Source organism: Paractinoplanes pyxinae, from assembly GCF_026626335.1.
Taxonomy (GTDB): Bacteria; Actinomycetota; Actinomycetes; order Mycobacteriales; family Micromonosporaceae; genus Actinoplanes; species Actinoplanes pyxinae.
Map to the genome: position 1 here is coordinate 968,568 of NZ_JAPNTZ010000001.1, position 87,959 is coordinate 1,056,526.

The 87,959-nt window shown below is 70.9% G+C and carries 88 protein-coding genes (1 of these 88 only partly in view); 46 read left to right on the forward strand and 42 right to left on the reverse strand.

What is annotated here, in order from left to right; translation table 11 throughout:
- Positions 1-303, forward strand: the final stretch of a protein-coding gene (locus OWR29_RS04225; RefSeq protein WP_267561036.1) for a 4a-hydroxytetrahydrobiopterin dehydratase. 381 nt of this gene lie to the left of the window's left edge; the window shows 303 of its 684 coding nt (coding positions 382-684); its start codon lies beyond the left edge, outside the window; its stop codon occupies positions 301-303.
- Here OWR29_RS04225 and OWR29_RS04230 read toward each other — a convergent pair.
- The 3 genes from OWR29_RS04230 to OWR29_RS04240 are packed head-to-tail and all read right to left on the reverse strand — an operon-like array spanning position 300 to position 3,675.
- Positions 300-2,207 (reverse strand): acetoacetate--CoA ligase, encoded by a 1,908-nt coding sequence (locus OWR29_RS04230; RefSeq protein WP_267561038.1) that lies wholly within the window; start codon positions 2,205-2,207, stop codon positions 300-302. The two genes, OWR29_RS04225 and OWR29_RS04230, sit on opposite strands and share 4 nt — an antisense overlap.
- Positions 2,204-2,983: an SDR family NAD(P)-dependent oxidoreductase gene (locus tag OWR29_RS04235; protein ID WP_267561040.1), complete on the reverse strand. Its 780-nt coding sequence runs from the start codon at positions 2,981-2,983 to the stop codon at positions 2,204-2,206. Before OWR29_RS04235 ends, OWR29_RS04230 begins: the two co-directional genes overlap by 4 nt.
- Positions 2,980-3,675: a cyclase family protein gene (locus tag OWR29_RS04240; RefSeq protein ID WP_267561041.1), complete on the reverse strand. Its 696-nt coding sequence runs from the start codon at positions 3,673-3,675 to the stop codon at positions 2,980-2,982. The genes OWR29_RS04235 and OWR29_RS04240 overlap by 4 nt, the downstream gene beginning before the upstream one ends.
- A 141-nt stretch (positions 3,676-3,816) precedes the next feature.
- On the opposite strand from OWR29_RS04240, the gene OWR29_RS04245 reads away from it, so the two are divergent.
- Both OWR29_RS04245 and OWR29_RS04250 read left to right on the forward strand, forming a co-directional pair.
- The gene (locus tag OWR29_RS04245; RefSeq protein ID WP_267561042.1) at positions 3,817-4,668 is read left to right on the forward strand and encodes an NAD(P)-dependent oxidoreductase; all 852 of its coding nucleotides are present in this window, start codon (positions 3,817-3,819) and stop codon (positions 4,666-4,668) included.
- A complete protein-coding gene (locus OWR29_RS04250; protein WP_267561043.1) occupies positions 4,665-5,072 on the forward strand; it encodes a GlcG/HbpS family heme-binding protein in 408 nt (135 codons plus the stop codon). Before OWR29_RS04245 ends, OWR29_RS04250 begins: the two co-directional genes overlap by 4 nt.
- Here OWR29_RS04250 and OWR29_RS04255 read toward each other — a convergent pair.
- Entirely contained in the window at positions 5,052-5,600 is a 549-nt protein-coding gene (locus OWR29_RS04255) for an AAA family ATPase (RefSeq protein WP_267561044.1), read from the reverse strand. The two genes, OWR29_RS04250 and OWR29_RS04255, sit on opposite strands and share 21 nt — an antisense overlap.
- A 141-nt stretch (positions 5,601-5,741) precedes the next feature.
- Between OWR29_RS04255 and OWR29_RS04260 the strand changes: the two genes are divergently transcribed.
- The 3 genes from OWR29_RS04260 to OWR29_RS04270 are packed head-to-tail and all read left to right on the forward strand — an operon-like array spanning position 5,742 to position 8,046.
- Positions 5,742-7,184, forward strand: a complete 1,443-nt coding sequence (locus tag OWR29_RS04260) for a carboxylesterase/lipase family protein (RefSeq protein ID WP_267561045.1) — start codon at positions 5,742-5,744, stop codon at positions 7,182-7,184.
- Positions 7,185-7,226: 42 nt separating this feature from the next.
- Positions 7,227-7,574 carry a GntR family transcriptional regulator gene (locus OWR29_RS04265; protein WP_267561046.1) on the forward strand — a complete coding sequence of 116 codons (348 nt, stop codon included), beginning with the start codon at positions 7,227-7,229 and terminating at the stop codon, positions 7,572-7,574.
- 19 nt (positions 7,575-7,593) lie between these two features.
- Positions 7,594-8,046, forward strand: a complete 453-nt coding sequence (locus OWR29_RS04270) for a hypothetical protein (RefSeq protein ID WP_267561047.1) — start codon at positions 7,594-7,596, stop codon at positions 8,044-8,046.
- Here the strand turns inward: OWR29_RS04270 and OWR29_RS04275 are convergent.
- From OWR29_RS04275 to OWR29_RS04285, 3 genes are all read right to left on the reverse strand, one after another.
- Positions 8,023-8,961 (reverse strand): hypothetical protein, encoded by a 939-nt coding sequence (locus OWR29_RS04275; protein ID WP_267561048.1) that lies wholly within the window; start codon positions 8,959-8,961, stop codon positions 8,023-8,025. The genes OWR29_RS04270 and OWR29_RS04275 overlap by 24 nt on opposite strands.
- Positions 8,962-9,044: 83 nt before the next feature.
- Positions 9,045-9,740 (reverse strand): enoyl-CoA hydratase/isomerase family protein, encoded by a 696-nt coding sequence (locus OWR29_RS04280; RefSeq protein WP_267561050.1) that lies wholly within the window; start codon positions 9,738-9,740, stop codon positions 9,045-9,047.
- Positions 9,740-11,233: an aldehyde dehydrogenase gene (locus OWR29_RS04285; RefSeq protein ID WP_267561052.1), complete on the reverse strand. Its 1,494-nt coding sequence runs from the start codon at positions 11,231-11,233 to the stop codon at positions 9,740-9,742. The genes OWR29_RS04280 and OWR29_RS04285 overlap by 1 nt, the downstream gene beginning before the upstream one ends.
- Positions 11,234-11,377: 144 nt before the next feature.
- Between OWR29_RS04285 and OWR29_RS04290 the strand changes: the two genes are divergently transcribed.
- From OWR29_RS04290 to OWR29_RS04305, 4 genes are read left to right on the forward strand one after another with little or no spacing between them, the layout of a single operon-like run.
- Complete coding sequence (locus OWR29_RS04290; protein WP_267561053.1) at positions 11,378-12,472, forward strand: LLM class flavin-dependent oxidoreductase; 1,095 nt, start codon at positions 11,378-11,380, stop codon at positions 12,470-12,472.
- A complete protein-coding gene (locus tag OWR29_RS04295; protein WP_267561054.1) occupies positions 12,469-13,026 on the forward strand; it encodes a carboxymuconolactone decarboxylase family protein in 558 nt (185 codons plus the stop codon). Before OWR29_RS04290 ends, OWR29_RS04295 begins: the two co-directional genes overlap by 4 nt.
- Positions 13,023-13,685 (forward strand): alpha/beta fold hydrolase, encoded by a 663-nt coding sequence (locus tag OWR29_RS04300; RefSeq protein ID WP_267561056.1) that lies wholly within the window; start codon positions 13,023-13,025, stop codon positions 13,683-13,685. The genes OWR29_RS04295 and OWR29_RS04300 overlap by 4 nt, the downstream gene beginning before the upstream one ends.
- A 16-nt stretch (positions 13,686-13,701) precedes the next feature.
- Positions 13,702-14,721, forward strand: a complete 1,020-nt coding sequence (locus tag OWR29_RS04305; RefSeq protein ID WP_267561060.1) for an NADPH:quinone reductase — start codon at positions 13,702-13,704, stop codon at positions 14,719-14,721.
- 3 nt (positions 14,722-14,724) lie between these two features.
- On the opposite strand, the gene OWR29_RS04310 is transcribed toward OWR29_RS04305, so the two are convergent.
- Positions 14,725-15,711: a Gfo/Idh/MocA family protein gene (locus tag OWR29_RS04310; protein ID WP_267561061.1), complete on the reverse strand. Its 987-nt coding sequence runs from the start codon at positions 15,709-15,711 to the stop codon at positions 14,725-14,727.
- Between the two features lie 116 nt (positions 15,712-15,827).
- Here OWR29_RS04310 and OWR29_RS04315 point away from each other — a divergent pair, with 116 nt between their 5' ends.
- On the forward strand, positions 15,828-16,949 hold the full coding sequence (locus OWR29_RS04315) for a flavin reductase (RefSeq protein ID WP_267561063.1): 1,122 nt from the start codon (positions 15,828-15,830) through the stop codon (positions 16,947-16,949).
- A gap of 79 nt (positions 16,950-17,028) precedes the next feature.
- Positions 17,029-17,760, forward strand: a complete 732-nt coding sequence (locus OWR29_RS04320; RefSeq protein ID WP_267561065.1) for an SDR family NAD(P)-dependent oxidoreductase — start codon at positions 17,029-17,031, stop codon at positions 17,758-17,760.
- Here the strand turns inward: OWR29_RS04320 and OWR29_RS04325 are convergent.
- The 10 genes from OWR29_RS04325 to OWR29_RS04370 all read right to left on the reverse strand — a co-directional run bounded on the left by OWR29_RS04325 (position 17,745) and on the right by OWR29_RS04370 (position 27,060).
- The gene (locus OWR29_RS04325; RefSeq protein ID WP_267561066.1) at positions 17,745-18,509 is read right to left on the reverse strand and encodes a carboxymuconolactone decarboxylase family protein; all 765 of its coding nucleotides are present in this window, start codon (positions 18,507-18,509) and stop codon (positions 17,745-17,747) included. The genes OWR29_RS04320 and OWR29_RS04325 overlap by 16 nt on opposite strands.
- A gap of 5 nt (positions 18,510-18,514) precedes the next feature.
- Complete coding sequence (locus OWR29_RS04330) at positions 18,515-19,363, reverse strand: NAD(P)-dependent oxidoreductase (protein WP_267561067.1); 849 nt, start codon at positions 19,361-19,363, stop codon at positions 18,515-18,517.
- The gene (locus tag OWR29_RS04335; RefSeq protein WP_267561068.1) at positions 19,360-19,716 is read right to left on the reverse strand and encodes a cupin domain-containing protein; all 357 of its coding nucleotides are present in this window, start codon (positions 19,714-19,716) and stop codon (positions 19,360-19,362) included. The genes OWR29_RS04330 and OWR29_RS04335 overlap by 4 nt, the downstream gene beginning before the upstream one ends.
- Positions 19,713-20,633 (reverse strand): NAD(P)-dependent oxidoreductase, encoded by a 921-nt coding sequence (locus OWR29_RS04340; RefSeq protein ID WP_267561070.1) that lies wholly within the window; start codon positions 20,631-20,633, stop codon positions 19,713-19,715. The genes OWR29_RS04335 and OWR29_RS04340 overlap by 4 nt, the downstream gene beginning before the upstream one ends.
- Positions 20,633-21,427 (reverse strand): N-acyl homoserine lactonase family protein, encoded by a 795-nt coding sequence (locus tag OWR29_RS04345; RefSeq protein WP_267561072.1) that lies wholly within the window; start codon positions 21,425-21,427, stop codon positions 20,633-20,635. The genes OWR29_RS04340 and OWR29_RS04345 overlap by 1 nt, the downstream gene beginning before the upstream one ends.
- Positions 21,424-22,356 (reverse strand): DUF6282 family protein, encoded by a 933-nt coding sequence (locus OWR29_RS04350; RefSeq protein WP_267561073.1) that lies wholly within the window; start codon positions 22,354-22,356, stop codon positions 21,424-21,426. The genes OWR29_RS04345 and OWR29_RS04350 overlap by 4 nt, the downstream gene beginning before the upstream one ends.
- Before the next feature lie 8 nt (positions 22,357-22,364).
- Complete coding sequence (locus OWR29_RS04355) at positions 22,365-23,432, reverse strand: ABC transporter ATP-binding protein (RefSeq protein ID WP_267561074.1); 1,068 nt, start codon at positions 23,430-23,432, stop codon at positions 22,365-22,367.
- On the reverse strand, positions 23,429-25,141 hold the full coding sequence (locus OWR29_RS04360; protein WP_267561075.1) for an ABC transporter permease subunit: 1,713 nt from the start codon (positions 25,139-25,141) through the stop codon (positions 23,429-23,431). Before OWR29_RS04360 ends, OWR29_RS04355 begins: the two co-directional genes overlap by 4 nt.
- Before the next feature lie 2 nt (positions 25,142-25,143).
- Positions 25,144-26,199 (reverse strand): extracellular solute-binding protein, encoded by a 1,056-nt coding sequence (locus tag OWR29_RS04365; RefSeq protein ID WP_267561076.1) that lies wholly within the window; start codon positions 26,197-26,199, stop codon positions 25,144-25,146.
- 75 nt (positions 26,200-26,274) lie between these two features.
- Positions 26,275-27,060, reverse strand: a complete 786-nt coding sequence (locus tag OWR29_RS04370; RefSeq protein ID WP_267561077.1) for an IclR family transcriptional regulator — start codon at positions 27,058-27,060, stop codon at positions 26,275-26,277.
- Between the two features lie 205 nt (positions 27,061-27,265).
- On the opposite strand from OWR29_RS04370, the gene OWR29_RS04375 reads away from it, so the two are divergent.
- Positions 27,266-28,105, forward strand: a complete 840-nt coding sequence (locus OWR29_RS04375) for an SDR family NAD(P)-dependent oxidoreductase (protein WP_267561078.1) — start codon at positions 27,266-27,268, stop codon at positions 28,103-28,105.
- A 67-nt stretch (positions 28,106-28,172) separates the two neighbouring features.
- Here OWR29_RS04375 and OWR29_RS04380 read toward each other — a convergent pair whose 3' ends face one another.
- The 3 genes from OWR29_RS04380 to OWR29_RS04390 all read right to left on the reverse strand — a co-directional run bounded on the left by OWR29_RS04380 (position 28,173) and on the right by OWR29_RS04390 (position 31,062).
- Positions 28,173-29,903, reverse strand: a complete 1,731-nt coding sequence (locus OWR29_RS04380) for a thiamine pyrophosphate-binding protein (RefSeq protein ID WP_267561079.1) — start codon at positions 29,901-29,903, stop codon at positions 28,173-28,175.
- Positions 29,900-30,313 (reverse strand): carboxymuconolactone decarboxylase family protein, encoded by a 414-nt coding sequence (locus OWR29_RS04385; protein WP_267561080.1) that lies wholly within the window; start codon positions 30,311-30,313, stop codon positions 29,900-29,902. The genes OWR29_RS04380 and OWR29_RS04385 overlap by 4 nt, the downstream gene beginning before the upstream one ends.
- A gap of 71 nt (positions 30,314-30,384) precedes the next feature.
- Positions 30,385-31,062: a GntR family transcriptional regulator gene (locus OWR29_RS04390; protein WP_267561081.1), complete on the reverse strand. Its 678-nt coding sequence runs from the start codon at positions 31,060-31,062 to the stop codon at positions 30,385-30,387.
- A 122-nt stretch (positions 31,063-31,184) separates the two neighbouring features.
- Here OWR29_RS04390 and OWR29_RS04395 point away from each other — a divergent pair, with 122 nt between their 5' ends.
- The 3 genes from OWR29_RS04395 to OWR29_RS04405 are packed head-to-tail and all read left to right on the forward strand — an operon-like array spanning position 31,185 to position 34,317.
- Complete coding sequence (locus OWR29_RS04395) at positions 31,185-31,946, forward strand: HpcH/HpaI aldolase family protein (RefSeq protein WP_267561082.1); 762 nt, start codon at positions 31,185-31,187, stop codon at positions 31,944-31,946.
- Positions 31,947-31,961: 15 nt separating this feature from the next.
- Positions 31,962-32,861: a cupin domain-containing protein gene (locus OWR29_RS04400; RefSeq protein ID WP_267561084.1), complete on the forward strand. Its 900-nt coding sequence runs from the start codon at positions 31,962-31,964 to the stop codon at positions 32,859-32,861.
- A 1-nt stretch (position 32,862) separates the two neighbouring features.
- Positions 32,863-34,317: a flavin-containing monooxygenase gene (locus OWR29_RS04405; RefSeq protein WP_267561085.1), complete on the forward strand. Its 1,455-nt coding sequence runs from the start codon at positions 32,863-32,865 to the stop codon at positions 34,315-34,317.
- Here the strand turns inward: OWR29_RS04405 and OWR29_RS04410 are convergent.
- A complete protein-coding gene (locus tag OWR29_RS04410; RefSeq protein ID WP_267561087.1) occupies positions 34,307-34,918 on the reverse strand; it encodes a lipoprotein in 612 nt (203 codons plus the stop codon). The two genes, OWR29_RS04405 and OWR29_RS04410, sit on opposite strands and share 11 nt — an antisense overlap.
- 92 nt (positions 34,919-35,010) lie before the next feature.
- On the opposite strand from OWR29_RS04410, the gene OWR29_RS04415 reads away from it, so the two are divergent.
- A complete protein-coding gene (locus tag OWR29_RS04415; protein WP_267561088.1) occupies positions 35,011-35,502 on the forward strand; it encodes a hypothetical protein in 492 nt (163 codons plus the stop codon).
- On the opposite strand, the gene OWR29_RS04420 is transcribed toward OWR29_RS04415, so the two are convergent.
- The 4 genes from OWR29_RS04420 to OWR29_RS04435 form a co-directional block, all read right to left on the reverse strand.
- Positions 35,492-36,310 (reverse strand): N-acyl homoserine lactonase family protein, encoded by an 819-nt coding sequence (locus OWR29_RS04420; RefSeq protein WP_267561089.1) that lies wholly within the window; start codon positions 36,308-36,310, stop codon positions 35,492-35,494. The two genes, OWR29_RS04415 and OWR29_RS04420, sit on opposite strands and share 11 nt — an antisense overlap.
- Positions 36,307-36,933, reverse strand: a complete 627-nt coding sequence (locus OWR29_RS04425) for a carboxymuconolactone decarboxylase family protein (RefSeq protein ID WP_267561091.1) — start codon at positions 36,931-36,933, stop codon at positions 36,307-36,309. The genes OWR29_RS04420 and OWR29_RS04425 overlap by 4 nt, the downstream gene beginning before the upstream one ends.
- The gene (locus OWR29_RS04430; protein ID WP_267561092.1) at positions 36,930-37,862 is read right to left on the reverse strand and encodes a DUF6282 family protein; all 933 of its coding nucleotides are present in this window, start codon (positions 37,860-37,862) and stop codon (positions 36,930-36,932) included. The genes OWR29_RS04425 and OWR29_RS04430 overlap by 4 nt, the downstream gene beginning before the upstream one ends.
- Before the next feature lie 162 nt (positions 37,863-38,024).
- On the reverse strand, positions 38,025-38,723 hold the full coding sequence (locus tag OWR29_RS04435; RefSeq protein ID WP_267561094.1) for a GntR family transcriptional regulator: 699 nt from the start codon (positions 38,721-38,723) through the stop codon (positions 38,025-38,027).
- Between the two features lie 99 nt (positions 38,724-38,822).
- On the opposite strand from OWR29_RS04435, the gene manD reads away from it, so the two are divergent.
- From manD to eda, 5 genes are read left to right on the forward strand one after another with little or no spacing between them, the layout of a single operon-like run.
- On the forward strand, positions 38,823-40,031 hold the full coding sequence (gene manD, locus OWR29_RS04440) for a D-mannonate dehydratase ManD (protein WP_267561096.1): 1,209 nt from the start codon (positions 38,823-38,825) through the stop codon (positions 40,029-40,031).
- 40 nt (positions 40,032-40,071) lie between these two features.
- Positions 40,072-41,403, forward strand: coding sequence for an MFS transporter (locus OWR29_RS04445; protein WP_267561097.1), 1,332 nt, complete (start codon positions 40,072-40,074; stop codon positions 41,401-41,403).
- Positions 41,400-42,416, forward strand: coding sequence for an L-idonate 5-dehydrogenase (locus OWR29_RS04450; RefSeq protein ID WP_267561099.1), 1,017 nt, complete (start codon positions 41,400-41,402; stop codon positions 42,414-42,416). Before OWR29_RS04445 ends, OWR29_RS04450 begins: the two co-directional genes overlap by 4 nt.
- Positions 42,413-43,369 carry a sugar kinase gene (locus OWR29_RS04455; RefSeq protein ID WP_267561100.1) on the forward strand — a complete coding sequence of 319 codons (957 nt, stop codon included), beginning with the start codon at positions 42,413-42,415 and terminating at the stop codon, positions 43,367-43,369. The genes OWR29_RS04450 and OWR29_RS04455 overlap by 4 nt, the downstream gene beginning before the upstream one ends.
- Entirely contained in the window at positions 43,366-43,959 is a 594-nt protein-coding gene (gene eda / locus OWR29_RS04460; protein ID WP_267561101.1) for a bifunctional 4-hydroxy-2-oxoglutarate aldolase/2-dehydro-3-deoxy-phosphogluconate aldolase, read from the forward strand. Before OWR29_RS04455 ends, eda begins: the two co-directional genes overlap by 4 nt.
- On the opposite strand, the gene OWR29_RS04465 is transcribed toward eda, so the two are convergent.
- The 3 genes from OWR29_RS04465 to OWR29_RS04475 form a co-directional block, all read right to left on the reverse strand.
- On the reverse strand, positions 43,956-44,111 hold the full coding sequence (locus tag OWR29_RS04465) for a hypothetical protein (RefSeq protein WP_267561102.1): 156 nt from the start codon (positions 44,109-44,111) through the stop codon (positions 43,956-43,958). The genes eda and OWR29_RS04465 overlap by 4 nt on opposite strands.
- A gap of 159 nt (positions 44,112-44,270) precedes the next feature.
- The gene (locus tag OWR29_RS04470) at positions 44,271-44,591 is read right to left on the reverse strand and encodes an STAS domain-containing protein (protein ID WP_267561103.1); all 321 of its coding nucleotides are present in this window, start codon (positions 44,589-44,591) and stop codon (positions 44,271-44,273) included.
- Between the two features lie 54 nt (positions 44,592-44,645).
- Positions 44,646-45,197, reverse strand: a complete 552-nt coding sequence (locus OWR29_RS04475) for a TetR/AcrR family transcriptional regulator (RefSeq protein WP_267561104.1) — start codon at positions 45,195-45,197, stop codon at positions 44,646-44,648.
- 98 nt (positions 45,198-45,295) lie between these two features.
- Here OWR29_RS04475 and OWR29_RS04480 point away from each other — a divergent pair, with 98 nt between their 5' ends.
- Entirely contained in the window at positions 45,296-46,792 is a 1,497-nt protein-coding gene (locus OWR29_RS04480; protein ID WP_267561106.1) for an MFS transporter, read from the forward strand.
- A 286-nt stretch (positions 46,793-47,078) separates the two neighbouring features.
- Here OWR29_RS04480 and OWR29_RS04485 read toward each other — a convergent pair whose 3' ends face one another.
- Positions 47,079-47,255: a hypothetical protein gene (locus OWR29_RS04485; protein WP_267561108.1), complete on the reverse strand. Its 177-nt coding sequence runs from the start codon at positions 47,253-47,255 to the stop codon at positions 47,079-47,081.
- A gap of 294 nt (positions 47,256-47,549) precedes the next feature.
- Here OWR29_RS04485 and OWR29_RS04490 point away from each other — a divergent pair, with 294 nt between their 5' ends.
- Positions 47,550-48,041 carry a GNAT family N-acetyltransferase gene (locus tag OWR29_RS04490; protein ID WP_267561110.1) on the forward strand — a complete coding sequence of 164 codons (492 nt, stop codon included), beginning with the start codon at positions 47,550-47,552 and terminating at the stop codon, positions 48,039-48,041.
- An 8-nt stretch (positions 48,042-48,049) separates the two neighbouring features.
- Positions 48,050-48,709, forward strand: coding sequence for an HAD family hydrolase (locus OWR29_RS04495; RefSeq protein WP_267561111.1), 660 nt, complete (start codon positions 48,050-48,052; stop codon positions 48,707-48,709).
- Between the two features lie 379 nt (positions 48,710-49,088).
- Here the strand turns inward: OWR29_RS04495 and OWR29_RS04500 are convergent, their stop codons facing one another.
- Positions 49,089-50,456, reverse strand: coding sequence for a DUF808 family protein (locus OWR29_RS04500; protein ID WP_267561112.1), 1,368 nt, complete (start codon positions 50,454-50,456; stop codon positions 49,089-49,091).
- 90 nt (positions 50,457-50,546) lie between these two features.
- Between OWR29_RS04500 and OWR29_RS04505 the strand changes: the two genes are divergently transcribed.
- The gene (locus tag OWR29_RS04505; protein ID WP_267561113.1) at positions 50,547-50,894 is read left to right on the forward strand and encodes a DUF488 domain-containing protein; all 348 of its coding nucleotides are present in this window, start codon (positions 50,547-50,549) and stop codon (positions 50,892-50,894) included.
- On the opposite strand, the gene OWR29_RS04510 is transcribed toward OWR29_RS04505, so the two are convergent.
- The gene (locus OWR29_RS04510) at positions 50,884-51,318 is read right to left on the reverse strand and encodes a MarR family winged helix-turn-helix transcriptional regulator (RefSeq protein ID WP_267561115.1); all 435 of its coding nucleotides are present in this window, start codon (positions 51,316-51,318) and stop codon (positions 50,884-50,886) included. The genes OWR29_RS04505 and OWR29_RS04510 overlap by 11 nt on opposite strands.
- A gap of 61 nt (positions 51,319-51,379) precedes the next feature.
- Here OWR29_RS04510 and OWR29_RS04515 point away from each other — a divergent pair, with 61 nt between their 5' ends.
- From OWR29_RS04515 to OWR29_RS04525, 3 genes are read left to right on the forward strand one after another with little or no spacing between them, the layout of a single operon-like run.
- Positions 51,380-51,664, forward strand: a complete 285-nt coding sequence (locus OWR29_RS04515; RefSeq protein WP_267561117.1) for an antibiotic biosynthesis monooxygenase — start codon at positions 51,380-51,382, stop codon at positions 51,662-51,664.
- The gene (locus OWR29_RS04520; protein ID WP_267561118.1) at positions 51,664-52,629 is read left to right on the forward strand and encodes an NADPH:quinone reductase; all 966 of its coding nucleotides are present in this window, start codon (positions 51,664-51,666) and stop codon (positions 52,627-52,629) included. Before OWR29_RS04515 ends, OWR29_RS04520 begins: the two co-directional genes overlap by 1 nt.
- Before the next feature lie 49 nt (positions 52,630-52,678).
- Positions 52,679-53,608: a hypothetical protein gene (locus tag OWR29_RS04525; protein WP_267561120.1), complete on the forward strand. Its 930-nt coding sequence runs from the start codon at positions 52,679-52,681 to the stop codon at positions 53,606-53,608.
- Here OWR29_RS04525 and OWR29_RS04530 read toward each other — a convergent pair.
- From OWR29_RS04530 to OWR29_RS04540, 3 genes are read right to left on the reverse strand one after another with little or no spacing between them, the layout of a single operon-like run.
- Positions 53,591-54,997, reverse strand: a complete 1,407-nt coding sequence (locus OWR29_RS04530) for an AfsR/SARP family transcriptional regulator (RefSeq protein ID WP_267561121.1) — start codon at positions 54,995-54,997, stop codon at positions 53,591-53,593. The genes OWR29_RS04525 and OWR29_RS04530 overlap by 18 nt on opposite strands.
- 43 nt (positions 54,998-55,040) lie before the next feature.
- On the reverse strand, positions 55,041-57,698 hold the full coding sequence (locus OWR29_RS04535) for a helix-turn-helix transcriptional regulator (protein ID WP_267561122.1): 2,658 nt from the start codon (positions 57,696-57,698) through the stop codon (positions 55,041-55,043).
- Between the two features lie 17 nt (positions 57,699-57,715).
- Positions 57,716-59,206, reverse strand: coding sequence for an amidase (locus tag OWR29_RS04540; protein WP_267561123.1), 1,491 nt, complete (start codon positions 59,204-59,206; stop codon positions 57,716-57,718).
- A gap of 38 nt (positions 59,207-59,244) precedes the next feature.
- On the opposite strand from OWR29_RS04540, the gene OWR29_RS04545 reads away from it, so the two are divergent.
- The 3 genes from OWR29_RS04545 to OWR29_RS04555 are packed head-to-tail and all read left to right on the forward strand — an operon-like array spanning position 59,245 to position 61,493.
- A complete protein-coding gene (locus OWR29_RS04545) occupies positions 59,245-59,982 on the forward strand; it encodes a tetratricopeptide repeat protein (RefSeq protein WP_267561124.1) in 738 nt (245 codons plus the stop codon).
- Between the two features lie 39 nt (positions 59,983-60,021).
- Positions 60,022-60,705 (forward strand): type 1 glutamine amidotransferase domain-containing protein, encoded by a 684-nt coding sequence (locus OWR29_RS04550; protein WP_267561125.1) that lies wholly within the window; start codon positions 60,022-60,024, stop codon positions 60,703-60,705.
- On the forward strand, positions 60,702-61,493 hold the full coding sequence (locus tag OWR29_RS04555; protein ID WP_267561126.1) for an alpha/beta hydrolase: 792 nt from the start codon (positions 60,702-60,704) through the stop codon (positions 61,491-61,493). The genes OWR29_RS04550 and OWR29_RS04555 overlap by 4 nt, the downstream gene beginning before the upstream one ends.
- Before the next feature lie 16 nt (positions 61,494-61,509).
- Here the strand turns inward: OWR29_RS04555 and OWR29_RS04560 are convergent, their stop codons facing one another.
- Complete coding sequence (locus OWR29_RS04560) at positions 61,510-62,793, reverse strand: alpha-hydroxy-acid oxidizing protein (RefSeq protein WP_267561127.1); 1,284 nt, start codon at positions 62,791-62,793, stop codon at positions 61,510-61,512.
- Positions 62,794-62,850: 57 nt separating this feature from the next.
- On the opposite strand from OWR29_RS04560, the gene OWR29_RS04565 reads away from it, so the two are divergent.
- On the forward strand, positions 62,851-64,608 hold the full coding sequence (locus tag OWR29_RS04565; protein ID WP_267561128.1) for a hypothetical protein: 1,758 nt from the start codon (positions 62,851-62,853) through the stop codon (positions 64,606-64,608).
- Here the strand turns inward: OWR29_RS04565 and OWR29_RS04570 are convergent.
- The gene (locus OWR29_RS04570; protein WP_267561130.1) at positions 64,605-67,151 is read right to left on the reverse strand and encodes an EAL domain-containing protein; all 2,547 of its coding nucleotides are present in this window, start codon (positions 67,149-67,151) and stop codon (positions 64,605-64,607) included. The two genes, OWR29_RS04565 and OWR29_RS04570, sit on opposite strands and share 4 nt — an antisense overlap.
- A gap of 128 nt (positions 67,152-67,279) precedes the next feature.
- Between OWR29_RS04570 and OWR29_RS04575 the strand changes: the two genes are divergently transcribed.
- Both OWR29_RS04575 and OWR29_RS04580 read left to right on the forward strand, forming a co-directional pair.
- Positions 67,280-68,224, forward strand: coding sequence for a Gfo/Idh/MocA family oxidoreductase (locus OWR29_RS04575; protein WP_267561131.1), 945 nt, complete (start codon positions 67,280-67,282; stop codon positions 68,222-68,224).
- 18 nt (positions 68,225-68,242) lie between these two features.
- Positions 68,243-69,133 (forward strand): NAD(P)/FAD-dependent oxidoreductase, encoded by an 891-nt coding sequence (locus tag OWR29_RS04580; RefSeq protein WP_267561133.1) that lies wholly within the window; start codon positions 68,243-68,245, stop codon positions 69,131-69,133.
- Between the two features lie 26 nt (positions 69,134-69,159).
- Here OWR29_RS04580 and OWR29_RS04585 read toward each other — a convergent pair whose 3' ends face one another.
- Both OWR29_RS04585 and OWR29_RS04590 read right to left on the reverse strand, forming a co-directional pair.
- The gene (locus tag OWR29_RS04585; RefSeq protein ID WP_267561135.1) at positions 69,160-69,465 is read right to left on the reverse strand and encodes a hypothetical protein; all 306 of its coding nucleotides are present in this window, start codon (positions 69,463-69,465) and stop codon (positions 69,160-69,162) included.
- A gap of 10 nt (positions 69,466-69,475) precedes the next feature.
- Positions 69,476-72,253 (reverse strand): FAD-binding and (Fe-S)-binding domain-containing protein, encoded by a 2,778-nt coding sequence (locus tag OWR29_RS04590; RefSeq protein WP_267561136.1) that lies wholly within the window; start codon positions 72,251-72,253, stop codon positions 69,476-69,478.
- Positions 72,254-72,269: 16 nt separating this feature from the next.
- Here OWR29_RS04590 and OWR29_RS04595 point away from each other — a divergent pair, with 16 nt between their 5' ends.
- Positions 72,270-72,923 carry a GntR family transcriptional regulator gene (locus tag OWR29_RS04595; protein ID WP_267561137.1) on the forward strand — a complete coding sequence of 218 codons (654 nt, stop codon included), beginning with the start codon at positions 72,270-72,272 and terminating at the stop codon, positions 72,921-72,923.
- Positions 72,920-73,819 carry a phosphatidylinositol mannoside acyltransferase gene (locus OWR29_RS04600; RefSeq protein ID WP_267561138.1) on the forward strand — a complete coding sequence of 300 codons (900 nt, stop codon included), beginning with the start codon at positions 72,920-72,922 and terminating at the stop codon, positions 73,817-73,819. Before OWR29_RS04595 ends, OWR29_RS04600 begins: the two co-directional genes overlap by 4 nt.
- 4 nt (positions 73,820-73,823) lie before the next feature.
- Here OWR29_RS04600 and OWR29_RS04605 read toward each other — a convergent pair whose 3' ends face one another.
- Positions 73,824-76,130, reverse strand: coding sequence for a bifunctional glycosyltransferase/CDP-glycerol:glycerophosphate glycerophosphotransferase (locus OWR29_RS04605; RefSeq protein ID WP_267561140.1), 2,307 nt, complete (start codon positions 76,128-76,130; stop codon positions 73,824-73,826).
- A gap of 335 nt (positions 76,131-76,465) precedes the next feature.
- Here OWR29_RS04605 and OWR29_RS04610 point away from each other — a divergent pair, with 335 nt between their 5' ends.
- Positions 76,466-77,539: an FAD-dependent oxidoreductase gene (locus tag OWR29_RS04610; protein ID WP_267561142.1), complete on the forward strand. Its 1,074-nt coding sequence runs from the start codon at positions 76,466-76,468 to the stop codon at positions 77,537-77,539.
- A gap of 116 nt (positions 77,540-77,655) precedes the next feature.
- Complete coding sequence (locus OWR29_RS04615; protein WP_267561144.1) at positions 77,656-78,480, forward strand: alpha/beta fold hydrolase; 825 nt, start codon at positions 77,656-77,658, stop codon at positions 78,478-78,480.
- 72 nt (positions 78,481-78,552) lie between these two features.
- Here the strand turns inward: OWR29_RS04615 and OWR29_RS04620 are convergent, their stop codons facing one another.
- Positions 78,553-78,978 carry a PPOX class F420-dependent oxidoreductase gene (locus tag OWR29_RS04620; protein ID WP_267561145.1) on the reverse strand — a complete coding sequence of 142 codons (426 nt, stop codon included), beginning with the start codon at positions 78,976-78,978 and terminating at the stop codon, positions 78,553-78,555.
- A 75-nt stretch (positions 78,979-79,053) separates the two neighbouring features.
- Between OWR29_RS04620 and OWR29_RS04625 the strand changes: the two genes are divergently transcribed.
- Both OWR29_RS04625 and katG read left to right on the forward strand, forming a co-directional pair.
- Positions 79,054-79,485: a Fur family transcriptional regulator gene (locus OWR29_RS04625; RefSeq protein WP_324291215.1), complete on the forward strand. Its 432-nt coding sequence runs from the start codon at positions 79,054-79,056 to the stop codon at positions 79,483-79,485.
- Positions 79,485-81,758: a catalase/peroxidase HPI gene (gene katG / locus OWR29_RS04630; protein WP_267561146.1), complete on the forward strand. Its 2,274-nt coding sequence runs from the start codon at positions 79,485-79,487 to the stop codon at positions 81,756-81,758. The genes OWR29_RS04625 and katG overlap by 1 nt, the downstream gene beginning before the upstream one ends.
- A gap of 50 nt (positions 81,759-81,808) precedes the next feature.
- On the opposite strand, the gene OWR29_RS04635 is transcribed toward katG, so the two are convergent.
- Positions 81,809-82,249 (reverse strand): DUF6188 family protein, encoded by a 441-nt coding sequence (locus OWR29_RS04635; protein WP_267561148.1) that lies wholly within the window; start codon positions 82,247-82,249, stop codon positions 81,809-81,811.
- Positions 82,250-82,432: 183 nt separating this feature from the next.
- Here OWR29_RS04635 and OWR29_RS04640 point away from each other — a divergent pair, with 183 nt between their 5' ends.
- The 5 genes from OWR29_RS04640 to OWR29_RS04660 all read left to right on the forward strand — a co-directional run bounded on the left by OWR29_RS04640 (position 82,433) and on the right by OWR29_RS04660 (position 87,832).
- Positions 82,433-84,634, forward strand: a complete 2,202-nt coding sequence (locus OWR29_RS04640; protein ID WP_267561149.1) for a bifunctional copper resistance protein CopD/cytochrome c oxidase assembly protein — start codon at positions 82,433-82,435, stop codon at positions 84,632-84,634.
- A 51-nt stretch (positions 84,635-84,685) separates the two neighbouring features.
- The gene (locus tag OWR29_RS04645) at positions 84,686-85,231 is read left to right on the forward strand and encodes a copper chaperone PCu(A)C (RefSeq protein ID WP_267561151.1); all 546 of its coding nucleotides are present in this window, start codon (positions 84,686-84,688) and stop codon (positions 85,229-85,231) included.
- Positions 85,228-86,397 carry a Dyp-type peroxidase gene (locus OWR29_RS04650; protein ID WP_267561152.1) on the forward strand — a complete coding sequence of 390 codons (1,170 nt, stop codon included), beginning with the start codon at positions 85,228-85,230 and terminating at the stop codon, positions 86,395-86,397. The genes OWR29_RS04645 and OWR29_RS04650 overlap by 4 nt, the downstream gene beginning before the upstream one ends.
- Before the next feature lie 95 nt (positions 86,398-86,492).
- Positions 86,493-86,978, forward strand: coding sequence for a copper resistance CopC family protein (locus OWR29_RS04655; protein WP_267561153.1), 486 nt, complete (start codon positions 86,493-86,495; stop codon positions 86,976-86,978).
- Between the two features lie 77 nt (positions 86,979-87,055).
- Positions 87,056-87,832, forward strand: coding sequence for an alpha/beta fold hydrolase (locus OWR29_RS04660; protein ID WP_267561154.1), 777 nt, complete (start codon positions 87,056-87,058; stop codon positions 87,830-87,832).
- The last annotated feature ends 127 nt before the right edge of the window (positions 87,833-87,959 follow it).

Below are 87,959 nucleotides of genomic sequence, written 5' to 3' on the forward strand. Positions count from 1 at the left end.
GTCTGGGCCGCGCTGCTGACCGGCAGCACCGACGCCCAGGGCCGCGGCACCATCGGCGACGACGTCCGCGACCTCACCGGCCGCGTGCCGATCCTCTGGTTCCAGGACACCGACGAACACGAGACCCCACGTCAGCGCTTCCACATCGACGTCTGGGTCGCCCCTGAGGTGGCCGACCAGCGCATCGCCGCCGCCGTGGCCGCCGGCGGCACCGTCGTTGACGCCAGCCACGCCCCGTCGTTCACAGTGATCGCCGACCAGGACGGCAACAAGGCCTGCGTCTGCACAGACACGCTGTCTTAGCTCATGGTCCGCTTGCGGGCCAGGGCCTCGAAGGCGAGCAGGGACTCCGGGTTGGCCAGGGCGCCCTTCGCGGCGGCTGCTTCGACCGGGGTTCCGGTCAGGATGCGCTTGACCGGGACCTCGAGTTTCTTTGCCGAGAGGGTGCGGGGGACTGCTCGTACGGCGTGGATCTCGTCGGGGATGTGGCGCGGGGAGAGGGCGGATCGCAGTTCGGTGCGGATTCGGTGGCGCAGGGGGTCGTCCAGGTTGTGGCCGTCGGCGGGGACGACGAAGAGCATGAGAGTGTCGGGCTCGAGGTGGACCACCAGGGAGTCGGCGATCTCGGGCAGGTTGTCGACTACGGCGTAGAACTCTGAGGTTCCCAGGCGTACGCCGCCGCGATTCAGGGTCGCGTCGGAGCGGCCGGTTATGACGCAGGAGCCGTCGGGGGCGATGGTGATCCAGTCGCCGTGGCGCCAGACGCCGGGGAAGACGTCGAAGTAGGCCTCGCGGTAGCGGTGGCCGCCGGGGTCGTTCCAGAAGGCGACCGGCATGCTCGGCATGGGGGCGGTGATGACCAGCTCGCCCAGCTCGTCGATGACGGGGTGGCCGGCGGGGTCGTAGGCCTCGACCCGGGCGCCCAAGGCACGGCAGGCGATCCTGCCCTCGTGGACGGGGAGCAGGGGCACGCCGCCCACGAAGCCGGTGCACACGTCCGTACCGCCGGACAGCGATTGCAGCTGCACCTGGCGGCCGACCGACTCGTACACCCAGTGGTAGCCCTCGGGTGGGAGCGGGGAACCGGTCGAGCCGATGGCCTTGAGATTCGGTTTCCGTGGGGTGAGGCCCGCCTTCCGTGAGGCCATCAGGAAGGCGGCGGACGTGCCGAAGTACGTGATGCCGGCCTCGTCGATCAGGTCCCACAGCTGCGACAGGCCCGGGTGACCGTCGTACAGCACGATGGACGCACCGACGGCGGGGGCGCCGGCCAGGAAGTTCCACATCATCCAGCCGGTGGTGGTGAACCAGAAGAAGCGGTCGCCGGGGCCGAGGTCGTGGTGCAGGGCCAGCATCTTCAGGTGTTCGAGCAGGATGCCGCCGTGGCCGTGGACGATCGGCTTGGGCAGACCGGTCGTGCCCGAGCTGTAGAGGACGTAGAGCGGGTGGTCGAAAGGCACCGGCTCGTACGCCAGGGGGTCGTCGCCGGTGAGGTCGCTGAACGTGTCGTGGGCGGGGTCCAGATAGCCGATCGTCACCACATCACGCAGTGAGGGCAGGGCGGCGGTGATGGCCGCGACCTCGGACCGGCGGTCGATGGTCTTGTCGCCGTAGCGGTAGCCGTCGACGGCGACCAGCAGCGCCGGCTCGATCTGCTGCCAGCGGTCGATGACGCTGCGCACGCCGAACTCGGGGGCGCACGACGAGAAGGTCGCGCCGAGGCTGGCGGTCGCGAGCATCAACACGTACGTCTCGGGGATGTTCGGCGCGTAGGCGGCGACCCGGTCACCGGGGCCGATGCCGCGCGCCCTCAAGCCGGCGCGCACTGCACGAACATGTTCGCGCAATTCCGCGACGGTCAAAGTGAGCGTTCTGCGCGTCTGACTATGAGCGAAGATGGCCGTTTCGTCGTCGGCGCGGCCAGGCATGCGCAGAACATGTTCGGCGTAGTTGAGCGTGGCGCCCGGGAACCACTTCGCGCCCGGCATCGACGCGCCGTCCGGCAGCACGCCGGACGGCTGGTCGTGCGCGATCACACCGAAGTAGTCCCAGATCGACTGCCAGAACGCGGGCAGGTCGTCGACCGACCACTGCCACAACGCCGCGTAGTCGGCGAACTCCAGGCCCCGGGTCCCCGAGAGCCACGACAGGTAGGCGCCGACGCGCGTGGTCTCGCGGACGTCCGGCGGCGGCTCCCACAGGGTCAAGGCGCGACCATCCCGGCCGAGAGGTCGATGTCGGCGGCGCACAACCCCGGCATGTGCAGCATCGCGATGACCGCCGCGGCCACCTCGTCCTCGGTCAGCATGCGGTGCAGGGCGGCGCGCGAAACGAACGCTTCCTCGGCCTGTTCATAGGTGACGCCTGTTCGCTCAGCTTCGAGCGTGAAGTTGCGCGTCATGCGCGGGCCGTCGACCGGGCCCGGCGACAACGAGTTCACCGAGACACCGGCCGGGCCGACCTCGTAGGCCAGGGTGCGGGTCAGGCCGATCACCGCCATCTTGCTGGCGGTGTACGGCGTACGGCGGATCAGTGGCCGTTTGCCGCTGACCGAGGCCACATTGATGACGTCGCCGGCGCCGCGTTCGACCATGCCGGGCAGGAAGGCGCGGCACATCAGATAGGTGCCGCGCACGTTGACCGCGAACACGTCGTCCCACTCGTCCGGCGCGATGTCGACCAGCGAGGCGACCGGCCCGGGAACGCCGGCGTTGTTGACGAGGATCGACACCGTCTCGCCGCTGAGTTCCGCCGCGAGGGCCTCGACGCTCGCCGGGTCGGAGACGTCGGCCGTGGCGGCCCGGATGTTCTTGCCCTCGACCGCTTCCAGCCGTTCCTGGTTGCGCCCGACCGCGACCACGGAGGCGCCCCGCTCGGCCAGGGCGAGCGTGATCGCCCGCCCCAGCCCGTTGCCGGCGCCCGTGACGACGGCCGTGCGGCCGGCGACCCGGTCGCTGCTCGCGGTTGACCCCGTGTGCGTCATGCCGCCTCGTCGAGCAAGGCCACAGCGCGGGTCGGACCGCCGTGCGCGCCGATCACCTTGAGCGGGAAGCCGACGAACGTGAACTTCTTGCCGACCAACTGGTCGAGGTTCGTCAGGTTCTCGTAGTGGGTGATGTGGTGCCGCCGGCACATCATGTGGCACGGGTACGACTTGCTGACCGGGTTGTCGGGGGTCGGGCTGTCCACGCCGAACGTCTTCACGCCGTGCTCGACGATCCACTCGCTGCCCGTCTCGCCCAGTCCCGGGAAGTCGGTGAGGTACTTGGCCTGAGCGGCGTACCGGCCGTGGGTTCCGGTGTGCAGCAACAGGATGTCGCCGCGCTCGACGCTCACCCCGTGCGCCTCCTGCGCCGCGTCCAGGTGCTCGGCCGTGATGTCCTGGTGGGCCTCGACGTGCGACACGTCCAGGCAGACGGCCGGGCCGTAGAACAGGTCGAGCGACATCTGGTCGATGGTCTGCGCCGACGGGTCCGGGTCCAGGTGCGAGAACGAGTCGACGTGGGTCGGCCCGTTGTCGTTCATCATGAAACCCTTGGTCTGGAACGAGAAGCCGCCCACGAAGCGCAGCGCCGTCTCCTCGTGCGACGCGTGGTCGAACACCACCGTCTTGAGATGCCCGGGGTAGACCTGCATGCCCTGGTAGATGTCCTGTGACAGGTCGACGAGGCGCACGGCGACTCTCCTTCCGCTCGGGTTGGGCGAACTGTATGACCGCCGTACGCCCGGGGGACTCCCGTCGGGCAGCAGTTCTGAGCCCCGGCAGTGACGGCACACGACAGCCGTACGTGATCGGACCCGCCCTACCGTGGCCGGATGACGACAGTGACGACGGTCGGGGTGGTCGGCCTCGGCATCATGGGCTCGGCCATCAGCGGCCACCTGCTCGACGCCGGCTTCGACGTGATCGGCACCGACGTGTCCGAGGAAGCCATGAAGACCTTCGACGGACGCCCCGCGCCCGACCTGGCCACGCTGGCCCGGGAGTCGGCGGTCGTGATCACCTCGCTGCCCAGCGCCGAGGCCGCGCTGCAGGTCTGCGCCGAGCTGGCGGATTCCGCCCGGGGCAACGTCGTCGTCGACACCTCGACGTTGTCGCTGGCCGTCAAGGAGCAGTGCCGCTCGTTGTTCGAGGAAGCTGAACTGCTGGACTGCCCGATCAGCGGAACGGGCGCCCAGGCCAAGGTGCGCGACCTGGTGATACTCGGCAGCGGCGACGAGGCGGCCTTCGCGACGGCCCGTCCGGTGCTCGAGGCGTTCGCGCGCTCGGTGCGGCACCTCGGCCCGTTCGGCGACGGCACCCGGATGAAGCTGGTGGCCAACCTGCTCGTGTCGATCCACAACGCGTCTACGGCCGAGGCTTTCGCGCTCGGCGCGGCGGCCGGGCTCGACCCCACGGTGCTCTACGAGACCGTCCGGGACGGCGCCGGCGGCTCGGTCATCTTCGACAAGCGCGGTCCGCTGATGGTCCAGCGGTCGTACCGGCCGGCCACAGCCCGGGTCTCGATGTTCCTCAAGGACGTAGCGTTGGTGCGGGAACTGGCCGAGTCGGTCGGTGTGCCCACGCCGGTGCTCGACGCGACGCTGCCGCTCTACGAACGGGCGGCCGCGACCGGCTGGGCCGACGCCGACGCGGCCGCGCTGCTGGAAGTGCTGGAGGAGCGATGACACCGATCACCCTGGCCCGGGCCGACGAGCTGGCCGACGGCACGCTGCGGCACGCCCGCTCGATCGACGCCGCGCCCCTGGCCGTGGTGGTGATGGACGCCGGCGGTCACCCGGTGGTCGTCAAGCGCGAGGACGGCGCGGGCATCCTGCGCGTCGAGATCGCCACGGCCAAGGCCTACGGGGCCCTGGGCATGGGAATGTCGTCCCGGCAGATCGCCGAGCGGGCCGAGCACCAGCCGGCCTTCTTCACCTCGCTCGCCGCCGCGACGGACGGCCGACTGGCCCCCGCGGCCGGCGGCGTCCTCATCCGCGACGCCGACGGCGCGGTGCTGGGCGCGATCGGCGTCAGCGGCGACACCTCCGACGTCGACGAGGCGTGCGCGCTAGCGGCTCTCGCGAATTAATTCTTCGCGGTACGAGTGGTCGGCCGTCGCGCTCTCGTCGTTGACCAGCGCGCCGTTGGCCCACCACTGCGCCAGGCCGCGGCCCATCTCCTGACCCGCCTTGGTGTGCACGCAGAGCGCGTAGTCCGGAACGGTGACCACCGACTCGCCGCGTTCGACCCTGGTGGTCACCCAGTCGGCGTGCTCGGAACTGGTGCGGTCCTTGCGAGCCAGCGCCAGGAAGCGGACGGCGTGCACGGCCATCATGGTGTCCCCGCCCGGCGTGGCGTCGAAGTTCCGGCGCAGGCACTCGATGAGCAGCGGGGCCATCGGCTCGCCCAGCCCGATGTCCTCGACGGCGATCAACGCGAGGCGCTGCCACAGATGGGCGGCCACCTCGGCCGACGTGGAAAGCATTTCGTACGCGGCCAGCACGGCGTTGTCGACGCTGGATCGGCGGATTTCCTTCTGCAGCACCGAAACCAGCTGGTCGACCGGAATCCCGCGCGGCGAAACCACGTCGCTGTAGGGGATCTGTTCGTCGGTCATGGTCATCCCTTCCTGTCGCGTCGCAAGGCGCGTCCGGAACCCGGAAGGGGCCTACCTGATCCGATCTGAACACACTGGGCCGACGGGCGCAACCGCGCTAATTGACTCGCGGCCGGGGCGAAATCGAGTGACCATGCCGCCATGTCGGCAGAAGTGCGCGTGGTGGCCGGAGTCGTCCAAGGCCGGTGGGAGTCCGATGTCGCAGTCTTCCGCGGGATCCCGTACGCGGCGCCGCCGGTCGGGGCCGGCCGGTTCGCGGCGCCGCGGGCGGTGGAGCGCTGGGACGGCGTACGGGCGGCTTTGTCGTACGGTCCGGCCGCCCCGCAGAGTTCGGGAAACACCGAGGACGACGACTGGCTGACGGTCAATGTCTGGTCGCCCGTGCTGGACCGGGCGGCGAAGCTTCCGGTGATGGTGTGGATTCACGGCGGCGCGTACGTGATCGGGGCCGCCAGCCAGCCGGAGTTCGACGGCAGCCGGGTTGCCCGCGAGGGTCGCGTCGTGCTGGTGAGCTTCAACTACCGCCTCGGTGTGGAGGGATTCGCCTCCATCGCGGGGGCACCGGACAACCGCGGGTTGCTCGATCAGGTGGCCGCGCTGGAATGGGTGCGGGACAACATCGCCGGGTTCGGCGGCGACCCGGGGCAGGTGACGGTCTTCGGGGAGTCGGCCGGTGGGGGTTCGGTGGCCGCGCTGCTCGCCATGCCGCGGGCGGCCGGGCTGTTCCGGCGGGCGATCGCGCAAAGCGTTCCCGGCACGTTCTTCTCGCCCGAGCTGGCGGCCGACATCGCTGCCGCCTGCGCAGCCGAGCTCGATCTGCGGCCCACCGTCGGCGACCTGGCCGGCGTCGACCCGGACCTGCTGGTGGCGGCCGCGGACGCGGTCACCGCTGGGAAGGCGGACCGCTGGGGCCCGGCCGGGTACCGCTCGGTTCTGTTCGCCCCCGTCGTCGACGGCGACGTCCTGCCGCAGACGCCGTGGCAGGCCTTGGCCGCCGGCGCGGCGCGGGAGGTCACCCTGCTCGCCGGGCACACCCGCGACGAACAGCGGCTGTTCACCGCGATGACCGGATTGCTGGGTCAGATCACGCCGGCCGCCGCGGCCGAGGCCTTGGACATCCTCGCGCCCGCCCCGGACGGCGCCCGGCGCTACCGGTCGGCCTTTCCGGACGCGGGGCCCGACGAGCTGTACGAGCTGGTGAACTCCGACTGGTTGTTCCGGATGCCGTCCGTACGCCTGGCCGACGCGCACATCGCGGGCGGCGGCCGGGCTTTCGTCTACGAACTGACGTGGGCCGCGCCGGAACTGGGCGCCTGCCACGGACTGGACATCCCGCTCCTGTTCGGCAATGGGCCCACTTTGCCTCTGAGCGCCGAGCCCGGCTCGGACGCGGCTGCCGTGTCGAAGCAGATGCGCACCGCTTGGACCGCCTTCGCCGCCCACGGCGACCCCGGCTGGGCCGCCTACGACGTCGCCGGCCACCTGACCCGGATCTTCGACGTGCCCGGTGCCGTTATGCCGTACCCGGAAAGCTCTTCGCTCGAGATCTGGAAGGACCACCCCTTCGCGCCGCTCGAACGGTGAGGCTTGCGGTGGCAACGAAATGGTGCTGATCATGCTAGCACCATGAGGTGGACAGTTGATCATTCGTCGCGGGAGCTGCTGCAGCACCAGATCGCGGGCTGCGTCCGGCACGGCGTGGCCTCGGGCGAGCTGGCGGTGGGGGAGCAGCTGCCACCCGCGGCCGAGCTGGCCGAGGCGCTGTCGGTCGACCGCAACACGGTGCTGGCCGCGTATCGCCAGCTGCGCGACGAGAACCTGCTCGAATTCCGCCGTGGCCGCGGGGCCCGGGTCGCCTCGGCCGTGACCGAGCCGGCCCCGGTCACCGAGGCGGCGCAGAGCCTGGTCGCCCTGGCCCGGGAACACGGCCTCGGCCGCGGTGACCTGATCCGCCTCATCGAAAAGCTGACCTGACCCACCGGAGGGCGGAACCATGACAGCCATCGCCGTCTACACCGGGCGTGCCACCAATTGGCCGTTCGTCGTGGTGAGCGCCGCGCTCGCCGTGCCTTTGCTGACGCTTGGAAACGCGGACTACGTCGTACCTCTGCTGGTTGCCGCGGCCGCCGTTCTGGTCAACGTGCTGACGGCCTCGAGCATCCGCACGGCCGCCGGCCCCAACGGCGTCAGCGTCCGCTTCGGCCTGCTCGGCCGGCCCCGCGCCACCTACCGCCTCGACCAGATCGAGCGGGCCGAGGTGGTCGACCTGCCCCTGTGGAACGTCTCGTGGGGCTTCTGGTGGACGATGCGCGGCACCTACTGCACCGTGCGCTCCGGTCCCGCGCTGCGCCTGACCCTGCGTACGGGCCGGACCGTGACCGTCACCGTCCCCGACCCGCAGGCCGCCGTGGCCGCGATCGGATCAGGGAACCGCGGCGGCTACTAATTCCTGGTAGGCGGCTACGCCGTCGGGGTCGAGGTAGCTGCCGGCGGGGACGGACGTGGCGCCGAGGTACCAGTTGTCGAGTTGCCAGTAGCTGATGATGCGGAAGTTGCGGGCGGTCAGCCAGGTTCGGGAGGCGCGGATGGCCGGGCCGCGGGAGGCGCGGGTGCCCTGGTCGTCGTCGATGCCCCACTCGGGGAGGGTCAGGGGGCGGCCTTGCGTGGAGAAGGCGTTGTACCAGCGGATCATGCGCGGGTCGGCGCCCACGCTGACCGGGTCGTCGGGCTCGCTGCCGCGGGTGCTGGCCTGCCAGTACAGGTCGAAGCCGTAGGCATCGGCCGAGGCGGCGGGGACGATCCAGTCGCGGATCTCGTTGTCGCCGCCGGTGCCGTTGTTGGTGACCCGGGTCGAGCCTGAACGCCACTGGTACGACATGTAGATGGGGACGACGTTGACGTTCGGATTGACCGTCTTGGCGATGGCGTAGACGCGCTGGAACGCGGCCACGAACTGGACGCCGGTCATGTCGTTCTCGGGCTCGTGGTTGTACGTGAGATAGCTGTCGGCCGGCATGGCGGCGGCGATGTTCTGGATCTCGGAGTCGCAGGTGCCGGCGGCCACGGCGGTCGGCGTGCACGAGGTCTTGAACGAGTACCAGAGCGTGGCGCCGTACGTGTTGTGGCAGGTCAGGGCGTCGGCCGGCGGCAGCTGGCCGGCCGAGGCGAAGACGCGGCGGATGCCCAGGTTGCCGAGGTGGGTCCGCTCGTCGAGGAAGCCGGCGCAGGTGTTGCCGCTGCCGACCACGTCGGCGGCCGACGTCGTGGCGCCGACGGCGAGCGTGGGGAGGGCCGCCGCCTGGACGGGGGCCGGGCCCGCGGCGATCGCGAGCAGGAGGGCGACGTGCGAGGCACCTATCATGCCCGAACGCTAAGGCGGCCCATTGATAGATCGCCATACGGGAATGCGCGAAGAGTTATTCACTCATTACGAAGAGCAATGGTTCATGGTTCGCCGCGGCGGAGCGAGCCGACGACCAGGCGGTCGACGCTGGCGTCGAGGGCGCTGTCGTCGCCCAGTTCGCCGAAGGCCCGCAGCATGTCCTTGATGTCGGCGTGCACCCGCGGGCTGCGGGTGCGCAGCTGGGCGACCATCTCGTCGACGCGCTTGGTCAGCTCGTCGCGGGTGTCCACCACCTCGTTCAGCAGGCCCAGTTCGGCCGCACGGGCGGCGGACAGCGGGTCGCCGGTGGCCGTGAGCCAGAACGCCTCGCGGCGGCCGACGACGCGCGGCAGCCAGGCCAGCACCAGGGCCGGGGCCAGGCCGATGCCCACCTCGGGGAAGCGGAAGGTCGCCTGTCGTACGGCCACGGCGACGTCGAACGCCGCAACCAGGCCGACCCCGAAGCCGGCCGCGTCGCCCTGCACCTCGGCCACGGTGACCAGCTTCGTGCGCCGGGCCGCGCGGGTCACCCGAGCGAGTGCTTCGGCTTCCCCGCGTACGTCGGAAGGGGTTGACCCACCCCGATCACGGCCCAGACAGAAGACGTCTCCAGCGGCGCGCAACCGCAGAATGTGGGCGCCCGGCGGCGGATCCGACAGTACGCCCGTCAGTTCGTCACACAATGCGATGCTGAACAGGTTCTGCGGCGGGCGGTCCAGCTCCGCCGTGATCACGCCGTCAGTGGTCTCGAAACGCATCAGTTCAACCTCCCGGTCGCGATCCCGCCGTACCAGTCCACGTCGTCGGTCGCCGTCCGCACGGTCACCGCCCGCACGTGGGTGAAGTCGTGGAACGACTCCCAGCCGCCCTCACGGCCGATGCCGCTCTGCTTCAAGCCGCCCCACGGCGATGACGGGTCGAGCCGGTGATGGTCGTTCACCCAGACCATTCCGGCCTCCAGGCGCGACGCCACCCGGTGCCCGCGGGCGATGTCGCGCGTCCACACGGCCGAGCCCAGCGCGAACGGGGAGTCGTTGGCGAGGGCGACCGCCTCGTCCTCGTCGTCGAACGGGATCACCACGACCACCGGGCCGAAGATCTCCTCGCGAGCCACGGCCATGTCGTTGGTGACATCAGCCAGCACGGTCGGCTGCACGAAGAAGCCGCCCTCGAAGCCGGGCACGGTGGCGGCTCGGCCGCCGGTGACCACGCGGGCGCCGGATTTCTCGATGGTCGCCAGGATGCGGTCCCGGGCCCGGGCCGAGATCACCGGGCCGAGCTGGGTGGCCGCATCGGCCGGGTCCCCGATCCGGATGTTCTCCGCGATCGTCGCCAGGGCGGTCACGAACTCGTCGTGGATGCTGCGCTGCACGAGCAGGCGGCTGCCCGCGATGCAGGTCTGGCCGGCCCCGATGAACCCGCCGAAGGCCGCGCCGCGGGCGGCCACCTCGATCGGGGTGTCTTCGAAGAACAGCACCGGCGACTTGCCGCCCAGCTCGAGCGTCGTCTTGGCGAAGCGCTGAGCCGCCGCCGTCGCGATCGACCGGCCGGGTTCGGTGCCGCCGGTGAACACGACCTTCTTGACCAGCGGGTGCTCGCACAGTGCGGCCCCGACCACCGGACCGAGGCCGTTGATCACGTTGAGCACGCCGTCCGGGATGCCGGCCTCGTGGGCGATGTCGGCCAGCAGCATCGCGGTCAGCGGCGTCTGCTCGGACGGCTTCAGCACCACCGAGTTGCCGGTGGCCAGGGCGGGCGCCAGCGACTTCGAAGCGATCATCATGGGGTGGTTGAACGAGGCCAGGATCGTCACCACGCCGAGCGGCAGCCGGCTCGTGTACGAGTGGTACGGCCCCGGCATCGGCACCACGGCGTCGCGGTCGGCCAGCAGCAGCGAGGCGTTGTAGCGGTACCACTCGGGCAGCCGGGTGATCTGCGCCTTCGTCTCGGTCAGGGGCCGGCCGTTGTTGGCCGTCTCGAGGCGGTACAGGTCGTCCATCCGCTCGGCGATCCCGTCGGCGAACCGGTGCAGAATGCGCGAGCGCTCGTGGATCGGCATGCGGCTCCACACGCCCGAGTCGAAGCTCTCCTGCGCGACCCGCACGACCTCCTCGACATCGGCCGCGTCGGCGCTGTCGGCCACCGCGAGCACCCCGCCCGTGGAGGGGTTGATGACGTCGAGCCGGGGGCCGCGGCCGGCCAGGATCCGGCCGCCGATACGCAGGCCGGTGGGGATCTTCACCTCGGTCATGTCCGGACGCTATCCAGGCCCGCGGCCGGGGTCACTGACGCCGGACGTCATCGACCGCGGCCGGACTCACAGGTGACGCCACTGTTCCCGGAAGCGAAGACGGCCAAGCTGCGGGGGACGAATGACAGGAAGCGAGGCCAAGCCGTGAGACTGGGTTACTTCTCGATGCCGCTGCACCCGCTCGGCCGCACCTGGGCCGACACCCTCCGCGAGGACCGCGAGGCCGTGATCCTGGCCGACTCGCTGGGCTTCCACGACGCGTTCATCGGCGAGCACCTGACCGACCGGCACGAGAACATCACCAACAGCCTGCTCTTCCTGGCCACGCTCATCTCCGAAACCCGGCAGATCAAGCTGGCCACCGGCACCACCAACCTGTCGCAGCAGCATCCCGTGCTGATCGCGGCCAACTCGGCGATGTTCGACCACCTGGCCGGCGGCCGGTTCATCCTCGGCATCAGCCCGGGCGCGCTGGCCTCCGACGCCGAGGCGCTGGGCATCCTGGCCGAGGACCGCAACAAGATGTTCGCCGAGGCCATCGATATCATCACGGCGGTCTGGGAATCGGAACCGCCGTACGCGATCGACCTGCCCGGCAACCGCTTCAAGGTGACCACCGAGTCCACCATGGACAGCGACTTCGGCGTCGGCTATCTGCCCAAGCCGTTGCAGCAGCCGCGGCCCGAGATCGTCGGCACGGTGGTGGCGCCGTTCAGCAAAGGCGTCATCGCCATGGGCAAGCGCGACTTCCACCCGCTGTCGGCCAACTTCCTGCTGCCGCAGTGGGTGGCCACGCACTGGCCCAACTACGTGCAGGGCAAGGAAGAGGCCGGTCAGACCGCCGACACGGCCGACTGGCGTGTGGCCCGCACGGTCTTCGTGGCCGACGACGAGGCCACAGCTGAGGCCTATGGCCGGGCCGACGAAAACAGCCCGTACCGCTTCTACTACTCGCAGATGTTCAAGAAGATGCGCAAGCTGGGCCGCCTCGAGCTGTTCAAGACCCGCCGCGACCAGCCGGACGACGAGGTCACGCTGGACGGGATCCTCGACAAGCTGGTCATCACCGGCACCCCCGAATCGGTGACCGAGCAGATCCTGGCCTTCCGCGAGGAGGTCGGCGACTTCGGCGAGCTGGTCTACGCCGGGCTCGACTGGGCCGACCCGCGGCTGGCCCGCCGCTCGATGGAGCTGATGGCGCAGAAGGTGATGCCGGACGTCAACGCGGCGCTGGCGTGAGCGCCGACCGGATGCCCCTGCCGGCCGAGCTGACACCGGCCCAGAAAGAGGCCGCGGCCCGGCTGGCCGGCGGTCCGCGGGGCGCGCTGTTCGGCCCGTTCGTGCCGCTGCTGCGCAGTCCCGAGCTGATGACGCGGCTGCAGCTGGTGGGGGAGTACCTGCGGTTCGGCAGCGTGCTCGACGACGATCTGGTCGAGCTGGTGGTTCTCATCGTGGCCCGGCAGTGGGATCAGGATTTCGAGTACGGGTTCCATCAACCACTGGCACTGAAGGCGGGGCTCCCGCCGTCGGTCGTCGAGGCCGTGGCGCGCGCCGAGAAGCCGGCGGGCCGTCCCGAGATCGTGGTGATCTGGGACCTGCTCGACGAGGTGCACCGGACGCGGCAGGTCGGCGACGAGACGTACGGGAAAGCAATTGACCTGCTGGGGGAGGAGCGCGTGGTCGAGGTCGTCGGCACGGCCGGCTACTACACGACGCTCGCCATGACCATGAACGTCGCGCGGACGCCCCCGCCCGAGGACGCGCCGCGCCTGCCCGCCCGGGAGTGCGCATGACAGTTCCGCTGGTGTTGCTGCATCCGCTCGGGGTCGACCACCGCTTCTGGGATCCCGTGCGGTCGTTGTTCGAGCCCGACCTGATCACCCCGGATCTGGCCGGCGCCACCATCGAGGAGATGGCCGACGGCCTGGAGCTCACGGAACCGGTCGACCTGGCCGGCGTCTCGCTGGGTGGGCTGGTCGCGCAGGTGCTTGCCTCGAAACGGCCGGATCTGGTGCGCCGGCTCGTGCTCGTCGACACGGTGGCCGTCTATCCCGAGGCGATGCGCCGGATGTGGCGTGAAAGGGCTTCCCTCGTACGGCGGGAAGGTCTTGCGCCGATTCTCGACCCGACGCAGAAGCTGTGGTTCACCGAGGCCGCCCCGCCCGAGGCCGTCTCCCGGGTGCGGGCCCTGCTGCTGTCGGGCGACCCGTCGCTCTACGCGCGCACGTGCGAGGCGCTGGCCGCCGCCGACACCACCAGCCTGGCCCCGGGCATCAAGGCGCCGACGCTGGTGCTGTGCGGCAAGCACGACGCGCCCCCGTTCCACGCCGCGGCCGACTGGTTCGCCGGAAACCTGCCGGACGTGACGGTCACCTGGCTGCCGGGCGCGCACGGCACCGCCTACGAGCACCCGCACGCCTTCGCCGACGCCGTGGCGGCCTTCCTCGAGTAGGGGAAGAATCGGCCGCATGAAGGCCATCATCTACCGCGACAACGGCGGCCCCGAGGTTCTGCAACTGCTCGACCGAGAGGTTCCCGCGCCGGGACCGGGTGAGGTCCGGGTCCGGATCGCCGTCAGCGGCGTCAACCCGACCGACTGGAAGACCCGCGCCGGCGCCACCAACCCCAAGCAGTTCCCCGAGGTCACGCCCCACCTTGACGGCGCCGGCACGGTCGACGCGGTCGGCGACGGGGTCGACCCGGGCCGGGTCGGCCAGCGGGTCTGGGTGTTCATGGCCACCGCCGGGCGCCCCACCGGCACGGCCGCCGAGTTCACGGTGGTGGCGGCCGACCGGGCGGTGCCGCTGCCGGACGACGTGAGCTTCGACGTCGGCGCCTCGCTCGGCGTGCCCGCGCTGACCGCCCACCGCGCGCTCACCGTGGGCGAGGACGGCCCGAGCCGGCTGCACCCCGGCGCGCTCGAGGGCAAGGTGGTGCTGGCCGCGGGCGGCGCGGGCGCCGTGGGCCACGCGGCGATCCAGCTCGCGCGGTGGGCCGGGGCCACGGTGATCAGCACCATCAGCGGTCCCGAGAAGGCCCGGCTGGCCACCGCGGCCGGCGCGCACCATGTCGTCAACTACCGCGAGGGCGATCCGGCCGCCGCGATTCGCGCGATCGCCCCCGACGGGGTCGACATCATCGCCGAGGTGGCGCTGGGCGCGAACCTGGCGCTCGATCTGGCTGTTCTCCGCACGCGCGGCACCATCTCGACGTACGCCAATGACGGCGGCAAGCCGGTCGAGCTCGACGTGCGGCAGAACATGACGCTGAACACGCGGTTCCAGTTCCTCGTGCTCTACACGGTCGGCCCGGCGGCGCTCGCGGCCGCCGCCGAGGACGTCGCCGCCGCGGTGGCCGACGGCGCCCTGCCGGTCGGCGAGGAGCACGGCCTGCCGCTGACCCGCTTCCCGCTGGCCGAAACCGCCGCCGCGCACCAGGCGGTCGAGGACGGCACGGTCGGCAAGGTGCTGGTGGACGTCTCCTCGTGACGCTCAGGGCAGCCGCTCGATCTTCCCGGTGCGCGCCGAGCGGGTGACGGCCTCGAAGGTGTCCGCGTTGGCCAGCATTTCCTCGTACGAGACCGGGTAGGGATCGCCGCCCTCGGCCGCCCGCGCGAATGCCTCGAGGTTGGCCCGCACCGACGGGTGCGGCGGGCTGAACTCGGTCGCCGGCTCGCCGCCGCGGAACACCGTGGTGACGTCCCAGCCGCGCGGGTTCTCGGGATGGTTGCGGTCGCGGATCTCCATCCAGCCCTGGGATCCGAGCACGGTCACCCGGCCCGCGAAGGGCGTGGTGAGCACGGCCGTGATGAGGGCGGTCCGGCCGCCCTCGAAGCCCAGCGTGACGGTCAGTGTGTCGCCGTTGGCGAATCCGGTGGCCAGCGTGCCGAGCCGGGCCCACACCTCGACCGGGCGGCCGAAGACGGCGATGGCCAGGTCGACCAGGTGGATGCCGGTGGCCGACAGCGGGCCGACCGGGGCGGCCGTGGCCGACAGCCGCCAGTTGTCCGGCGGCAGGGCGAGGAACTTGTCCTGGCTGAAGTTGCCCTCGAAGACCAGGGGAGTGCCGAGCTCGCCGTCGCCGCACATCGCCCGTAGCCGTTGCACGGCAGGCTCGAACCGGCGCTCGTGACCGATGCCGAGCTGGACGCCGGCCTTCTCGACCGCGGCGATGGCGGCGCGGGCCTCGGCGCCGGTGGCGGTCAGCGGCTTCTCGCAGAAGACGTGCTTGCCCGCCTCGGCGGCGGCCACGATCTGCTCGGCGTGCCGGCCGTGCGGGGTGCACAAGACGACCGCGTCGACCGAGTCGTCGGCGACGGCTTCCTCGAAGGTTTCCACCGTACGAAGGCCGGACATGCGGTCGCGGGCGGTGTCCGACGGATCCACGCCCAGCACCACCCGCAGGTGCTCGCTGTCGGTCAGGTCGGCGACGATCTTCTGGCCCCACCATCCGAGGCCGGCGACGGCTGCGTTGATCACCCCTGTAGTGAAGCTTCTCCGCTTGTTCTCCTCACTGGCGCAAGCCGTCACCGGGGGCCGCGACAATGACGCCTCCGGACACTCCGATCTCTCAGCCCACGTTGTTCCATGGCGGCATGGACGCAGCGCACTTCCGGCACGTGGTCGGCCACCTCGCGAGCGGGGTCACCGTCATCACCACCGAGACCGGGGACCGCCGGCACGGCATGACCGCGAGCTCGGTGACCTCGCTGTCGGCCGACCCGCCGATGATGCTCGCCTGCATCAACAACGCGGTGCCGACAGCGGCGGCGGTCGCCGACTCCGGCCGGTACGCGGTGAACGTGCTCGGGGACGGTCAGGGCGAACTGGCCCGGCAGTTCGCCACGGCCAGTGACGACAAGTTCCGCGGCGTCGCCGTGCACCCCGGGAAGCTGGGCCTGCCGCTGCTCACCGACGCTCTGGCCCACCTCGAATGTGAGGTGGTGGAGCAGGTCACCGGGGGCACCCACACCATCTTCCTGGGCCGCGTGGTCACCGCCACCGCCACCGCCGGCGACGGGCAGCCGCTCACCTACTTCCGGGGCGGGTTCGGCCGGTTTGCTTTCGCCAAGGACGACGAGGTGTACGGGCGGGCGCGGGAACTCGTGCTGAGCCGGGCCTACCCGGCCGACCAGGCGCTGCCGCTGGAAGACCTGGCCACCCGGCTGGGCGTGGACCAGGCGGCCGCGTTCTACGCGCTCACCCGGCTGTCGTCCGACGGTCTGGTACGCCGGGACGCCGATCGCGGCTACGTCGTGGCGCCGCTCGACGTACGCACCTCGGACGAGACCTTCGACGCCCGGCTCGCGGTCGAACTGGGCGTGCTGTCGCTCTCGCTCGACCGGGTCACCGACGACGAGGTGACCGAGCTGCGCCGCCGCTTCGACGCCATGGCTGCGCTGCTGGTGGGCGAGCGGTTCGTCGACTTCCACGGCTACCTGGACGCCAACTACGCCATGCACGAATACCTGGTCTCGCTGGCCGGGAACCCGCTGCTCACCTCGACGTTCGGCCGCCTCGGCATCAAGAACGTGATGACCCGCTCGTTCGGCGTCACCCCCGAGACGTCCCAGAAGTTCGTCGAGGCCCAGCGCCACCTGGTCGACGGCGTGGCTCACCGCGACGCCGAGTCCGCCCGCCGCGGCGCGATCGAATACTGCGAACTGGCCAAGGAACGCGTACGCGAAATCCTCGTCGCCACGGGCGGGACCCTGTAGGGGCTGGAACTCGTTCTTCGCGCGTCCCGCGGCCGGACGATTGAGTGTACGATCGTCATACAATCTGAGGGGAGTGGTCATGGAACTGGGCGCAGTGGTCACCGGGGCGGCGCGGGGAATCGGGCGCAGTGTGGTCGAGCGGCTGCGGTCGGCCGGTTATCGGGTCGTCGCCCTGGATGTCGCACCCGAGGTGAAAGAGCTGGCCGAGGACGGATGGATCCTCCCGGTCGTCGCTGACGTGACGGCCGACGAGACGCCGGGGGCAGCGGTCGAGCGGGCGGTCGCCAAGTTCGGCCGGCTCGACCTGCTGGTCAACAACGCGGCCCGGTTCCTGCGCCGGCCCGCTCTCGAGACGTCCGATGACGACTTCGACGGTTTGTTCGCCACCAACGTGCGCCCCGCGTTCCGTTTCGCCCGAGCCGCCCTGCCGCGGCTGGCCGACAGCCGCGGCTGCATCGTCAACACCGCCTCCATCTCGGGGCTGATCGGCGTGCCCAACCAGGTCGCCTACGCGATGACCAAGGGCGCCATCGTGCAGCTGACCCGGCAGCTCGCGGTGGAATGGGCGCCCCGGGGCGTACGGGTCAACGCGGTTGCGCCGGGCGCCGTCGACACCGGGTTCATGGACGAGGCCCGCGCGGCCGACCCCGACCCGGCGGCCAGCCTCGCCGTCACGTTGAGCAACCACCCCATCGGGCGCATGTCGACGCCCGACGAGGTGGCTCGCGCGATCGTGTTCCTGGCCGCGCCCGAATCGGCCGGCATCACCGGCACGATCCTGAGCGTGGACGGTGGTTACGTCGCCCGCTGAGCGGCTTCGAGCTCCTCCAGCAGGATCGGCGCGGCGGCGGTCACCCCGTGGATGCCCAGCACCGACGCGATCTCCATGACCTCCAGGATCTCGCGCGGGGTGGCGCCGTAGCCGATGGCGTTCTCGATGTGCAGCTTGAGTCCCCTGACGTACAGGTGGGTGGCCGCCGTGTCGAACGCGATGTAGACGAACTCTTTGACCTTCGGTTCCAGCGTGCCCGTGCGCCAAGGTACCGACGAGAACTCGGTGTATGCCTCGAACATGTCGGGGTCGAGTTCCAGCATCTCGTCCCAGAAGTTGTGCCAGTAGCCGCGCGTCTTCGTGAACTCGGCCTTGAGTTGTTCCTGGCGGTCGTCCAGCGGCGCCGGGCCGTTCCGCAGGCCCTTTTCCTCCAGCACTTCCACGAGGATGGGCACGCCGATGTTCATGGCATGGATGCCCAGCGTCGCCGAGAGCTCCAGCACCTCCATGATTTCCTGCGCTGTGGCGCCGAGGGCCAGGGCGGCCTTGATGTGCTGGCGGACGCCCGGCAGGTACATGTGGGTGGCGTTCGCATCGATGGCGATGTAGATGAACTCCTTCACCTTCGGGTCCAGGACGCCGGAACGCCACGGCACCGCGGAGAAGTTGAGGTAGGCCCGAAGGAAGTCGGGATCGAGGCGGAGGACGCCCTCCCAGGTGTCGCTCCACGTTCCCCGTACGCGAATGAACTCGTCCTTGATTTCCTGCTGCCGTGCCGTGAGTTCCATCGCGGTCAGTCCTTTCGCAGCCAGTTGACGATCTCGGTGTGGTCGGCGCCGGCGTCCAGGACCTCGGCGGCCTGCGCCCAGAGGCCGACCGCGGCTCCCCCGAGCGGGTCCGGGGTGCCCATCTCGGCGGCGAGCCCGGCCGCGATCCGCATGTCCTTGAGCATCAGCCGAAGGCCGAAACCCGAGTCGTAGGTCTCGGGCAGGATGAAGTTCGGCCACTTGTTCTCGGTGGAGCCGCTGCGACCGCTCGAACTGTTGAAGATCGACAGCATGACCGCCGGGTCGAGACCGAACCTCTCCCCGGCCAGCATCGCCTCGCTGGTGACGAGCAGGTGGGTGGCCGACATCAGGTTGTTGAGCGCCTTGACGGCGTGCCCGGCGCCGACCTCGCCGGCCCGGACGGTCGTGCCGAGGCAGGCGAGGATCGGCTCGACGCGGGCCAGATCGGGCGGCGTGCCCCCGGTCATGATGGTGAGTTCTCCGGTACGGGCTCGGGCCACCCCGCCGGAGACGGGCGCGTCGACCAGCGTGACGCCGCGCTGCTGCAGCGAGGCGGCCAGCGCGCGGGTGCGCAGCGGTTCCGACGAACTCATGTCGATCACCACGCTGTCCGGCGCGAATTCCGCTTCGGTCACGACCCGCTCGACCACGTCGGAGTTGGGCAGCATCAGGATGACGGTCGAGGCGTCCCGTAACGCGTCCTCGAGAGACGAGGCGGCTGTGCCTCCGGCCGAGACGAGCGCCTGCCGAGCGGGCTCCGACAGGTCGAATCCGCGCACCACGTGTCCGGCCCCGACCAGCAGGGCTGACATCGGCGCGCCCATGTTGCCGAGCCCGATGAAGGCGATGGTCATACGACTTCCTCCGCCCAATGCGTCGTGCCGAGCGAGATGGCGAGGTGGGTCATGGGGGAGTCGGCCGCCGCGCCGTGCCAATGCCGCTCGCCGGCCGGGATCCAGACGACGTCGCCGGCCCGGATTTCTTCCGGCTCGCCGCCGTCGCTGCAGATCAGCCCGCGCCCGGAGACGATCTGCAGAACCTGACCACCTTCGTGCGAGTGCCAGAAGGTGCGCGCACCGGGGGAGAAGGTCACATTGGCCATGGTCGTGCCGTCGGTCGCGGGCAGGACCGGCTCGAACCAGACCTGGCCGGTCACGGTCATGCGCTGCTCACCTGGTCCACGATCCGACTGTCGGACAATCCTCATGCATCCTCCCGAGGCGCGGTGGAGCCGGCAGAATCCGCGGCCGCGGCGTCGTGCAGCCGGACGCCGCCGGACAGGTCGCCGAGGGCGTCGACGACGGTGTTGCTGATCTCGTCGGCATAGCCGAGGGCACGGGCCAGGCCGAAGCTGGCCAGCGGCCCGGCCGAGTTGGGGCTGGCCACGCCGAGCCGGGCCGCCAGTTCGACGTAGAGATTCACGTCCTTGAGCATCAGCGTGTTGGTCAGACCGCCCTTGAGGTAGTCACCGTGGATGATCTTCGGAAAGCGGTTGAGCGTGGCGAAGTTGACGCCGGAGCTCGCGTTCAGCACGGCGAGCACGGTCTCCAGGTCCAGCTCGGCCTTTCTGGCGGCGACCATCACCTCGGCCGTGGCCGCAAGAGCGGTCGCGTTGAGAAAGTTGTTGAGCAGCTTCACCGTGTGCCCCGCGCCGCTCGGCCCGCAGTGGAAGATGTTGGCCGAGAACAGATCCAGCACGGGACGCGCCCGCTCGAGCTCCCCCGCCTCGCCACCCACCATGAGTGTCAGCGAGCCCTTCTCGGCCGCGGCCGCACCGCCCGAGATTCCCGCATCGAGATAGGCCGTGTCTCGGGAGGCGAGCAACGCGTGCAAGCGGACCGTCGAGTCGGGCGCCGCGGTCGACAGATCGACCACGATCAGCCCGGGCCGGGCATGAGGAAGGAGGTCGGCCATGACCGCCTCGACCACCTTGCTGTCCGGCAGCGAGAGCAGCACGATGTCGCTGCCGTCGACCAGCTCGCCCACCGACGCCGCCGGCTTGGCGCCGGCCGCGGTCACATTCTCCTCTCGTACGTCGTACCCGAGCACTTCCTGGCCGGCCCGCGCGACACAGGCGGCCATCCGTCCGCCCATGTTGCCCAGGCCCACGAAGCCGATCCGCATCAGCACTCCTCTCCGATGGTGGCCGCGAGCCCGGCGAGCACGCCGGAACGGACCGGGGTGAAGCGGGCGAGCGTGTCCGGGTCGTGCCCCGCCACGAGATGGTCGGCCCGCATGGCCTTCAGCCGCTCGAACCCGTCGTACATGTCGATGAGGCTGGCAACCTGGGTGAACGGCATGTTCCGGTCGAGTTCCTCGTAGTAGTGCACGGCGTCGGAGGCGAGCAGCACGACCCCGTCCGTGGTGTCCACGCTGACGACGCTCTGCCCGGGCGTGTGGCCGCCGATCCGTAGCACTCGCACGCCGGGCGCGAGTTCCACCGATGCGTCGAACACACGCACCCGCCCCTGCCGGGAAGCGAGCCGCAGGTGGTCGATCTCGTCGTCCTCCACCGAGTGGTGCACGAGGGTGCGGGTGGCGTACGGGCCGGTCCAGAAGTCGTACTCGGCGGCCGCGATGTGCAGCGGTGAGTTCGCGAACAGGTCGAGGTTGCCGATGTGGTCGTAGTGCGCGTGGGTCACCACGACCGGTGGCCCGGCGGCCCGGTCGACCCCGAGGGCGTCGAACGCGACCGCCGGCTCGATGAGCGTGGTCCGCCGGCGGTTGGCGCCGCCCGTGGCCGAGAACCCGGTGTCGACCACGATCGTCCGCTCGGCGTTGCGCAGCACCCAGAAGAAGTAGTCCATGCCGATCGGGCCGTCGGGTTCGCCGTACAGGTGATAGTTGAGATAGACGTCGCTGCGCACTGTCTCGCGGGTGCCGTACTTGACGACGGTCACCTGATACCGGGAGCTCATGGGATCAGAAGCTGCCCGGCGTTCGTGCCCACCAGGCGCCGGATGTCGTCCTCGCCGACGCCCGCGTCGAGAAGCCCGCGCACGGCCCGGCGGAACAACGTCACCGGCAGCGGGTTGTTCTTCTGGCCCGAGTCCGACGACAGGACAGTACGCTCCACGCCGACCTCTTTGATGAAGGTCAGCAACTCGTCGAGGTCGCGCCGGCGTTCCTCGCGGCCGAAGTACATGACCACGCAGTGTTCGATGGTGACGCCCTTGCGGGCCCACTCGACGGCCTGGCCGACCGACGCGCCCACCACGAAAATGGGATGGTTGACCACGATCCGGCTGATGCCCGCCTCGAGCGCGGCGTCGATCAGCGCCGACGACTCCTCGACCCCGAGGTGCCCGCAGGTGAGCACGGCGTCCTCGGCCGCGATGACCGACAGGATGTCGCGCACCTCGGGCAGCACCGCGCCCCGGTCGTCGAGGATCGTGATGATCTCGTTGGGGCGCAGCTCCACTTCGGACGTGGGGAAGCCCGTGTCGTGGTGCTCGTGGTGCTTCACGTGGGCGTTGGACGAGAGGGTCGGGAACCAGACCATTCGGCCGCCCATCCGCAGCGCCAGCTCCACCGCGTACGGATTGAGACCCCCGACCGTACGGTTGAGGGCGATGCCCCCGTAGACGTCGGTCGGCAGCTCGTCCAGGCCGGCCCCGCGCAGCGCGAGGATGTCGGTGACCATGCTGTGGTGGTGCGACTTGGCCACGATGGCCCGGAAGCCCGCGTCGGATGCGTCCCGGGCGGCGTCGAGAATGCTCATGCGCCGGGGGAACGGGCTCGGGCCGGGGTGCTGGTGCAGGTCGACCGCCCCGACGAGGAGGCCGTCGGCCTGCTCGTCGGGCTGCCGGTTGTCGGATTCGGTGGTGAAGCCGTAGTCGACGATCATGGGGTTCCTCACTCACTCACCAGAACTTGGTCTTCGGGCCGCCAGTGGGCGACGACCCGGGTGCCCGGGCTGACCGCGGCCGGCTCGCCGACGGGCAGCACCGCGCAGCCGACGGAGTCGTCGCCGTAGGCCAGCTCGATCCGGTAGTACGTGCCGTAGAAGGAGACGTCGGTGACCGCCGCCGGAGCGACGTTGCTCCCGGCGGGCACCGACGTCTCGTCGAAGGCGATCCGCAGGCGTTCGGGTCGCACGATCAGCGCCTGCTGCTCGGTGCCGTTGCCGGGCTCGGGGACCGTCCATTTGCGGTCGTGCCACTCGTACACGTCGGCCGGCCGGTAGCGGCCGCCGAAGACGTTGGACTCGCCCAGGAAGCGCGCCACGAAGCGGGTTGTCGGACGGTGATACAACTCGCCCGGCGTGCCGACGGCCACGATCCTGCCCTGGTCGAAGATGGCAATACGGTCGGACAAAGTCATCGCCTCGTCCTGGTCGTGCGTGACGAAGACGAACGTCAGGCCCAGCTCCTGGTGCAGGCGCTTGATCTCGCGCTGCAACGACTGGCGCAGCTTGCGGTCGAGCGCACTCAACGGCTCGTCGAGCAGCAGCAGGTTGGGCGAGAAGACGACCGCGCGGGCCAGCGCGACCCGCTGCTGCTGACCACCGGAGAGCTCGTGCGGGCGGCGCTCGCCCATGGCCCCCAGGTCGACCAGTTCAAGCGCTTCCTGCACCAACTTCGCCGTCTGGGCGGCCGGCACCTTGCGCTCGCGCAACGGGAACGCCACGTTCTGGGCGACGGTCAGGTGCGGGAAGAGCGCATAGTTCTGGAACACCATGCCGAAGTTGCGCTTGTGGGCCGGCGTGCGGGAGATGTCCTTGCCGTTGAGTTCGATCCGGCCCGACGTCGGTTCGGTGAAGCCGACGATCATGTTGAGCGTCGTGGTCTTTCCCGAACCGCTGGGACCGAGCAGGGTCAGGAACTCGCCCGGCTGGATGTCGAGGTCGATGTGATCGACCGCGGGGTCGCCGGAGCCGTACTGCTTCGTCAGGTCGACGAGGTGAACCTGGGCGCCTGTCATCGGGACCTCCGCTTTCGTGCCCCCGCGAGCTGGGCGAGCAGGATGGGAACGCTGACCAGCACGACCATGAGACTGGAGGCGGCCGAGATGGTCGGGTCGATCTGGATGGTGATGCTGTTGAACATCTGGACGGGCAACGTGATCGCGCCCGGCGCCTGAAGGAAGAGCGCGATGACGACCTCGTCGAGCGACGACACGAAGGCCAGCACGGCGCCGGACAGGATGCCGGGCAGCACCAGCGGCAGGGTCACCCGCCGGAAGGCCGAGACCGGACCCGCGCCCAGGCTCGCCGCCACCGCCGGCAGCCGGGCGTCCATGCCTTGCAGGCGAGCGGTCACCGCGATCACCACGAAGGGCAGCGCCATCGCCGTGTGAGCCAGGATGATGCCGATCAGCGTGCCGTTCAGGCCGATCTGCAGGAAAGCCGAGAAGACGACGAGCGCGACCAGGATGTGCGGCACGATCATCGGCGACAGCAGGAAGCCGTTGACCGCGCCGCGCCACCGGGGCCCGAGCCGGGCCAGGCCGAATGCCGCCATGGTGCCGAGCACGGTCGCGAGGACCGCCACGTAGATGCCGACCTGGACGGTGTTGAGGATCGCGGCCGTCCATTCGGGCGACGTGAACAGGTTCTCGTACCAGCGCAGCGACCACTCCCGGGGCGGGAACTGGAACGTCGTGGCGGCCGAGAAGCTCATCGGGAAGATGACCAGCGTCGGCGCGACCAGAATGATGGCCACGACCGTTGTGTGAATGCGAAGCCACGGCCGTACGGAGGAACCTTGCTCGCCGGTCGAGCCGGAGCGCACGGGCTGCCCGCCGGCCGCCGTGACCGCGACGTTCTGCCCGGCCAGGCGGCGGCTCAGGCCCAGCACGAGCAGCGTGACCACGAGCAGGAACATGCCCATGGCGCCCGCTCCGCCGAAGTCCAGCAGCTCCTTGGCCCGGACGTTGATGACCTGGGCGATCATCGCGCTGCGGGTCGAGCCGAGCAGGGCCGGGGTGACGTAGAAACCCAGCGACAGCACGAAGACCAGTGACATGCCGGCCACCACACCCGGCGCGGACAGCGGCAGATAGATGCGGCGGAACGCGCGGGCCCGGGGCGCGCCCAGGCTCTGGCCGGCGACGACCAGGCGGCCGTCGATCTGCGACATGGCGCTGTACAGCGGCAGCACCAGGAACGGCAGCAGCACCTGGGTCATCGAGATGCCGACGGCCAGGGGAGTGCCGAGCAGGCGCACGTCGCCCAGCCCGAACGGCGTCAGGATCTTCTGCACCAGCCCGCCGTCCTGCAGCAGCACCAGCCAGGCGAAGTTGCGCGCCAGCATGCTCGTCCAGAACGGCACGAGCACGACGGTGACGAGCACGGCCCGCATCGTCGGGCCGACCAGCGTCATCGCGTACGCGTAGGGATAGGCCATCAGCACGCCGGCGACCGACACGATCAGCGCGATCAGCAGCGTCCGGCCGAGCACGCGGATCGTGTAACCGTCGGTGAAAAGCGAGGCGTAGTTGCCCAGCCCGGTCTCCGGCTCGGTGAAGCTGTCGACCACGAGGCTGGCCAGCGGCACCAGGAACAGCACCACCAGGGCCAGCACAGCCGGCGCCAGATAGAGCCAGCCCGAGGACGGCCTGCTCCGGCGGGCCGGGGCCGCCCCGGGACGCCCGGTCGGGGGCGCCTGCGGGACGGCGGTCGAGACTGCCATGATCAGCCGACCTTCCAGCTGGTCCAGCGCTTGACCAGGGCGTCGGTGTTGTCGATCCACCACTGCTTGTCCTGCTCGAGGGTGCGGCCACGGTCGGGCAGGAAGGCGTTGAACTTCTTCTGCTCGTCGGTGTAGCCGACCGAGTTGAGGTCGACGTCGGGCCGCGAAGGCGCGGTGCCGGTCAGCTTCGCGTAGGCGACGGACTGTTCGGGCTCGGTGACGAACGCGAGCATCTCTTGCGCGAGGTCCTTGTGCGGCGCGCCCTTCGGAATGACGAGTGCTCCGATGTCGGTGGTGTTGAAGTCCCACACCGGCACCAGGTTCGCGCCGCTCTGCGCCGAAACGATGGTGCGCGCGGTCACCGTGAGGACCATGCTGGCCTGCTTGTCGACCATCATCTGCTGGATCGCGCCGTAGCTGGGCGCGAAGACCAGCGAATCCTTGATGGTGTCGATCTTCTTGAACGCCCGGTCGAGGTCGAGCGGATAGACCTTGTCCGGCGCGACGCCGTCGGCGACGAGCGCGGCCTCGAACAAGCCGGCCTTCGGGTAGTCGTAGACGACGCGTTTGCCCGGGAACTTCTTGGTGTCGAAGAAATCGTCGATCTTGGTCGGCTTGTCGTTCGGGTACAGGTCGGCGTTGTAGCTGAAGATGTTCGCGTACCGGTAGGTCGGCACGAAGCAGTCGCCGGTCGTGCCGGGCGGGAACTTGCTGCGGTCCAGCGCCGGGTTGTCGAGCTTCTCGAACAACTCGCCGCAGTAGGCGCCGGCGTAGATCCAGCTCATGTTGGCCAGGTCCCAGATGGTCTTGCCGGACTTCACCATGGTGCGCACCTGGGCCTGCTCGGCCGGGCTGATGTTGGTGAACTTGGTGCCGGTCTTGGTGGTGAACGGCACCTGAAGGGCGTTCTTCTCGTCCTCCTGGAACTGTCCGCCGGTGCTGGCCCAGGTCAGAGCCTTCTCGTCGGCGCCGCCCCCGCCGGAGTCGCCGCCCACGCCGCAGGCCGAGATGAGCAGGGCGGCTGTCGCTATAGTCGTCAGAAATTTATAAGTTTGCATATTTATCGCCTCTTCTCGGATCGGGAACCGTCGCCGGTTCCCGCGCACGGTGAATCGGAGTGGGGCGGTGCGTGGTCAGTCCGCCGCGTTGTCCGACGGGCTGACCATCCGCCGGCTGATCGTCTCGGCTCCCGACAGCAGGGCCTGGGCCACCTCGCTGTCGGTTCCGTCGGGCACGAACTGGGCGATGTCGACGGCGGCCAGGGTCGCCACGACCTGACCGTTCTGATCGCGGACGGCGGTCGCCACGGCGCTGATGCCGTTCTGCGGGCTTGGTTTGAAGGCGATGCCGGTGCGGCGGACCTCGTCGAGCTCCGCCTCGGTGGCGTTGACCGGCGGCGCGCCCTCTCGGAAGCGGTAGTAGGACTCGTCGCGGAAAGCCCAGAAGACCATCGTCTGGGCCGCGTCGGGGCCGAGCTGGCTGCCGACAGCTATCGAGACATGGGCGGTCCGGCTGGTGTCCTCGCGCACCTGGGCCACCACCGGCGCGGTGCCGTTCCAGACGCTGAGCACGATGGTCAGACGCACCCGGTCGCTGATGTCTTCCATCACCGGGCCGGCCAGGTCGAGCACGCCAAGCCGGGACAGGGCCATCGTGCCCAGTTCGGCCAGCAGCACGCCGAACTCGTACTGGTTGCGGTCCCGGCGCTGGAGGAGGCCGTGGTTCTCCATCGAGGCCAGGTAGCGGTGGGCGGTGGACTTGCCGACACCCAGCTCCTCGGCCGCGGACACCAGATCGATGGTGTCGTGGGCCGCGAGCAGTCGCAGCAACTGGACGACCCGGGCCACCACCTGGAGGTCACCGCTGGCGATCTCGAGCCCGTCGGCCGCGGCGCGCGGGCCCCGAGAGGTGCTCGTCATGCGTTCCTCCCTCTACCGTCCCGCATTGCGGGGTGGCCGTCCGGATATCCGGTACCGAGGAATGTAGGTGATCCATCCCGCGGCATGTCAAGGTCCGCGGGAGATTTCCCGGTCATCAACCGCAAGTTAATTCGGTGAGTGACAGCATTGTACGATTGACATACAATCTGTGACCGGTGTGAACAGGCGATTCGGAGGAAGTCACATGCGCGGACTCAGGGGCAAGGTGGCCATCGTGACCGGTGCCGCCGGCGGGATCGGGGCGGCCACGGCCCGTCGGCTCGCCGAGGAGGGCGCGCACGTCGTCGCCGTCGACCTCGACGAGGAGCGTCTGCGCAAGGTGGCCGAGTCGCTGCCGGTCGAGGGGCACTGGGTGCGGGCCGACGTCTCGTCCGAGGAAGAAGTGACGGGTTACGTGCGGGCGGCGGCCGAGCGGTTCGGCCGGGTCGATCTGCACCACCTCAACGCCGGCATCCCCGGGTCGTTCGCGACGCTGCCCACGCTGACGGTGGCCGAGTTCGACCAGGTCATGGCGGTCAACGTCCGGGGCGTCTTCCTCGGCGTGCGCGCCGCCTTCCGGCAGTTCGCCGACCAGGGCTCGTCCGGCAACGTGGTCATCACCGGCTCGATCGGCAGTCTGCGCGGCAGCGCCGACCTGCTGGCCTATCAGACCTCGAAGCATGCCGTGCTCGGCATCCTGAAGGGCGCGGCCATGTACGGCGGGCCGCTGGGCGTGCGGGTCAATGCCGTCGCCCCGGGCATCGTGCCCACCGACCTGTTCGCCGCGACACCCGAGGTGGCCGGCGGCAAGGACGACATGTCCCGGCGAGCGAGCAGCACGCCGCTGCGCCGGGCCGGCACGGGCGACGACGTCGCCGGGGTGGTGGCTTTCCTGCTCAGTGACGACGCCGCCTACATGACCGGCGAGGTCGTGTCGGTCGACGGCGGCGCCGCCATCGTGAGCACTGTCCGGCCCTCCGGTGGCGCCGGCGCCTGGGACTTCGCGGCCTACGACGAGTCGTTGTACGGCGGTCCGGCGAACTGACGATTCCAGCTTCGCGCAGCCGCGGCCGCGATGGGGCATGGGCCGCGCTGGGTGCGCGCCCCTGCCCTCACGCGCCGACGGGTAGCGGGGCCACCACGTCTATGTCGGTGCGCACATCGATGACGACCGGGCGGCCCGCCGTCAGGGCCCGGTCGAGCGCCGGCGCCAGGTCGCGCGGCTTGTCGACGCGGATGCCGAGCGCGCCCATCTCCCCGGCGACGCGGGCGAAGTCGACGTCCCGATAGACCCACAACTCGCGGGACTTGTCGGTGCCCTGCCCGCCGTAGGCCCGGTCGAAGCCACGCTTGCTCTGGTTGCCGCCGCTGTTGTTGTTCACCACCGTGACGAGGTTGGCCCTCCGGCGTACGGCGGTCTCGATCTCGCCGAGGTGGTAATAGAGGCCGGCGTCGCCGGTGAACACCACCACCGGCCGCTCCGGCGCTGCGAGCTGGGCGCCCACGCCGGCCGAGAACGCCCAGCCGAGGTGGCCCGCACTCCGCAGATAGCCCTGGCCGGGGGCGGTTATGTCATGGAATTGGGCCATCCACATGCCGGCGTGGCCGGTGTCGGCCACCAGCACCGCATTGCCGGGCAGCCCGGCCGTCAGCTCGCCGGCGATGCGCTCCGGCCGGACCGGCACCGCGTCGCTGGTCAGCACGTCGCGATACTTCGCCCGCCAATCGGCCCTCAGCTGCTCCACCTCGGCCAGCCACGCTTCCCGCCTGTCCGGGCCGGCCTGACCCCCTCCCGCTCGCACCCGTTCTTCGCTTGTGCGTCCCTCCTCCCGGCGTGAGCTGGTCAGGGTGAGCATGCGGGTCAGCGCCACCTTGGCGTCCGCGGCCAGGAAGGCCCGCAGGGGATAGTTCAGCCCGAGCCGGGACGGCTCGATGTCGATCTGGATCGCCGGCGTGCCCACCGGCGGCACGGCCCAGAAGTGCGTCGTCATCCCGCCCGTGCCGGTGCCGATGAAGCAGACCAGGTCGGCCCGGGCGACCGCCTGGTTCGCGCACTCGCGTGAGTACGTGCCCACGACGCCCAGCGACAGCGGGTGCGTACCGGGAACGGTGTCTTTGCCGTTGGCCGAGGTCGCGACCGGGATGCGCAGGATCTCGGCCAGTGCGACGAGTTCGGCGCCGGCGCCCGACGCGCGGACCCCGCCGCCGGCCACGATCACCGGTCGTTCCGCCTCGGCCAGCAGCCGCAGCATCTGTACGACGGTCTCATCGTCCGGCACCGGGCGGATCGGCGGCACCTGCCCGAACGCCGGCTCGACGAGCGGCTCGGCGCCGGTCTCGCCGGTGTCGAGCTGGCCCTCGTTGCCCTGGATCTGCAGGTGCACCGGGCCGGGAGCGCCAGTGGTGGCCACCCGGAAGGCCTGCCGCAGCATGTCGGGCAGCCGGTCGACGTCGTCGACGGTCGCATTCAGTTTGGTGACCGGATCGAAGGCGGGCAGGTCGTCGATCTCCTGGTAGGTCCGGCGGAACTTGGTGGCCGGCGACCGGCCGCCGGTCAGGGCGATGACCGGGGAACCGGCCAGGAACGGCTCGCGCAGCCCGGCAGCGAGATTGAGCGCGCCGACCACCTGGGCGGCCGCGACGCCGGGGCCGCCGGACACCCGCGCGTAGCCGTCGGCCATGTAGGCGGCGGCCTTCTCGCCGTGGGTGACCACCCGCTCGATGTGCGGGTGGTGGCGCTCGAGCTCGGCCAGCGTGCGGCGCAGGATCGCCGGGACGAGGAACAGATGCGTGACACCGTAGCCGTTGAGCATGTCCGCGATGACGCGGGCGCCGGACCTCATCCGGCGACTGCCCCGGCCGGCTGGTTCTCGTCGCGCCACTCGGTGATGGCCCGCTCGGCCAGCCGGAACGCCTCGAGCGCGGCCGGGGCGCCGCAGTAGGCGGCGGTCTGCAGCAGGACCTCTTGGATGTCGGCCTCGGTGCAGCCGTTGTTGAGCGCGCCCCGCACGTGCACCGAGAACTCGTGCGGGCGGTTGAGCGCGGTGAGCATCGCCAGGTTCAGCAGGCTGCGCGTACGGCGGTCGAGGCCCGGCCGCGACCAGACATCACCCCAGCAGCTGGCCGTCACGTACTCCTGCACGACCCGGGTGAACTCGGTCGCCTTCAGCATCGACCGGTCGACGTGCGCGTCCCCCAGGACTTCACGCCGGACCCGGTTGCCGCGTTCGAGCCGGCTCTCGTCAACACTCATGGACCGCTCCTGTCTCCTGCCGATGGGCAGGGACAGCGTACGACGGTCATACAATCTTGAGAAGGTGTGACTTACCCTTCGCCCTGCTCGGCGAGCGCCTGCAGGCCGGCCTCGCAGGCTTGTTCGACGTGCCGCGCGCAGGCGGCGGCGGTGGCGTCGGCGTCGCTCGCGTTGACCGCCCGGACGATCGCCTGCAGTTCCTCGACGCTGTGAGCCAGGCGGCCCGGCACCGACATGGACAGCGAGCGCAGCACGCTGACCCGGGCGTGCAGGCTGCTCACGACCGACTTGAGCGCGTCGTTGCCGCCGCCCTGGAACAGCACGTCGTAGAAGGCGTCCTTGGCGGCCAGGATGGGCTGGCCCTTGGCCGCCGTGCGGTCGACCTTCTCGAAAGCGCGGTTCAGCGCCCGGCGGTCGGCGTCGCTCGCATTCTCGACGAAGAGACGCCCGGCCAGCGCCTCCAGCGCCGAGCGGACCTGGTACAACTGGCGGGCCTCCTCGGCGCTCACGCTGGCGACGACGGTGCCCTTGTTGGGGATCGCCGTGACCAGGCCCTCGGCGGTCAGCTCGCGCAGCGCCTCACGGACGCTCGTGCGTGAGACGCCGGTCATCTCGACCAGTTCCCGCTCGATCAGCCGTTGACCCGGGACCAGCCGCCGGTCCAGGATCGCCTGCCGGAGGTTGTCGGTCACCTGGGAGCGGATGAGAGCCGGAGCCCGCTCGACCCGCAACACGTTCGCTCCTGCCACCGGTCCTCCTTTGTGTGCTTGTCCGACATCTTACCGAGCACGTCGAGTCACCTCTGTCGTTGTTTCAAATCGTATGACGATGATACGATCCTCGAACCCAAAACCCCTTGTGAGGAGCCATCATGGCGCGGTTGGGATTCGCTCGCAGGCTGGCCTCGGCCGACCGTTGCCTGGTCGGCACCTGGCTCAAGATCCCGGCCCTCGAGCCGATCGAGATCCTGGCCGACGCCGGATTCGACTACATCGTCATCGATCAGGAGCACGCGCCGCTCACCCTCGAGTTCGCCTACCAGGCGACGGTGGTGGCCCAGGGCGCCGGCCTGTCCGTGCTGGTGCGGGTGCCCGACCGTAGCGGCAGCCACCTGCAGCGGCTGCTCGACTCCGGCGCCGACGGCATTCTCGTGCCGCGGGTGACGTCGGTCGAGGAGGCGTCGGCCGCCGTCCGGCAGATGCTCTTCTCGCCCGGCGGCGACCGCGGCCTGGGCGCCACCTCCCGCGCGGGCCGCTGGGGCGGCCTCTCCCGCGAGGAGTACCTGCGCTTCGGCGACGAAGAGGTCATGCGGGCCGTCCAGTTGGAGGACCGCGCCGTTCTCGAGCAGGTCGAACAGGTTCTCGACGTGCCCGGCCTCAACGGCGTCTTCCTCGGCCTGGGCGACCTCGGCCTGTCCACCGGTCTGCCCGGCTCCGATCCCGAGATCCAGAAGCTGGTCGACGGTCTGCTGTCGGCCGCCCGGGCCCGGGGCATCCCGGCCGGCACCGCCGTGCAGACCGCCGCCCAGGCCCGGCAGGCGGCCGACCGCGGCTACTCGTACGTGATGGTCAGCAACGACACCAGCCTGCTCCGTTCCGCCGCGGCGTCCGCGGTGGCGGATTTCCGTGCTTGAGTAAGGAGAACTCCCATGGCGTTCGACAAGAGCGATCTGCGTTCCACCCTGCCGGCCGGCGCAGCCACGGCGCCCACCCCCGAGCGGTTCTCCGGCTCCGAGCATGTCCAGTTCCGCGACCTGGCTCCGGCCGAGAAGGCCGACGGCGTGTCCACCTGGTACGCCCGGGGCCAGAACTTCGTCGTCGGCTACACCGAACTCGACGGCACTGTCTCGTTCAGCCGCACCGACCAGCCCGACGAGTATGTGGTGCTGCTGGCCGACGACGAGCTGGGCGCGACCGTCGGGGACGTCTCGGTCTCCGGCAAGACGATGATCGTCGTGCCGCCCGGCGACAGCATGGTGACCGTGACCGGGCAGGGCCGCGTGGTACGGCTGCTCACCACACGGGCGTCCGACATCGCCGACCTGGCCGCCAATGCCGCCTCGTACACGGAAAGGCACGAGAACATCCCGGAGTTCGCACCGTGGCCCGAGCCGGTCGGCGGCTACCGGATCCGCACCTACGACCTGAACGTCGAACCGCTGAAGAACCCGCCCTTCCGGCTCTACCGGTGCACGACGTTCATGGTGAACTTCATCGACCCCAAGCAGGGCCCGCGCGACCCGTCGAAGATGTCCCCGCACAAGCACGACGACTTCGAGCAGTGCTCGATCGTGCTGGCCGGGGAGTACATCCACCACATCCGCTGGCCGTGGACGACGAACAAGGCCAACTGGCGCGAGGACGAGCACCAGCGCGTCGTGGCGCCTTCGGTCACCGTCATCCCGCCGCCGTCGCTGCACACCAGCGAGGCGATCAGCGCCGGCACCAACCATCTGATCGACGTGTTCTGCCCGCCGCGCGCCGATTTCTCGGCCATGGAGGGCTGGGTCTTCAACGCGGCCGACTACCCCGCGCCGCAGGCGGACTGACATGCGCGTAGCGATCATCGGCGCCGGCCTGGGCGGCATTGCCGCCGCGGTCAAACTGAAGAAGAGCACCTCGGCCGAGTTCGTCATCTTCGAGCAGTCGGCCGGCGTCGGCGGCACCTGGTACGACAATCGGTACCCCGGCTGCGAGGTCGACGTGCACTCGCATGCCTACTCGTTCTCGTTCCTCAAGTACGACTGGAAGCGCACCCACGCGACCCAGCCCGAGCTTCTCGCGTACGCCGGACACGTGGTCGAGCGCTTCGGCCTGACCCCGCACCTGCGGCTCAACACGAAGGTCACCGGTTTGGTGTGGGAAGAGTCGACATCGACCTACACGCTGTCCACCGCGGACGGCGACAGCCAGGAGTTCGACGTCGTCATCTCGGCACTGGGCCTGCTCAGTGTGCCTCGTTATCCGGAATGGCCCGGGCTCGAGACGTTCGAAGGTCCGTGCTTCCACACGTCGCGGTGGGAGGAGCACGACCTCAACGGCAAATCGGTGGCCGTGGTCGGCACCGGCTCGACCGCCGTGCAGATCATCCCGTCGATCGCTCCGCACGCCGGTCAGGTGCACGTCTTCCAGCGCGAGCCGGGTTGGATCGAGCCGAAGAACGAGCGCGAGTACACGGCCCGCGAGCGGTGGATGTTCCGCCACGTGCCGCTGCTGCAGCGGCTGCACCGGGCTCGGATCTTCCACCAGGGCAACCAGCGGTTCAAGGGGTACGACGTCGGATCCCGCCGCCAGCGCCGGATGCGCGACGTCTGCGAGCGCTTCATCGCCGGCAGCATCGCCGATCCGCGGACGCGGGCCGCGGTCACGCCCGCCTACCCGTGGGGATGCAAGCGGCCGGTGCTGTCGTCGACGTTCTATCCCGCGCTCAACCGCGAAAACGTCGAACTTGTGCCGCACGCGGTCACGCGGGTGACGCCGACCGGCGTGGTCGACGCGACCGGCGTCACCCGCGACATCGACGTCCTGATCCTGAGCACCGGCTTTCAGCCCACCAAGTTCCTGGCCGGCCTGGACGTCAAGGGCCGCGACGGCCGCGGCCTCCACGACGTCTGGCGCGAGCGAGCCAGCGCCTTCCTCGGCATCACGGTGCCCGGTTTCCCGAACTTCTTCATCCTGTACGGGCCCAACACCAACGGTGGCGTGTCGGTGATCGCGCAGCTGGAGCGCCAGGCCGAGGTGATGGTGGCCGCCGTGCGCCGGATGGAACGCGCCCGGCACGGCAGCGTCGACACGTCGGCCGCCGCGACGCGCCGGTTCATCGGCTGGGTCGACCGCCGCCTGGCCACCAGCGCCTCCGCGATGAACTCGGGCTGCCACAACTACTACCACGACCCGTCGGGCCACAACGTGACCCAGTGGCCGGCCGGTCACCTCGCCTATGCCCTGGCCACCCGGCTGCTGGCGCGATTCGGACTGCGTACGGGAAATCCGCTCAGCCGTTGACGGTGAGGCTGCTCTTCGCCAGGTCGTAGGCGGGGAGCATGTCCTCGTACTCACTGCTGTCGAAGCTGTCCAGGGAGACGGCGACCAGTCCCTGGCCGGTGTCGACCACGAACGCCCGCTCGGGCTCGATCTCGTCGTCGAGCTGGCTCTTCTGCTCGTAGACGACCTCGAGGCCGGGCCGGCCGCCGATCTGCGCCTCGGTGAAGACCGGCTTCAGCGCCCGCTTGCCGATGAAAGCGGTCAGGTTCTCGCGAGCGTCACCGCCCTTGCCGGTCCACACCCGCAGGAAACCGATCAGGCCGGCCGGTTTGGCGTCGATCTCGCAGACCATCGTCATCGGGCCGCGCTTGGCGAAGGCCTCGAACACTTCGTCGCCCTCGTCCTGCTCGACGGCCTTGGCCTTCCAGTCCTCGGCGACGCCGAACGTCACCGGCAGCGCGCACGGGCTCGAGGCGCCACCGACCTTCGCCGATTCCGGGACGGCGGGAGCCGCCGGGGAGGCCGCGGTCGGAGCGGCAGTGTCTTCACCCTGGCAGGCGCCGAGGAAGAGGACGGCGGTGGCGAGGGCGGCGACGTGGGCGGCACGGGCTGGAGGTCTCACGAGGTCGAGAGTGTACGGCCTGCCGTGGGCACCGTGTGCCCCGTACGAACGGGGTTGATCTTGCCGTTCTGTTTTGATTACTGTCTCCGCCCGTGATCCGAATGCGAGTTGTTCCCGCCGTCCTCATCGGCGTTTCCCTCATGGCCGCCCTGACCGCTTGTGGCGGCGACGAGACCACGGCCGCGTCCGCGCCCGCGGCGACCACCGCGGCTGCTCCGGCCCCGACGACCGCCGCGGCCGACCCCGCGGCGTCCGCCGCTGACGACAAGAAGCTCTGCGCGGAGGCGGAGAAAGCCGGCAAGGAGATGAAGGCCGAACTCATCAAGACCCTGCAGGCTGCGGAGGGCGAACCGGACGCCGCCGCCATGGGCAAGGTGCTCGTCGGGCTGGCCGACGACCTGAACCAGGCCGCCGCGTCCAGCGACAGCAAGGTCGGGCAGGCACTCAAGGCCTTCGCCGCCGCGTCCGACGAGGCCGGCAAGGCGGCCAACCCGGAGACCGCGGCCGACAACCCGGCCTACGAGCAGGCCGGCAAGGACGTCCGGGCGGCGTGCAAGGAAGTCGGCGTGGCCGTCAACTACTGATCGTCGCCACGTGCAGGCCGTCGTCGGAAACCGTTGAAGGGAAACGGTCCCAGACGGCGGCCTCGTGGAAGGGCAGGACGCGGCGGGTGTCGTGGCCGACGCTCGCCAGCATCTCGTCGGCGAACGTGAGCCAGGTGGCGGCGCTGCCGGTCGTCATAGCGATCGGAGCGTAGACGCCGTCGCCGCTCAGGCCCTCCAGATTCTCGTAGCTGTAGACGTTGTCGCCGGCGAAGACCCACGTGCCCGTACGGTCGTCGGTGACCGCGACGACCTGGGAGCCGGCGGTGTGCGTGTCGTGGGCCGGGCGGAGTTCGACGCCGGGCGCCACCTCGGCGAAGCCGTCGACCAGGGTCGCGGCGCGGCGGGCCAGGTGCTCGGGCAGGTCGGCCTGGCACGAGCGGGTCAGGAACTCGAAGCGGCCGGGCCGTTTCGCGGCGGCCACATACGACTCGATCTCGCGGCGCTGGATGTAGACGTGCGCGCCGGGAAACGCATCGACACAGCCGGCGTGGTCGAAGTGGTTGTGGGTCAACAGGATGGTGTCGACCTGGCCGGGCGTGACGCCGGCCCGGGCGAGCACGTCGACCGGGTGGGCCCACCGGGTCTCGCCGTACTTGTCAGTGAGCCGCTCGTAGGTGACCTCGTCGGCGAAGCCGGTGTCGACCAGAATGCACCTGTCCGGCGATCGGAGGAGTCCGAAGCAGTACGGCATGCGGCGGTGGCCCTCGTTGGGCTGGGCCGCGAAGAGGTTGCTGGCCGGGAACCGGTCGACGTAGCCGTACTCGAGGATCTGGATCGACCAGTTCATGCCGGCGGCCGGGCTTCGCTGGCCGATGGCTGTGCGCTTTGCTCAGGCCGCCGTGTGGCCGGAGCGGGCGGCTGCACGTCGAAGACTGCCAGCTGCCAGGCCACCATGTTGTAGTAGCCGACGATCGTGGTCAGTTCGAGCAGGCCTTGCTCGCCGAGCGCCTTCGTGGCGGCGCGGAACTCGTCGTCGTCGACCGTGCCGGCGTTGAGGATGCGCACGGTGGTTCGGTGGACGACCGACTCGATGTCCGACAGTCCGACCGGCTCCTCGCCGTTGGCCAGTGCGGACAGGTCGGCCTCGCTGAGTCCGGCCGCGGCGCCGGCGCGCTCATGGGCGTACAGCTCGAAGGCACTTTTGTGGTGATGGCCGACGAGCAGAATCGCGATCTCGCGAGCGCGGGCCGGAATCTGCGAGCCGTAGCGGACGGCGCTGCCGATCTGCTGCAGCGGGCGGCCGAAGGCCGGATTGATGATCCAGACCGCGGGCGGGCCGATCAGGCGGCCGTCCGGAGCGACGAGGGTGAACGGGCTGTCCGGCGCCACGCGCTTGCCGGAGGTGTAGATGTCGTACAGGGCTCGCTGCTCGTCGGTCATGGTCGCGGGGTCGGTGTCGGCGATTCTCAAGCGGGCACTCCCAGGAAAGTACGCGGGTTGGTGGACACCATGGTGGCTATCTGCTCGTCGCTCCAGCCCAGATAGGCGAGCTGCTCGAGGAACATGCGGAGGCATTCCGGCTCGGGCGGCACCCAGCGCGAGAAGACGTCGGTGGTGAGGATCGCCCGCTCCGGGCCGACCGCGGTCAGCGCCTCGCTCACATCGCGGATGGTCAGATGCGCGTCCGGATGCACCAGCGGGGCGTTGCAGAACTCGAGGTAGGCGCCCATGTCGACGAACTCGTGCAACACCGTCGGATCGGTGGTGTAGTGCAAGGGATGGGTGATGAGCAGATGCTGTCCGATTCCGGCGCAGTACGCGGCGACTGCCCGGCTCTCGTCGATCGAGGCGTGCCCGGTGGCCAGGGCCAGACCCAGCCCGCGGCAGGCGTCGATGACCGCCCGCGCCCGCCCGGAGAGCGTGCCGTTCTCGAGGAGCGTTATGGCGTTGCGAGTGGCGTATCGCTCGAAGGACGGCGCTGTCCGGCTCAGCAGCGTGGAGATGTAGCCGCCGCGGCCCACGTCGGCCGCCGAACCCCATGTCGGCAGGAAGACCACGCGCGCCCCGTGGGCGGCCGCGAGTTCGACGACGGCCGGCTCGAGCCCGCCGGCCGGGGGATTGAGGGTGATGCTGCCGTGAATCTGGAAGCCGGTGCCGGCCATCGCATCCTGAACGGCCCGGGCCCGGTCGGTGGTGGTCCACAGATGTGACTTGAGCACCCAGCCCGCCATGCCGTAGGCGTGCGCCAGCCGGGCCACCTCGAAGTCGCTGCCGCGGTTGGGCAGACCGGGGGAGATGTCGGGCCGGCCGTGCACATGAACGTCGATCGCTCCGCGCAGCAGCCGGTCGAACCCCTCCGGCTGGGCCGAGGCGAGCGACACCTCGTCATGGTCAGGCATGGCAGAATTGTATGACCGTATGACAGTACGCTCAAGCCTGCGTCTTGAGCCGCGGTTCGATCGTCAACACGATCAGCGTCGGCGGCCTGCGCGGCAGCTCCGGCGTGGGCCGTGACGACGAACTGCGACTGCGGAGTATTTCGCGTCCTCCGGCGGAGAGCGTTAGTCCCAGACGACGACGTTGCGGCGGACCGGGGTCGAGCCGTCGTTCGAGGCGAAAAGCTCGGGGTTGCTTTCGCGGATGCGTTCGACGTCGTCGAATACCGCGCGCAGGTGGACCCGCATGGCCGCGTGGGCCTCGGTTATGTCACCGGTGCGGACGGCGTCGAAGATGGCTCGGTGCTGGGCGGCGTTGACCGTCGGCGGGGTGGCGTCGTGCAGGCCGAGGCGGCGGGCTCGGTCGAGGTGACCCTTGGCGTTGCTGACCGTCGTCCAGGCGGCGCCGTGTCCGCTCAGTCTCAGCAGGCCTAGGTGGAACTCCTCGTCGAGGGCGAAGAAGTCCTCCAGGGCTATGCCGGGCTGATCCTGCCGGCTCAGGTTGTCGTCGAGGTCGGCCAGCAGCTGCGGGTCGATGGTTTCCGGCAGGTCGTCGAGGGCGGCCAGCTCGACGGCCTCGCGGATGAACTGGGCGTCGGCCACGCGGACGGGGTCGACCCGGGAGACGAACGAGCCGATCTTGGGGAACACCTGCACCAGGCCTTCCTCGGCCAGGAGGATCAGGCTTTCGCGTACGGGGGTGCGGGAGACGCCGAGGGCCGCCGCGAGTTCGTTCTCGCTGAGTGAGGCGCCCGGCGGCAGCTCCATCGTCAGCACTTTGCGCCGCAGCGTCGCATAGACGGTTTGCCGGTTTGTGCCTGCCACGGGAGTCAGCATAGAGCGCCCCTTGACTTTCTGTGCGACAGCATCTTGTATACAAGCAGTCGCACACAAGAAATCAGGGCGTAACGAGGGAGTGATCCGATGGCAACGATCGACCGCGTCGAGGTTCTGGTGACGTCGCCGGGGCGCAACTTCGTGACGCTGCGGATCACCACGTCCGACGGGGTGACCGGGCTGGGCGACGCGACCCTCAACGGCCGCGAGCTGGCCGTCGCCGCCTATCTGCAGGAGCACCTGGCGCCGTTGCTGATCGGGCGCGACCCGGCCCGCATCGAGGACACCTGGCAGTACCTGTACAAGGGCGCCTACTGGCGGCGCGGGCCGGTCACCATGACCGCGATCGCCGCCGTCGACGTCGCGCTGTGGGACATCAAGGGCAAGGTGGCCGGGCTGCCGGTCTACCAGCTGCTCGGCGGGCGTTCGCGCGACGGTGTGCTGGTCTACTGCCACGCCAGCGGCAGTGATGTCGAGTCGCTGCTGGACGACGTGGCCTCGTACCAGGAAAAGGGTTTTCAAGCCATCCGGGCCCAGGCGGCCGTGCCGGGACTGAGCGGCAGCTACGGCGTCCGCAAGGGCGCCTTCTACGAGCCGGCCTCGACGAACCTGCCCGACGAGCAGGCGTGGAGCACCGAGGCCTACCTCGACTTCGCGCCGGCCTATCTGGCCAAGGTGCGCGAGAAGTTCGGGTTCGGCATCCACCTGCTGCACGACGTGCACCACCGGCTCACCCCGATCGAGGCCGCCCGCTTCGGCAAGAGCGTCGAGGAGCTGCGCCTGTTCTGGATGGAGGACCCGACGCCGGCCGAGAACCAAGACGCCTTCCGGCTGATCCGGCAGCACACGACGACGCCGATCGCCACGGGCGAGGTGCTGAACTCGATCTGGGACGTGCAGACGCTCATCACCGAGCAGCTGATCGATTACGTACGTACGACGGTCGTGCACGCCGGCGGCATCACCCACCTGCGCCGGATCTTCGACCTGGCCGCGCTCTACCACGTGCGTACGGGATCGCACGGGGCCACCGACCTGTCGCCGGTGACCACGGCGGCCGCGGTGGCCGTCGACATCTCGGTGCCCAACTTCGGCATCCAGGAGCACATGGGGCACACCCCCGAGACGTACGAGGTCTTCCGCGGCACACCTCGGCTGGAGAACGGGATGCTGTACCCGTCGGAGGAGCCCGGTCTGGGCATCGAGTACGACGACGAGGCCGCCGCTCGATTCCCGTACGACCCCAAGTACCTGCCCGTCGCGCGCCGTCTCGACGGCTCCGTGCACGACTGGTGACCCTGTTCCGCACGCTCAGCAGGCAAAGACGGAGTGCACTATGACCCCCGCTCAGCGCAGCACCAAGGACCTGACCCGGGCCGCCGTGTCCGGCTGGCTCGGCACGGCCATGGAGTTCATGGACTTCCAGCTCTACTCGCTGGCCGCCGCGATCGTCTTCAACCGCATCTTCTTCCCCGACGTCAGCCCGACCATCGGCCTGATCGCCGCGATGGCGACCTACGGCGTCGGCTACGTGGCCCGGCTGGCCGGCGCCGTGTACTTCGGCCGCATGGGTGACCGGATCGGCCGCAAGCGCGTCCTGTTCATCACCATCACGTTGATGGGCGCCTCGACCACTCTCATCGGTGTCCTGCCGACGTACCAGGCGATCGGCATTCTCGCTCCGATGCTGCTGGTGCTGCTGCGGCTGATCCAGGGCTTCGGGGCGGGCGCCGAGATCGCCGGGGCCACCGTGATGCTGGCCGAGTACGCCCCGCCGAAGCGGCGCGGGCTCATCGCCTCGCTGGTGTCGCTGGGCACCAACTCGGGCACCCTGGCCGCCTCGGGGCTGTGGGCGATCCTGGTCGCCGTGCTGTCCGACGAGCAGTTGCTCAGCTGGGGCTGGCGCCTGCCCTTCCTGCTCAGCTTCTTCCTGATGATTTTCGCCGTCTGGATGCGGCGGAACCTCAAGGAGAGCCCCGTTTTCGAGCAGCGCGAGACCAAGGCCGCAGTGGCTTCCCCGCAGCGCCGCGGTAAGTCCTTCTTCCTCGCCTTGGGCCTGCGGTTCGGCCAGGCCGGCAACTCGGGGCTCGTGCAGACCTTCCTGGTCGGCTACATCGCGACCGATCTTGCCGTCAGCAAGAGCGTGCCGACCACCTCGATCGTCTGGGGCTCGCTGCTGGGCTTCGCCACCGTCCCGCTGATCGGCCTGCTCGGCGACCGCGTCGGCCGCCGCCCGGTCTACATAGGTCTGAGCATCCTCACGATGCTCTTCGCCGTGCCGATGATGCTGCTCATCACCAGCGGCAGCACCGCGGGCCTCATGGCCGGCATGATCCTGGGCCTTAACGTGGGCGTGCTCGGGCTCTTCTCGCTCGAGAGCGTCACGATGGCCGAGCTGTTCGGCGCCCGCAACCGGTTCACCCAGCTGGCTCTGGCCAAGGAGATCGGCGGCATCCTGGCCACCGCGATCGGGCCGGTCACGGCGGCCGCGCTCACGGCCTGGACCGGGCACTGGTGGCCCATCGCGGCCATGCTCATCGTCTATTCGGGTATCACTCTGGTCTCGGCGCTGCTGGCGCCCGAGACGCGAGGCCGGGACCTGGTTCAGCTCGAGGACGCGACCGTCTCCGAGCCGCGGCACTCGCCCAAGCTGGAGGAGGTCCGATGAAGGCCGTCGTGGTTCATGGCGCTTCCGACGTACGCGTTGACGAGCTCGATCTGCCGTCGGTGAACCCGGGCGAGGTGCGGGTGGCGGTCGAGTGGGGCGGCATCTGCGGCTCCGACGTGTCGTACTACGCCCACGCCGCCTCGGGCACCGCCACGCTGAAACACCCGCTGATCCTCGGCCACGAGATCGCCGGCCGGGTGTCCGCCGTCGGCGCCGGAGTGCCCTCGGATCTGGTCGGCGTGCCGGTCGCCGTGCACCCGTCGACCCCGATCGGCGAGCTGGCCGACCGGCTGGCCGGGCGCGACAACCTCAACACGCAAGTGCGCTATCTCGGCTCGGCCGCGTTCGACCCGCACACCGACGGCGGGTTCGCCGAGGCGGTCGTCGTCCGGACCGACCAGCTGCGGCCGCTGCCGGACGGCGTGTCGACCCGGCACGGCGCCCTGGCCGAGCCGCTCGCCGTGGCCATGCACGCGGTTTCCCGGGTTCCGGTGGCCGGGCGCGACGTACTGGTCAACGGCGCCGGCCCGATCGGATGCCTCGTCGTGGCCGCGCTCAAGCTGGCCGGCGCGGCCGCCGTCACGGTGGCCGACGTCGCCGACGCGCCGCTGGCCATGGCGACCGCCCTGGGCGCCGACAAGACCGTGAACGTGCGTACGGGTGAGGGCCTGCCCTCGGACGCGGAGCTCGTGTTCGAGGCCTCGGGTGTGCCCGCGGCATTGGGGGCGGTGCTGCGGGCCACCGCCCGGGGCGGCACGCTGGTGCAGGTGGGCAACCTGCCCGGCACGGCCACGCCGGCCGTCCTGGGCGATCTGGTCACCCGCGAGATCACGTGGATCGGGTCGTACCGCTTCGCCGATGAGATAACTGACGCCGTACGGGCCTTGGGCGAAGGCCTTGACCTGGAACCACTCATCAGCGCGTCCTACGACCTGGCGGACGCGCCCGCGGCCCTGGAACGGGCTCGCGCGGGCGGTGGCGGCAAGGTGATGCTGCGGATCGGCGCCGCGTGACCGGCGGCGTGGCCACCCTGGGCGAGACCATGGCGCTGTTGTCGGTGCCGGCCAACGGAATGTTGCGCGAGCCGGCTCCGGTCGGCATGGGCGGCGCCGAATCGAACGTCGCCATCGGACTGTCCCGGCTCGGGGTGCCCGTGACGTGGATGAGCCGGCTCGGCGACGACGCGCTCGGCGCCCATGTGCGGCGCGAGATCCGGGCCGAGGGGGTGCGCGTGCTGGCCGCCCGGGACGCCGTCGCGCCGACCGGGCTGATGCTGAAGGAACACCGCAACGGCACACCGAACCGCGTGCGCTACTACCGGGCGGGCAGCGCGGCGTCCCGGATGACCGAAGCCGACGTGGACGCCGACGCGATCGTGGCGGCCGATGTGCTGCACCTGACCGGCATCACCCCGGCGCTCGGGGCGGGGCCACGACAGGCCATGGCGTACGCCATCGAAGTGGCCCGAGGGGCGGGAACGCTGGTGTCGCTGGACGTGAATCACCGGCGCACGCTCTGGAGCGACGCCGAGGCGCAGGCGGTCTTCGCCGAGCTGCTGCCCTCGGTCGACCTGCTCTTCGCCGGGGTGTCCGAGGCTGCGATGGTGCTCGGCGCGCCCGAGGGGCCGGGCGGCTGGGACGGCGGCGCCGAACTGGCGGCCAAGCTCAGCACGGCCGGGCCGCGCACGGTCGTCATCAAGCTAGGGCCGCTGGGATCGCTGGCCCTGGCCGAGGGGACGCTGTTCCGGGCCTTCGCCGAGCGCCGTGCGGTGGTGGATCCGGTCGGGGCGGGCGACGCGTTCGTCGCCGGCTACCTGTCGGTTCTGTGCCGGGGCGGCGCGGTCGACCGGTGCCTGGCCACCGGAAACCAGGCCGGGGGAGTGGTGGTGACCGTGCCCGGGGACTGGGAAGGCCTGCCGTTCGCGGGCGAGCTGTCCCAGGTGATCGAGGACGAGGTGATCCGATGAGCAGCCCGGTTCTGCCCGTGGTGGTGCTGGACGACGCGACGCAGGCCGTCCCGCTGGGCGAGGCCTTGCTGGCGGGCGGCATCGACAGCGTCGAAATCACTTTGCGTACGGCGGCGGGGCTGGAGGGCATCAGGCGGGCCCGAGCCGTTCCGGGTCTGCGCGTCGGGGCGGGATCGGTGCTCACGCCGGCCCACGTCGACCAGGTCGTCGAGGCGGGCGCCGAGTTCATCGTGTGCCCCGGGCTCTCCACGGCGGTGGTCTCGCGGGCCCGTGAACATGGTGTCGACATCCTGCCCGGTGTGGCCACCGCCTCCGAGGTGATGGCGGCCGTGGCGCTGGGGCTGGACGAGGTGAAACTGTTCCCGGCCGGGCTGCTGGGCGGGCCGGCCTACATCGAGGCGCTGTCGGCGCCCTTCCCGGGCATGCGGTTCGTGCCGTCGGGCGGCGTGAGCGCGGCGACGCTGGCCGACTATCTGGCGGTGCCGTCGGTGCGGACGGCCAGCGGCAGCTGGATGGTGGCGCGGGACCTGCTGGCCCGGGCCGACTGGGCTCGGATCACCGAACTGTCGGCCCAGGCCCTGGACCTCTAGACGTCGGTGTCGCTGGCCGAGTCGGCCTCGTCGTGCGTCTCGAGGCGGTCGGTGTCGGTGCGCGACTGCTCGTCGACGTCGGTCGCGCCCGCCTCGACCGGGGCGTCGCCGGCTTCCTCGTCGGCCCCGCGGTCAAGATTCTGGTCGGTCATGATGGCTCCCTCGTTGTGCTTCGCCGCCTGAATACCCGCAGATCAGCCCGGCATTCACGCCGCCGCTTCGGCGCGTCCTGCCGCTTTGGGCCGCCCGCGCCGCGTCCTGCTGCTTTGTGCCGCCGCGTCCAGCGCCGCGTCGTGCCGTGGGGGCGGCTGCTAGGCCGCCGCGTCCTGCACCAGGAGGCCGTCCAGATGGGCGATCTCGAGCACCATGCGCACCATCGCGGTCGGCTCGCGCAGCATCAGCGTGGTGCCGCGGTTGGCCGCCAGCCGCTGCGCCGCGACGAGCACGCCGATCCCACTGGAGTCGAGGAACGTCACCGCGTGCATGTCCACGTCGATGAAGGCCGCGCTCTGACTGTCCACAATGCCGCGAAGCACCTCCCGCAGCACGTCGACCGTCTCGAGGCTGATGTCGCCCTCGGGAATCACAGTCACGCGGTCGCCGTCGCGCTCGATCTCGTACTCCAGGGACATCGTTACCTCAATCTCGGGTGGCGGACGGGGCACCGGTACCCCGTCCGAGTCGGGTCAAACACTGCCGTCGCCGTGGCTCAGCCGCAGAAGTAGTTCACGAGTGTGCCGCAGTTCGTCGGGGTTGGCGGCGCCCTCATAGATGGCGGCCACGGTGGCGCCGTCGGCTGCTCGGACGATGAGCAGGCACCGGTCGGGGTGCAGGCCGTCCGCCTCGAACGCCTCGTTCCAGCGCTCGGTGTGCGCGCGCAGCACCTGGTCCACGCCGGGCACGGCCGACAGTGCGCCGGCCAACATCACCTGTTCGGGGGCCGAGGCGCCGTTCTCCAGTTCGGCGAAGGTCGCCCTGACGTAGGCCCGCACCAGCCGCCCGGGTGCGTTGTCCCGCGGGTCGACCGCGGCCTGCACGGCGTCCGCGAATCGCTCGGCCAGGTCGGCCGCCAGTGCCAGGAACAACCCGTCCCGGGAGGGGAAGTGGTGCAGCAGGCCGCTCTTGGAGACGCCCGCCGCCCGCGCGATGACGTCCAGGCTGACCGCCGTGCCGTTGGCCGCGACCGTACGGGCGGCCGCGTCCAGCACCGAGCGCCGCGTCCGGCCGGCATCGCGCATCGCTGTTCCCTTCCAAACCTTCGTGGGTTGGCCAGGTCACTCTAGTTGCCGACCATTTGGTCTGTTGCACCGACCAAATGGTCGGTAACCTGGCTCGCATGGAAACGACAGTCGCTACGCGCGTGGGTTCGCGCCGGTGGGCCGGGCTGGGTGCACTGACCCTGGCCGTCACGCTGCTGGCGATCGACGGCACCGTGCTGGCGCTGGCCGTTCCGGCCCTCATGGCTGACCTCGCGCCCAGCAGCACCCAGCTGCTCTGGATCGGTGACGTCTATTCATTCGCGCTGGCCGGCCTGCTGATCAGCATGGGCACGCTGGCCGACCGGATCGGCCGCAGGCGGCTGCTGATGATCGGCGTCACCGGCTTCGGCGTGGCATCGCTGCTGGCCGCATTCGCACCCGGCAGCGGCTGGCTGATCGCGGCCCGGGCGGTGCTCGGCGTGGCGGGCGCGACGCTGATGCCGTCGACCCTTTCCCTCGTACGCAACATGTTCCCCGAGCCGAAGCTGCGCACCCGCGCCATCGCGGTCTGGTCGGCCGGCGCCTCGGGCGGCGCCGCGCTCGGCCCGCTGGTCGGCGGCCTGCTACTCGAGCACTTCTGGTGGGGCTCGGTCTTCCTGATCAACGTCCCCATCATCGTGCTGGTGCTGATCACGGTGGCCGCGCTGGTGCCGGAATCGCGCGACCCCGCGCCCGGCCGTTTCGATCCGCTGAGCGCGCTGCTGTCGGTGGCCGCGGTCGTGCCGTTCGTCTGGGCCGTGAAGCACACCGCCCAGTCGGGCATCGACGGCGCCGCCCTCGCTGCGGCAGCCCTCGGGCTCGGCGCGGTGCTCTGGTTCGTGCGACGCCAGCGGACGCTGAAGTCACCGCTGATCGACGTCACTCTGTTCGCACGGCCGGCCTTCAGCGGCACGATCCTGGCCAGCCTGATCGCCATCTTCGCGTTCAGCGGCCTGCTGTTCTTCTTCTCGCAGTACCTGCAACTCGTACGCGGCTATTCGCCTTTGCAGGCCGGACTGCGCGAACTCCCGCTGACGCTGGCCATGGTCGCGGTCGTCGTGGTAGCCGTCCGCGCGATGACGAAGCTCGGCGTCGGCCGCGCGCTGGGCCTGTCCCTGCTGGTCGCCTCGGCCGGCCTCGCTGTCCTGGCCGTGGGCGAGGGCCGCAGCGGCTACTTGGTGCTGGCCGTGGGCCTGGTGGTGATCGGCTTCGGCGTCGGTCTGGCGTTCACAGCCTCCACCGATGCCGTCCTGGCCTCGGTGCCAGCCGAGCGCGCAGGGTCAGCCTCGGCCATCTCCGAAATGGCGTACGAACTGGGCGTAGCGCTCGGCATCGCCCTGCTCGGCACACTGCATACAGTGCTGTACCGCGCGTCCCTGCCCGACCTATCCGCCCTACCCACAGGCGCCCGCGAGGCAGTGACCGAATCCCTGGCCACCGCGGTCTCCACCGGAACCGAGGTTGCCGCCGCCCAGGAAGCCTTCAGCCACGCCATGCAGAGCACATCCGTGATCGCCGCCGTCCTCCTAACCGTGGCCGGCCTCCTAGCCTGGCGGGTCGTCCCCTCCCGCCCCGTGGAAGCCCGACTCGATTGACGGCGCGCGCAACCGCATGGGCCCGAGGCGCAACACACGGCGAAGTCCGCCGGCAGCGTTCCGAGTTGTCGGCCGGCATCCGCAAGGATGATGCAGATCGGTGATCGTCGCGCTCAATGGCGTGACCGCGACAAACGAGCGAAGTTGTTCGTTGAGCGATAGTGCGTGTTTTGAGCGAGCAGTGCGCGTTTGAGCGAACGTGCGCGCCACCTGTCGGCCGTGCCGGTGAGGTCTGCGTTTGCGCTACGCAGCGGTTTCGCTTGTTCGGCGACTACGAGCGTCGGGCTCACGCGAAGGCCAGCACGAGAAAGACGATCGCGGCGAAGTTGTTCGTTTGAGCGAAGTGCTCGTTGAGCGACAGTGCGCGTTTGAGCAAGAAGTGCGCGTGTGAGCGAGCGATGCGCGTCAAGTGTTGGCTCGCCTGCACCACGCCGTGCACGTCCCCTTGGACTGGGGCGGCCACTTGCCCAGCCTGGAAGACACGGCCGCGCTGTCTAGGCGGTGAGGTCGCGTTCGCTGCTGCGTGACGACGCGGGGTTGAGCGAAGGTGCTCGTTAAGCGATAGTGCGCGTTTGAGCGAGTAGTGCTCGTTGAGCGATAGTGCGCGTTTGAACGAGCAATGCGTTGAGCGATAGTGCGCGTTTGGGCGGGCGTTGCGCGTTGAGTGTCGGTTGGCGTCGGTGGTGTGTGCGCGGTTGCGGGGGTGGATGCTGGGTGTCGCGTTGTGGATCGTGGCGGACGGACTTGGGGGGAAGTCATGGGTGAGGTTGCGCTGCGTGCGATTGAGGACTCGGATCTTGATCTGCTGTTCGCGATGATGCGGGATCCGGAGGCGGTGCGGATGGCTGCGTTTGTGGCCAGGGATCCGGATGATCGGGCGGCCTTTGACGCTCACATGGCGAAGATCAGGGCTCGGGACGACGTGACCAATCGGGTGATCACCCTGGATGGGCGGGTCGTGGGGAGCACCGCGGCCTTCGTCATTGAGGGGGACACCGAAGTGACTTACTGGGTGGACCGGAAGTACTGGGGGCGGGGGATCGCTGGGCGGGCCCTCGCGCAGCTTCTGGAACTTGTTTCTGTGCGGCCGTTGTTCGGGCGGGCGGCCAGTGACAACGCCGGGTCGATTCGGGTTCTTGAGCGGGCCGGGTTCGTCAGGATTGGCACGGACGTGGGGTTCGCCGAGGCGCGGAAGGCGGAGATCGAGGAGACGATTTTGCGGCTTGACGGGCGCGGGGCGGGTTCGTGATTCGAGCGGTGATCGTTGACGTTGATGACACGCTCTGTCTGACTGAGGCGGGCTCGTTCGAGCTGGTGAACGATGTGCTCGCGCGGATGGGGCGGCCGCCCATGTCGCGGGCGGTGCACAAGTCGACGTGGGGCGAAGTGCTGCTGGATGCGATGCCGGTGCGGTCGCCTGGGGTCGACCTGGAACGGTTCGCCGAGGTGTTCCCGGGGGTGCTGCGGGAGTATCTGGCGGCGGGGCGGCTCGACGTCGTGCCGCCGGAGAATCTGGAAGCGCTCGACAAGCTGGTTCTGGGCGGCCGGACCGTGCTGCTGTTGACCTCGCGCGCCGAGGCTGAGGTCGAGCACATGCTGGCTCCGGACCATGTGCTGGCCGGGCGGGTCAGCGGCGCCTACCACCAGGGCAACACGCGGTTCCGCAAGCCGGATCCGCGTGCCTTCGACGAACTGCTCGCCGAGACCGGGTTCACGCCGGCCGAATGTGTCTACGTGGGTGACTCGCCGGGTGACGCGGTCGCCGCCGGCGGCGCGGGCATCCGCTTCATCGCCTGCCTGCAGAGCGGCGTGCGCCGTCTCGACGAGTTCGACCAGCGCCACGTCACCGCCGTGATCGAGACGTTCCCCGGCCTACCCGCCGCCGTCGACCAGCTCGACACTCCGGCCGTCCCGTAGCCAGCGCCGAGCTCGAGCGATCCGCCAATTTCGGCCGATCGGGCCGCTTATCAGGTGAGTCGCAGTCGCTCGTCCGGCGAACGTACCTGGGAGCGGAGGCGCGCCTGCTCGTCGGCCCGGTCGTGGCTGCGGGATTTGGTCACCGTCGGGCTGGGGATGCTCGGCCGCCTTGCCGTGGTCCAGTTCTGAGCCCTCGAATTCGCTTGCCGGTCGCTTGCCGGGAGGTGCCGGACGGGGATCGGCCGGCTGCCGACGAGGCAAACCGCCGGGGCTTTGAGCAGCCCGGCGGTTTAAATGCGATTCGGTGCTTGCCTCGCGTTCGAACGTCGGCTCGGGTGGAGATTGACCGCCGGGCTGGCGGGCCCGGCGGTCCTGCCGCTCAATGTGATTCGGTGCTTGCTTCGCGTTCGGTCTTGGCCGTCGGCTCGGCTGGACGCTCACCGCCGGTCGTTTGCTGACCGCCGGCTCGCGGCGTCGAGGGCGTCGGGGGAGCGGCATCGGGGCTGGTGGCGACGGGCTCGTCGTGTTTCGCGGGGTGCGTTTCGGTCGTGGTCGTGGCCTTGTCGGCCGGTGTGGTAGCGCTCTTGGCAGCGGGTTCGTCGTCGGTGGCGGTGACCGCGCCGGTCGAGGGCGTGGCGGGCCGGGCGTCGGGCGTGCCGGCGGCATCAGACTTGTGGGCGGTGTCGGGCGTGGGCGCGGCATCCGAGGTGCGGGCGGCGTTCGGCGTGCCGGCGGTGTCGAGTGTGCCGGCGGCGTGCGGCGTGCCCGCGATATCCGAGGGGCGGGCGGCGTTCGGCGTGTGGGCGTCGGCGGGGTGGTGGGCGTCGGGCTTGCGGCGGTGGACTGTGTAGGTCATCACCAGGACGATGAGGGCGCCGACGATCAGGCCCAGGATGGCGCTGGCGATCGTGTTGACCAGCCAGCCGATCAGGCCGCCCAGCGCGCCGGTGGCGTCGTGGGCCGCTTCCTCCAGGTGGTGGACCTGCTCGTACAGCCAGTGCCAGCCCAGCTCGTCGGTGCCTACCAGCAGGATGTGGCCGCCCACCCAGAGCATGGCGGCCGTGCCGATGATGGTCAGGGCGGTCAGCACGATGGGCATGGCCTTGACCAGGCCGCGGCCGAAGCCGGCGATCGGGCCGGACAGCTGGGACAGGCGCAGGCCGGCGTCGTCCATTTTCACGATCAGGCCGACCACGCCGTACACCAGGACGGTCATGACCAGCGCGACCACGGCCAGGATGGCCAGGCGGGACCAGAACGGCTCGTCGATGACCTCGTTCAGCGTGATGACCATGATCTCGGCCGAGAGGATCAGGTCGGTGCGCACCGCGCCGCCGACCAGGGTCTTCTCGTCGGGGGCCTTCTCCTCGCCCGCGCCGTGGGCGTCGTGGTGGGCGATCTTGGCCCAGACCTTTTCCGCGCCCTCGTAGCAGAGGTAGGCGCCGCCCAGCATCAGGATCGGGGTGAGCAGCCAGGGCACGAACTGGCTGAGCAGCAGGATCGCGGGCAGAATGATCAGGAACTTGTTGCGGAGCGAGCCGATCGCGATGCGCTTGATGATCGGGACTTCCCGCTCGGCCGCCAGGTTGCGCACGTACTGGGGCGTGACCGCGGCGTCGTCGATCACGACACCGGCTGCCTTGGCGCCGGCTTTCGCGGCGGCCGCCCCGATGTCGTCGACCGACGCGGCAGCGGCGCGAGCCAGCACCGCCACGTCATCCAGCAGGGCTACGAGTCCACCGGCCAAGACAAGTCCTTCCTCAGTTCGGGCACGTGCGTGCCCTCACATTCTCGCCTAGGTGGGCACGCCGCGCCGTCGGGGCCAGAATGCAGGCTTATGCGGGTACGTTTCGGGCGGGTGTACGACGAGCCGGTCGACAAGGCGACAACACGGGTGCTGGTCGACCGCCTTTGGCCAAGGGGCATGACGAAGGAGCGTGCCGCGCTCGACGAGTGGTGCAAGCAGGTCGCCCCCTCGACCGAGCTGCGCCAGTGGTACGGCCACGACCCGGACAAGTTCGCCGAGTTCCGCCGCCGCTACGAGGCCGAGCTGGCCGCGGGGGAGCAGGCCCGACAGCTGGCCCACCTGCGGGAGTTGGCCGAGAAACCGCTGCTCCTGCTGACCGCGAGCAAAAACGCGGACATCAGTGAGGCGGCCGTTCTGGCCGCCCTGCTCAATCGGTGATCGCCCGCAACGTACGCAAAAAGGCTTCATAATCCTCCCGGCCGACCTTCTGCGCGTACCGGTTCTCGATGTCGGCCACGATCCGGTCGGAGAGCCGCATCAGTTCGAGGCCGCGACCGGTCGGCATGACCAGCTTGGCCCTGCGGTCGGCCGGATCGGGAACCCGTTCCACGTACCCTAATTTCTCCAGTTCGTCGAGGATCGCCCCGATGGTCTGTTTGTTGCGGCCGGCCAGCCGGGTCAACTCGTTCTGCCGCAGGCCGTCCTCGTCGAGGTGGGCCAGCACCGCCCCGTGCTGCGGGCGCAGGTCACCGAAGCCGTGTTCCGCGCTTATCCGGAACAGTTCGCCCTGCAACCCGAACAGCAGGCGGGTCGCGAGCATCCCGAGGTCGGGCAACTCCGCCTTGCGTGCGCTGCGTCCCATGTAACTCCCGTCATAGTCCAATTACTGGACGGTCCAATCTTTGGACCATATCGTAACCGGCATGGCTACCGTCGAACTGACCCGGTTCCGGGTCGACCCCGCCCGCGAGGCGGATCTGCTGCGGGCCCGCCCCGCCATGCTCGCCGACTTCCGCGCCGACCGCGCCGGCTTCCTCGACGCTCACCTCGTGCGGCTGCCGGGCCACGAATGGCTCGACTTCGTGCTGTGGGAAAGCCCCGAGGCGTTCGCCGCGTCGCGGGCCAAGGGCGCCAACCGGCCCGGCATCGCCGCCTTCTTCGCCGCGATCGGCGAGCTGGTGAGCTCGGAAGAGGGGGTGACCGAGTGATGCGGGCCGCCTGGTACGACAAGCAAGGTCCCGCGGCCGAGGTGCTGCGGGTGGGCGAGATGCCCGTGCCGCAACCGGCGAAAGGCGAATTGCGCGTACGTGTTCACGCCTCGGGCATTCATGTCGGTGACATCGGCAAGCGACAGGGCTGGTGGGGCTCCACCATGCCGTACCCCCGCGTCATCCCGCACGGCGACGGCGCCGGCGTGGTCGACGCCGTCGGCGAGGGCGTCGACGCGAACCGGGTCGGCCAACGGGTCTGGGTCTACCTTGCCCAGTCCTACCGTCCCTTCGGTACGGCCGCCGAGTACACCGTCGTCCCGGCCGCCCACGCCGTCCCGCTCCCTGACGACGTGCCGTTCACCCAGGCAGCCGGCCTCGGCATTCCCGGCATCACCGGCCACCGCGCGGTCTTCGCCGACGGCCCGGTCACCGGCCAGCGGGTTCTGGTCACCGGCGCACTGGGCGCCGTCGGCCGGGCCGCTGTGGCCGTCGCCCGCCGCGGTGGCGCCACGGTGATCGCGACCGTCCGCCATCCCGATCAGGTCGAGGCGGCCCTCGCAACCGGCGCCCACCACGTCGTCGATGTCTCGTCGGAAGACCTCGTCGAGGCGGTGGGGGAGCCGGTCGACCGGATCGCCGAACTCGCCTTCGATCGCAACGCCGGGCTGGACGAGAAGCTGCTGGCCTACGGCGGTGTGATCGCCACCTACGCCACGACCGAGGCGGAGCCCCGGATCCCGTACTGGCCGCTGGCCTTCAAGAACATCACCGTGCGCTTCCTCAGCAACGACGACTTCCCGGAAGACGCCAACGACCTGGCCGCCCGCGACCTGACCCCGGCGCTCGCGGCCGGCGATCTGCGCTACCCGATCGCGGCCGAGCTGCCGCTGGACGAGATCGTGCGGGCCCACGAACTGGTCGAGAACCCCGCCACTCCGGGCCGGGTGGTCCTGGTCTTGTAAGTGTTCAGTGGGCTGCGCGAGGATCACTGCAGGACGGGGAGGTGCTGCCGTGCGAGGCTGGGGCGAACTGGCGCTGCGCGTCACGGCCTCCGGCGGCCTCGGCATCTGGCACATGCGCCCAAAAGCGTTGCGCCGCCGCCGTTCCCAGCACGCCGCCTGCTCCGGCTGCCATCGGCGGCACCACCGGCTGATCTGGTTGTTCGGTGTGCTGGCGGGTCTGCAGCTGGCGGGCATCCTCGGGCTGGTCACGCTCGGCCTGGGCGCGCCGGTCTGCCCGGCGCCGGCCTGGTTCCCGCCGGCGGACGCCGCCGCCTACACGCGTGAGAACAATTCGGCCGCCGTACGCCTGGGACAGCTCGTCACGGCCGGGCCGACCGGGCTGGCTCTGCTCTACGGCAAGGCCCGGGGCGCCGACGTCTGCCGGTTCGCTCCCAACGGGACGCTCGTGGCGCGGATGTCGAGCGGCTTCGCCCGCGGCGGCACGATGTACGGCCATGCCTTCCTCACCTATCCGCGGCACGGCCTCACGTACGAGGAACTGGTGCCGCTCAAGCAGCACGAGTCCCGCCACACCGCCCAGTGGGCCACCTTCACCGCGCTCGGCGGCCCGCTGGCGTTCCCGCTCACCTACGCCGCCGACGAGGCGATCGCCCCCGGCGTCCACAATCACTTCGAGCAGGCGGCCGGGCTGAGCGACGGCAACTACCCCGACCCGGACGGTCCTTCGCCGGCCACCAGCCGGCTGCTGATCCTGCTCGCGGCCGTGGGGGTGGTCTGGTTCGAGCACCACCGGTTCCGCCGCCACCTGCGGCTGCTGGCCACCTTCGTCAGGCACCGGAAGGAAGAGACGCCCTGGTGGCACGCGCACACCGAACCCGTCGGTCCCGGCCCGCTGGCCGAGCAGCGAAGGCTGTGGCAGCTGGGCTGCGCCGGCTGCGGCCACCTCCCCGCGAAGCCCCCGTCAATCGTCCACAGGTGACGGAAAGCGCAGCCGGGCCGCCGCCCGGGCCAGGGCGAGGGGCTGCCGCCCGCACGCCTCGATGACGTCGTCCCATCGGCCCGCCGGCCCGGGCAGGCGCCGTTCGAGCATTTCGCGGGCCGCCCGCCGGTCGAGCACGCCGACCCGCATCAGGTGGGCGCCGTCGTGGGCGGCCAGTTCGAGCAGCGGCGACCGGCTGGTCACCAGCACCAGGCTCGCGGGGGAGCTGGGCAGCAACGAGCGCACCGCCGCCGCGTTCCGCACGTTGTCGAGCAGGATCAGCAGCCGCCGGCCGGCGGTCAGGCTGCGGTACGCCCCGACCTGCGCGTCGGCCGTGCCGGGCACCTCGGACGCCGGCAGGCCCAGGGCGAACAGCAGCGACAGCACCGTGTCCCGCTGGTCGCCGCGCAGGTCGAGGTAGAGCTGGCCGTCCGGGAACTCGGCGGCGATCCGGTGCGCGAAGGCCACCGCCAGCGCCGACTTGCCCGACCCGGACGGCCCGTCGATCGCCACCACCAGCGGGCCGCGGCGCCCGTCGTCGCGCAGCCCGCCGGCCAGCCGGTCCAGCGCGGCCAGCTCCGGTTCGCGCCCGCCGAAGTACGGCGGGTCCGGCGGCAGCTGGGCCGGCCGCGTAAACGGGGTCAGCACCCGCTGCTGCGCCTCCTGCAGCTCGCGGCCCGGGTCGATGCCCAGTTCGTCGGCCAGCCGGGCGCCCACCGAGCGATACACGGCCAGCGCCTCGGCCTGATGCCCGGCCGTGGCCAGCGTGGTCACGAGGGCGGCCTGGACGACCTCGTTCAGCGGGTCGCGCTCGGCCGCCTGGCGCAGCGGGCCCAGCAGACGGGCGGGCTGCCCCAGCCGGTCGGCGATCCGGGCCGCCGCGACGACCGCGTCGGACAGCTCGCCGTCCAGGCTCGCGAAGATCGACCGGGCCGCCGCCGTCTCGGCCAGGCCCTCGCCGGCCGGGCCCTGGGCCAGCCGCAGGGCTCCGGTGTAACAGTCGAGGGCCGCATCGAACTCGTCCCGGCTCGCGTGCGCCCTCGCCTCGGTGACGAGCTCGCGGAACCGGGTGAGGTCAAGCGTCTCGGCGCCCGCCGCGAAGCGGTACCCGTTGCCGTGGCGGGCCAGATAGGCGCCCGGCGCCCGTGGCGTGAGCCCCGGCTCGAGCAGCCGGCGCAGCGAACCCACGTACTTGTGAATGACGTTGACCGCACTGGCCGGCGCGTCCGGCCCCCACAGCAGCTCGATCAGTTCCGTCATGCCGATCGGCCGGCCGGCCCGGGCCAGCAGCAGCGCCAGCACCACCCGTTGCTGACGTGGCCCCGGGTCCACCTCGTCGTTCCCCCGCCGAATCCGGATCGGGCCGAGGACCTGCAGATGCAGCGCCATCGTCGATCACCCCCGGCCACGACGCTAGGCAGGCGGGGATCGGTCAGATTACGTCGGATGACGTAATGACCCGGGCCAGTTCGGCCCGGGACCGCACGTTGATCTTCGGATATATCCGATAGAGGTGGGTGCTGACCGTTCGCGGGGACAGGAACAGGCGCTCGCCGATCTCACGGTTGCTCAGCCCCTCGGAGGCCAGCCGGGCGATCTGCTGCTCCTGCGGGGTGAGCGCGTCCAGGGCGTCCATGGGCCGGCGCCGGGTCTCGCCGGTCGCGCGCAACTCGGCCCGGGCCCGGTCGGCCCACGGGGTCGCGCCGAGCGCGTCGAACGTGGTGGCGGCGGCCCGCAGCAGCGGACGGCTCTCGGTGATCTTGTAGGAACGGCGCAGGGCCGACCCGTACGTCAGTTGCAAGCGGGCCCGGTCGAACGGCCACCCGGTCAGGTCGTCGGCCAGCGCCTTCTCGTAGTCGCCGGTCAGCACCGCGCGGGCATAGCCCATTCCCACCCGCAGAGCGGTCGACCGGCTGCGTTCGGCGACCGGCTCGAGCTCGTCGACGATCGGCTGCAGCTCGTCGAGCAGACTGCCCAGCACGGCCGCCTCGGCCAGGTGCCCGAGCAGGTGCAGGTGCTGGCTCGGGAAGTACGTGTTGTCGGCCGGGTCGAAGACGCGCAGCAACTGCCGGAACGCGTCCTCGGCGTGCCCCTCGGCCAGCGCGGCCAGCCCGCGCGCCCGCTGCACCAGCGACAGCATCGGCAGCCGCCGCTCGGTCGACAACGCCTGCTCGGCCTCGTCGGCGCGGCGCCGGGCCGACTCGGTGTCGCCCCGCAACGCCTCGGCCTGCGCCATGATCAGGCTGCCGCCGAGCACCCAGATCGGGCGTCCGATCTCGACCGCGAGCGCCATGCTCTCGGCGGCCAGCGGCACCGCGGCCCGGCTGTCGCCCAGCGAGGCGTGGGCCGCCGCGGACGCGTTGAGCACGCCGCACAGGGTGCCGATGCGGCCCTGGTGACGCAGGTCGGTCGCGCTGGACGCGCCGACGCTGACGGCCACGTCGAACGCGCCGACCGTCCAGGCGGCGATCGTCAGGTCGGCCCGCCAGGTGGGCGGGATGTCCGGCCGGTGCACGAACTCGCGCAGCCGGCCGAGCACGGCGGCCCCGCACTCGACCGGGGCGACCTGGCCCAGCGCCGCGACCACGCGCGGGTCGTCGCCGGGCAGGCCGAGCGCCTCGATGACGTCGATCAGCCGGTGGCGGACGGCTTCCGGCGCCCCGGACCAGTACACGCGCAGCGCGACGTCGGCCACCGCCTGCACCGCGATGTCCGGGTCGCCCTCGCGGTGCATGGCCTCGATCATGTCGGCGTACGCGAGAAGCCTGTCCGGCCCCGACCAGGGGCCCGGGAAGTAGTGCTCCCGCATGAACACGACCCGCACCAGGTCGGACGGGCGCAGGTCGCGGTCCTCGATCTCGGTCAGCAGGCGCCGGGCGGTGACCGAGTCGCCCTGCTCGTGGGCCGCGTGCACCGCCCAAATCAGCCGGCGGCCCCGCTCGAGCCGATCCTCGCTGAGCTGGACGGCCCGGGTGAGCAGGGCCAGCGCGTACGAGACGGCGTCGTGCTGGATGGCGTCGACGGCGATGCCGGTGAGCTCGCGGGCCATCGCCTCGTCCGGCCCGGGCACGGCCGAGGCCCGGTGCCACAGCCGCCGGTCGGGGTTGTGCGACAGCACCTCGGCCAGCGCGGCGTGCACCCGGCGGCGGTCGCCCGGCGCGGCCTGCTGGCGCAGTGCCGAGCGCAGCAGCGGGTGCCGGAACCGCAGGTCGTACAGCTCGTCCACGGCGATCAGCCGAGCCGTCACGGCGGGCTGGATCGCCTCGGTGGGCACCTCGGCGCCGGTCAGGATCGCGGCGGCCGCCCGCACCTCGTCGAGGTGGCTGCCGTCGTTGAGGGCCGCGATCAGCAGCAGCTGCCGGGTCAGCGGCGGAAGCTCGGCGACCAGACCGCCGAAGGTGCGTTCCACCCGGGTGCTCAGCGGGAGCGAGGACGGCAGCAGGGCCGCCCCGCCGGACCGGGCCGCCGCCGCGCCCAGCTCGACGAGCCCGAGCGGGTTGCCGGCCGCCTCGTCCAGCACCCGGGAGCGCAGCGCCGCGACCAGCCCGGGGGCGGTCTGGTCGAGCAGAAGGCCGGCGTCGTCCGGGGACAGCGGTTCCAGCCGCAGCTCGGGCAGGCCGGCCGCAAGCAGCTTGCTGTCGATGTCCTCGCCCTCGCGCACGGCCATGACCACGGCTATCCGGTCCGAGCCGACCCGCCGGCACAGGAAGGTCAGCGTCTCCCACGTCTCGGTGTCGAGCCAGTGCGCGTCCTCGACGGCCAGCAGCACCGCCTCGTCCGGCTCGCCGAGCCGGCTGAGAACGTCGATGGCCAGGCGGTACGGCGATTCGGCGGGCACCACCGGCTCGGGGCGCACCGGCCGCAGCAGGCGGTCCAGTCCCGCGTACGGGATGTGCCCCTCGGCCTGGACGCCGGTGACACCCAGCACGCGCAAGCTGCGCTCGCGGCCGACCCGGACCGCGTGCTCGAGAAGAGCCGACTTGCCGATGCCGGCCTCACCGCGCAGCACCAGCGCCCCGCCGCGCCCGCCGGCCGCCTCGCTCAGCAGCGTCCCGAGCACGCCGAGCTGCTGGTCCCGCCCGACGATCATGCCCCCATCCTGCTACGTCAGCGGGAGGCGGACCACCGCAGGCTCTCGTAGGCGCGGGCGACCCCGATCAGGCGGCCCTCGGACCACGCGGGCCCGATGAACTGCACCCCGACGGGCAGGCCGGACGAGTCGACCCCGGCCGGCGCCGACACGGCGGGCAGACCGGACACCGAGACGGCGAACGTGTAGCGGATGAAGGTGGCGAACGTGTCGAGCGGCCGGCCGTTGTGCTGCATCGTGACGGCCTCGGCGATCGGCGCCGCGGTGGCCGGCGTCGTCGGGGTGAGCAGCACGTCCACGTCGGCCAGGGCGTCGGCGAACCCCCGGCGGACGGCCGGGATCGTGCGGCCAACAGCTTCCGCGTACGCGAACCCGGGCACGATCTGCGGCTCGGGCCCGACCTGACTGGCCAGCGCCGCCCGCACGTCCGGCCCGAACTCGTCGAGATGCCCGGCGATGCCGCCCTCGATCCCGGCCGTGCGCAGAGCCTCGGCCAACTGCACCACGAATTCCGGCAGCACGGTCAGGAAGCCGGCCGGGATGGCCTTCTCGACGTCGTTGACGGTGACCGGGACCAGGATCGCGCCCGCCTGCTCCAGGAGCTTGTGCGTCTGCGCGAGCACCCCGTCGACGTCGGGCGCGTTGTCCTCGGCGAAGTACCCCTGCGGGACGCCGATCCGCAGCCCTCGCAGCTGCACCGGATCATCACCGATATCCGGCCCGGACACCGCGGCCGGATCATGCTTGTCCGGCCCGGCGCTCATGACCCGCAGCAGGACCGCCGCGTCCTCGACGGTGCGGGCGATCGGGCCGGGCACGTCGCAGCTCCAGGCCAGGCCGAAGGACCGCCCGCGGCCGGCCCGCCCCAATGTCGGCTTGATCCCGGCCACGCCGCACAGGGCGGCCGGGATCCGCACCGAGCCGCCGGTGTCGGTGCCGACGGCCGCCGAGCACAGCCGGGCCGCGACGGCCGCCCCCGACCCTCCGCTCGAACCGCCGGGGATGCGCGACGGGTCGTACGGGTTGCGCACCGCCCCGAAATGCGGGTTGTCGCTGGTGATGCCGAAGGCGCACTCGTGCATGCCGGTCTTGCCGAGCACCAGCGCCCCGGCCGTCCGGAGGTGCCGGACGACCGTCGCGTCGTGCCGGGGCACGAAGTCGCGCAGCACCGACGTCCCGTTCGAGGTGGCCGTGCCCGCCGTGAACAGGTTGTCCTTGATGGCCAGCGGGATGCCGTGCAGCGGCCCGAGCATCTTGCCGCAGGCCTGCAGCTCGTCCAGCGTCGCCGCCTGGGCCAGCACCTCGTCGCCGCGCGACAGGATGTACGCGTTGAGCGTGTCCCGCCCGTCCAGGGCCTCGATCCGCTCGAGATACATGCGGGTCAGCTCGCGGCTGCTCAGCTCGCCCCGCCGGATCGACTCGGCCTGCTGCACGAGCGTCGGCGACACCTCGGTGGCGTACGGTCCGGTCAGCGCGATCGGAGGCGGCGGAACACTGTCCATCGGCATGCCGGGGATCGTACGTCGCGCGGCTGGACAGCGAGTGAATGACGACGTGGGGGAGCGAGATGGACTTCAGCGAGCGGGTGCGCTCGGCCTTCCGGCGCGGCGAGACCGACGCCGTCGTGCGGATGAGCGAGGCCGAGATCGAGCGCGCGCGGGCCGCCGGTGACGCGGCGGGCGAGGTGGAGGCCCGCTACAGCCTGGCCCGGGTCGCCATCCGCGGCGGCGACCTGGCCGGCGGCGAGGCCCGGGCCTGGCAGGCGCTGGAGGTGGCCGAGCTCTCCGGCGACCGGCGGCTCGAGGAACGGCCCCGGCACGTGCTGGCTGCGGTCGCGCGGATGTCGGGTGACCTGCTGCGCGCCCGTGACCTCTATCGGCAGAGCATCGCCCTCAACGAAGAGCTCGACCAACCCGTACAGGTCAATTCGGAATTTCACAACCTCGCATTCGTCGAGCTGAAGCTGGGTCACCTCGACGAGGCCCGGCGCCTGTTCGCCGAGGGCCGCGAGCGCGTGTTCGGCCATGGGTGGAAAGACTTCGTCCCGTACGTCTGTCTGGCCGCCGCCGCCCTCGGAGTGGCCGAGGGCGACCATGCCCGGGCCGCCATGATGGTCGGCCTGACCGACGTGGCCTTCGCCGAACTGGGCCAGGTGCCCGATCCTGACGACGCCGCCGACCTGGCCGAGGTGCGCTCGGCCGCCCTGGAAGCGCTCGGCCCGGTCGCCTTCGCCGCCGAGTACTCGCGGGGCCAGCTCACCGATCCGCGGGCCGCCTTCGCCTGACTCCACAATCTGTTCAGTCGCCGGTCGTACGGTGCCCGCATGACCAAGGTCCTGATGGTGCTGACCTCGCACGACCGGCTGGGCGACACCGGCCGACGGACGGGGTTCTGGCTCGAAGAGCTCGCCGCGCCCTACTACCGGTTCCAGGAGGCGGGCTGGGAGGTGACGCTGGCCTCGCCGAAGGGCGGCCGCCCGCCGCTCGACCCGAAGAGCAACGAGCCCGCCAACCAGACCGACCTGACCCGCCGGTTCGAGGGCGACCCGATGGCCGAGGCCCAGCTCGACTCCACGGTCCGGCTCGACTCGGTGTCGGCCGAAGAGTTCGACACGGTCTTCTATCCGGGCGGCCACGGTCCGCTGTGGGATCTGGCCGAGGACCGGACGTCGATCGCGCTGATCGAGCGGTTCGCCGCCGCGGGCAAGCCGTTCGCGCTGGTCTGCCACGCGCCGGGCGCGATGCGGCACGCGGTCAACGCCGACGGCCGCCCACTGGTGGACGGCCGCCGGGTCACCGGCTTCACCAACGGCGAGGAGGAGGCGGTGGGCCTGACCGAGGTCGTGCCGTTCCTGGTCGAGGACGAGCTGATCGCCAAGGGCGCCGACTACTCGAAGATCGGCGACTTCGAGCCGTACGTGGTGGTCGACGGAACCATGGTCACCGGCCAGAATCCCGCCTCGTCGGGCCCGGCCGCGGACACGCTGATCGGGCTGGTGCGGTCGTGACGGCGCCCGTGGTCTTCATCCACGGCCTGTGGCTGCACGCCGATTCCTGGCTGCCCTGGCGTGAGCTGTTCGCCGAGCGGGGCTACGAGACGCACGCCCCCGGCTGGCCCGGCGACGCCGGCACGGTGGAAGCAACCCGGGCCGACCCCAGCGGCATGAACGGCGTCGGCGTCGAGGAGGTCACCGACGCGTACGCGAAGTTGCTGGCCGGCCTCGACCAGCCACCGATCCTCGTCGGGCACTCGTTCGGCGGCCTGATCGCGCAGAAGCTGCTCGACCGCGGCCTGGGCGCGGCCGCGGTGACGATGTCGCCCGCACCCATCAAAGGTGTGCGCGCGGTGCCGTTCAGCCTGCTGCGGTCGGCCTTCCCGGTGCTGCGCTCGCCGGCCAACAAGGGCCGGACGGTCGCCCTGACCGAGAAGCAGTTCGCGTACGGCTTCGGCAACGCGCTCACCCCGGCCGAGTCCGCCGAGATCTACCACCGGGTCGCCATTCCGGGCCCCGGCCGTCCGCTGTTCGAGGTGTCGTCGGCCAACTTCACCCGCGACGCCCCCTCGACAGTCGACGTCGCCCGCGCCGACCGAGCCCCGCTGCTGATGATCGCCTGCGGCCGCGACCACACCGTCCCGGCCGTCGTCGTCCGCGCCGCCCACCGCCTCTACTCGGCGTCCCGCGCCCGCACCGACCTGAAGTCCTTCCCTGACCGCGGCCACAGCGCCCCTCTCGACCGCGGCTGGCGCGAGCTGGCCGACACCGCCCTCACCTGGATCGGCAAGCACGCGTCCTGAGGCTTCCGCCCGACGCCTAGGTCGGCTGCGCCGTCACCAGGTCACGATTGATCGATGCGATGTCGCGGGCGCCGGTCAGGGCCATCGTCAGGTCGAGTTCGGCCACGACGTTGCGGATGACGTCCTCGACGCCGCGTTGGCCGGCCAGCGCCAGGCCGTACATGTAGGGGCGGCCCAGCAGGACGGCGTCGGCGCCGAGGGCGAGCGCGGTGAAGACGTCGGCCCCCGAGCGGATGCCGCTGTCCAGCAGCAGTGTGGGTTCCGGCCCCAGCTCGTCGCGGATGGCCACGAGCGCGTCCAGGGAGGCGACCGCGTTGTCGACCTGGCGTCCGCCGTGGTTCGACACCACTATCGCGTCCGCGCCGAGGTCGAAGGCCCGGCGGGCGTCGTCCGGATGCAGAATTCCCTTCAGTACGACGGGTAGCCTCGTACGCTCGCGCAGGGTGGCGAGATGGTCCCAGCTCAGGCCCGGGTTGGAGTAGATGTCGAGGAACGTCTCGACCGCGGCGCGGGGCTCGGGCGAGCGCAGGTTGGCCCAGAAGCTTCCCGGGTGGTTGCGGGTCATAGCGAAGAGCGTCCTGATCGCGCCGAGCGTGACCGGGGTGGCCTGCCGCTCGGCGGGCGCGGCGATCCGCTCGGCCACGATCTGCCGGAACCGCGGATCCGACGTGTACTGCGCGATGCCCTGACCCCGGCTGAACGGCAGCGAGCCCAGGTTCAGGTCTTGCGGGCGCCACCCGAGCACGGTGGTGTCGAGCGTGACGACCAGCGCCCGGGCGCCGCTCGCCTCGGCCCGTGCGATGAGGCTGTCGACCAGGCCCTCGTCCTTGCTCCAGTACAGCTGGAACCAGCGGGACGCGTCGCCCATAACGTCGGCGCACTGTTCCATGGGGTTGCAGCCCTGGTTGGAGAAGACGTACGTCGTACGCGTGGCCGCCGCGGCCCGGGCGATGTGCAGGTCGCTGTCGGCCCCCATCAGCGCGCCGGCCCCGATCGGCGCCAGCAGCACAGGTGTCGCGTGCCGCTCGCCCAGCACCTCGACGGAGAGATCCCTTTCCACCGCCCCGGACGCCATGCGGGGCACGGTCGCCCACTTGTCGAAGGCGGCCCGGTTGCGGCGCATGGTCCGCCCCTCCCCGGCCCCACCCGCGACGTAGGCCCAGGCCCGCGCGCTACTGGCCCGGCGCGCCCGCCGCTCGAGCTCGCCGAAGTCCGCCGGCACGACGGGACGGCGCCCGAGGACGCCCTGCCGGTAGATCGTGTTGAGGCGGCCGATCCCCGGCCCGGGCGCACTGGTCATGGACGGCAGGCTAGACCGGCCGGATCACCCTCGCGCGCCGGCAGGTAACGTGCCGACGTGGGAAGCGAGGACGATCTGCGGCTGTTGCGGGCCTTCGAGCCGGTCAAACGGTTCACGCAGGGGGAATACTTCTTCCCGGTCTCGGCCGAGCGGTACGTCGCCCAGGCCGGCCTGTGGGGGTTCGAGGCCGGCGAGAGCGCGATCGAGCAGGTGGCGCCGGGCGGGCTGACGCTGGCCGGGCTGGCCGAGGCGGGCGGCGCCGGGCAGGGGCTCCGGCTGTCGCTGTCGGGGATCGGCCACAGCCGCCGGCACCTCGGCACGGCCCACATCCCGCTGCGGGAACGGCCCTCGCATCTGCCGCGGGCCAGCCGGCTCGCCTCGGTCGGGCTGACGGCCCGGTTCATCGACACCGCCAACAAGGTGTCGCTGCTCTTCCGGGGCAGCGTGCCGGGCGGCAGCGCGGCCCGCTCGTGGCTGCTTCAGCGCGACCATTTGCAGCCGGACCGGCCCACGTACTACGGCCGGGTGCTGCGGGACGACCCGTGGATCGTCTGCCAGTACTGGTACTTCTACAGCTTCAACAACTGGCGGTCGGCGTTCGGCGGGGTCAACGAGCATGAGGCCGACTGGGAGCAGGTGACCGTCTACCTCGACGGCAGCGAGCCCGGCCCGGACGGGCTGCCCGCGCCGCGCTGGGTGGTCTTCTCGGCCCACGACGAGACCGGCGACGACCTGCGGCGGCGCTGGGACGACCCGGACCTGAGCCTGGTCGGCGGGCGGCATCCGGTGGTCTACGTCGGGGCCGGCTCGCACTCGGGCGCCTATCTGCCGGGCGACTACCTGATCACCGTACGGCCGCTGCGGTTGCGGGGTCTGGTCGGCGCCCTGCGCTGGTCGGGCCGGCTGTTCGCGCCGTGGGCGAACGAGGGGGAGCACGGCCTCGGCATTCCGTACGTCGACTACGCCCGCGGCGACGGCCGGGCGATCGGCCCGGGGCAGCCCGAGGCGTGGAATCCGGTCGTCATCGACGAGGACACCCCGTGGGTACGGGACTTCCGCGGCCTGTGGGGGCGGGACACCCGCGACCGGCTGGGCGGCGAGCGCGGCCCGGCCGGCCCCCGCTACGAGCGGGACGGCACACCCCGCCAGTCCTGGGCCGACCCGGTCGGGTGGGCCGGTCTGGCCAAGGTCGCCCCGAACGCCCGGGCCGAGCGGGCACTGATCGAACGCCGTACGCGCGACAACAACGACCGGCTGACGGCACTCGACGCCGAGATCGTGACCGTGCGCGGCCAACTGGCCCAGGCTGCGGCCGGCCTGCCGGTGGCCTCGCCCGAGGTGCGGGCGCTGTTGCCCGAGGAGCGCCGGCTGCTGGCCCTGCGCATGGAACGCACCCGCCTGGCCGACGAGCAGGCCCGCACGGCCACGGCCGAGGCGGTCGCCCAGCCGCCGCACGCTCACCTGAGGCACCGGCGCCTGCCCATGCAACCGGCGGTGGGGCCGCGCGCCCGGATCCTGTCGTGGTGGGCCGTGATCAGCACCCCGCTGATCCTGTACGCGCTCGGTGCGGCCATCTCCCCGCTGGCCACGGGCGGTGTCGACATCGCCGCGATCTGGCTGCTGGGCCTGCTCTGCGTGGAAGGCCTCGTCCGCGGGAAGCTGCTGGCCGTCCTGTTGCGGCTCCTGCTGACCGCGGCCGCCCTGGCCCTGCTGGTCGTGCTGTGGTTCGAGGGCCGCTACGTGCTGGCGTTCGGGTTCTTCGCCGCCGCGGCCGCGGTGCTGCTGGTCAATGTGCGCGAGGCCTGGCGGCGCTAGTTCCGTTGGGCGTCGTGGTGCTGGTCGAGCAGGGCCTCCAGGCGCTCGGCGGGCATCGGGCGGGCCAGGTGGTCGCCCTGGCCGAGGCGGCAGCCGGCCGTCTGGGCCGCGTCCAGGTCGGCGCCGTCGGCCAGGCCCTGGGCGATCACGTCGAGTCCCAGGCGGCGGCCCAGGGTGACCGCCACGTCCATGACCGCGCCGGGCTGCCGGAACGACACGTCCGGGTCCAGCACCTCGCGGTCGATCTTGAGCAGGTCGATCGGGAGGATGCGCAGGCGGCTCAGCGTGGTCGGGCCGGTGCCGAAGTTGTCGACGGCGGTGCGCACCCCCTCGGCGCGCAGCCGGCCCAGCGCGGCCGCGATGTCCTCGACCGCAGGCTGGTGGGCTTCATCGCGTACGTCGGAAAGGTGGTGCTCGGCGATCTCGAGCACCAGGGCGGTCGGCGGCAACTGGTGCTGCTCCAGCGCCGTGTGCAGGGCGGCCTGGAACGCGGGGTCGACCAGCTCGCGCGGCCGGATGTCGATCCCCAGCCAGAGCTCGCCGTGCCGCTGCCGCCAGCCCGCCAGCAACCGGCACGACCGCTGCAGCACGCCCTGCCCGACCTGGGCCAGCAGTCCCAGATCCTCGGCCAGGGTCAGCAGCTCCTCGGCCGGCACCACGCCGACCGTCGGATGCCGCCAGGCCGGAACCGCCTCGACCCCGGCCGGTACGCGGCCGGGCAGCTCGAAGATCGGCTGGAAGCTCAGGTCGATCTCGCCCCGGGCGACCGCTCCCGGCAGATCCTGCTCCAGCGTCGAGCGGCGCATCAGCCGGGCTTCCATCTCGGCCTCGTACCACTCGACCGCGCCCGGCGGTCCCGACCGCACCGACCGCAGGGCCAGCGACGCCCGCCGGATGACCTCGTCGGTGTCGTCCTCGCCGGTCAGGTCGGCCAGCCCGGCCCAGGCCGACAGGTGCGAAACCGTACGCCCGGCCAGGTAGGGCGCCGACAAGGCGTTCACCAGCTGCCCGGCCATCAGATGGGCGCGTACCGCCCCGCAGTGGGTCAGCACCGCGAACCGGGTCTCGGTCAGGCGGGCCGGCACATCCGCGTCACCGACCCGGGAGCGCAGCCGCCGGGCCGCCTCGACCAGCACCACCTCGGCCAGGTCGCGGCCGTGCACGTCGCCGACCGCGGTCAGCCCGCCCAGCTCGACCACGATCATCGCGGCCGCGTCGGGGATCAGGTCGGCCGCCCGCAGCAGGCCCTCCCAGTTGGCCAGGCCGGTCTGCCGGTCGAGGTGGGTGGCCTGGCTCAGCGCCTGCTCGAGGTCGCGGGTGTTGGTGACGTCCCGGATGTGCACGACCAGCGTGTGACCGGGCTCGGCCGGGTCGGCGCCGTTGGTGGTCCACTCGGTCTCGCGCCAGCGGCCGAAGCCGTCGCGCAGCCGCACCGGCCGGGCGCTCGCCTGCGGCCTTTCCATCCGCTCGTTGAGGAAGGTGTGGACGGCCTCGACCTGATCCGGGTGCACGAGCACGGACACCGCGCGGCCCAGCACCTCCTGGTCGGACAGTCCGAACTGGCGGGCGGCGGCCGGGGACTGCCAGCGCACGGCCAGGTTGGCGTCGAGGATCATGGCCACCTCGGCCGAGCCGAACGTCAGGCTGCGCAGCCGGTTGCCCTGGTCGGTGAGGTGGCGGGCCTGCCGGCGCAGCACGGTCGCCGACACCCACTCCCGGGTCGCCACGGCCGTGACCGCGACGGCGCCCAGCATGATCGAGATGGAGTCGATCCGGCCGCCGTTGATCAGGTGGTAGACGGTGGCCAGGGCGCCGCCGAGGATCAGCAGCCCGAGCAGCGGGAAGCTGGCCGTGGACTCGCTGCCGGGCGGCGGCACCGGGCGCGTGTCGGGCGCGACCCGCACCGAGCCGTGCCACAGCCCCACCGCGGCCACGTTGATGGCGGCCGCCGCGGCCAGCCCGGCGATCACGGCGTTGACCTGGCCCGGGAAGTCACGGGCGATGACCAGCGCGGTCAGCCCGGTCAGCGACAGCGCCGCCGCGGTGCCGCACCACTGCAGCGCGGCCCGATGACGCAGGGCATGCACGCCGGTGACGGCCGCGACCGCGATGGCCCCGCCACCGAAGATCAGCGCGGTGATCGAGGCGCCCCGCCGCTCACCCACGGTGAACAGCAGCATCCACCCGACGTAGACCAGGCTGGCCCAGACGCCGAGAGTGTCCAGCCCGACCCGCAGCCGGGCCAGCCCGTCCCGCCGCTGAGCCGGCCGCAGCAGGGCCGGCAGATAGAGCGCCGCCACCAGGAAGACGCAGACCAGCGGGATCTCCGCCGCCAGCGGCACGCCACCGACCAGCATCTCCGGCTCGATCAGCGCGGCCAGCCCACTGCCGAGCCCGCCCAGCGCGGTCAGCCCGGCCCCACCGGCCAGGGCGTAGGCACGCGGACGAGGCCCGGCCGCCTGTCCGGTCCAGGCGGCGCGAGCCATCCGCACGGCGATGACGCCGGAGCAGCCGGCCAGCAGACCGGCGACCACACCTTCCATACAAGTCGTCCAGATGATTCCGAGGGGTTTCTGCTCCAACGAGCGACCGGGCCGGCGGTTACGCCCCCTTGACGCCCGGCGCCGGCGATCGGCCGAATATACCCACGGCCTCCGGAGAGCAAGTGTCGATGGCGCTGGTCGGCGCCGGCCTACGCGGCCGCGAGTACACGAAGCACGCTACGGCGAGTGGCCTGGCCCGGGTCGTCGCGGTGGCCGAGCCCGACGCGGACCGCCGGTCGCTGATCGCGAGCACTTACGACATCGCGCCGTCGTCGGTCTTCACCACCTGGGAAGACCTGGCCGCGGCCGGCCGCCTCGCCGACGTCGCCGTGGTGACCACCCAGGACAGAATGCACGCCGATCCCGCCGTGGCCCTGACCGGCCAGGTTTATCACCTGCTGCTCGAGAAACCGATGGCCCCGACCAAGGCCCGGCTCGGGTCGGCCCCGGCCTCGGTGGCCTCGTTCGGCGGCCTGGCCCACTTCCGGCCCGAGAAGCGGCCGGCCGGGGCGGGGGAGCGTTGCGTCGACTGCGCGGCGGAGCCGTCGTGCCCCTACTCGGCCGTACGCCTCTATCGGCGCTGCCTGGCCGAGGGATCACGGTGGCCGCTGTCCGCCGTCACCGACGAGCGCACCGACGACGCGCTGATGCTGGCCCTGCGCGAGGGCCCGTACGGCCGATGCGTCTACGACTGCGACAACGACGTGGTCGACCACCAGGTCGTCGCGATGCAGTACCCCGGTGGCAAGACCGCGACGTTCACCATGACCGCGTTCACGCCCATGCAGGGGCGGCAGACGCGGATGTTCGGCCGCCACGGCAGCATCGAGGGCGACGGCCGCACCCTGCGGGTCACCGACTTCCGCACCGGCGTGAGCGAGACCGTCGAGGCGGGCGGCGCGTCCGGCGGCCACGACGGCGGCGACGAAGCTCTGGTGCACGCCTTCCTCGGCGCGGTCGCGCACGGCGACCCGTCCCGGCTCAGCTCGGACATGGCGACGAGCCTGGCCTCGCACCGGGTTGTCTGGGCGGCCGAGCGGGCGCGGCTCAGCGGCTCGGTTGTGACGTTGTGAGGCGGGTACATTCCGGCCATGGACGTTGTGGTGGTGGGGGCCGGGGTGGCCGGGTTGTCGTGTGCTCGGGCGCTCAGTGAGGGCGGGGCCCGGGTGCGGGTGGTCGAGCGGGGGCGGGTGGTCGGCGGGCGACTGGCCAGCAAGCGCTTCGACGGCCGGTACGCCGATCTGGGGGCCGCCTATTTCGTCGCCGACGATCCGGACTTCGAGACCCAGGTCGCGTCGTGGGAGGCGCGGAAACTGGCCCGGCCGTGGACCGACACGCTGCGGGTCTATCCGGGCGGGGAGCCGAGCACCGGGCCGGTGCGGTGGGCGGCGCCGGGCGGGCTGCGGTCGCTGGCTGCCGACCTGGCCGACGGCCTCGACGTCCGGCTGTCGACCACGCTCGACGCGGTGCCCGAGGACGCGGACGCGGTCGTGCTGGCCATGCCCGGGCCGCAGGCCCTGCGCCTCGACCCGCCGCCGGCCATCAGAGCCGCGGCAGAGGCGCAGACGTGGCGCCCGGTGATCGCTGCCGTCCTGACCTATCCCGCCCGCGAGTGGGGTGACCTGCGCGGCGCCTTCGTCAACGACCACCCCGTCCTGGCCACCGTCTGCGACGACGGCGACCGCCGCGGCGACGGCGCCCCGGTGCTGGTCGCGCACTCAACGGCCGAGCTGGCCGCCCAGCACCTCGACCACCCGGAGGCCGCCGGCCCGATCCTGGCCGAAGCCGTGGGCGAGCTGCTGAGCTTGAAAAGCCGGCCCGAGGTGCACGTCCACCGCTGGACCTACGCCCAGCCCGAACAGGTCGACGGCTCGTTCGCCCACGACGGCCGCGTCTGGCTGTGCGGCGACGCCTTCGGCAAGCCGCGCGTGCAAACCGCCTGGCTCTCCGGCCGCGCCGTGGCCCGAGCCCTGCTGGGCTGAGCCTCAACGCGCGGCCGTGCGCAACGTCAGCGCGCCGGCCGCCGCGGCAGGTAGCGGAAGAACGCCAGCCCCATGCAGGCCAGCGCCAGAACCAGGGCGACAACGACGTACGCGAACGAGTAGTCCCAGTCGTCCGGAACGAGCTGCGCCAGCGCCAGAAGCATGAGACCCGCACCGGCGCACAAGGGGTACATGCCGGCGTCCCGGGTGGACCGGAACGCGGCTCGAGCTTTGGCGGACAGGCGGCCGGTGGCCAGCACGTAGCCGCCGTGGACGGCCAGGCCGAGGCCGGCGAGCAGCACGGCCAGCGCGAGCCAGAAGGTCAGTCCCATGCGGGTTGATCTACCCAGCGGCGCGCTCGGGCATGCCGTCCAGCAGCTGGGCCAGGTGCACGGCCGGGCGGTCGCGCAGGTCGGCCACCTGGGTGCGGCACGAGAAGCCATCGGCCAGGACGACCGCGTCGGGCGCCGCGTCCAGGGCGGGCAGGAGGTTCTGCTCGGCCACGGCCACCGACACGTCGTAGTGGCCGATCTCGACGCCGAAGTTGCCGGCCAGGCCGCAGCAGCCGGCCAGCCGCTTCACCTGGGCGCCGGTCGAGGCGAGCAGGTCGGCGTCGGCCTTCCAGCCCAGGACGGCGTGGTGGTGGCAGTGCGGCTGGGCCACCACCGAGACGCCGGAGAGGTCGGGCGGCGTCCAGTCCGGCGTCTCGGCCAGCAACTCGGCCAGGGTGCGCACCGACTTGGCCACCACGGCGGCGTCGGCCGAGCCGGGCAGCAACTCGTTCACGTCCGAGCGCAGGACCGCCGTACACGAGGGCTCGATGCCGACGATCGGAATGCCGGCCCGCGCGTCGGGCGCGAGCGCGTCGACCGTACGGGAAAGAATTTTCTTGGCCGAGTCGAGCTGGCCCGTCGTGATCCAGGTCAGGCCGCAGCACACCGACCCCGACGGCAGCCGCGGTTCGTAGCCGGCCGCGCGCAACACCCGGACCGTCGCCTCGGCCACCTCGGGCGAGAACGAGTCCGAGAACGAGTCTGCGAAAAGGATCACCGGCTTCGGCCCTGAAACGGCTTTGAACGTACGGCGGAAGGGCTTGCGGGCGAAGGCCGGGACCGACCGTCGCTTGTCGACACCGGCCAGCCACAGCGCCAGGTTCCGGATGCCCGGCAGCCGCGTGCCCAGGTTGGCCAGCCGCGGCGTCCACCCGGCGATCCGGGCCCAGAACGGCAACTTGCCCAGCGTGTAGTGCGACCGCGGCCGCAGTTTGCCTTGGTACGTCTGGTGCAGCACCTCGGATTTGTAGGTGGCCATGTCGATGCCGGTCGGGCAGTCCGACGCGCAGCCCTTGCACGACAGGCAGAGATCGAGCGAGTCGTGCACCGCCGGATCCGACCACGACAGCTCGCCCCGGACGACCTCTTGCAGCACCCGCGCCCGGCCCCGCGTCGAGTCCTTCTCCTCGCGGGTGGCCAGGTACGACGGGCACATCACGCCGTTGGCGGCCGAGTTGTCGGCCCGGCACTTGCCGACGCCGGTGCAGCGGTGCACGGCCTGGGCCAGGTCGCCGCCGTCGTGCGGGTAGGCCAGCGCGAGCGCCTTGACCGGGAAGTGCCCGGCCGGCCGCACGTCGGCGTCGATCGGATCGGGGTCGACCAGCACGCCCGGGTTCAGCAGGTTGCCCGGGTCGAACGCGTGCTTGATGCCCTTGAACAGCGCGATCGCGTCCGGCGAGTACATGTGCGGCAGCAGTTCGGAGCGGGCCCGCCCGTCGCCGTGCTCGCCCGACAGCGACCCGCCGAACTCGCCGACCAGCTTCGCGGCGTCGACCACGAAGTCCCGCACGACCTCCGTGCCGCCGGGCTGGTCGAGCGGGAAGTCCAGCCGGACGTGCATGCACCCGTCGCCGAAGTGCCCGAAGGGCGCCGAGGTCATTCCGTACGTGGCCACGAGCTCGTCGAAGCGGGCGAGGTACGCACCCAGCCGCTCCGGCGGCACCGCGGCGTCCTCCCACCCGGGCCAGGCCGGCCGCTCTGACGGGGCTCGACCGGCCAGCCCGGCGCCGTCCTCGCGGATGCGCCACAGACGGGCCTGCGTCGCCGGATCGGTCACCACCAGGGCGTCGTCGGCGATGCCGTCCTCGGCCAGCTTGCGCGCCCGGGCCTCGACCTCGCCCAGCTCGTCGCCCGCGAGCTCGACGAACAGCCAGGCCCCACCTCGCGGCAGCGGCGGCACGGCGGCCGGGCCGCGCCGCGCCCGCAGCACGTCCAGCAGCCGGGAATCCAGCCCCTCGCACGACGTCGGCCCGTGCGCCACCACGGCGGGGGAGGCCTCGCCCGCGGCTACGATGTCGCGGAACCCGAGCACCACGACGACGCGGACGGGGGAGTCGACGACCAGCTTCACTGTCGCCTTGGTGATGACGGCGAGCGTCCCCTCCGAGCCCACCATGGCCTGGGTGAGGTCGAACCGTTCCGGCAGCAGGTGCTGCACCGCGTAGCCCGAGACCTGCCGCCCGAACCGGTCGAACTCGGTGCGCGCGGTGGCCAGGTGCTTCCCGACGACCGCCTTCACGCCGTCGACGGCCGGGCCTTGCGGCTCGGTGGTGCTGATGACGTCGCCGGCCGCGGTCAGCAGCTCGAGCCCGGCCACATTGTCGGAGGTCCGCCCGTACGCCAAAGAGCGTGACCCGCAAGCGTTGTTGCCGATCATGCCGCCGATAGTGCAGCGCGGGTGCGTCGACGGGTCAGGCCCGAACCGCACGCCGTGCGGGGTGACCGCCTTCTGCAGCACCGCATGCACCGTGCCCGGCTCGACCACCGCCGTCCGCGCCGCCGGGTCGATCTCGAGCACGCGGTTGAGGTGCCGCGAGAAGTCGAGCACGATGCCGCGCCCGACCGCATTGCCGGCCACCGACGTGCCCGCCCCGCGCGACGTGAACGGCGTCCCCGTCTCACGCGCGACCGCCAGCGCCGCCGCCACCTCGTCGACGTGCCGCGGCCGCACCACGGCAAGCGGCGGAATCCGGTAGAGCGAGGCGTCCGACGCGTACATGCCCCGCGTGCCCGCATCGGCCCGAACCTCGAGCCCTGCCCGTCCCAGTGCCGCCACCACGTCGTTCATAGGTAACATGTTACTCATGCCGTCGCTCGTCCTCCCACCGGAGGCTCCGTCCCTGGCCGAGGCCGTCGCTCTCGCCGTGCGCGAGGGGATCGCCGCCGGGGAACTCCGGCCCGACACCACGTACTCGGTCTATCAGCTGGCCGGGCTGCTCGGCGTCTCGCGCAGCCCGGTCCGTGAGGGCATGCTGCGCCTGGCCGAGGCGGGCCTGGTCGAGATCCGGCGCAACCGGGGGTTCCGGGTGCTGCCGCCGCGCGCCCACGACATCGAGGAGATCGTCGAGATCCGCCTCGCGCTCGAGCCCGCCGCCGCCCGCAAGGCCGCCCTGTACGGCACCGACGAGCAGCATGCCGCCATCCGGGCCGCGCTCGACGCCATGGCGGTGGCCGACGAGGCTGCCTTCTGGCCGGCCGACCGCTCCCTGCACGATCTGCTGCTCCGCGCGGCCGGCAACGGGCGCGCGGCGGCCATCGTCGCCCAGCTGCGCGAGACGACCGCGCTGCTCGGGCCGCCCACGACGGCCAGCGGCCGCACGCTGGCCGAGATCCACGCCGAGCACGAGCCGGTCGTCGCGGCCGTCCTGGCCCGCGACGGCGCCGCCGCCGAGGCGGCAATGCGTACGCACCTCGAAGCGACGGGAGCCCTGCTGGTCGCCCGCCTGGTGACGGCATGAGCGTCAAGGACCGGGCCGTCGCGTACGGCTACGGGGCCGCGTGGCGGCTGATCGGGGCCATGCCGGAGCGGGCGGCCTACCGCCTGTTCGACCGCATCGCCGACCGTCTGTGGAAGCGGCGGACCACCCAGGTCCGGCAGTTGGAGGCGAACCTGCTCCGGGTCCTGGGCCAAGACACGACGCCGGAGGCGCTCGCTGCGATGTCCCGCCGGGGCATGCGGTCGGCGCTGCGCTATTACTGCGAGGCGTTCCGGCTCAACCGGTGGGACCGCAACCGCATCCTGGACAGCCTCGACATCGCGGACGAGGACCGTACGCGCCTCGCCGCCGCGATCCGTTCGGAGCGCGGGGTCGTGCTGGCGCTCGGCCACACCGGGAACTACGACCACGCCGGCGCCTGGCTCATCGCGACCCACTCGATCGAGTTCACCACGGTCGCCGAGAACCTGAAGCCCGAGGCGGTCGCCGAACGGTTCTGGGACTACCGGCGGCGGCTCGGGATGGAAGTGCTGCCGCACGACGGCGGGGCGTCCGTCGTCGGCACCCTGGCGCGGCGGCTCCGGGCCGGCGGCACCGTCTGCCTCGTCGCCGATCGCGACCTCAGCGCCACCGGAGTTCCGGTGAACTTCTTCGGCGAGACCACCCGCATTGCCGCCGGCCCGGCCGCGCTCGCGGTGCTGACCGGATGCGCGCTGCACCCGGTCAACCTGTGGTACCCGGCCCCGGGCCGGATGGGCATCAGAGTCCATCCGGCCATCCCGGTCCCGCCCGACGGCACCCGTCAGCAGAAGATCGCCACGATGACGCAGGCGCTGGCCGACGCCTACGCGGAGGGCATCGCCGCCCATCCCGAGGACTGGCACATGCTGCAGAAGTACTTCCTGGCCGACACCTGAGCCGTCACCGGCCCACCACCGCGCTGGGCTCCTCCGCGATGTCCGTCTCGTCCTCGGCGGCCGACGGGTCGACCGGCTGCGAGTCGTCGATGACGCTGCGCAGCTCTTGCAGCTGCTCGGTGTGGACGGGCGGCACGGCGCCCGCGTCGGTCAGGGCACGGGCCGGCTCGTTGAGGAAGACGCGGCGGACGACGCGTTCCGCGGCGTGGCCGTCGTCGAGGTAGCAGAAGCGGTCGCGGAACACCTTGCGGGTGGCGGCGGCCGTCTCGCCGAACACCTCGCCCGAGACGAACAGGTCGACCAGTTCCGACTCGGTGCGCGCGGCCACGCCCGGGCCCTCGGTGAACACGTCGAGGTAGGCGCCGCGATTGGCCTTGTACTTCTTCCAGTCGGCGGCGTAGATGGCCAGCGGCCGGTCCAGGACGGCGTAGTCGAACATGACCGACGAGTAGTCCGTGATCAGCGCGTCCGCGGCCAGATAGATGTCCTCGACGCTGGGGTAGCCGCCGAGATCGATCACCCGCGGGTGGGTGCCGGACACGTGCGAGCGGTCGAAGTGGTGCACCCGCACCAGCAGCACCGTCTCGGCCGGCATGCGGTCGATGAAGCGCTCGACGTTGAGCAGGGCGTCGCTGCCGAACTCGTAGTCGCGGTAGGTCGGCAGGTAGGCCACGGCAACCTGCCCGGGCTGGAGCCCGAGCCGCTCGCGGGCGGCCTGCACGTCAGCCGGGGTGGCAGTGGCCAGCCGGTCGTTACGCGGGTAACCGGTTTCGAGCGTTTCGTAGTCGCACGGGTACGCCCGCTCCCAGACCTCGGTGGTGTAGGCGTTCGGGCTGACGCTGTAGGTCCAGCGGTCGCACCGCTTGAGCAGCCAGTTCATGTTCATGCCCTGGATGCCGGCCGGAAACTTCAGCTGGTCGACGCCCATCGCCTTGACCGGCGTGCCGTGGTTCGTCGACAGGTGCACGGCATCGCGCCGCTTGATCACCCAGCCCCCGAAGTTGACGTTCGTGACCAGGTATTTGGCCCGCGCCATGGTCCGGTAGTGCTCGAGCGTGCCCATCGTCACCGTCGCCACACCGGGCGGCATGGTGCCTTCCGCGCCCGGCTTGACCTCCCAGACCCCGCGTACGCCGGGAGCGAGCTCGCCCATCTTCTCGTACACCGCACGCGGGTTGCACTCGTAGCCCTTGCCCCAGTAGGCCGAGAAGACGGCCAGCTGGGGGTCGATCGGCCGACGGACCTGGAACCGGTAGTAGAGCATCCGCAGACGACTGCGCAGCCGCACCGTGCGCTGGGCCCGGCCGGCCCAGGACCGCCCGGCGCCGGCCAGGGTGAGCGCGAACCACAGGATCCGCCACAGGGCGTACGAACCACTCGCGGCCACCCGCTGCCGGCGCCCTTCCGTCCCGCCCGGCGGCTGGTAGCCGCCCCGCGGCAGGTGCCGCCGGTATGCGTCGGTCAGCGCGCCGAAGAACTCGCGGCGATCCCCCTTGGCCACTCGCTCGCGGTTCTCGAGCACGAGCAGGCACTGGTAGAGCATCCGCCCGAAGACCAGCGCGCGGAACGGTTCGGCCCGCTCGCCGATCTTGTCCAGGTGCTGGAACAGCAGGTCGTACTGGCCGAAGACCTCGAAGTGGCGGCGGCCCGGGGTGGAGGTGATGGCGCCGCGCCGGCGCTGGCGGTAGTAGATGCAGACGCGGTCGAGGACCGCCATCCGGTCGGCCAGGATGAGCACCGGGTAGCCCACCGGCACGTCCTCGTACAGCCCGGTCGGGTAGGTGATCTCGTTGTCGAGCAGGAAGCGGCGCCGGTAGATCTTGTTCCAGGCCACGTGGAACACCCTGATCATGTTGGGGTGCTCGGCCAGGGTGAAGACGCGGGGCAGATTCTCGGACCGGACCAGGCTCGAGAACTTGCTGCGCCGGCTGTTGTTGTTCCACCAGACCTTCGCGTAGTCGACCATCAGCACGTCCGGGTCGGCCGCGATCAGGCGGTCGGCCACCGCGGCCAGGGCGCCGGGCGCGATCCAGTCGTCGCTGTCGATGAACCAGACGAACTCGCCCGTCACGTGCTTCATCCCGGCGTTGCGGGCCTCGCCCAGGCCGACGTTGTGGTCCAGGTGGACGACCTTGACCCGTTCGTCCCGGGAGGCGTACTCGTCGAGGATCGCGCCGCTGTGATCCGGTGAGCAGTCGTCCACGGCGATCACCTCGACGTCGGTGAACGCCTGCTCGAGGATCGAGTCGAGGCATTCCCGCAGGTAGGCCTGGACCCGGTAGACCGGAAGAACAACACTCAAGAGGGGCATGTGGTTGACACCTTTGATCGAGCGATCGATCCGGGCGCACGGGCCACCGCCGGACGCTTCCCCGTGCCCCGAGCCGATCAGGCGGAGGGGGTTTCCGCCTTGCCGGACAATGGCGGCGTGACGCTATCAAAGCGATCACCGGCAGATCAGTTGCCTGTAATCCGCCGTTCATCTACCGAGCCCAATTTGGCTACCTTGGCGCAGGTTGCGAGGAAAGTTCAGTCCGTTCGGCCGATCCCATCGACCTGATCGTATGAGAGCCATCGCCGGGAATAGGCTCTTCGCCCCCGATGTTCCGTCGCGCGAGGCGAAATTTCAGCAAGGAGAGCGACACCATGACCGACGGATCAGCGACTGTCGTGGTGATCGGGGGCGGTCAGTCCGGGCTCTCCGCGGCCTACCACCTGCAGCGACGCGGCCTGGACTTCGTCGTGCTGGACGCCGAGCCGGCCCCGGGCGGCGCGTGGCGGCACCGCTGGGAGTCGCTGCGGATGGCCACCGTGAACGGCATCTTCGACCTGCCCGGGCTGCCCAAGCCGCCGCTCGACCCGGCCGAGCCCAGCAACACCGCCGTGCCGCGCTACTTCGCCGAGTTCGAGCGCAAGTTCGACCCGCCCATCCTGCGGCCGGTGACCGTGACGGCCGTGCGCCGGTCCGGGCCGTCGTTCATCCTCGAGACCACCGCGGGGCTGTGGCGCGCCGAGGCGATCATCAACGCCACCGGCACCTGGACCAACCCGACCCGCCCGATCTATCCGGGACAGGAGACGTTCCGGGGCCTTCAACTGCACACGTCCGACTACGTGTCGGCCGAGCAGCTGGCCGGGCGCCGGGTCGCGGTCGTCGGCGGCGGCATCTCGGCCGTGCAGCTGCTCGAAGAGGTGTCCCGCTCGGCCCGGACCTTCTGGTACACGCGGCGCGAGCCTTTCTTCCGTACGGACGGCTTCGAGCCCGAGGTGGCCGGCCGCGAGACCATCGCCAAGGTGATCGCCGATGTCGAGGCGGGCCGCCCCACCGGCAGCGTCGTCTCGTACACCGGGCTCGCCTGGACCTCGTACGCGCTGGAAGCCAAGAGGCGCGGCGCGCTGGAACGCCGACCCATGTTCACCGCGATCGAGCCCACCGGCGTCCGTGAGGCCGACGGCAGCTTCACCAGCGTCGACACGATCCTGTGGGCCACCGGCTTCAAGGCCGCCCTGGCCCACCTCGACCCGCTGGGGCTGCGCAACGAGGCCGGCGGCATCCGGATGATCGGCACGCAGGTCGTGGGGGAGCCGCGCATCCACCTCATCGGGTTCGGTCCGTCACAGTCGACCGTCGGCGCCAACCGCGCGGGCCGCGAAGCGGTGGCCGCGGTGGTGAAAACCCTCACCCGCGAGCCGGTGACAATGGGGGACAGCACTACTTGACATTTGATCAAACGCGTCGAAAGGAATTGTGAGCAGCGGCAATTCCGGGTTCGAAAGGCACGGGCCAGGGCAGAGAACCGGCGTCCGAATATCGCACCGAGCGAAAGAAGAATGCGATGCCTTTCGTCACCACCCCCGACGGAGTCGAGATCTACTACACCGAGCAGGGAACGGGACAGCCGGTGGTGTTCAGCCACGGCTGGCCGCTCAGCTCGGACGCCTGGCAGGTCGAGCTGAAGAAATTCGCCGACGCCGGCTACCGGGCCATCGCGCACGACCGCCGCGGCCACGGCCGGTCGGAAAAGACGTACAGCGGAAACGACATGGACACGTACTGCCGTGATCTGAATGCCGTTGTCGAGGCGCTCGATCTGCGCGACATCATTCTGATCGGCCATTCCACCGGCGGCGGCGAGGTCGTCCGTTACGCCGCCCAGTACGGCCAGCCCCAGGGCCGGGTGGCCAAGGTCGTCACGGCCGGCGCCGTCCCGCCGATCATGGTCAAGTCCGACGCGAACCCGGACGGCCTGCCGATCGAGGTCTTCGACGGCATCCGGGCCGGCGTGCTCAGCGACGCCTCGCAATTCTGGAAGGACCTGTCGGAAAGCTTCTTCGGCGCCAATCACGGCCGCGATGTCAGCCAGGGCGCCAAGGACGATTTCTGGCGTCAGGGAATGCTGGTCAACCTGGCCGCCGCGTACGACTGCGTGAAGGCATTCTCCGAGACCGACTTCACCGAAGACCTGAAGGCTCTGACCGTTCCCATTCTGATCTGCCAGGGTGACGACGACCAGATCGTCCCCATCAAGGACGCCGCGCTGAAGTCCATCAAACTGGTCAAGGACGGCACGCTCAAGGTCTACGAGGGCGCCCCGCACGGCATTCAGGGCGACTACCAGCAGAAGCTCGACGCCGACATTCTCGAGTGGATCAAAAACTGATTTCCGTACGAGGAACGCCGGGCCCGCCGTCGTCGGTGAGCCCGGCTTCCCTCTTTCCCGCCTTCGTAAGAATCAGCGCATCGACTGCCCGTACACGTGGTCGACCCGCAGCACCAGCAGCACCCGCCGGTCGGACACCATGACCTGCCGGTACTCGTCCCAGTCCGGGTGCTCGCCGGCCGCCCGCCGGTAGTAGTCGACCAGCGCCTCGACCTCAGGCCCGTTCGGGTCGTCGGACGGCCCGATCAACTCGACCGCGCCCTCGGCCGTGGCCCACGCCCAGCCGTCCGGGTGGGTCACCTCAAGAGCGGCTCGCGGATCACGCCGTACGTTGGCGGTCTTCGCTCTTCCCTCGGTGACCGAGACGTAGATCTTGCCGGCGTCCTGGTCGTAGAACGGGGTGACGGGGGAGAGCTGCGGCAGTCCGTTCGCCTTGATGGTGGCCAGCACGCCGAGGCGGCTTTCGGCCAGCAACGCCTTCGGATCGAAGTCAGTCATACCGCATTGTCCCGCGGGTGAACTCCTGGTTCCTAAACTTGATTTGTTCCAATCTAGGGGTCTAGGGTTCTGCGGGTGATGGTCGACTTCGAGGCGCAGCTCCGGGCCGCCTCGCTGCGCGTGACGAGGCCGCGGCTCGCGGTTCTCGCCGCCCTGCACGACCACGCGCACGTCGACACCGACACCGTGATCGCGCTCGTGCGGGCCGATCACCCCAGCGTCTCCCACCAGGCGATCTACGATGTGCTGCGTGCGCTCACCGAAGCCGGGCTGGTGCGCCGCATCCAGCCCGCCGGCGCGACCGCCCGCTACGAGACGCGGGTGGCGGACAACCATCACCACGTCGTGTGCCGCTCGTGCGGCGCCATCGCCGACGTCGAGTGCGTCGTCGGCCATGCCCCCTGTCTCACCGCCTCGAACAATCACGGCTTCGTGATCGACGAGGCGGAGGTCGTCTATTGGGGCGTCTGCCCCGACTGTTCGGTTCACCATTCGGAAGGAAGCTGATGAGCGACACCCAGGACAACGACGTCTCCGCCAGCGCGCAGGGAGTCGACGACAAGGCGGCGGCCGGCTGTCCGGTCGCGCACGACTCGGTGACGGCGCACGGCAGCGAGAGCGAGAACCCCGCGATCGACTCGCCCAAGCCGAAGACCGGCGGCCGTCCCCACAGCAACCGGGACTGGTGGCCCAACCAGCTCGACCTCTCCGTGCTGCACGCGCACTCGTCGAAGGCCAACCCGCTCGGCCCGTCCTTCGAGTACGCCAAGGAGTTCGCCAAGCTCGACGTCGCGGCCCTCAAGCGCGACATCACCGAGGTGCTGACCACCTCGCAGGACTGGTGGCCGGCCGACTTCGGCCACTACGGCGGCCTCATGATCCGCATGAGCTGGCACGCCGCGGGCACCTACCGCATCCAGGACGGCCGCGGTGGCGCCGGTGACGGCGGTCAGCGCTTCGCCCCGCTCAACAGCTGGCCCGACAACGCCAACCTGGACAAGGCGCGCCGCCTGCTGTGGCCGGTGAAGCAGAAGTACGGCCAGAAGATCAGCTGGGCCGACCTGCTCGTGCTGGCGGGCAACGTGGCCATGGAGTCGATGGGCTTCAAGACCTTCGGCTTCGGCTTCGGCCGGATCGACACCTGGGAGCCGGAAGAGATCTTCTGGGGCCCCGAGGACACGTGGCTCGGCGACGAGCGCTACGTCTCGGACAACACGATGGCCGAGGGCGTCGGCGCCACCGAGATGGGCCTCATCTACGTCAACCCCGAGGGCCCGCGCGGCAACGCCGACCCGGTGGCGGCGGCCCACTTCATCCGCGAGACGTTCGCCCGCATGGCCATGAACGACGAGGAGACCGTCGCCCTCATCGCCGGCGGCCACACCTTCGGCAAGACGCACGGCGCGGCCCCGGCCGACAACCACGTCGGCCCCGAGCCCGAGGGCGCCCCGATCGAGGCGCAGGGCCTGGGCTGGCTGAGCACGCACGGCAGCGGCAAGGGCAAGGACACCATCACCAGCGGGCTCGAGGTCACCTGGACCGACAAGCCGACGCAGTGGAGCAACCGCTTCTTCGAGATTCTCTTCGGGTACGAGTGGGAGCTCACCACCAGCCCGGCCGGCGCCAAGCAGTGGGTGGCCAAGACCACCGACGAGATCATCCCGGACGCGTTCGACCCGGCCAAGAAGCACCGCCCGACGATGCTGACCACCGACCTGTCTCTGCGCATGGACCCGACGTACGAGAAGATCTCGCGCCGTTTCCTCGAGAACCCGGACGAGTTCGCGCTGGCCTACGCCAAGGCCTGGTACAAGCTGCTGCACCGCGACATGGGCCCGGTCAGCCGCTTCCTCGGCCCCGAGGTCGCCGAGCCGCAGCTGTGGCAGGACCCGGTTCCCGCCGTCGACCACGAGCTCGTGGGTGACGCCGACGTGGCCGCCCTCAAGGCCAAGGTGCTCGAGTCCGGCCTCACGGTCGCCCAGCTCGTGCAGGCCGCGTGGGCCTCGGCCGCCAGCTTCCGCTCCACCGACAAGCGCGGCGGCGCCAACGGCGCCCGCATCGCCCTCGAGCCCCAGCGCAGCTGGGAGGTCAACCAGGGCGTGGCGGCCACGATCGACGCCCTCAAGGGCATCCAGCAGGAGTTCAACGCGGCCGGCGCCGCCAAGATCTCGCTGGCCGACCTGATCGTGCTGGCCGGCTCGGCCGCCGTCGAGAAGGCCGCGAAGGACGCCGGCGCCGAGGTGACCGTGCCGTTCCGCCCGGGCCGCACCGACGCCACCCAGGAGCAGACCGACGTCGACTCGTTCCGCGTCCTCGAGCCCCGCGCCGACGGCTTCCGCAACTACCTGCGGCCGGGCGAGAAGACCCAGCCCGAGGTGCTGCTGATCGACCGGGCGTACATGCTCAACCTGACCGCCCCCGAGCTGACCGTGCTGCTCGGCGGTCTGCGGGCCCTCGGCAACAACGTCGGCGGCTCGCAGCACGGTGTGCTGACCGACAAGCCGGGCGTGCTCACCAACGACTTCTTCGCCAACCTGCTCAGCCCCGGCACCCGCTGGACGGCGTCGAAGGACGAGGAGCACATCTACGAGATCCGCGACCTGGCCACCGACCAGGTGAAGTGGACGGCCAGCGCGGTCGACCTCATCATCGGCTCGAACTCGCAGCTGCGGGCCCTGGCCGAGGTCTACGCCAGCGACGACGCCCGCGACAAGTTCGTGGCCGACTTCGTCGCCGCCTGGACGAAGGTCATGGAGCTCGACCGCTTCGACCTCGTCTGATTTCCCGTACGAAGTGACGGGCCCGGCCACTCAGGCCGGGCCCGCTGCTTTTACTGACCGTCGCGCCGGATGACCACTTTGGACGGCGCCTCGGTCCAGGCCGCCACCTCGCCGCCGGCCAGGCAGACGACCAGGCAGCCGTCGGCCCCCGCCACCGCCCACGACTCCGCCTCGGCGTGGGGCCCGACGCACAGGTCGAACCCGCCCTCGAAGCTGAGCGCCAGCTCGCCGCTGTCGCCCACTTCCGCCGTACGCACCACGTCCCCCAGCAGCAGGCCGAGCGCATCCGAGGGGCGGTCGCCGGGCTCGATCTCGACCCGCCCGACCGGACCGCCCAGCCGGGCCACGACCTCGATCATCACCCGCGTGTCACCCGAGAAGCCGAGCACCAGAGCCGGTCCGAGCTGCACGTAGTCCAGCCTCTGCCCGGCGAGCAGCTCGACCGCTCCCGCCCCCTGCGGACACCGTCCCGCCACCGCGGCTGGCACCATGACTACCTCGTTCTGCTCGTCGGAATCAGCGACCGCAGAAACGTAACTCCCGCTTTCATAAAGGATCCTTAAAGCGGAACAGTAAACAATACTTTCGGTAAATCCATCGCCCTTTGTCTATTTATTCGGGCGGGGAACTTCCGCGCCGCCGGCAGCGACTCATGAACCGTGCGGAGAAGTCTGGTGGCAGCGGGTGCGGCGGCCGTCGTCGCCCTGATCGCGGCGTTGCGGTTCGGCGGGGCGGTGGACGGCACGGTGCTGCCCGGCATCCCGAGCCCCGGCCCGGTCACCGAGTGGGCACTGCCCGTGCTGACGATGGTGGCGACCGTGCTCGGCGTGCTGACCGTCGGCCTCACCGCCACCGCGGCCTTCCTGTTGCCGGGCGACGGCCGCAGCGTCGCCGCCCACGGCTGGCTCCTGTTGCGACGCACGACCTGGCTGGCGCTGTTGTGGACGGCCACGTCACTGGCTCTGGTCGCCTTCACCGTGTCCGACGTGCTGGGTGTGCCGGTCGACCGGCTCGGCCGCTCGTCGGTGCTGAGCTTCGCGTTCTCGGTCTCGCAGGGGCAGTCGCTGATGTGGCAGGCCGGCCTCGCGCTCGCGGTGGCCGTCGCCTCGCGGGCCGGGCTGTCGCGCGGGGCCGCCGCGGTGACGGCCGTTCTGGCTCTGGCCGCGGTGCTGCCGCCCACTTTCACCGGTCACTCGGCCGGCGCGGGCAATCACCAGCTCGCCGTGAGCAGCCTGGCCCTGCACGTGCTGGCGGCGTCGCTCTGGGTGGGTGGTCTGGCCGGGCTTCTTCTCGTACGGCGTCATCGCCGTTTCAGTGAGACGGCGGGCCGCTACAGCCGGCTGGCCCTGGCCTGTTTCGTGGCCACCGCCGTCAGCGGCGTCGTCAACGCCGGGGTCCGGCTGGGGGAGTGGGGTGCAGTCTTCACTTCCCGGTACGGGGCTCTGGTGCTGCTCAAAGTGGTCGCCTTGCTCGCCGTGGGGGCGATCGGCGCCGCGCATCGAGCCCGCACGCTGCCGGCGCTGCGGGCGAGTGCTCCTTGGTCCTTCGTACGGCTGGCCGCGGGCGAACTGGTCGTGCTGGGCGCAGCCGTGGGCCTGGCCGTCGCCCTGTCGCGCAGCCCCACGCCGGTGCCCGAGACGGCGGTGGAACCCGACCCGCTCGTGGAACTGCTGGGCTTCGCCCGACCGGGGCCGCCCACCGCCGTACAGATGCTGGGAAACCCGCTCCCGGACATGTTCTTCCTGACGGTGGTCGCGCTCGGCATCTTCTTCTATCTGGCGGGCGTACGCCGGATGCGCCGCGCCGGCCATCACTGGCCTTTGAGCCGTACGCTGTCGTGGGTCGGCGGCCTGCTGGTGCTCGGTGCGTTCACCTGCCTCGGCGTGGCGAAGTACGCGTACGTATTGTTCAGCGCCCACATGGTGCAGCACATGGTGCTCTCGATGGTGGTGCCGATCCTGCTCGTCGGCGGCGCCCCCGTCACTTTGGCCCTGCGCACGCTGCGCCGCCCGGCCGATCCGCAAGTGCGTGGCGCCCGTGAATGGCTGCTGATCGCCTTGCACAGCCGCGCGATGCGGTTGCTCAGCCATCCGCTGGTCGCGCTCGGCATCTATGTGGCCGGCCTGTACGGGCTCTACATGGGCGGGCTGCTCGGCACGCTGATGCGGTACCACCTCGGGCACCTGGCCATGCTGGTCCACTTCGTGCTGGCCGGCTACCTGCTGTTCTGGGTGCTCATCGGCGTCGACCCGGGCCGCCGCCGCGTCCACCCGGCGCTGCTGGTCATCGTGCACTTCCTGGCCATGGTGGCGCACGCGTTCTTCGGGTTCGTGCTGCTGCAGTCCACGACGGTCATCGCCGCCGACTGGTACACCGCCGTGCACCCGCCGTGGGCGTCGTCCCTGCTGGCCGACCAGCATCTGGGCGCGGGCCTGGCCTGGGCCTTCGGTGAGCTCCCGGCCGCGGCGATCCTTCTTCTGCTCGTACGCCAATGGATCCGCTCCGACGAACGCGAGCAGGCCCGCCTCGACCGCGCCGCCGACCGGGCCGAGGCCTCCGGCGAGGACGACGACCTGGCCCGCTACAACGCCTTCCTGGCCGCCGCCGCCCACCCCACCTCCTACTCCACCGACCCCGCCGCGCGCTCGGCCGATGCCACTTCCCGCTCCGTCTCGCTCGCCCCCAGAGCCTCCTTCTCTGACGGCGCTGCCACCCCGCCGACATCCCGCTCTACCTCCTCGCCGACGCCCCGCTCTACCTCCTCGCCGACATCCCAACCTGCCTCCTCGCCAACATCTCAACCTGTCTCCTCGCCGTCATCTCAACCCGTCTCCCCGCCAACACCTCAACCCGCCTCCTCGCCCGACAATTCATGAAATCTCAGTTTCTGCCGGGAACTTTTTCGTTGCTCGATCAGACCAATGGGCATGCGAACCAACGTTCTTCGCGCGGCCGCCGCGCTCGCCGTGGCCACCCTCGGACTCGCCGGCTGTGGCGGCACCAGCAGTGACGCCGCGGCTCCGGCTCCGGCCCCTTCGGCCACCGCGGCCGCCTCCGCTTTGACCATCAAGGACCCGTGGGTGAAGGCCGGCCCGGCCGGCGAGATGACCGCCGCGTTCGGCACGCTGGTCAACGACACCGACGCCGACATCACCATCACCTCGGCCGAGTCCCCGGCGTCACCGCTCGAGCTGCACGAGATGACCATGAAGGACGGCAAGATGGTCATGCAGCCGAAGGAGGGCGGCTTCGTCGTCAAGGCCAAGGGCGACCACGAGCTCGCGCCCGGCGGCGACCACCTGATGTTGATGAAGCCCGCGAAGGCCATCGAGCCCGGCGACGAGCTGACCTTCACCCTGAAGCTGGCCGACGGCAACACCGTGCCGTTCACCGCCATCGCCAAGCCGTTCGCGGGTGCCGGCGAGAGCTACGACCCGGGCCACATGGCGCCGATGGAAAGCGCCGCTCCGTGACGTCTCGTCGCCACCTGCTGACCGGGGCCGCCGCGGCCGGTCTCGGCGCGGCGGCCGGCGGAGGCCTGGTCGCCGCCGCCCGCTCGGACACCCCCACCTCGGTCGCCGCAGTCGAGTCGCTGACCACCGGCACGTCCACGGTCCCGTTCTACGGCCCCCGCCAGGCCGGGGTGGCCGAGGACCCGCCCGCGCACGCCGCTTTCGTGGCGTTCACGCTGCCCGCCGGCACCGACCGGCGGGCACTCGGCCGGATGATGCGGCTGCTCTCCGACGACGCCGGGCGCCTGACCCAGGGCGTACCGGCGCTGGGGGACACCGACGCCACGCTCGCCCCGCTCCCGTCCCGCCTCACGGTGACCTTCGGATTCGGCACCGGCCTCTACCGCGCCGCCGGCCTCGAGTCACCCGTGGCCGACCTGCCCAAGTTCAAGATCGACCGCCTGGAGCAACGCTGGTCCGGCGGCGACCTGCTTCTGCAGATCTGCGCCGACGACCCGCTCACGGTCGCCCACACCCAGCGCATGCTCATCAAGGACGCCCGCCCGTTCGCCGCCGTCCGCTGGGTGCAGCAGGGCTTTCGCCGCAGCCCGGGCGTGCAGGCCCCCGAGCACACCCAGCGCAACGTCATGGGCCAGCTCGACGGAACCGCCAACCCGCGCGGCGCCGAGATCGACCCGGCCGTGTGGAACGACGACGGCTCGACAACCTTGGTCGTACGGCGAATGCGCGCCGAAATCGAGAAGTGGGACATCCTTTCCGTGGCCGACAAAGAAAACGCCGTCGGCCGCCGCCTCGACTCCGGCGCACCCTTGAGCGGCACCCAGGAACACGACGAGCCCGACTTCACCAAGCTCGACGCCAGCGGCCTCCCGGCGATGCCCGACTTCTCTCACGTGACCCGAGCCCGCGTCACCGACCCCAGCCTGAAGTTGCTCCGCCGCCCCTACAACTACGACGGCGTACCAAACGCGGCCGGCCAGCCCGACTCGGGCCTCATCTTCGCCTCGTACCAGAAGGACGTCGCCCGCCAGTTCATCCCCATCCAGCAACGCCTGGCCGACAAGGACGTCCTCAACGAATGGATCACCCCCATCGGCTCGGCCGTCTTCGCCATCCCACCCGGCTGCACCGACGCAGGCTGGATCGGCGACCAGGTCCTGGGATGAGGCTCGTCTCGCCGCTTGCGCGCGGTGCCCGCCTGCGGCCTCTGTCATCGGGACCGGCGGCGCCTCCCCATGCGGCCGGAGTGCGCCGCTTTCTCGTGGCAGCAGTCGCTTTCGTCGCGGTGCTGGCCGTCGCCTCGCCCGCCTGGGCTCATGCTCAACTGGTGGCGGCCACGCCATCCCAGGACGCCACCCTGACCGCGTCTCCCGCGACCGTGGAACTCACCTTCAGCGAAGACCTGAATCCCGAGTTCGTAACGGTGGCGCTCAGCAACGCGACCCGCCAACGCCTGCCCACGTCCACGCCGTCGGTGGCCGGGCCGACCGCGACGGTCACGCCCGGCGGCCCGCTTGTCGACGGCGTCTACACGGTCGCCTACCGCGTCGTATCGGCCGACGGTCATACAGTCCAAGGCTCGTACGATTTCACCGTGGGCACCCCGGCCCAGCCTGTCGCAGCGGCGCGGGCGAGCACCCCCAGTGGCCTCCCGTGGTTCGTTCTCGCCGGCCTCGGTGTGCTCGGGCTGGCGCTGGCCGGGGCCGCCGCCTACTTCTACGCCTTCGGCCGCCGGAAGCGCCCCTGACAGCCGCGGTGTGGCTCGATGCTCGGCGTTGCCGGCGAAACGCGTTGGCGGCGCGTTGTCCCCCGTAATGTGGCAGCGTGTTCGCGCTTGAGATGGGTTCCGGCACCCCGGTCGTGCTCCTGCACGGGTTCGGTCTCGACCATCGCAGCCTGCTCCCGCTGGATCCGATCTTCGAGCACTGGCGCCGCATTTACCTGGACATGCCCGGCGCGACCGCCACACCGGCGGGCGCGATCGCCAGCTCGCAAGAGGTGGCCGACGCGGTGGTGGCCGAGATCGTGGCCCATGTCGGCAAGGAGCCGTTCGCGGTTCTGGGCAGCTCGTTCGGCGGGATGATCGCTCGCTATGTGGCTCACGAGCTTCGTCCTCAGGTCCTTGGCCTGGCCACCCTGGCCGGCGTTTTTGTTGTCCCGCGGGCCGACCGAGCCGTGCCGCCCCGAACAGTCCTCAAGCACGAGCCCGACATCGTGCCGCTCCTGGGATCAGCCCTGCCCATGTACCGCGAAGACGCCGTGGTGGAGTCGACGGACGACGCGCGAGCTTTCGTGCAGTACGTCCTACCCGGCGTGGAGGGCGCCGACCAGGCCGCACTGGCCCGCATCGCCGCGAACTACTCGCTGGCCCGTGAACCGGAAGACGCCCACCCCGAGCCGTTCCTGCCGCCGGCCTTGCACATAACCGCCCGCCAGGATGATGTGGTCGGCTACACAGACGCTTGGAACCGCCTCGAGCACTATCCGCGCGCGTCCTTCGCTGTGCTCGATTCCGCTGGGCACAATGTGCTATTTGAGCAGCGCGCTCTGTGTGCCGCGTTAGTGGCTAACTGGCTGGCCCGGATCCGCCAGAACGTGTAGTTGGCGGGCTCAGGATTCGTGTCCGCTGCCACGGCTGCGGCTGAAAAGGCTTAAGACCCTGGGGCTTCGCCCCAGACCCCAACCGCCTGGGGAGATGGAAAAGACGTAACTGCGTGAGCTTGGCTGT

Coding starts and splice junctions, on each gene's coding strand:
- OWR29_RS04570 (WP_267561130.1), bottom strand. CDS start 67,151: ATGGAAGGTGTGGTCGCCGGTCTGCTGGCCGGCTGCTCCGGCGTCATC.
- OWR29_RS04300 (WP_267561056.1), top strand. CDS start 13,023: ATGACAGTTCCGCTGGTGTTGCTGCATCCGCTCGGGGTCGACCACCGC.
- OWR29_RS04235 (WP_267561040.1), bottom strand. CDS start 2,983: ATGACGCACACGGGGTCAACCGCGAGCAGCGACCGGGTCGCCGGCCGC.
- OWR29_RS04360 (WP_267561075.1), bottom strand. CDS start 25,141: ATGGCAGTCTCGACCGCCGTCCCGCAGGCGCCCCCGACCGGGCGTCCC.
- OWR29_RS04450 (WP_267561099.1), top strand. CDS start 41,400: ATGAAGGCCGTCGTGGTTCATGGCGCTTCCGACGTACGCGTTGACGAG.
- OWR29_RS04350 (WP_267561073.1), bottom strand. CDS start 22,356: ATGATCGTCGACTACGGCTTCACCACCGAATCCGACAACCGGCAGCCC.
- OWR29_RS04550 (WP_267561125.1), top strand. CDS start 60,022: ATGACCAAGGTCCTGATGGTGCTGACCTCGCACGACCGGCTGGGCGAC.
- OWR29_RS04255 (WP_267561044.1), bottom strand. CDS start 5,600: ATGACCGACGAACAGATCCCCTACAGCGACGTGGTTTCGCCGCGCGGG.
- OWR29_RS04395 (WP_267561082.1), top strand. CDS start 31,185: ATGGCGCGGTTGGGATTCGCTCGCAGGCTGGCCTCGGCCGACCGTTGC.
- OWR29_RS04580 (WP_267561133.1), top strand. CDS start 68,243: ATGGACGTTGTGGTGGTGGGGGCCGGGGTGGCCGGGTTGTCGTGTGCT.
- OWR29_RS04405 (WP_267561085.1), top strand. CDS start 32,863: ATGCGCGTAGCGATCATCGGCGCCGGCCTGGGCGGCATTGCCGCCGCG.
- OWR29_RS04365 (WP_267561076.1), bottom strand. CDS start 26,199: ATGCAAACTTATAAATTTCTGACGACTATAGCGACAGCCGCCCTGCTC.
- OWR29_RS04325 (WP_267561066.1), bottom strand. CDS start 18,509: ATGGAACTCACGGCACGGCAGCAGGAAATCAAGGACGAGTTCATTCGC.
- OWR29_RS04385 (WP_267561080.1), bottom strand. CDS start 30,313: ATGAGTGTTGACGAGAGCCGGCTCGAACGCGGCAACCGGGTCCGGCGT.
- OWR29_RS04605 (WP_267561140.1), bottom strand. CDS start 76,130: ATGCCCCTCTTGAGTGTTGTTCTTCCGGTCTACCGGGTCCAGGCCTAC.
- OWR29_RS04590 (WP_267561136.1), bottom strand. CDS start 72,253: ATGAACGACGTGGTGGCGGCACTGGGACGGGCAGGGCTCGAGGTTCGG.
- OWR29_RS04520 (WP_267561118.1), top strand. CDS start 51,664: ATGCGGGCCGCCTGGTACGACAAGCAAGGTCCCGCGGCCGAGGTGCTG.
- OWR29_RS04475 (WP_267561104.1), bottom strand. CDS start 45,197: ATGCGCGATGCCGGCCGGACGCGGCGCTCGGTGCTGGACGCGGCCGCC.
- OWR29_RS04355 (WP_267561074.1), bottom strand. CDS start 23,432: ATGACAGGCGCCCAGGTTCACCTCGTCGACCTGACGAAGCAGTACGGC.
- OWR29_RS04260 (WP_267561045.1), top strand. CDS start 5,742: ATGTCGGCAGAAGTGCGCGTGGTGGCCGGAGTCGTCCAAGGCCGGTGG.
- OWR29_RS04535 (WP_267561122.1), bottom strand. CDS start 57,698: ATGATCGTCGGGCGGGACCAGCAGCTCGGCGTGCTCGGGACGCTGCTG.
- OWR29_RS04420 (WP_267561089.1), bottom strand. CDS start 36,310: ATGAACTGGTCGATCCAGATCCTCGAGTACGGCTACGTCGACCGGTTC.
- OWR29_RS04490 (WP_267561110.1), top strand. CDS start 47,550: ATGGGTGAGGTTGCGCTGCGTGCGATTGAGGACTCGGATCTTGATCTG.
- OWR29_RS04595 (WP_267561137.1), top strand. CDS start 72,270: ATGCCGTCGCTCGTCCTCCCACCGGAGGCTCCGTCCCTGGCCGAGGCC.
- katG (WP_267561146.1), top strand. CDS start 79,485: ATGAGCGACACCCAGGACAACGACGTCTCCGCCAGCGCGCAGGGAGTC.
- OWR29_RS04265 (WP_267561046.1), top strand. CDS start 7,227: ATGAGGTGGACAGTTGATCATTCGTCGCGGGAGCTGCTGCAGCACCAG.
- OWR29_RS04380 (WP_267561079.1), bottom strand. CDS start 29,903: ATGAGGTCCGGCGCCCGCGTCATCGCGGACATGCTCAACGGCTACGGT.
- OWR29_RS04465 (WP_267561102.1), bottom strand. CDS start 44,111: ATGACCGACCAGAATCTTGACCGCGGGGCCGACGAGGAAGCCGGCGAC.
- OWR29_RS04275 (WP_267561048.1), bottom strand. CDS start 8,961: ATGATAGGTGCCTCGCACGTCGCCCTCCTGCTCGCGATCGCCGCGGGC.
- OWR29_RS04400 (WP_267561084.1), top strand. CDS start 31,962: ATGGCGTTCGACAAGAGCGATCTGCGTTCCACCCTGCCGGCCGGCGCA.
- OWR29_RS04245 (WP_267561042.1), top strand. CDS start 3,817: ATGACGACAGTGACGACGGTCGGGGTGGTCGGCCTCGGCATCATGGGC.
- OWR29_RS04445 (WP_267561097.1), top strand. CDS start 40,072: ATGACCCCCGCTCAGCGCAGCACCAAGGACCTGACCCGGGCCGCCGTG.
- OWR29_RS04345 (WP_267561072.1), bottom strand. CDS start 21,427: ATGAGCTCCCGGTATCAGGTGACCGTCGTCAAGTACGGCACCCGCGAG.
- OWR29_RS04305 (WP_267561060.1), top strand. CDS start 13,702: ATGAAGGCCATCATCTACCGCGACAACGGCGGCCCCGAGGTTCTGCAA.
- OWR29_RS04515 (WP_267561117.1), top strand. CDS start 51,380: ATGGCTACCGTCGAACTGACCCGGTTCCGGGTCGACCCCGCCCGCGAG.
- OWR29_RS04270 (WP_267561047.1), top strand. CDS start 7,594: ATGACAGCCATCGCCGTCTACACCGGGCGTGCCACCAATTGGCCGTTC.
- OWR29_RS04545 (WP_267561124.1), top strand. CDS start 59,245: ATGACGACGTGGGGGAGCGAGATGGACTTCAGCGAGCGGGTGCGCTCG.
- OWR29_RS04340 (WP_267561070.1), bottom strand. CDS start 20,633: ATGCGGATCGGCTTCGTGGGCCTGGGCAACATGGGCGGACGGATGGCC.
- OWR29_RS04480 (WP_267561106.1), top strand. CDS start 45,296: ATGGAAACGACAGTCGCTACGCGCGTGGGTTCGCGCCGGTGGGCCGGG.
- OWR29_RS04505 (WP_267561113.1), top strand. CDS start 50,547: ATGCGGGTACGTTTCGGGCGGGTGTACGACGAGCCGGTCGACAAGGCG.
- OWR29_RS04320 (WP_267561065.1), top strand. CDS start 17,029: ATGGAACTGGGCGCAGTGGTCACCGGGGCGGCGCGGGGAATCGGGCGC.
- OWR29_RS04470 (WP_267561103.1), bottom strand. CDS start 44,591: ATGTCCCTGGAGTACGAGATCGAGCGCGACGGCGACCGCGTGACTGTG.
- eda (WP_267561101.1), top strand. CDS start 43,366: ATGAGCAGCCCGGTTCTGCCCGTGGTGGTGCTGGACGACGCGACGCAG.
- OWR29_RS04250 (WP_267561043.1), top strand. CDS start 4,665: ATGACACCGATCACCCTGGCCCGGGCCGACGAGCTGGCCGACGGCACG.
- OWR29_RS04315 (WP_267561063.1), top strand. CDS start 15,828: ATGGACGCAGCGCACTTCCGGCACGTGGTCGGCCACCTCGCGAGCGGG.
- OWR29_RS04335 (WP_267561068.1), bottom strand. CDS start 19,716: ATGAGGATTGTCCGACAGTCGGATCGTGGACCAGGTGAGCAGCGCATG.
- OWR29_RS04615 (WP_267561144.1), top strand. CDS start 77,656: ATGCCTTTCGTCACCACCCCCGACGGAGTCGAGATCTACTACACCGAG.
- OWR29_RS04430 (WP_267561092.1), bottom strand. CDS start 37,862: ATGCCTGACCATGACGAGGTGTCGCTCGCCTCGGCCCAGCCGGAGGGG.
- OWR29_RS04375 (WP_267561078.1), top strand. CDS start 27,266: ATGCGCGGACTCAGGGGCAAGGTGGCCATCGTGACCGGTGCCGCCGGC.
- OWR29_RS04575 (WP_267561131.1), top strand. CDS start 67,280: ATGGCGCTGGTCGGCGCCGGCCTACGCGGCCGCGAGTACACGAAGCAC.
- OWR29_RS04280 (WP_267561050.1), bottom strand. CDS start 9,740: ATGCGTTTCGAGACCACTGACGGCGTGATCACGGCGGAGCTGGACCGC.
- manD (WP_267561096.1), top strand. CDS start 38,823: ATGGCAACGATCGACCGCGTCGAGGTTCTGGTGACGTCGCCGGGGCGC.
- OWR29_RS04635 (WP_267561148.1), bottom strand. CDS start 82,249: ATGGTGCCAGCCGCGGTGGCGGGACGGTGTCCGCAGGGGGCGGGAGCG.
- OWR29_RS04285 (WP_267561052.1), bottom strand. CDS start 11,233: ATGACCGAGGTGAAGATCCCCACCGGCCTGCGTATCGGCGGCCGGATC.
- OWR29_RS04510 (WP_267561115.1), bottom strand. CDS start 51,318: ATGGGACGCAGCGCACGCAAGGCGGAGTTGCCCGACCTCGGGATGCTC.
- OWR29_RS04560 (WP_267561127.1), bottom strand. CDS start 62,793: ATGACCAGTGCGCCCGGGCCGGGGATCGGCCGCCTCAACACGATCTAC.
- OWR29_RS04620 (WP_267561145.1), bottom strand. CDS start 78,978: ATGACTGACTTCGATCCGAAGGCGTTGCTGGCCGAAAGCCGCCTCGGC.
- OWR29_RS04540 (WP_267561123.1), bottom strand. CDS start 59,206: ATGCCGATGGACAGTGTTCCGCCGCCTCCGATCGCGCTGACCGGACCG.
- OWR29_RS04330 (WP_267561067.1), bottom strand. CDS start 19,363: ATGACCATCGCCTTCATCGGGCTCGGCAACATGGGCGCGCCGATGTCA.
- OWR29_RS04530 (WP_267561121.1), bottom strand. CDS start 54,997: ATGGCGCTGCATCTGCAGGTCCTCGGCCCGATCCGGATTCGGCGGGGG.
- OWR29_RS04585 (WP_267561135.1), bottom strand. CDS start 69,465: ATGGGACTGACCTTCTGGCTCGCGCTGGCCGTGCTGCTCGCCGGCCTC.
- OWR29_RS04600 (WP_267561138.1), top strand. CDS start 72,920: ATGAGCGTCAAGGACCGGGCCGTCGCGTACGGCTACGGGGCCGCGTGG.
- OWR29_RS04645 (WP_267561151.1), top strand. CDS start 84,686: ATGCGAACCAACGTTCTTCGCGCGGCCGCCGCGCTCGCCGTGGCCACC.
- OWR29_RS04370 (WP_267561077.1), bottom strand. CDS start 27,060: ATGACGAGCACCTCTCGGGGCCCGCGCGCCGCGGCCGACGGGCTCGAG.
- OWR29_RS04610 (WP_267561142.1), top strand. CDS start 76,466: ATGACCGACGGATCAGCGACTGTCGTGGTGATCGGGGGCGGTCAGTCC.